Annotated in this window: 104 protein-coding genes and 1 pseudogene (1 of these 105 cut by a window edge); 70 read left to right on the top strand and 35 right to left on the bottom strand. The window is 61.8% G+C overall.

Features of this window, described 5'->3' with window-relative positions; translation table 11 throughout:
• From ACM5SV_RS19525 to ACM5SV_RS19465, 13 genes are all read left to right on the top strand, one after another.
• Positions 1-106, top strand: partial view of a LysR family transcriptional regulator gene (locus ACM5SV_RS19525; protein ID WP_012760716.1) — the final stretch only. The gene continues 788 nt to the left of window position 1, outside the view; only the last 106 of its 894 coding nucleotides appear in the window; its start codon lies beyond the left edge, outside the window; it ends in the stop codon at positions 104-106.
• 190 nt (positions 107-296) lie between these two features.
• Positions 297-563, top strand: coding sequence for an acylphosphatase (locus ACM5SV_RS19520; protein ID WP_012760715.1), 267 nt, complete (start codon positions 297-299; stop codon positions 561-563).
• Between the two features lie 154 nt (positions 564-717).
• On the top strand, positions 718-1,371 hold the full coding sequence (locus ACM5SV_RS19515) for a Rieske (2Fe-2S) protein (RefSeq protein ID WP_012760714.1): 654 nt from the start codon (positions 718-720) through the stop codon (positions 1,369-1,371).
• Positions 1,368-2,213, top strand: coding sequence for an aromatic ring-hydroxylating oxygenase subunit alpha (locus ACM5SV_RS19510; protein WP_222015365.1), 846 nt, complete (start codon positions 1,368-1,370; stop codon positions 2,211-2,213). The genes ACM5SV_RS19515 and ACM5SV_RS19510 overlap by 4 nt, the downstream gene beginning before the upstream one ends.
• Positions 2,210-2,869 (top strand): glutathione S-transferase family protein, encoded by a 660-nt coding sequence (locus tag ACM5SV_RS19505; RefSeq protein ID WP_222015367.1) that lies wholly within the window; start codon positions 2,210-2,212, stop codon positions 2,867-2,869. The genes ACM5SV_RS19510 and ACM5SV_RS19505 overlap by 4 nt, the downstream gene beginning before the upstream one ends.
• A gap of 1 nt (position 2,870) precedes the next feature.
• Positions 2,871-4,250, top strand: a complete 1,380-nt coding sequence (locus tag ACM5SV_RS19500; RefSeq protein ID WP_419425353.1) for an amidohydrolase — start codon at positions 2,871-2,873, stop codon at positions 4,248-4,250.
• Between the two features lie 26 nt (positions 4,251-4,276).
• Positions 4,277-5,374, top strand: coding sequence for a BMP family ABC transporter substrate-binding protein (locus tag ACM5SV_RS19495; RefSeq protein ID WP_222015372.1), 1,098 nt, complete (start codon positions 4,277-4,279; stop codon positions 5,372-5,374).
• Between the two features lie 3 nt (positions 5,375-5,377).
• Positions 5,378-6,898, top strand: coding sequence for an ABC transporter ATP-binding protein (locus ACM5SV_RS19490; RefSeq protein ID WP_012760709.1), 1,521 nt, complete (start codon positions 5,378-5,380; stop codon positions 6,896-6,898).
• Positions 6,898-7,998: an ABC transporter permease gene (locus tag ACM5SV_RS19485; RefSeq protein ID WP_012760708.1), complete on the top strand. Its 1,101-nt coding sequence runs from the start codon at positions 6,898-6,900 to the stop codon at positions 7,996-7,998. Before ACM5SV_RS19490 ends, ACM5SV_RS19485 begins: the two co-directional genes overlap by 1 nt.
• The gene (locus ACM5SV_RS19480) at positions 7,995-8,906 is read left to right on the top strand and encodes an ABC transporter permease (protein WP_128438951.1); all 912 of its coding nucleotides are present in this window, start codon (positions 7,995-7,997) and stop codon (positions 8,904-8,906) included. The genes ACM5SV_RS19485 and ACM5SV_RS19480 overlap by 4 nt, the downstream gene beginning before the upstream one ends.
• 369 nt (positions 8,907-9,275) lie before the next feature.
• Positions 9,276-10,589, top strand: coding sequence for a CmpA/NrtA family ABC transporter substrate-binding protein (locus ACM5SV_RS19475; RefSeq protein WP_113544896.1), 1,314 nt, complete (start codon positions 9,276-9,278; stop codon positions 10,587-10,589).
• 56 nt (positions 10,590-10,645) lie between these two features.
• Positions 10,646-11,539, top strand: coding sequence for a nitrate ABC transporter permease (ntrB, locus tag ACM5SV_RS19470; protein ID WP_113544895.1), 894 nt, complete (start codon positions 10,646-10,648; stop codon positions 11,537-11,539).
• Positions 11,540-11,550: 11 nt separating this feature from the next.
• The gene (locus ACM5SV_RS19465; RefSeq protein WP_128438949.1) at positions 11,551-12,348 is read left to right on the top strand and encodes an ABC transporter ATP-binding protein; all 798 of its coding nucleotides are present in this window, start codon (positions 11,551-11,553) and stop codon (positions 12,346-12,348) included.
• 83 nt (positions 12,349-12,431) lie between these two features.
• Here ACM5SV_RS19465 and ACM5SV_RS19460 read toward each other — a convergent pair whose 3' ends face one another.
• The gene (locus tag ACM5SV_RS19460; protein WP_017997636.1) at positions 12,432-13,106 is read right to left on the bottom strand and encodes a GntR family transcriptional regulator; all 675 of its coding nucleotides are present in this window, start codon (positions 13,104-13,106) and stop codon (positions 12,432-12,434) included.
• Between the two features lie 338 nt (positions 13,107-13,444).
• On the opposite strand from ACM5SV_RS19460, the gene ACM5SV_RS19455 reads away from it, so the two are divergent.
• From ACM5SV_RS19455 to ACM5SV_RS19415, 9 genes are read left to right on the top strand one after another with little or no spacing between them, the layout of a single operon-like run.
• Entirely contained in the window at positions 13,445-14,572 is a 1,128-nt protein-coding gene (locus tag ACM5SV_RS19455; RefSeq protein WP_128438948.1) for a BMP family ABC transporter substrate-binding protein, read from the top strand.
• A gap of 20 nt (positions 14,573-14,592) precedes the next feature.
• Entirely contained in the window at positions 14,593-15,720 is a 1,128-nt protein-coding gene (locus tag ACM5SV_RS19450; protein WP_128438947.1) for an ABC transporter permease, read from the top strand.
• Positions 15,720-16,646 (top strand): ABC transporter permease, encoded by a 927-nt coding sequence (locus ACM5SV_RS19445; RefSeq protein ID WP_017997633.1) that lies wholly within the window; start codon positions 15,720-15,722, stop codon positions 16,644-16,646. Before ACM5SV_RS19450 ends, ACM5SV_RS19445 begins: the two co-directional genes overlap by 1 nt.
• Positions 16,647-16,658: 12 nt before the next feature.
• Entirely contained in the window at positions 16,659-17,675 is a 1,017-nt protein-coding gene (locus ACM5SV_RS19440; protein ID WP_221963212.1) for a formamidase, read from the top strand.
• 11 nt (positions 17,676-17,686) lie between these two features.
• On the top strand, positions 17,687-18,388 hold the full coding sequence (locus ACM5SV_RS19435; protein ID WP_128439019.1) for a cysteine hydrolase family protein: 702 nt from the start codon (positions 17,687-17,689) through the stop codon (positions 18,386-18,388).
• Positions 18,388-19,443, top strand: a complete 1,056-nt coding sequence (gene atzD, locus ACM5SV_RS19430) for a cyanuric acid amidohydrolase (protein WP_012760697.1) — start codon at positions 18,388-18,390, stop codon at positions 19,441-19,443. Before ACM5SV_RS19435 ends, atzD begins: the two co-directional genes overlap by 1 nt.
• A 1-nt stretch (position 19,444) precedes the next feature.
• Positions 19,445-20,995, top strand: coding sequence for an ABC transporter ATP-binding protein (locus ACM5SV_RS19425; RefSeq protein WP_012760696.1), 1,551 nt, complete (start codon positions 19,445-19,447; stop codon positions 20,993-20,995).
• Positions 20,995-21,663, top strand: a complete 669-nt coding sequence (locus ACM5SV_RS19420; protein ID WP_128438945.1) for a cysteine hydrolase family protein — start codon at positions 20,995-20,997, stop codon at positions 21,661-21,663. Before ACM5SV_RS19425 ends, ACM5SV_RS19420 begins: the two co-directional genes overlap by 1 nt.
• Positions 21,656-22,009, top strand: a complete 354-nt coding sequence (locus ACM5SV_RS19415; protein WP_012760694.1) for a cupin domain-containing protein — start codon at positions 21,656-21,658, stop codon at positions 22,007-22,009. Before ACM5SV_RS19420 ends, ACM5SV_RS19415 begins: the two co-directional genes overlap by 8 nt.
• Positions 22,010-22,060: 51 nt before the next feature.
• Here the strand turns inward: ACM5SV_RS19415 and ACM5SV_RS19410 are convergent, their stop codons facing one another.
• The 4 genes from ACM5SV_RS19410 to ACM5SV_RS19395 form a co-directional block, all read right to left on the bottom strand.
• Positions 22,061-22,852 (bottom strand): amino acid ABC transporter ATP-binding protein, encoded by a 792-nt coding sequence (locus ACM5SV_RS19410; protein ID WP_012760693.1) that lies wholly within the window; start codon positions 22,850-22,852, stop codon positions 22,061-22,063.
• Positions 22,849-23,517 (bottom strand): amino acid ABC transporter permease, encoded by a 669-nt coding sequence (locus ACM5SV_RS19405; protein WP_222015377.1) that lies wholly within the window; start codon positions 23,515-23,517, stop codon positions 22,849-22,851. The genes ACM5SV_RS19410 and ACM5SV_RS19405 overlap by 4 nt, the downstream gene beginning before the upstream one ends.
• The gene (locus tag ACM5SV_RS19400; RefSeq protein WP_003555545.1) at positions 23,514-24,155 is read right to left on the bottom strand and encodes an amino acid ABC transporter permease; all 642 of its coding nucleotides are present in this window, start codon (positions 24,153-24,155) and stop codon (positions 23,514-23,516) included. The genes ACM5SV_RS19405 and ACM5SV_RS19400 overlap by 4 nt, the downstream gene beginning before the upstream one ends.
• Positions 24,156-24,253: 98 nt before the next feature.
• Entirely contained in the window at positions 24,254-25,081 is an 828-nt protein-coding gene (locus ACM5SV_RS19395; protein WP_003555544.1) for a transporter substrate-binding domain-containing protein, read from the bottom strand.
• 228 nt (positions 25,082-25,309) lie between these two features.
• On the opposite strand from ACM5SV_RS19395, the gene ACM5SV_RS19390 reads away from it, so the two are divergent.
• The 4 genes from ACM5SV_RS19390 (at position 25,310) to ACM5SV_RS19375 (ending at position 28,991) form a co-directional block, all read left to right on the top strand.
• Complete coding sequence (locus tag ACM5SV_RS19390) at positions 25,310-26,017, top strand: UTRA domain-containing protein (RefSeq protein ID WP_017997626.1); 708 nt, start codon at positions 25,310-25,312, stop codon at positions 26,015-26,017.
• Positions 26,018-26,047: 30 nt separating this feature from the next.
• Complete coding sequence (locus ACM5SV_RS19385; protein ID WP_222015378.1) at positions 26,048-26,986, top strand: LysR family transcriptional regulator; 939 nt, start codon at positions 26,048-26,050, stop codon at positions 26,984-26,986.
• 113 nt (positions 26,987-27,099) lie between these two features.
• A complete protein-coding gene (locus tag ACM5SV_RS19380) occupies positions 27,100-28,455 on the top strand; it encodes an LLM class flavin-dependent oxidoreductase (RefSeq protein WP_017997625.1) in 1,356 nt (451 codons plus the stop codon).
• Positions 28,452-28,991 (top strand): flavin reductase family protein, encoded by a 540-nt coding sequence (locus tag ACM5SV_RS19375; RefSeq protein WP_012760690.1) that lies wholly within the window; start codon positions 28,452-28,454, stop codon positions 28,989-28,991. Before ACM5SV_RS19380 ends, ACM5SV_RS19375 begins: the two co-directional genes overlap by 4 nt.
• Here ACM5SV_RS19375 and ACM5SV_RS19370 read toward each other — a convergent pair.
• Positions 28,968-30,131, bottom strand: coding sequence for an aminotransferase (locus ACM5SV_RS19370; RefSeq protein WP_221963216.1), 1,164 nt, complete (start codon positions 30,129-30,131; stop codon positions 28,968-28,970). The two genes, ACM5SV_RS19375 and ACM5SV_RS19370, sit on opposite strands and share 24 nt — an antisense overlap.
• A gap of 96 nt (positions 30,132-30,227) precedes the next feature.
• On the opposite strand from ACM5SV_RS19370, the gene speB reads away from it, so the two are divergent.
• Positions 30,228-31,283, top strand: coding sequence for an agmatinase (speB, locus tag ACM5SV_RS19365; RefSeq protein WP_222015379.1), 1,056 nt, complete (start codon positions 30,228-30,230; stop codon positions 31,281-31,283).
• Between the two features lie 190 nt (positions 31,284-31,473).
• Here the strand turns inward: speB and ACM5SV_RS19360 are convergent, their stop codons facing one another.
• Together ACM5SV_RS19360 and ACM5SV_RS19355 are read right to left on the bottom strand one after the other, a co-directional pair.
• Positions 31,474-32,058, bottom strand: a complete 585-nt coding sequence (locus tag ACM5SV_RS19360; RefSeq protein WP_020487190.1) for a cysteine hydrolase family protein — start codon at positions 32,056-32,058, stop codon at positions 31,474-31,476.
• An 80-nt stretch (positions 32,059-32,138) separates the two neighbouring features.
• A complete protein-coding gene (locus ACM5SV_RS19355) occupies positions 32,139-34,526 on the bottom strand; it encodes a putative bifunctional diguanylate cyclase/phosphodiesterase (RefSeq protein ID WP_041935964.1) in 2,388 nt (795 codons plus the stop codon).
• A gap of 105 nt (positions 34,527-34,631) precedes the next feature.
• On the opposite strand from ACM5SV_RS19355, the gene ACM5SV_RS19350 reads away from it, so the two are divergent.
• On the top strand, positions 34,632-35,438 hold the full coding sequence (locus tag ACM5SV_RS19350) for a transporter substrate-binding domain-containing protein (protein WP_003555533.1): 807 nt from the start codon (positions 34,632-34,634) through the stop codon (positions 35,436-35,438).
• Between the two features lie 75 nt (positions 35,439-35,513).
• Here ACM5SV_RS19350 and fdhA read toward each other — a convergent pair whose 3' ends face one another.
• Both fdhA and ACM5SV_RS19340 read right to left on the bottom strand, forming a co-directional pair.
• Positions 35,514-36,704, bottom strand: a complete 1,191-nt coding sequence (gene fdhA, locus ACM5SV_RS19345; protein ID WP_003555532.1) for a formaldehyde dehydrogenase, glutathione-independent — start codon at positions 36,702-36,704, stop codon at positions 35,514-35,516.
• 585 nt (positions 36,705-37,289) lie between these two features.
• Positions 37,290-38,195 carry a DMT family transporter gene (locus ACM5SV_RS19340; RefSeq protein WP_003555531.1) on the bottom strand — a complete coding sequence of 302 codons (906 nt, stop codon included), beginning with the start codon at positions 38,193-38,195 and terminating at the stop codon, positions 37,290-37,292.
• A 111-nt stretch (positions 38,196-38,306) separates the two neighbouring features.
• Between ACM5SV_RS19340 and ACM5SV_RS19335 the strand changes: the two genes are divergently transcribed.
• Positions 38,307-39,182 (top strand): LysR substrate-binding domain-containing protein, encoded by an 876-nt coding sequence (locus ACM5SV_RS19335; RefSeq protein ID WP_222015383.1) that lies wholly within the window; start codon positions 38,307-38,309, stop codon positions 39,180-39,182.
• Here ACM5SV_RS19335 and ACM5SV_RS19330 read toward each other — a convergent pair.
• Positions 39,157-40,215: a GlxA family transcriptional regulator gene (locus ACM5SV_RS19330; RefSeq protein ID WP_113544969.1), complete on the bottom strand. Its 1,059-nt coding sequence runs from the start codon at positions 40,213-40,215 to the stop codon at positions 39,157-39,159. The genes ACM5SV_RS19335 and ACM5SV_RS19330 overlap by 26 nt on opposite strands.
• A gap of 40 nt (positions 40,216-40,255) precedes the next feature.
• Here ACM5SV_RS19330 and ACM5SV_RS19325 point away from each other — a divergent pair, with 40 nt between their 5' ends.
• The 10 genes from ACM5SV_RS19325 to ACM5SV_RS19280 all read left to right on the top strand — a co-directional run bounded on the left by ACM5SV_RS19325 (position 40,256) and on the right by ACM5SV_RS19280 (position 53,988).
• Positions 40,256-41,158, top strand: a complete 903-nt coding sequence (locus tag ACM5SV_RS19325) for a 3-keto-5-aminohexanoate cleavage protein (protein WP_003555527.1) — start codon at positions 40,256-40,258, stop codon at positions 41,156-41,158.
• Between the two features lie 7 nt (positions 41,159-41,165).
• Positions 41,166-42,656: a carnitine 3-dehydrogenase gene (locus ACM5SV_RS19320; protein ID WP_017997616.1), complete on the top strand. Its 1,491-nt coding sequence runs from the start codon at positions 41,166-41,168 to the stop codon at positions 42,654-42,656.
• A 10-nt stretch (positions 42,657-42,666) separates the two neighbouring features.
• Positions 42,667-43,827, top strand: a complete 1,161-nt coding sequence (locus ACM5SV_RS19315; protein ID WP_222015384.1) for an acyl-CoA dehydrogenase family protein — start codon at positions 42,667-42,669, stop codon at positions 43,825-43,827.
• Between the two features lie 4 nt (positions 43,828-43,831).
• Positions 43,832-45,886 carry an acetate--CoA ligase family protein gene (locus ACM5SV_RS19310; protein ID WP_222015385.1) on the top strand — a complete coding sequence of 685 codons (2,055 nt, stop codon included), beginning with the start codon at positions 43,832-43,834 and terminating at the stop codon, positions 45,884-45,886.
• 6 nt (positions 45,887-45,892) lie between these two features.
• A complete protein-coding gene (locus ACM5SV_RS19305; RefSeq protein WP_003555522.1) occupies positions 45,893-46,675 on the top strand; it encodes a carnitinyl-CoA dehydratase in 783 nt (260 codons plus the stop codon).
• A 118-nt stretch (positions 46,676-46,793) separates the two neighbouring features.
• Positions 46,794-48,383, top strand: a complete 1,590-nt coding sequence (locus ACM5SV_RS19300) for an ABC transporter substrate-binding protein (RefSeq protein WP_222015386.1) — start codon at positions 46,794-46,796, stop codon at positions 48,381-48,383.
• Between the two features lie 97 nt (positions 48,384-48,480).
• Positions 48,481-49,485, top strand: coding sequence for an ABC transporter permease (locus ACM5SV_RS19295; RefSeq protein ID WP_003555520.1), 1,005 nt, complete (start codon positions 48,481-48,483; stop codon positions 49,483-49,485).
• A complete protein-coding gene (locus tag ACM5SV_RS19290; RefSeq protein WP_003555519.1) occupies positions 49,482-50,309 on the top strand; it encodes an ABC transporter permease in 828 nt (275 codons plus the stop codon). Before ACM5SV_RS19295 ends, ACM5SV_RS19290 begins: the two co-directional genes overlap by 4 nt.
• Entirely contained in the window at positions 50,302-51,933 is a 1,632-nt protein-coding gene (locus ACM5SV_RS19285) for an ABC transporter ATP-binding protein (RefSeq protein ID WP_222015387.1), read from the top strand. The genes ACM5SV_RS19290 and ACM5SV_RS19285 overlap by 8 nt, the downstream gene beginning before the upstream one ends.
• 51 nt (positions 51,934-51,984) lie before the next feature.
• Positions 51,985-53,988 (top strand): CocE/NonD family hydrolase, encoded by a 2,004-nt coding sequence (locus ACM5SV_RS19280; RefSeq protein WP_222015388.1) that lies wholly within the window; start codon positions 51,985-51,987, stop codon positions 53,986-53,988.
• Between the two features lie 3 nt (positions 53,989-53,991).
• On the opposite strand, the gene ACM5SV_RS19275 is transcribed toward ACM5SV_RS19280, so the two are convergent.
• Entirely contained in the window at positions 53,992-54,903 is a 912-nt protein-coding gene (locus tag ACM5SV_RS19275; protein WP_003555516.1) for an alpha/beta hydrolase, read from the bottom strand.
• A gap of 224 nt (positions 54,904-55,127) precedes the next feature.
• On the opposite strand from ACM5SV_RS19275, the gene ACM5SV_RS19270 reads away from it, so the two are divergent.
• A complete protein-coding gene (locus ACM5SV_RS19270) occupies positions 55,128-55,652 on the top strand; it encodes an RNA polymerase sigma factor (RefSeq protein WP_128449426.1) in 525 nt (174 codons plus the stop codon).
• The gene (locus tag ACM5SV_RS19265; RefSeq protein ID WP_003555514.1) at positions 55,649-57,769 is read left to right on the top strand and encodes a VWA domain-containing protein; all 2,121 of its coding nucleotides are present in this window, start codon (positions 55,649-55,651) and stop codon (positions 57,767-57,769) included. Before ACM5SV_RS19270 ends, ACM5SV_RS19265 begins: the two co-directional genes overlap by 4 nt.
• 64 nt (positions 57,770-57,833) lie before the next feature.
• Here ACM5SV_RS19265 and ACM5SV_RS19260 read toward each other — a convergent pair whose 3' ends face one another.
• The gene (locus ACM5SV_RS19260) at positions 57,834-58,760 is read right to left on the bottom strand and encodes an SMP-30/gluconolactonase/LRE family protein (RefSeq protein ID WP_222015389.1); all 927 of its coding nucleotides are present in this window, start codon (positions 58,758-58,760) and stop codon (positions 57,834-57,836) included.
• Between the two features lie 226 nt (positions 58,761-58,986).
• Between ACM5SV_RS19260 and ACM5SV_RS19255 the strand changes: the two genes are divergently transcribed.
• On the top strand, positions 58,987-60,063 hold the full coding sequence (locus tag ACM5SV_RS19255; protein ID WP_222015390.1) for a LacI family DNA-binding transcriptional regulator: 1,077 nt from the start codon (positions 58,987-58,989) through the stop codon (positions 60,061-60,063).
• 76 nt (positions 60,064-60,139) lie between these two features.
• Here ACM5SV_RS19255 and ACM5SV_RS19250 read toward each other — a convergent pair whose 3' ends face one another.
• Both ACM5SV_RS19250 and ACM5SV_RS19245 read right to left on the bottom strand, forming a co-directional pair.
• Positions 60,140-61,171: an L-idonate 5-dehydrogenase gene (locus ACM5SV_RS19250; RefSeq protein ID WP_222015391.1), complete on the bottom strand. Its 1,032-nt coding sequence runs from the start codon at positions 61,169-61,171 to the stop codon at positions 60,140-60,142.
• Positions 61,172-61,181: 10 nt separating this feature from the next.
• Positions 61,182-62,123 (bottom strand): 2-hydroxyacid dehydrogenase, encoded by a 942-nt coding sequence (locus ACM5SV_RS19245; protein ID WP_222015392.1) that lies wholly within the window; start codon positions 62,121-62,123, stop codon positions 61,182-61,184.
• Between the two features lie 135 nt (positions 62,124-62,258).
• Here ACM5SV_RS19245 and ACM5SV_RS19240 point away from each other — a divergent pair, with 135 nt between their 5' ends.
• The 13 genes from ACM5SV_RS19240 (at position 62,259) to ACM5SV_RS19180 (ending at position 76,751) form a co-directional block, all read left to right on the top strand.
• The gene (locus ACM5SV_RS19240) at positions 62,259-63,023 is read left to right on the top strand and encodes an SDR family oxidoreductase (RefSeq protein ID WP_222015393.1); all 765 of its coding nucleotides are present in this window, start codon (positions 62,259-62,261) and stop codon (positions 63,021-63,023) included.
• 13 nt (positions 63,024-63,036) lie between these two features.
• Positions 63,037-63,594 carry a gluconokinase gene (locus ACM5SV_RS19235; protein ID WP_222015394.1) on the top strand — a complete coding sequence of 186 codons (558 nt, stop codon included), beginning with the start codon at positions 63,037-63,039 and terminating at the stop codon, positions 63,592-63,594.
• Positions 63,584-64,477, top strand: coding sequence for an NAD(P)-dependent oxidoreductase (locus ACM5SV_RS19230; RefSeq protein ID WP_003555506.1), 894 nt, complete (start codon positions 63,584-63,586; stop codon positions 64,475-64,477). Before ACM5SV_RS19235 ends, ACM5SV_RS19230 begins: the two co-directional genes overlap by 11 nt.
• Positions 64,478-64,583: 106 nt before the next feature.
• Entirely contained in the window at positions 64,584-66,080 is a 1,497-nt protein-coding gene (locus ACM5SV_RS19225) for a sugar ABC transporter ATP-binding protein (RefSeq protein WP_138390124.1), read from the top strand.
• Positions 66,081-66,098: 18 nt separating this feature from the next.
• Entirely contained in the window at positions 66,099-67,139 is a 1,041-nt protein-coding gene (locus tag ACM5SV_RS19220) for an ABC transporter permease (protein ID WP_003555504.1), read from the top strand.
• 51 nt (positions 67,140-67,190) lie between these two features.
• Positions 67,191-68,288, top strand: a complete 1,098-nt coding sequence (locus ACM5SV_RS19215; protein ID WP_003555503.1) for a substrate-binding domain-containing protein — start codon at positions 67,191-67,193, stop codon at positions 68,286-68,288.
• A gap of 95 nt (positions 68,289-68,383) precedes the next feature.
• Positions 68,384-68,722, top strand: a complete 339-nt coding sequence (locus tag ACM5SV_RS19210; RefSeq protein ID WP_003555502.1) for a hypothetical protein — start codon at positions 68,384-68,386, stop codon at positions 68,720-68,722.
• A gap of 324 nt (positions 68,723-69,046) precedes the next feature.
• On the top strand, positions 69,047-70,072 hold the full coding sequence (locus ACM5SV_RS19205; RefSeq protein WP_003555501.1) for an ABC transporter substrate-binding protein: 1,026 nt from the start codon (positions 69,047-69,049) through the stop codon (positions 70,070-70,072).
• 34 nt (positions 70,073-70,106) lie between these two features.
• Complete coding sequence (locus tag ACM5SV_RS19200; RefSeq protein ID WP_003555500.1) at positions 70,107-70,997, top strand: ABC transporter permease; 891 nt, start codon at positions 70,107-70,109, stop codon at positions 70,995-70,997.
• The gene (locus tag ACM5SV_RS19195) at positions 70,973-71,722 is read left to right on the top strand and encodes an ABC transporter ATP-binding protein (protein ID WP_003555499.1); all 750 of its coding nucleotides are present in this window, start codon (positions 70,973-70,975) and stop codon (positions 71,720-71,722) included. The genes ACM5SV_RS19200 and ACM5SV_RS19195 overlap by 25 nt, the downstream gene beginning before the upstream one ends.
• A gap of 35 nt (positions 71,723-71,757) precedes the next feature.
• Positions 71,758-73,131: an LLM class flavin-dependent oxidoreductase gene (locus ACM5SV_RS19190; RefSeq protein WP_222015395.1), complete on the top strand. Its 1,374-nt coding sequence runs from the start codon at positions 71,758-71,760 to the stop codon at positions 73,129-73,131.
• 62 nt (positions 73,132-73,193) lie between these two features.
• Positions 73,194-74,264 (top strand): LLM class flavin-dependent oxidoreductase, encoded by a 1,071-nt coding sequence (locus tag ACM5SV_RS19185; RefSeq protein ID WP_017997603.1) that lies wholly within the window; start codon positions 73,194-73,196, stop codon positions 74,262-74,264.
• A 525-nt stretch (positions 74,265-74,789) separates the two neighbouring features.
• Positions 74,790-76,751 carry a HAMP domain-containing methyl-accepting chemotaxis protein gene (locus ACM5SV_RS19180; protein ID WP_017997602.1) on the top strand — a complete coding sequence of 654 codons (1,962 nt, stop codon included), beginning with the start codon at positions 74,790-74,792 and terminating at the stop codon, positions 76,749-76,751.
• A 90-nt stretch (positions 76,752-76,841) separates the two neighbouring features.
• Here the strand turns inward: ACM5SV_RS19180 and mctP are convergent, their stop codons facing one another.
• The 5 genes from mctP to ACM5SV_RS19155 form a co-directional block, all read right to left on the bottom strand.
• Positions 76,842-78,317, bottom strand: coding sequence for a sodium:solute symporter family monocarboxylate transporter (mctP, locus tag ACM5SV_RS19175; RefSeq protein ID WP_003555493.1), 1,476 nt, complete (start codon positions 78,315-78,317; stop codon positions 76,842-76,844).
• On the bottom strand, positions 78,307-78,504 hold the full coding sequence (locus ACM5SV_RS19170; RefSeq protein ID WP_003555492.1) for a DUF3311 domain-containing protein: 198 nt from the start codon (positions 78,502-78,504) through the stop codon (positions 78,307-78,309). Before ACM5SV_RS19170 ends, mctP begins: the two co-directional genes overlap by 11 nt.
• A 271-nt stretch (positions 78,505-78,775) precedes the next feature.
• Positions 78,776-79,420: a two-component system response regulator MctR gene (mctR, locus tag ACM5SV_RS19165; protein ID WP_012760663.1), complete on the bottom strand. Its 645-nt coding sequence runs from the start codon at positions 79,418-79,420 to the stop codon at positions 78,776-78,778.
• Positions 79,417-80,802, bottom strand: a complete 1,386-nt coding sequence (mctS, locus tag ACM5SV_RS19160; protein WP_012760662.1) for a sensor histidine kinase MctS — start codon at positions 80,800-80,802, stop codon at positions 79,417-79,419. The genes mctR and mctS overlap by 4 nt, the downstream gene beginning before the upstream one ends.
• An 87-nt stretch (positions 80,803-80,889) precedes the next feature.
• Positions 80,890-81,354, bottom strand: coding sequence for an Lrp/AsnC family transcriptional regulator (locus ACM5SV_RS19155; protein ID WP_003555489.1), 465 nt, complete (start codon positions 81,352-81,354; stop codon positions 80,890-80,892).
• Positions 81,355-81,517: 163 nt separating this feature from the next.
• On the opposite strand from ACM5SV_RS19155, the gene ACM5SV_RS19150 reads away from it, so the two are divergent.
• The 5 genes from ACM5SV_RS19150 (at position 81,518) to ACM5SV_RS19130 (ending at position 85,588) form a co-directional block, all read left to right on the top strand.
• Positions 81,518-82,297 (top strand): ABC transporter ATP-binding protein, encoded by a 780-nt coding sequence (locus tag ACM5SV_RS19150; RefSeq protein WP_222070767.1) that lies wholly within the window; start codon positions 81,518-81,520, stop codon positions 82,295-82,297.
• Between the two features lie 47 nt (positions 82,298-82,344).
• Positions 82,345-83,118: a transporter substrate-binding domain-containing protein gene (locus ACM5SV_RS19145; protein WP_003555487.1), complete on the top strand. Its 774-nt coding sequence runs from the start codon at positions 82,345-82,347 to the stop codon at positions 83,116-83,118.
• 12 nt (positions 83,119-83,130) lie between these two features.
• On the top strand, positions 83,131-83,856 hold the full coding sequence (locus ACM5SV_RS19140) for an ABC transporter permease (RefSeq protein ID WP_017992548.1): 726 nt from the start codon (positions 83,131-83,133) through the stop codon (positions 83,854-83,856).
• A gap of 12 nt (positions 83,857-83,868) precedes the next feature.
• Positions 83,869-84,558, top strand: coding sequence for an ABC transporter permease (locus tag ACM5SV_RS19135; protein ID WP_222015396.1), 690 nt, complete (start codon positions 83,869-83,871; stop codon positions 84,556-84,558).
• Positions 84,559-84,679: 121 nt separating this feature from the next.
• Positions 84,680-85,588, top strand: a complete 909-nt coding sequence (locus ACM5SV_RS19130) for a homocysteine S-methyltransferase family protein (protein ID WP_222015397.1) — start codon at positions 84,680-84,682, stop codon at positions 85,586-85,588.
• 35 nt (positions 85,589-85,623) lie between these two features.
• Here ACM5SV_RS19130 and ACM5SV_RS19125 read toward each other — a convergent pair whose 3' ends face one another.
• Positions 85,624-86,058 (bottom strand): MarR family winged helix-turn-helix transcriptional regulator, encoded by a 435-nt coding sequence (locus tag ACM5SV_RS19125; RefSeq protein WP_012760658.1) that lies wholly within the window; start codon positions 86,056-86,058, stop codon positions 85,624-85,626.
• A gap of 201 nt (positions 86,059-86,259) precedes the next feature.
• On the opposite strand from ACM5SV_RS19125, the gene ACM5SV_RS19120 reads away from it, so the two are divergent.
• The gene (locus ACM5SV_RS19120; protein WP_128438926.1) at positions 86,260-88,074 is read left to right on the top strand and encodes a chloride channel protein; all 1,815 of its coding nucleotides are present in this window, start codon (positions 86,260-86,262) and stop codon (positions 88,072-88,074) included.
• A 90-nt stretch (positions 88,075-88,164) separates the two neighbouring features.
• On the opposite strand, the gene ACM5SV_RS19115 is transcribed toward ACM5SV_RS19120, so the two are convergent.
• The 5 genes from ACM5SV_RS19115 to ACM5SV_RS19095 form a co-directional block, all read right to left on the bottom strand.
• Positions 88,165-88,935: an ABC transporter ATP-binding protein gene (locus ACM5SV_RS19115; protein ID WP_003555479.1), complete on the bottom strand. Its 771-nt coding sequence runs from the start codon at positions 88,933-88,935 to the stop codon at positions 88,165-88,167.
• Between the two features lie 9 nt (positions 88,936-88,944).
• The gene (locus ACM5SV_RS19110) at positions 88,945-89,928 is read right to left on the bottom strand and encodes an ABC transporter substrate-binding protein (RefSeq protein WP_222015398.1); all 984 of its coding nucleotides are present in this window, start codon (positions 89,926-89,928) and stop codon (positions 88,945-88,947) included.
• A gap of 40 nt (positions 89,929-89,968) precedes the next feature.
• Complete coding sequence (locus ACM5SV_RS19105) at positions 89,969-90,820, bottom strand: ABC transporter permease (RefSeq protein WP_003555477.1); 852 nt, start codon at positions 90,818-90,820, stop codon at positions 89,969-89,971.
• 10 nt (positions 90,821-90,830) lie between these two features.
• Positions 90,831-92,183, bottom strand: a complete 1,353-nt coding sequence (locus tag ACM5SV_RS19100; protein ID WP_222015399.1) for an LLM class flavin-dependent oxidoreductase — start codon at positions 92,181-92,183, stop codon at positions 90,831-90,833.
• Positions 92,184-92,586: 403 nt separating this feature from the next.
• Positions 92,587-93,372 (bottom strand): IclR family transcriptional regulator, encoded by a 786-nt coding sequence (locus ACM5SV_RS19095; RefSeq protein WP_012760654.1) that lies wholly within the window; start codon positions 93,370-93,372, stop codon positions 92,587-92,589.
• Between the two features lie 218 nt (positions 93,373-93,590).
• Here ACM5SV_RS19095 and ACM5SV_RS19090 point away from each other — a divergent pair, with 218 nt between their 5' ends.
• From ACM5SV_RS19090 to ACM5SV_RS19055, 8 genes are read left to right on the top strand one after another with little or no spacing between them, the layout of a single operon-like run.
• Complete coding sequence (locus tag ACM5SV_RS19090; RefSeq protein ID WP_130794954.1) at positions 93,591-94,664, top strand: ABC transporter substrate-binding protein; 1,074 nt, start codon at positions 93,591-93,593, stop codon at positions 94,662-94,664.
• Positions 94,665-94,698: 34 nt separating this feature from the next.
• On the top strand, positions 94,699-96,213 hold the full coding sequence (locus ACM5SV_RS19085) for a sugar ABC transporter ATP-binding protein (protein ID WP_222015404.1): 1,515 nt from the start codon (positions 94,699-94,701) through the stop codon (positions 96,211-96,213).
• A complete protein-coding gene (locus ACM5SV_RS19080; protein ID WP_062940422.1) occupies positions 96,210-97,172 on the top strand; it encodes an ABC transporter permease in 963 nt (320 codons plus the stop codon). Before ACM5SV_RS19085 ends, ACM5SV_RS19080 begins: the two co-directional genes overlap by 4 nt.
• Positions 97,169-98,110: an ABC transporter permease gene (locus ACM5SV_RS19075; protein ID WP_017997592.1), complete on the top strand. Its 942-nt coding sequence runs from the start codon at positions 97,169-97,171 to the stop codon at positions 98,108-98,110. The genes ACM5SV_RS19080 and ACM5SV_RS19075 overlap by 4 nt, the downstream gene beginning before the upstream one ends.
• Positions 98,107-99,063: an amidohydrolase family protein gene (locus tag ACM5SV_RS19070; protein WP_419425352.1), complete on the top strand. Its 957-nt coding sequence runs from the start codon at positions 98,107-98,109 to the stop codon at positions 99,061-99,063. Before ACM5SV_RS19075 ends, ACM5SV_RS19070 begins: the two co-directional genes overlap by 4 nt.
• Positions 99,056-100,366, top strand: a complete 1,311-nt coding sequence (locus ACM5SV_RS19065) for an alanine racemase (protein ID WP_419425351.1) — start codon at positions 99,056-99,058, stop codon at positions 100,364-100,366. Before ACM5SV_RS19070 ends, ACM5SV_RS19065 begins: the two co-directional genes overlap by 8 nt.
• A gap of 35 nt (positions 100,367-100,401) precedes the next feature.
• Complete coding sequence (locus tag ACM5SV_RS19060; RefSeq protein ID WP_029873569.1) at positions 100,402-100,746, top strand: RidA family protein; 345 nt, start codon at positions 100,402-100,404, stop codon at positions 100,744-100,746.
• A 31-nt stretch (positions 100,747-100,777) separates the two neighbouring features.
• The gene (locus ACM5SV_RS19055) at positions 100,778-101,791 is read left to right on the top strand and encodes a succinylglutamate desuccinylase/aspartoacylase family protein (protein WP_113544846.1); all 1,014 of its coding nucleotides are present in this window, start codon (positions 100,778-100,780) and stop codon (positions 101,789-101,791) included.
• Positions 101,792-101,806: 15 nt separating this feature from the next.
• Here ACM5SV_RS19055 and ACM5SV_RS19050 read toward each other — a convergent pair whose 3' ends face one another.
• From ACM5SV_RS19050 to ACM5SV_RS19010, 9 genes and pseudogenes are all read right to left on the bottom strand, one after another.
• The gene (locus ACM5SV_RS19050; protein WP_222027050.1) at positions 101,807-102,991 is read right to left on the bottom strand and encodes a hypothetical protein; all 1,185 of its coding nucleotides are present in this window, start codon (positions 102,989-102,991) and stop codon (positions 101,807-101,809) included.
• Positions 102,992-103,110: 119 nt separating this feature from the next.
• The gene (iolD, locus tag ACM5SV_RS19045; RefSeq protein WP_419425350.1) at positions 103,111-104,946 is read right to left on the bottom strand and encodes a 3D-(3,5/4)-trihydroxycyclohexane-1,2-dione acylhydrolase (decyclizing); all 1,836 of its coding nucleotides are present in this window, start codon (positions 104,944-104,946) and stop codon (positions 103,111-103,113) included.
• Positions 104,943-106,855 (bottom strand): annotated as a pseudogene (locus tag ACM5SV_RS19040) (bifunctional 5-dehydro-2-deoxygluconokinase/5-dehydro-2-deoxyphosphogluconate aldolase). The gene iolD and the pseudogene ACM5SV_RS19040 overlap by 4 nt, the downstream one beginning before the upstream one ends.
• 121 nt (positions 106,856-106,976) lie before the next feature.
• The gene (locus ACM5SV_RS19035; protein ID WP_419425349.1) at positions 106,977-107,918 is read right to left on the bottom strand and encodes a sugar phosphate isomerase/epimerase family protein; all 942 of its coding nucleotides are present in this window, start codon (positions 107,916-107,918) and stop codon (positions 106,977-106,979) included.
• Between the two features lie 80 nt (positions 107,919-107,998).
• A complete protein-coding gene (locus tag ACM5SV_RS19030) occupies positions 107,999-109,171 on the bottom strand; it encodes a Gfo/Idh/MocA family protein (protein WP_419425348.1) in 1,173 nt (390 codons plus the stop codon).
• Positions 109,172-109,290: 119 nt separating this feature from the next.
• Positions 109,291-110,196, bottom strand: coding sequence for a sugar phosphate isomerase/epimerase family protein (locus ACM5SV_RS19025; RefSeq protein WP_047612241.1), 906 nt, complete (start codon positions 110,194-110,196; stop codon positions 109,291-109,293).
• Positions 110,197-110,288: 92 nt separating this feature from the next.
• On the bottom strand, positions 110,289-111,101 hold the full coding sequence (locus ACM5SV_RS19020; RefSeq protein ID WP_018449063.1) for an ATP-binding cassette domain-containing protein: 813 nt from the start codon (positions 111,099-111,101) through the stop codon (positions 110,289-110,291).
• Positions 111,102-111,111: 10 nt separating this feature from the next.
• On the bottom strand, positions 111,112-112,110 hold the full coding sequence (locus ACM5SV_RS19015; RefSeq protein WP_024320315.1) for an ABC transporter permease: 999 nt from the start codon (positions 112,108-112,110) through the stop codon (positions 111,112-111,114).
• 111 nt (positions 112,111-112,221) lie between these two features.
• Positions 112,222-113,196, bottom strand: coding sequence for a substrate-binding domain-containing protein (locus ACM5SV_RS19010; RefSeq protein WP_168341848.1), 975 nt, complete (start codon positions 113,194-113,196; stop codon positions 112,222-112,224).
• Positions 113,197-113,359: 163 nt separating this feature from the next.
• Here ACM5SV_RS19010 and ACM5SV_RS19005 point away from each other — a divergent pair, with 163 nt between their 5' ends.
• Positions 113,360-114,397 (top strand): LacI family DNA-binding transcriptional regulator, encoded by a 1,038-nt coding sequence (locus ACM5SV_RS19005; protein WP_081250661.1) that lies wholly within the window; start codon positions 113,360-113,362, stop codon positions 114,395-114,397.
• Positions 114,398-114,418: the final 21 nt, after the last annotated feature.

Genomic DNA, 114,418 nt, shown 5'->3' with positions numbered 1-114,418 from the left:
CCTGCCGGCCGGAGGAATCTATGTCGTCTATCCGGCAGCTCGGTTCCGCACACCCAAAGTCACGGCTTTTGTCGCAATGCTGACTGGCGGTCGCTCGCCCGACTAGGCTGTGCCATCACGCAGCCTGAGTTGTTTCCATACGTCGCGTCGCCAGCGGCGCAGCCATACGGTGGCGAAGAATTGGTATGCCGCCGCAGGGCTTTGCAAAGGAAACTCCGACGCCATATTCTCGCCTTGACGGCGACCCCTTCCCGAAGTTCATTCAGGCGCTATGATATAGGAAAACAAGGGCGAGCATGGGACAAGATACAAGCGACCTTCTAGAACGGATGACGATTGTCGGTGATCTGGAGGTTGCCTCCTTCGTTCCCTGGATCCGGCGCCATGCCGCTAAGCTTGGGCTCTCGCACACCATATCTCATACGAGTTCCATGCGGATCGAACTTGAGGTTGCCGGGCCAGAGGAGTTGATCGACATGATGGAGATGGGATGCTCTCTCGGGCCCATCGACGTATGGGTCGAGAGGATAGATCGAACTGCGATCAGCGGCGAAAGGACCTAGTCCGGGCTCTCGCGTATTTCGCCGGTGCATATTATTTACTCAATGTTGCCAATGCGAAATAATTATGCAAACCTGATAAGGTTGCGGCGGAATTGCCTCGGCGCCGATGCGGGACTTGATCGGCAAGCATTTGGTTTTGTTGGGAATTCTACTCATGCCTTCCGATACGACGGGCTTTTGGACGCCAGTCGCCCTTTCCCGGGATTTGCCGGCCGGAACCGTCATGCCGGCTTGGACGGCAGCCGGATCGATTGCCCTGTGGCGTAGCGCTTCGGGGCGCATTTCGGCATCGGCGGATCGCTGTCCGCACCGTGGCATGCGCTTGTCTCACGGCTTCGTTCGTGGCGAGGCGCTCTCTTGCATCTATCACGGGTGGAGCTATGGCCAGGCCGGAAACTGTCTGCGCATCCCCGCCCATCCGGGGCTGACGCCACCGGAAAGCATCCGCGTCGCCACCCATGATGTCGAGGAAGCGGGCAGCGTGATCTGGGTGGCGGTGGGCACGCCCGCATCGAAGCCGCCGGGGCTCGAGGGCCTCATTCCCCTGCGCTCCCTGACGGCGTTCGCCGGTATCGCGGCGATCGAGGCGGCGGCCGGTGCCAAGACGAGCCCAGACGGTCTTGTCGAGTTCGATGCATTCACCGGGACCATCTGTCTGCTATTGTCCGCTCAAGAAGACGGAAAGACGCTGATCCATGTGCTGTTGAAGGGTGATGCCGGCCCTGCTGCGGGCATCGGTGCTTCACGGGCCGCCGAAAGCCTGCGGCGCCGGGCCGAGGGTCTTCAGAAAAAGGAGATCGCGCAATGACCATGCAGGCGATGATCGACGAATGGTATCCGGTCGGGCTTTTCAGCCAGCTCGACAGCGCCGGCCGCAAGACGGCGCTGATGGGCGAGCCGATTAAAGTGGCGCGCGATGCCGATGGCAATGCGAAGGTGACGCGCGGCGATGGGCGTGCTCTGCCGGTGCGCGTCCGTTACGGTCATGTATGGTCCTCCCTCGGCGAGCCGAAGAAGGAAGTTTTCCCCATTCCCGAGGCCGACCAGCCCGGCCGCCGCTTCGTCGATGTCGGCGTGGTGCGCGTGCGCTGCTCGCCGCTGCGCGCCGTCGAGAACTTCCTCGACATCGCCCATTTCCCCTTCGTCCACACCGACATTCTCGGCGCGGAGCCGCATACCGAGGTCCAGAACTACAAGGTCGAGATCCGCGAGGAAGAAGACGAGGTCTGGGCAACGCAGGTGAAATTCTACCAGCCGCAGGCTGCCAAGTCGGCAAGTGGCGGGATCACGACAGAATATATGTACCGCGTGCCGGCGCCCACCTGCTCCGTGCTTTACAAGACCTGCCCGCCGCGCCCGAGCGAATGGGATGTCATCACGCTCTTCGTGCAGCCGCTGGCCGAGGACCTCTGCGACGTCTGGCCATGGATGGCGCTCTTCGACGACGAGACCGCGATGACCGACCTCATCCATTTCCAGCAGACGATCTTCCTGCAGGACCGTTCGATCCTCGAAAACCAGATTCCGCGGCTGCTGCCGCTCGACCCCGGCATGGAAATTCCGACGCGGGCCGACCTGACATCGATTGCTTACCGGCGCTGGTTGAAGCGCCACAATTATACCTACGGCGCACAGCTGGTGGCGCAATGAAGCTCTACGACTATATTCTCTCGCCCAGTTGCTACAAGGTGCGCCTGATGGCGGCGCTGACCGGCGTGAAGCTTGACTTGCGCCCAGTGGATTTCCATCCGGGCGCCGAGCATCGCGGCCCCGAGCTGCTTGCGCTCAACCCGGCAGGCTCCATTCCGATCCTGGAGGATGGCGACCTGATCCTGACCGAGTCGTCGGCGATCCTCGTCTATCTCGCCGCCAAGGGAGCACCCGAATGGCTGGGCAGCGGCAAGGCCGAGGAAGCAGTGCGGGTGCAGCAGTGGCTGTCTTTCTCCGGCCGGCTGACGGCAAGCCTCGGGGCAGCACGGCTCCATGAAATGCTGCTGCGGCCGGGAGATATCGGCGCGCTGCAGGCCCAGGGCATCGCCGCGCTTCGCGAGCTTGAAGCCGGGCTTGTCGAGCAGGGTCTTCGCGGCATGCGCTTCCTCGCCGCCGACCGGCCGACAATTGCCGACATCGCCTGCTTTCCCTATGTGGTGCTGGCTCCCGATGGCGGCGTCGCGCTGGATGCTTATCCGGCGATCCGGCTCTGGTCGCGGGCGCTACGCGCCCTCGACAAATTTATCGAGATGCCAGGTATCCACCGGCTGCACGAGTTGAAGCCCGACCCCCAGATCGAACCGGGCGAGGTGTAACATGGCCGGCTACCTCCTGAAGAACTGTGCAGCCGTGATCGCCGACGAGGGCAAGGGGCCGGTCGTCCATCGCAATGTCGATCTGCTGACCAGCGGTCCGGCAATCGTGGCGATTGGCGAAAATCTCGAGGCGGACGCGCTGCCTGCCGGCACGACCGTTCAGGATGCCGCCGGCTGGTTTGTCTATCCGGGCCTCGTCAACACCCATCATCACTTCTTCCAGTGTTTTGTGCGCAACCGCGTTGATCTCGACTGGACGAAGCTCTCGGTGATCGAGTGGCTGGACCGCATCTACCCGATCTTTTCGCAACTCAACGAGGAATGCTTTTACCACGCCTCCGTCACGGCGATGGCCGAGATGGTCAAGCATGGCTGCACCACGGCCTTAGATCACCAATACAATTTCCCCCGGCACGCCGGAAAGCGGCTGATCGACCGGCAGTTCGAAGCAGCCGAACTGCTCGGCATGCGTTTCCATGCCGGCCGCGGCGGCAATACCCTGCCGAAGTCGGAAGGCTCGACTATCCCCAACGAGATGCTGGAAACGACCGACGAATTCATCGCCGACTGCGCACGGCTGATCGAGTCCTACCACGATACCAGCCCCTTCAGCATGCGCCAGGTGCTGGTCGCGCCGTGCCAGCCGGTGAACTGCTACCGAGAGACCTTCGTGGAATCGGTGGCATTGGCGCGTGATCGCGGCGTCATGATGCATACCCATGTCGGCGAAGGCGAAAGCCCGGTCATTCAGGCTCGCCATGGCATGCGCACGGTCGACTATCTCGAAGAACTCGGCTTTGCCGGGCCTGATACTTTCTATGCCCATTGCTGGGAACTGACACACGACGAACTCAGGAAGATGGCGGCCAGCGGCACCGGTGTGGCGCATTGCCCGGAACCGGTCTATCTGGTCGGCGCTGAGGTCACCGACATTCCCGCCATGGCCGCCTTCGGCCTGCGTGTCGGCCTCGGCTGCGACGGCGCGGCCTCCAACGACAACTCCAACCTGATGCACTGCCTGCATTCCGCCTACATGCTGCAATGCCTCGTCTCCTCCAGCCGTGCCCATCCCGTGCCGCCGCCGGTCGATTTTCTCGGCTACGGCACGGCAGGCGGCGCTAGCCTGCTCGGCCGGCGCGATATCGGCCGGCTCGCGCCCGGCATGGCTGCCGACCTGTTTGCGATCGACACTCGGCGTATGGATTATGTCGGCACGCGCCACGATCCGCTGAGCCTGATTGCCCGCGTCGGCATCGGCATGGCGACGGACATGACCATGATCAATGGCCGCGTCGTCTGGCAGAAGGGCGAATTTCCCGGGCTCGACGAAGCCAAGCTGGCCGCCGATGCCGAGGCCACACTATCCACCGTGCAATTTTAAAAAAACCAAAAGAGGGAACTGAGAACATGACCAAACTGACCCGCAGAAACCTGATGACGGCCGCTGCCGCCACCGGCCTTGCCGGCGTGCTCGGCAGCCGCCTTGCTTTGGCCGCCGACGAGCCGCTCGGCATCACGCTCGTCGTCCCGTCGCCGATCGGCGACGTTGGCTGGGGGCATGCGCTTGCCGCCGGTCTCGAGCCGATCAAGGCCGCTTACGGCGACAAGGTAAAGGTCACCGTGCTTGAGAATATCGCGGAAGGCCCGGACGCCGACCGCATCATGAACAAGACCGTCGCCGACGGAAACAAATTCCTGATCGCCGGCTCTTTCGGCTATCAGAACGGCGCCTTGCAGATCGCCCGCCGCGATCCAAGCGTCACGGTCCTGCACGCCTCCGGCTTCCAGGTCGCTCCGAACTTCTCGCCCTTCGCCGCCAAGTATTTCCAAGGTACCTATCTGCTCGGCATGGCTGCCGCAGCACTTTCCAAGACCGGCAAGCTTGGCTCTGTCTCCGCCTTCGCCATTCCCGAACTCATCACGTCCATCAACGCCTTCACCCTCGGCGCCCAAGCCGTCAAGCCCGACATCGAGGTCTCGGTGGTCTGGGTGAACTCATGGTTCGACCCGGCCAAGGAGCAGGAAGCCGCCAAAGCCCTAATCGCGCAGAAATGCGACGTGATCTTCTCCAACGCCCAGGACACGCCGTCTGTGATCTCGGCCTGCGAGGAAGCCGGCGTCTACGCCTTCAACCTCAACTCCTCGATGAAGAAGTACGCACCGAAAACCTATCTCGGATGCATCTCGACGGACTGGTCGCCGTTCTTCAAGGCATCGGTCGACGCCCACCTTGCCGGCGCTTTCAAGGGCGCCAATGCGTTCCTCGGCGTCGCCGACAAGGTCGTCGAAGTGGTCGACTGGAATGCGGATGTTCCGGCTGACGTGATGACCAAGATCAAGGAGATCGAGGCAAAGGTTGCCGACGGCAGCTTCTCGCCCTTCACCGGGCCGATCGCCAAGGCCGACGGCAGCGAAGGTGTCGCATCCGGTGCAACCATGGCCGACCCCGAGATCATCGCCATGAACTGGCACGTCAAGGGCGTCTCCACGCCGCTGCCGAAATAAGTCATGACCACCCCGCTCCTGTCGCTGCGCGGCATTTCGAAGAGCTACGGCCAGATCCATGCCAATCAGGCCATCGATCTGGACGTGGCGCCGCAATCGATCCATGCGATCCTCGGAGAAAACGGGGCGGGAAAATCGACGCTGATGAAACTGATCTACGGCGTCGAGCAACCGGATGACGGTGAGGTCATCTGGGAAGGAAACTCTTTGCGCCTCGCCTCCCCCGCCGAGGCGAGGCGCAACGGCATCGGCATGGTCTTCCAGCACTTCTCGCTGTTCGAGACCCTGACCGTCCTGGAGAATATTCGGCTGGTCGTGCCGGGCCGCAAGGCTGAGCTCAAGGAACGCATTCGGACGCTCGGACGGGAATTCGGCCTCGAAGTCGACCCGCTCGCCCATGTGCATGCGCTGTCCGTCGGCGAGCGGCAGCGGGTGGAGATCATCCGAAGCCTGATGACCAATCCGAAGCTGCTGATCCTCGACGAGCCCACCTCCGTCCTGCCGCCGCAACTGGTGGAGAAGCTCTTCGACACACTGCGCCGGCTGCGCGACGGCGGCGTTTCCATCCTGTTGATCTCCCACAAGCTCGAGGAAATCCGGGCGATCTGTGACCGGGCGACGATCCTGCGCGGCGGACGGGTGACCGGAGATGTCGACCCGCGCGAGCATGATGCCCATGACCTTGCCCGCATGATGATCGGCCGTGAGATGCCGGCGCCCATCTCGGCCCTGCCACTGTCCGGCGGGGAAAAGCGGCTGGAGATCATTGGGTTGGATTATCAGCCCGACGATCCCTTCGCGGTGCCGCTCTCCGGCATCAGCCTCGAGGTGCGTGCCGGAGAGATCCTAGGGATCGCCGGTATTTCGGGCAACGGCCAAGGCGAGCTTGCCGCGTTGATTTCAGGCGAGACGGTGCTGGGGCGTGACCAACGCGACCGGATCTACATGATGGAGATGGATGTCGGCAGGCTCGATGCCGCCGCGCGGCGAACGCTCGGATTTGCCTTCGTTCCGGAAGACCGGCTCGGACGCGGCGCGGTGCCCGAAATGTCGCTCGTCCTCAACAGCCTGCTGACGGCTCATCCGCTCAAGCTTTTGCGGCACGGTCTCGTCGACAAAGCGCGTGCGTTGGCGTTCACCCATGATTGCATCCGTCAGAATGATGTCCGCACGCCCGGCCCGGATGCCGAAGCCGGCACTCTATCGGGCGGCAATCTGCAGAAGTTCATCGTCGGCCGCGAAATCATGCTGTCTCCCAAATTGCTTTTCCTGGCGCAGCCGACCTGGGGCGTCGATATCGGCGCCGCATCCGCCATCCGCAGCCGTCTGGTCGCATTGCGCAATCAGGGCATGGCGATCCTCGTCATTTCCGAGGAGCTGGAGGAATTGTTCGAGCTCTGCGATTCCATCCAGGTGCTGCATCACGGCCGGCTAAGCCCGCCGCTCGCAACGCGGGACACGAAGCCCGAGGAGATCGGCCGACACATGATCGGGGCACAAGCCTCGCCCGAGAAAGTCCAGTGATGAGTGCTTGGTCCCTTGCTTTCGTTCCCACCCTGGTCCGCCGGGAGCGCGCTTCGCTTGCCGCGACCTTGCTCGCGCCCGTCATAGCACTTGTCATAGCGGTCGCGCTCAACCTCGGACTTTACATTTTGATGGGCCGTGACCCTGTCGCGGTCATTTATGCGATGCTCTTCGAGCCCTTCCTTTCCTGGGCCTCATTTTCGGAAGTGCTGCTAAAAGCAGGCCCGCTCCTTCTGATCGCACAGGGACTGGCGATCGGCTTTCGCGCCAAGGTCTTCAACATCGGCGCCGAAGGCCAATTCATTCTCGGCGCGATCTTCGCCTCTGCCATTCCGGTCTGGTTTCCGCAGGCGACGGGCCAGTGGATCTGGCCGGCGATGCTGCTGCTCGGCGCCATCGGCGGCGCACTTTGGGCTTCTCTCACCGCCTTCTGGCGCGTGCGCCTCAACGCCAACGAGATTCTCGTTTCCCTGATGCTGAGCCTCGTCGCGGCGCAGCTGCTGAACTATCTGCTGCTCGGCCCCTGGAAGGATCCGAACGGCTTCAACTTCCCCCAGTCGGTGATGTTCCAGTACGATGCGATGGTACCGACCCTGATTGCCGGTACCCGCGTCAATGTTTCGTTCCTCATCACGCTCGCTTTGTCGGTTGCGGCCTGGGTCTTCATGCAGAGGAGCTTCATCGGTTACAAGCTGCAAGTCGGCGGTCTGGCGCCGCGAGCTGCCGGCTATGCCGGCTTTAAGGAAGGGTGGGCGATCTGGCTTTCGCTGCTGATCGGCGGTTTTGCAGCCGGTCTTGCGGGGGCCGCCGAAGTCGCCGGTCCGCTCGGCCAGCTGCAGCGTTCGGTCGCGAGCGGCTATGGCTATGCGGCCATCATCGTCGCCTATCTCGGTGGCCTGCATCCGATCGGCATCGTGATCTCGGCGCTGGTCATGGCGGTCATCTATATCGGCGGCGACAATGCCATGGTCTCGGCCAACCTGCCGATCGCCGCCGTCCGTGTCTTCCAGGGCAGTCTGCTGCTCACTTACCTGATTGCCGTCGCCTTCGTGCGCTATCGCCTTGAATGGCGCCGCGCCGCCCACCGGAGCCCATCATGAACGCCATCGAGTTCATTCTTGCCGGCATGCTCGCGGCTGCGACACCGTTTCTTCTGGCAGCCCTTGGCGAGCTGGTGGCCGAGCGCGCCGGCGTCCTCAACCTCGGGGTCGAGGGATTGATGGCCTTCGGTGCCGTGCTCGCCTTCATTATCGTCTACCAGGGCGGCGGACATCTCCTGGGTTTCGTCGTCGCCGGGCTCGGCAGCGCGGTCCTTTCGCTGCTCTTCGCCGTCGTCACGCTGGGTTTCCGGGCAAACCAGGTGGCGGCGGGGCTTGCCATCGGCATTCTCGGCCAGGGCCTTTCCGCGCTTTTCGGCAAGACCTATGAAAGCCTCACGGTCAGGGGACTGCCGAAGCTTGGCCTTCCCGGGCTTTCGGAACTGCCGGTTGTCGGCGGCCTGTTCGTCCAGGACATCGTCGTGTGGATTTCACTCGCCGCGACCCTCGCTTTGTGGGCCATATTTGCCTACACCAAGCTTGGCCTCATCGTCCGCGCCGTCGGCGAGAATCCCAAGGCCGCTCACGCCATCGGCTATTCGGTAATCTCAGTCCGCGTCCTCGCCATCGCCTTCGGCGGCGCGATGGCCGGCTTCGCCGGCGCCTATGCGTCGGTGGTCTATACACCACTCTGGGCCGATGGGATGATTGCCGGGCGCGGCTGGATCGCGATTGCCCTCGTCGTCTTCGGGACTTGGCTCACCGGCCGTATCTTCCTCGGCGCCTGCCTGTTCGGCGCAGTCTCGCTGATGGGGCTTGCAGCCCAGGCAACCGGACTGGACGTTCCCTCGCAACTGCTCTCGAGCCTGCCATATCTGGTCACGATCATCGTGCTCGGCATCATCTCCGCCGACCGCCGCCTGTTGAAACTGAACGGCGTCGCTTCGCTCGGCGAGCCATTCGAGCGGTAGTCTTCGGTGTTGCGGGACAGCGCGGCGCGCGTGCGCTGCACAAATAGGCGCTCTCACGACCGCGCACATAGCAGCAGTCGCACAAAACCTCGGCACAAAGCAAGCATGCCTAAAGTATAGGCACTCGCGAATTCTTCGGGTTTCTCTTTTTACTTCAAGCTGTTACCAGCATCCTGCAGAACTGGCACGCCGATTGCAGGTTCAGATACGCATCGGTCAACGGCGACCGGTGCGGATAGGCGCGGCATAAGCGCCTACAATAGACACCGACGTCGCAAGGTTTTTGCTCCGGGATTCTCCCATCCCCTGGACGCAATTTCCGGCGGCGTTTTTTTGTGTCCAAATTCAGCCAGCAGAGGGAACCTGCGCATGACTAAGAATTTGCAGACTGGGATTTCGACAACCGGCATTACCCGCCGCAGCATGCTCAAGACGACTGCAGCGGCTGCCCTCATCGGCGCTGTCAAGACGGCCTTTCCATCCGGCGCCTTCGCAGCCGGAGCAGGCCCTGAGGTGAAGGGCGTCAAGCTCGGTTTTATCGCTCTCACCGATTCCGCGCCGCTGATCATCGCCAAGGAAAAGGGCTTTTTCGACAAGCATGGCCTTCCGGAAACGGATGTGGCCAAACAGGCCTCCTGGGGTGCGACCCGCGACAACCTCGTGCTGGGTGGCGCCGCAAACGGCATCGACGGTGCGCATATCCTGTCGCCGCTCCCCTATCTCATGCATACCGGCAAGGTGACGCAGAACAATAAGCCGGTGCCGATGGCAATCCTCGCCCGGCTCAACCTCGACAGCCAGGGCATTTCCGTCGCCAAGGAATATGCCGACACCGGCGTGCAGCTCGATTCCTCCAAGCTGAAGGCGGCATTCGAGAAGAAGAAGGCGGAGGGCAAGGAGATCAAGGCCGCCATGACCTTCCCGGGCGGCACCCATGACCTCTGGATCCGCTACTGGCTCGCCGCTGGCGGTATTGATCCGAACAAGGACGTTTCGACCATCGTCGTGCCGCCGCCGCAGATGGTTGCCAACATGAAGGTCGGCAACATGGACGTCTTCTGTGTCGGCGAACCGTGGAATGAGCAGCTCGTCAACCAGGGCATCGGCTTTACCGCAGCCACCACCGGCGAGCTCTGGAAGGGTCATCCTGAGAAGGCGCTCGGACTGCGCGCCGAATGGATCGAAAAGAATCCCAATGCTGCCAAGGCCCTGCTGATGGCTGTCATGGAGGCGCAGCAGTGGTGCGAAAGCATGGACAACAAGGCGGAGATGGCTGACATTCTCGGCAAGCGCCAATGGTTCAACGTTCCGACCAAGGACGTGCTCGGCCGCCTCAAGGGCGACATCAATTATGGCAATGGCCGCGAGGTCAAGGCCACCGACCTCTATATGAAGTTCTGGAAAGACGGCGCCTCCTATCCGTTCAAGAGCCACGACACATGGTTCATGACGGAAAACATCCGTTGGGGAAATCTGCCGGCGAGCACCGACATCAAGGCGCTGGTCAACCAGGTGAACCGTGAAGACATCTGGCGCGAGGCCGCCAAGGATCTCGGCGTCGCGGCGGCCGATATCCCCGCATCGTCTTCTCGCGGCAAGGAGACTTTCTTCGACGGCAAGGTCTTCGACCCTGAAAATCCTTCGGCCTATCTCGACAGCCTTTCGATCAAGGCTGTCTCCTGACCCGCTCCGGCGCGCAACGGGCGCGCCGGCCTTTCATTCCCGTGAGGAGCGCGTTGATGTCCGCCCTGGCAAATAAAGAAATTCCCTCAACGTCTGCCTCCGCCAAGCTGGCGGCAAAGGTTCTGCCATTTTCCGGCAAGCATGGATCGCGGATCGATTTTCGTCGAGCGGCACTGACCGCACTTCGCAACGTCGTTCCGCCAGTCGTCGTGCTGGCACTCATCCTGCTCGTCTGGCAGGTGCTCTGTTCATCGGCGGATGCCTCTTTACCCTCGCCGCATCGGGTCTGGCTGGATAGTTATGACCTGATCGCCTATCCGTTTTTCAACTACGGCTCCCAGGATATCGGGCTCGGCTGGCGCGTGCTCATTTCGCTGCAGCGCGTTCTCTATGGCTTTGGGCTTGCCGCGGTTACGGGCGTCATCATCGGTGCGATCATCGGGCAGTCGATCTGGGCAATGCGTGGCCTCGATCCGATCTTCCAGGTGCTGCGTACGGTTCCACCGCTCGCCTGGCTGCCGCTGTCGCTCGCAGCCTTCCAGGATTCCAATCCTTCGGCGATCTTCGTGATCTTCATCACTTCGATCTGGCCGGTGATCATCAACACCGCCGTTGGCGTCCGCAATATCCCGCAGGATTACCGCAACGTCGCCGAGGTGCTGCGTCTCAACCAGTTCGAGTTTTTCTGGAAGATCATGTTGCCTTCGGCAGCGCCTTACATCTTCACAGGCCTCAGGATCGGCGTCGGCCTCTCCTGGCTCGCCATCGTCGCGGCCGAAATGCTGACGGGCGGCGTCGGCATCGGCTTCTTCATCTGGGACGCATGGAACTCGTCGCGCCTTCCGGACATCATCGTCGCGCTCGCCTATATCGGCATCGTCGGCTTCGCCCTCGACAAGCTGGTGGCAGCACTCGGCAAACTCATCACCCGCGGCGCCATGGCCAACTGAGGAACGCCCCTATGAACGCCTATCTGAAGCTTGATCATATCGACAAACACTTCGATCGGGGCGGCGTGCGCGCCGAGGTGCTGAAGGACATCAACCTGACGATTTCCGCGGGCGAATTCGTCTCGATCATCGGCCATTCGGGCTGCGGCAAATCCACCCTGCTCAACCTCATCGCCGGCCTGACTCCGGTATCGGCAGGCGCCGTGCTCCTTGAAAACCGTGAGGTCAACGGGCCCGGTCCGGAGCGCGCCGTCGTCTTCCAGAACCACTCGCTGCTGCCCTGGTTGACGGTCTACGAGAACGTCAATCTCGCCGTCTCCAAACTCTTCAGCCGAACAAAGACCAAATCCGAGCGGCATGACTGGGTCATGGCCAACCTCGACCTCGTGCAGATGGCGCATGCGAGGGATAAGCGGCCTTCGGAAATTTCAGGCGGCATGAAACAACGCGTCGGCATTGCCCGCGCGCTTTCAATGGAGCCGAAGATCCTGCTGCTCGACGAGCCCTTCGGCGCGCTCGATGCGCTGACCCGCGCCCATCTTCAGGATGCGGTGATGGAGATCCACGCTCGCCTCGGCAACACCATGGTGATGATCACCCATGACGTCGATGAAGCGGTGCTGCTGTCCGATCGCATCGTGATGATGACCAACGGTCCGGCGGCCCGCATCGGCGAAGTGCTCGATGTGACCATGCCCCGCCCCCGCAATCGCATCGAACTCGCCTCCGACCGGACCTATCTCAAATGCCGTGAAGCCGTGCTGAAGTTCCTCTACGAACGTCACCGCTTCATCGAAGCGGCGGAGTAGAGACCGGGGACATAACCTCGGCGTTTACCGGCCGTGGTCTTTTCGCCTTCGTAGCGGCGCGTGATTTCAGGCGTCGCGCCTCTTTACTCCCCGGGCGTTGCAAAGACCGCGCTGGCATCGCTGACAATTTCCACATGGGAATATGCCGCCTGCCCGGCGGCGGCGGCGTCCGCGCGCATGATCGCGGTGACGATCCGGCCGTGCTCCTCATAGGATTTTGCCAGGCGCCCGGGCAGACGGAACTGCGCCCGCCGAAAGGGCGCGAGGCGCGCCCGCGTCTGCGTGACCATCTCGAAGACATGATCATTGTGCGCGCCGCGATAAAGCCGGGTGTGAAAGTCGGTATTGTGAGCCGAATATTCTTCTTCCGCACCGGCATGCACGAGCCTCACCGATTCCCGATGCTCCAGCTCCAGCGCGCGCCGCTCATCGACCGTCATACGCTCGGCCGAGAGCCTGGCGCAGATCGCTTCGAGTTCGGCCATCGCTTCGAACATCGAATGCAGATAAGCCTCGGTGACATTGGTCACGACGGCACTGCGGTTCGGCTCGCGCGCAATCAATCCCATGGCGCCCAGCTCACGCAGAGCCTCGCGTACCGGCGTGCGCGAAACGTCAAAACGAACCGCGAGCGACACCTCGTCCAATTTCGCGCCAGGCAGGATTTCCCCCGTGACGATCATGTCGGCAATCGCTCGCACCATCTGTTCGACGGTGGTTCCGGTACGGATCACTTCTCTGCGCCTGGTCTGCTTCACGATACGAATCTGCTCACGTCAACATTCTGCATACAGATGCGGTTCGAGACTCGATAAGTCAAATCTAGTGGCGAAGATATTGTTAAATTTTCGCTTTCCGATGCACGAGCACCTCAGGCAATCCGAATTTATGCCAATCGCGCAGTAACAATGAACAAGAAATATCTATTGATTACTTTTTACGCAAAGATTCGATCAATCTGCATGCACTTTGCAATGCACAGATCTTGCTGGGGCGGATAAACTATAAAAAACAATAGATTAATTTCTGGCACATGCATTGCATGCACTTTTCTGTACCCGTTCGCAACCGGCCCAGCGCCGCAAGGAGCATTCCGATGACCAAACTCCTTTCCATGAACCGCCGTAATTTCCTCCAGGCTTCCGCTGCCGGTGCGCTTGCCGGCGCCATGCCCGGCCTGATCGCCTCCTCCGCCGCAGCCCAAACAGCGCTGACCGTGGGCTTCATCTATGTCGGTCCTAAGGACGACTACGGCTACAACCAGGCGCATGCGGAAGGTGCAGCCGTGGTCAAGGCGCTATCGGGCGTGACGCTGGTCGAAGAAGAGAATGTGCCGGAAACCGTCGACGTCCAGAAGACGATGGAATCCATGATCAACCTGGATGGCGCGACCCTGCTCTTTCCGACCTCCTTCGGCTACTTCGACCCGCACATGCTGGCCGTGGCCGCCAAACATCCCGACATCCAGTTCCGCCACTGCGGCGGCCTCTGGCAGGAGGGCAAGAACCCGGCGAACACCGGCTCCTATTTCGGCTATATCTTCCAGGGCCAGTATCTGAACGGCATTGCCGCCGGCCATGCGACGAAGAGCAAGAAGATCGGCTTCGTCGCCGCCAAGCCGATCCCGCAGGTCCTGCAGAATATCAACGCCTTCCTGCTTGGAGCGCGCGCAGTCGATCCTGGTATCACCTGCCAGGTGATCTTCACCGGCGAATGGTCGCTCGCCGTCAAGGAGGCCGAAGCCACCAACGCCTTGGTCGACCAGGGCGTCGACGTCATCACCTGCCACGTCGACAGCCCCAAAGTGGTCGTCGAGACGGCCGCCGGCCGCGGCGCCTTCGTCTGCGGCTATCACGCCAACCAGAGCCCGCTTGCTCCGGAAAAATACCTGACCGGCGCCGAATGGGCCTGGGGGAACGTCTACAGCGACTTCGTCAAGAAGGCGCAGGCCGGCGAAAAGCTCGGCAACTTCGTGCGCGGCGGCCTGAAGGACGGCTTCGTGAAGATGAGCGCGCTCGGTCCCGCCGTGTCGGCAGAGGGCCGCAAGGCCTTCGAAGCCACGCAGGCTGAGATGATGAAGGGCGGCTTCTCGGTCTTCAAGGGACCGTTGAAGGACAATAAGGGCGACACCGTCGTGGCTGCCGACAAGAGCTACGCCGAAGACGCGATCGAGCTCGAGAGCATGAATTATCTGGTCGAGGGCGTCGTCGGGTCCACGGCATAAACCGCGAAGGGAGAAGCGCCATGACCATCGAGGCCAATGATCCCGCAATAGCCATCACGGAAAAACCGGTGTCGCTGCGCCCCATCTTCGAATGGATCGCGCGGCGAGCCGAGCCTGTTGTCATCGGCCTCGCGGCCATCCTGATCGGTCTTGCGCTCTTCTCCCTCTTCATCCTGGCGGTCGGCAAGTCGCCGGCCACCCTCTTCCAACTGATGTATACCGGCGGTTTCGGCAGCTGGTTTTCGGTGCAGAACAGCTTAAGTCGTGCCGCACCCCTTCTCCTGACGGCACTCTGCGTCGCCCTGCCCGCCCGCCTCGGCCTCGTCATCATCGGCGGGGAAGGAGCGGTCGTGCTGGGCGGCGTTGCCGCCGCAGCCATGGCTCTGCCGCTCGCCGGCACCGCGCCTGTTTTCCTCACTCTCATTCTGATGGCAATCGCTGCCATGGTGGTCGGCGGCATCTGGATCGGCCTTGCCGGTTTCCTGCGGCACTATCGCGGCGTCAATGAAACCATTTCGTCGCTGCTGCTCTCCTATATCGCCATCGCCCTGATGAACCAGTTTGTCGAAGGGGTGCTGCGCGATCCTGCAAGCCTCAACAAGCCGTCGACCAGGCCGCTGCCGGCGGACTACATGCTCGGCAACATTCCCGGCATGGACGTGCATTGGGGCCTCGTCATCGGCATCCTCGCCTGCATGATCTCCTGGATCGTGATCGAGGCGACGAGCTATGGTTTTGCCGCCCGCATCGCCGGCGGCAACGTGCGCGCCGCGCAGATCCAGGGGCTGCCGGTGGGCAAGCTGATTGCCGGATTTACCGCGCTTGCCGGCAGCTTTGCCGGTCTGGCGGGCATGATCGAAGTGGCGGCGGTGCAGGGAAGTGCCAACGCCTCGCTTGCCGCCGGCTACGGTTATACCGGTATCCTCGTCGCCTTCCTCGCCAGGCACAATCCGCTGGCGATCATTCCGGTCGCGATCCTGCTCGGTGGCATCGACGCCTCGGGCGGCCTCATCCAGCGGCGCATGGGCCTGCCGGATGCTACGGTTCTGGTGCTGCAGGGGACGCTCTTCATCGTCATTCTCTTCTGCGAGACCTTCTACGGCCGCTTCAAGATCTTCAATCCCGACCTCTGGAAAAGGAGCCTCTGATGGAAGAGACAGGCATCGGCATCTGGGGCGTGCCGCTGGCGATCTTCGCCGGCGCCATCCGCGTTTCCACGCCCTTCATCTTCGTCAGCCTCGGCGAGACGATCACGGAACGCTCCGGCCGCATCAATCTTGGCCTCGAAGGCACGCTCGTCTTCGGCGCCATGACGGCCTATGCGGTGGCCGTCATGACTGGCTCCCCGACCCTCGGCGTGCTGGCCGCAATGGTGGCGGGCGCGACCTTCGGCCTTATACACGGCTGGATCTGCAAATTCCCCAAGGTCAACGACATCGCCATCGGCATTGCCATGATGCAGTTCGGTCTCGGCATGGCGTTCTTCCTCGGCAAATCCTTCATCCAGCCGGTGGCGCCGAAACTGCCCTCGATCCCGCTCGGCGGCTGGTCGAGCACTCCGCAAGTCCAGGCGGCGCTCAATATCAACGTGCTGTTCTTCATCGGCGCGGCACTTGCCCTCTTCCTGTTCTGGGCCTTCAAGAATACCCGCATCGGCCTGATCCTGCGCGTCGTCGGCGACAGCACCGACGCGGCCCGGGCCATGGGCATCCATCCGGACCGGGTTCGCTTGCTGGCAACGGCAGTGGGCGGTTCGCTGGCGGCAATCGGCGGCGCCTATCTCTCGCTCTACTATCCGGGCTCCTGGAACGAAGGCATCTCGTCGGGTCAGGGCCTGATGGCGGTGGCTCTCGTCATCTTCGCTCGCTGGAATCCGATCGGCTGCTTTCTCGCTGCCCTGCTTTTCGGCGGTGCTGGCGCGCTCGGCCCGGCGCTGCAATCGGTCGGCGTCACGCAAGGCTACTACCTTTTTTACGCCGCGCCTTACGTGCTCACCCTCATCATCCTGATCGCCACCTCCTCGCCCACCCGTTCGCTCGCCGGTGCGCCGGGTGCGCTCTCGCTCACGAAATAACGGAGCCTTTCGATGAACGGACTTGGCGGTCTCAACAAATCCGAACACGGCGTCGGTATCGGCCTGGTGCAGCTCCAGCTGCCGGTGACCGTTACCAAAGCGGACTTGGCAAAACAGACGCAGGTGATCGTCGATCTGGTGGCCAAAGCGCGGCGCAACCAGCCGGGCATGGACCTCGTCGTCTTTCCCGAATACGCGCTGCATGGCCTTTCCATGGACATCAATCCGGAGATCATGTGCACGCTCGACGGGCCGGAGGTCGCGGCCTTCAAGCAGGCCTGCAGGGACAACCGGATCTGGGGCTGCTTCTCGATCATGGAGCTGAACCTTGGCGCCATGCCCTACAACTCCGGCATCGTCATCGACGATCAGGGCGAGTTGAAGCTCTATTACCGCAAGATGCATCCCTGGATCCCCGTCGAGCCCTGGGAGCCCGGCGATCTTGGCATCCCTGTCATCGAGGGCCCGCGGGGCGCGAAGCTCGCTCTGATCATCTGCCATGACGGCATGTTCCCGGAGATGGCGCGCGAATGCGCCTACAAGGGCGCCGAAATCATGATCCGCACGGCCGGCTACACGGCGCCGATCCGCGATGCCTGGCGCTTCACCAATCAGGCCAACGCCTTCTGCAATCTGATTGTCACCGCAAATGTCTGCATGTGCGGCTCGGACGGCACGTTCGATTCCATGGGTGAAGGCATGATCTGCAATTTCGACGGCACGATCATCGCCCACGGCACTTCCGGCCGCGTCAACGAGATCATCACCGCCGAGGTGCGGCCTGATCTGGTGCGCGAGGCCCGGCTCGGCTGGGGCGTCGAGAACAACATCTACCAGTTCGGCCATCGCGGCTATGTCGCCGTCGCCGGCGGCGCTCAGGATGCGCCCTACACCTACATGCACGACCTCATCGCCGGCAAATACCGCCTGCCATGGGAAGACGAAATAGAGGTCAAGGACGGCACGTCCTGCGGATTTGACAAGCCGATGCGCCGCTACGGCGAACCCCTCAAACCTGCCGCGGAATAGGAGAGAGAATGATGGACGCGATGGTCGACACCAAAGGGCATTTTATCGACGCCGATCCCTATCCGTGGCCCTATAACGGCGCTCTGCGGCCAGACAATACCGCCCTCATCATCATCGACATGCAGACCGATTTCTGCGGCAAGGGTGGCTATGTCGACCATATGGGCTACGACCTGTCGCTGGTGCAGGCGCCGATCGAACCCATCAAACGTGTGCTGGCCGCCATGCGGGCCAAGGGCTATCACATCATCCATACCCGCGAGGGCCATCGCCCCGACCTTGCCGATCTGCCGGCCAACAAACGCTGGCGCTCGCAGCGGATCGGCGCCGGCATCGGTGATGCCGGCCCCTGCGGCCGAATCCTGACGCGTGGCGAACCGGGCTGGGACATCATCCCCGAACTCTACCCGATCGAAGGCGAGACGATCATCGACAAGCCCGGCAAGGGTTCGTTCTGCGCCACCGACCTCGAACTCATCCTCAACCAGAAGCGCATCGAGAACATTATCCTCACGGGGATCACCACCGATGTCTGCGTTTCGACGACGATGCGCGAGGCAAACGACCGCGGCTACGAATGCCTACTTCTGGAGGACTGCTGCGGTGCGACCGACTACGGAAACCACCTCGCCGCGATCAAGATGGTGAAGATGCAGGGCGGCGTCTTCGGCTCGGTCTCCAATTCCGCGGCTCTAGTCGAGGCGCTGCCCTGATGCCGTCATTGCGTGCCCATGTCTTTCGCGTGCCAGCCGACGGCCCCGATGACGTTGCCGGCGTCGAGGCGCTCTTTGCCAGCGGCCTTCAGGCGAACAACGTCGTCGCCGTTCTCGGCAAGACGGAAGGCAACGGCTGCGTCAATGATTTTACCCGCGGTTATGCCACCCGCAGCTTCGAGACATTGTTCAGTAGATATGGCGTCGACGGCGTCTCGATCATCATGTCCGGCGGCACCGAGGGGGCGCTCTCGCCGCATTGGACGGTTTTTGCGCGTGAAACCGTAGAAACCCCGGGCGAACGGGCGCTGGCCATTGGTGTGTCGCGTACCCCCGCGCTGCCCCCCGAACATCTCGGGCGCCGGGAACAGATCCTGCTCGTTGCCGAAGGCGTGAAGTCCGCGATGAGGGATGCCGGCATCGATGATCCCGCCGATGTCCATTTCGTGCAGATCAAGTGTCCCCTGCTCACCTCGCGCCGGATTGCCGAGGCCGAGGCAGCAGGCAGGACGGTCGCAACCCACGACACGCTGAAATCCATGGGCCTCTCGCGCGGCGCTTCGGCTCTCGGCGTCGCCGTGGCACTCGGCGAGATAGATGCGACATCGATCGGCGATGCCGACATCTGCACACGTTTCGATCTCTTTTCCCGCTGCGCCTCAACCTCGTCCGGGGGCGAACTCACCGATCACGAAATCATCGTCCTCGGCATGAGCGCAAAATGGTCCGGTCCGCTGTCGATCGACCACGCGGTCATGCTGGATGCGATCGACGCGCATTCCGTCAGGAAAGCCCGCGAACGCCTGCCGGAAAACAGCCGGCTGGCGGCGGTTCTCGCCAAGGCCGAGCCGGACCCGTCCGGCAGGATCGACGGCAGGCGCCACACGATGCTCGATGACTCGGATATTGCAGGCACCCGCCATGCCCGTGCCTTCGTCGGCGGCGTTCTCGCCGGCATCTTCGGCATTACCGATCTCTATGTGTCCGGCGGCGCCGAACACCAGGGTCCGCCCGGCGGCGGTCCCGTCGCCATCATCGTCGAAAAGGAGCAATGAAGTGAGCACAGTCCGCGACACGCCCCTTCCGCAAGCCGGCAAGGCCGTCGGCATCGAGACGCTCGATATGACCATGCGTTTCGGCAGCTTCACCGCGCTCGACAACGTCTCTATCGCCGTTCCGGCCGGCTCTTTTCACGCGCTTCTCGGCGAAAACGGCGCCGGCAAGTCGACGCTCGTCAAATGCATCATGGGCTTCTATCACGCCACGTCAGGCTCGTTGTCGGTCGACGGCCGCGAGGTGGCGGTCGCCTCACCCAAGGATGCCGCGACCTATGGGCTCGGCATGGTCTACCAGCATTTCACACTGGTTCCCTCTCTGACCGGTGCGGAAAACCTGGTCATCAGCCGCACCGAAGTGCCCGCGGTGATCAACTGGCCCAGGGAACGCAAGGATCTGGCGGCTTTCATGGAGCGCATGCCGTTCAAGATCCCGCTCGACAGGCCGGTGAGCGAGCTTGCCGCCGGCGAAAAACAGAAGCTCGAAATCGTCAAGCAGCTCTATCTCGGCCGTTCCTTCCTCGTCCTCGACGAGCCGACCTCGGTGCTGACGCCGGCCGAAGCCGATGAGATGCTCGGCATCGTCCGCGGGATGACCGAGCGCGGCGAGCTCACCGTGCTGATGATCTCCCACAAGTTCCACGAGGTGACGAAGTTCGCTGATGCCGTCTCGATCCTGCGGCGCGGCAAGCTGGTCGGCACCGGCAAGGTCGGCGAGCTCTCCACCGCCGAGATGGCGGCGATGATGATCGGCGACGTCAAGCTCGCCGAGCTCGACAGCCGTCTGCCGGTGGCGGAAGCGGCCAAATCCGTGCTCACTGTGACCCAGGTGAAAGCTCCGGATCGCTCCGGCCTGAAGACGATCGAGATCGACGCGCTGACGGTCCGCTCCGGTGAGATCGTCGGCATCGCCGGCATATCCGGCAACGGCCAGAAGGAGCTGACGGAAATTCTGGCCGGCCAGCGCCCGACCGATAGCGGCCAGGTCATGGTCAATGGCGAGACTTACGGCGCCACCCGTGAGGAGACCCGCAAGAACAGGGTGCGTTTCATCCCCGAAGAGCCGTTGCAGAATGCCTGTGCGCCCAAGATGACCGTGAGCGAGAACCTTGCGTTCCGCACCTTCGATTTGAAGCTGGACGGCAAGGACGCGATCTGGCTGAACAAGGGCAGCATGAAGAAGCGTGCCTCGGCGCTGATCTCCGACTTCAAGGTCAAGACGGCCTCTTCCTCCTCGCCGATCGCAGCGCTCTCGGGCGGCAACGTGCAGCGGGCGGTGCTCGCCCGCGAACTGACCGGCGATGTCGATCTGCTGATAGTCTCCAACCCCTGTTTCGGCCTCGATTTCTCGGCCGTTGCCGAAATCCGCGCCCGGATCATGAAGGCCCGCAATTTGGGAGCCGCCGTGCTGCTGCTTTCGGAAGACCTCGACGAACTGCTCGAGATGTCCGACCGCATCATGGTCATTTCGGAAGGCAAGCTGGTTTACGAGACACCGGCGCGTTCGGCCGATATCGGCGTGATCGGCGCCCACATGGCGGGGCATCATTGATGATGGGGATCAAGGCAGAACCCTTCGCCTTTCCGGTGAAACATGATGAGCTCGCCCTCATCGTCATCGACATGCAGCGCGATTTTGCCGAGCCGGGCGGATTCGGCGCCAGCCTCGGCAACGATGTCAGCCGCATCACCAGGATCGTGCCCGATGTCAAACGCCTCATCCAGGGATTCCGCAATGCCGGCCTGCCTGTGATCCATACGATGGAGTGCCACCGGCCTGATCTCTCCGACCTGCCACCGGCCAAACGCGACCGCGGCAATCCTGCGCTCAGGATCGGCGACGAAGGCCCGATGGGCCGCATCCTGATCGCGGGCGAACCCGGCACGGCAATTCTTCCGGAGCTCGCTCCGGTGAAGGGCGAAGTCGTCATCGAAAAACCCGGCAAGGGCGCCTTCTACGCGACCGACCTCGGCACCGTGTTGCAGCAGAAGGGCATACGTCAGCTCGTCTTTGCCGGTGTCACCACCGAAGTCTGCGTGCAGACGACGATGCGCGAAGCAAACGACCGCGGCTATGAATGCCTGCTCGCCGAGGAGGCCACGGAAAGCTATTTCCCCGAATTCAAAGCCGCCGCCATCGCCATGATCCGCGCCCAGGGCGCGATCGTCGGCTGGACCGCCCATATCGACGACATTCTGGAAAGCATCGCCCATGCCTGAAACGACCCGCGAACGCCTGACCTCAGGCGGCTGGAAGGAGTTGGAATTCGGCCCTTTCCGCGATGCTGTCACCATTCACTGGATCCGCCCCTTCGAGGGCGATCAGCCGGGCGTGGCGCTGCTGAAATATGAGCCTGGCGCCTCCGTTCCCCGCCATCGCCACGAGGGGCTCGAGACCATCCTGGTGCTCGATGGCGTTCAATCCGACGAGACGGGCGATTACATCAGCGGCAGTTATATCGTCAATGCACCGGGCAGCGAACATTCGGTCTGGAGCGAGACCGGCTGTGTCGTGCTCATCCAGTGGGACCGGCCCGTCAAAATATTCGAAGACGACACTGCCTGAACCCGACGCCGGCCTTGAAGGTCTGCCCGACGATCCGAAAGGACATGAACGTCACAGCAGCATCGAGGCGCCGCGATCGATATAGGTATCCAGAAATTGCTCGAGGCGGGGATTTCTCGGCCGTTTGAAGACGTCCTGCGGCGGGCCGGTGAACAGCACCTTGCCGTGATCGAGAAAGATGATCTGCTGGCCGACCGTCGCGGCAAATCCGATCTCGTGGGAGACGACGACCATCGTCATGCCCTCGGCGGCGAGATCGCGCATGACGTTGAGCACCTCGCCGGTCAGCTCGGGATCAAGTGACGAGGTCGGCTCGTCAAACAGCATGATCTTCGGGTTGAGGGCTAGCGCCCGGGCGATGGCGACGCGCTGCTGTTGCCCTCCCGAGAGCTGCGACGGATAGTGCCCTGCCCTGCCCTCGAGGCCGACCTTGACGAGCTGGGCCATTGCCCGCTCCTCAGCATCCTTGCGGCTCATCTTGTGAACGGACTTCAGCGCCTCGCTGACATTGCCGAGCGCGGTCATATGCGGCCAGAGATTGAACTGCTGAAAAACCATGCCGATCTGGGATCGGATCCGCCGGTTCGCCGCCGCCGGCACCCGCTCCCGGACGCCCTTGGCGTTTTCCGCAAAGCCAAGCACCTCGCCGTTGACGGCAATCGTACCCTTCGTCGATTCCTCGAGAAACGCCATGCAGCGCAGCAGCGTACTCTTGCCGGATCCGGATGGGCCGATGACGCAGGAAACCTGTCCCTGAACGATGTCGAGGTCGATGCCCTGCAGCACGGTGGAACCGCCAAAGGTCTTGACGAGATTTTTGACTGCGATCGCAGGAATGCTCATATGTTGAAAAACCTGAATCTTGAGAGTTTCGTTTCGGCGAGGTGACCGAGCCAGCCGGTGATTTCCACCAGCGCCCAATAAAAAAGGGCAAGCACGAAGAGCGCCTCGACGAAAGCATATTGCTGCGAACCGATCGCACTCAACGTCGCCGTCAACTCCGGCACGGTGATGATGGACAGCACGGCCGTCTCCTTCATCAGGATGATCGTCATGTTGACCGAAGGCGGCAACACCAGCATGGTCATCTCCGGCAGCAATATGCGTCGGACGATCTGCCCTTGTGTCAGGCCAACGCACAGGCCGGCCTCGATATGTCCCTTCGGGACGGCGGCAAAGCCCGAACGGAAAATCTCGCTGAAATAAGCCGCGCCGTAGATGGAAAGGCCGATGACGCCGGCCGGGATCGGATCGAGTGACAATCCGACGAAGGGGCCGCCGTAGTAGACGAGGAATATCTGAATCAAGAAGGGCGTGCCGCGCAGCACTGCGATGACAACGCCGAATGCCTTGTCCGGGACAACGCCGCCAAAACGCCTGGCAACGGCAACAAGGAAGCCGAGCGCGGCAGCGGTCGGCGTGGTGACGATCCAGATGACGATGGTGAGCCATGCGCCGCTGAGGATTTCCGGAAAATTGTTGAAAATCACATTGATGTCGAAGGTCATCGCGGCACTCCCGGCAGGGAGCGTTCGATCAGGCCGCCCGCAAGGGCGACGATCCAATTGATGATGAAATAGATTAGACCGGCGGAAGCGAAAATCTCAAGCGGCAGGAAGGTGCTGCCGGCAAGATCCTGGGCCATGCGCGTCAGCTCGATGACGCCCACGACCGAGACCAGCGAAGACGCTTTCAGGATAAGGATCGCTTCGTTGACGAGTGCTGGAAAGGTCAGGCGCAGGGCGATCGGGGCCTTGATACGACGGAAGATCTGAACGGGACTCATGCCAACCATTTCGGCAGATTCGACCAGGCCCATGGGAACGCTGGCAAAACCGCCGCGCAGATTTTCAGCTTGGTAGGCTGCCGTACACAGCGACAGACCAACGATGGCCGCAACGATGCTCGGCACGTTGATGTCGATCGCCGGCAGCAGGTTATAGATCAGCAACAGCTGCACCAGCAGCGGCACTCCGCGAAAAAAACTGATGAAAATCTTCGCCGGCAGCACCAAAAGCCGTTGCTGCGAAAGCAACATGGCGGAAATAACGATCGCGATCGCAAAGCCGATCAGGATAGAAACCACGCTGATCGTCACCGTGTAGATCGAGGCTTGCAGAAGCAGTTCGAAAAGCTTGATGGACATGGGCGATGTTTGCCTGGGCGCTGCGGCCGTGAACTCTGATGCCACGGCAGATTGCGCCCCGACCACTGGCGGGGCGCGTTCGTTTCACCGGCGGCAAATCAGAATGCCGGGTCCTTGACAGCATCAGGCGTATCGAAAGATGCACCAAACCACTTCTTCTGCAGCTCTGCCATGCGCCCGTCTGCCTTGATCTTGAGCATCGCGGCGTCGATCGCATCCATCAGGGGCGCATGGTCGGCATCCTTGAGACCGATGAAGCCGAAATAGGACTTCTTGCCGAATGGCGGCAGGACGACTTCGAAGGTGCCCTTTCGCTGGCTGGCGACGAAGGCGATATTCGGCAGCGAGTTGGCAACGCCGGCAATACGGCCGGCGGCGAGGTCGGCGTAGGATTCGGTAAAGGCGGGATATTCGCGCACGTCGACCTTGGTCGGCAGCGTGGCGGAGAATTCCTTCAGCTGGTCGAGCTGCGCAGTTGCCTTGCCGACACCGATCGTCTTGCCGGCAATATCTTCCGGCTTGCTGATCGTCGTGTCGCCAGCCTTCTTCAGAATGGCAATCGTTGCTTCGGCGATCGGCGGCGTGAAGCGATAGCGCTCCATGCGCTTCTTGGTGATCGTTGCAGGACCTGCGACGACATCGAACTTGCCGGCCTCGAGCGCCGGGAAGACGCCGTCCCAGGGAAGGGCGACCCACTCGATCTTGACGCCGAGTTCCTTGCCGATCTCGGCAAAGAGGTCGACGTTCAAGCCCGTGTGTTCGCCGGCATCGATATAGTCGAACGGTGCGAAAGCCGTTTCGGTGCCGACCTTGAGGGTGCCGGCTGCCTTGACGGCTGCCAGCGTGTCGGCGGCATGGGCGGAAACGGCTGCTCCGAGCAGGAACGCGGCGCCGACCAGACCCTTCAGCAGTGAATGTGCCTTCATGATCATCTCTCCAGTTTTTATTCCCCCGGCGGAGGAGTTTTTGTTCCCGACTTCGATTTCCTCTGCGCGGATTTCTATGCTCCGCTTTTGACTATACAAATAGATATAGGCTGGCCTAGAGTGTCAATGTAAAAGACGAGGAACGCAAAATTTGTGCCGGGTGGCGTCGATCTCGCTGGCATGACCGTTCCCGTATTTATGGTCGCTGACGCCGGATGAGGTGCGGGCTTGGTGTCGATTTATCAACGTATTTTCACCGATGTCGAGACGAAGATCATCAGCGGCGATTGGCGGCCCGGTGACCGTATTCCCGTCGAACACGAACTCGCGGCGGAATATCGGTGCTCGCGGATGACCGTCAGCAAGGCGCTGTCGGCGCTTGCCGAGCGCGGCATGATTGTCAGACGGCGCAAGACAGGTTCGTTTGTCGCATCGCCCCAGATCGACCGCACGGTGATGGATATCCAGGATATCAGCACCGAAGCGGAACTGGCCGGGCACGAACACCGCTTCGAAATCCTCGCCCGCAAGATCGAGCGCCTTGGAGAGGCGGAGGCGCAGCAGCTGTCGGAACCTGCCGATGCAGAAGTCCTCAGGCTCCAATGCCTGCATATCGTCGATGGCAGGCCGAATGCCATCGAGCGGCGGATCATCATGCTCGATGCTGTCCCACGGGCGAGAGAGGAGAGCTTTGCTTCAACTCCGCCCGGCAAATGGCTGCTTGACGAGGTTCCCTGGTCCAAGGCCAAACATGTCATTCGCGCCGTTTCGGCCGACACCACGACGGCGCGGATCCTGCAGACGGAACGCGGCGAGGCCTGCCTTAGCCTCATCCGCCAGACCTGGCAGAACGGTCGTACGGTGACCTATGTCGAGTTCACCCATCCAGGCGACCGGTTCCAGTTTGCGGGGACGTTTCATCCGGCAGCAAATTGAGCTCGACGCCAATCACGAGAGGTTCTGCAAGTGACCGATGAGCGCCTCAAGGCGATCCCGCTGAAAAGTTTGCAGGCGTTCGAGGCGGTGGGGCGCTGCGGCGGCGTGACGGCAGCGGCGCTGGAGCTCAGGGTTTCGCCGGGCGCCATCAGCCAGCAGATCCGCAAGATCGAAAGCTTTCTTGGAATTTCGCTTCTGGAACGCAGCGGGCGAACCGTCGAGCTGACCGCCTGGGGCCGGCTCTACCATCAGGAGATATCGAAGGGGTTCGAGCAATTTGCGCTGGCCCAGCAATTGTTGGAAAAGGCGCGCAACGAGACGGCGCTGGTGCTCAGTGCGCTTTCCTCCGTCGTCAACAAATGGATCGGCAGGCGCATCTTCGACTGGCAGGCGCTTCATCCCGAAGTTCCAGTGAGGATTATCGGACGCGACAAAGAGCCCCGGATCGGTTTCGACGATGTCGATTTCCGCGTCAGCTATGGATCGGACGTCCTCCAGCACGAACACTATACCGAACTGTTCCGCGATTGGGTGGTGCCTGCCTGCTCGCCGGCGCTGATGCAGGATCGCGCGCATGCGGCTCGCGATCTTTTCGAAAAGCCCCTCCTCCATGTCGAGTGGGAACGGCACTTCACCCCTTATCCCAGCTGGGCGGAGTTTGCCGCCAAGGCCGGTGTCCCCCTCGATGCGTCGTCGCCGGGCCTTTCCTTCACTCTTTCGAGCAGCGCGATTGATGCTGCTGTCAACAAGCGCGGCGTCGTGCTCGCACAAATGTCGATGATATCAGACGAGCTTGAAGCGCAAACGCTGGTCATTCCCGTCGACCTGCGCATTGCACTGCGCGAAAGCTATTTTCTCGCCTGGGACCGTGCGGCCTTGCAGAAGCCCCACGGGCACGAATTCCGCGAGTGGCTCATTGCTATTTCCCGTCAGCAGGCCCTGGCGTCAGCGCCTAAGCCGATACTTTAGAAAAACTAAAACGGAACCTAGCTGAGCGATATTGATGAAAATTTGCGCCTGGCGATAATTTACGCAGTCGCCCTCCACCGTTGGCGGCGTGGCCGACATAGCAGGAGAGCTCGATGGCGCGAACCGACAAGATGAAACTCGGGACTTTCGTCTACACATTCGGCTTTCACCCGGCCTCCTGGCTGCATCCGGCAAGCGACGTCAATGGCGCCAACGACTTCGCCCATCTGCTCGATGTCGCCAAACGATCCGAGGCGGCCAAATTCGATTTCATGTTCATGGCGGATTCTCCTGCCGCTGCCGTCGGCGATCCGAAAGCGCTTGCCCGCATTCCAACCAAGATGAACCGTTTCGAACCGCTGTCGCTGCTTTCGGCTCTGGCGGTCACCACCAATGACCTCGGTCTCGTGGCGACGGTATCGACGAGTTATTACGAACCATACAATGTCGCGCGCTTGTTCGCCTCGATCGACCATCTGAGTAAGGGCCGTGTCTGCTGGAATGTCGTCACCTCCGACCACGACGAAACCGGCTACAATTTCAATCGTGAAGGGCTCGACCCGCATGCGTTACGCTACGAGCGTGGCAACGAGTTCGTCGATGTCGTATTCGGTCTTTGGGACAGCTTCGAGGACGGCGCACTGCTTCTCGACCGTGAAAACGGTGTCTACTACGACAAGGACAAGCACCACACGCTCAATCACAAAGGCACGCACTTCCAGGTTCGCGGACCCCTCAACATCGCGCGAACGCCCCAGGGCCGTCCTGTCATCGCCCAGGCGGGCGGTTCGGAACCCGGAATGGACATGGCGGCACGCACGGCGGAGATCGTCTTCAGCCTGGCATCGAATATCGACCGAAACCGGACCTTCTACGAAAACGTCAAGAGCCGGATGCCGGCCCATGGGCGCGATCCGGACGATCTGAAAATCATGCCGGGCATCGTGATCAACGTCGGTGAAACTGAAGCCGAGGCAAAGGCGAAGGTGGATTATCTGATCGACAAGATGCATCCGGATGTCGGCCGGCTGATGCTCTCCGAATTCCTCGAGGCGGACCTGCGCGACGTCGCACTCGACAAGCCTTTCCCCATGGATCGGCTGCCGGCGGCGCCCAAGGGATCACGCGCCTTGTTCGACGAGCTGGTCGATTTCGTCAGAAGCGGCCGCACCGTCGGCGAGCTCATCCGGCACTATGCCGAGAAGCATACCGGAAATGGCATGACGGGCACGCCGGCCCAGATTGCCGACTTCATGGAGGAATGGTTCGAAACGCGCGCCGCCGACGGCTTCATCCTGATGTTTCCGACCTTGCCGTCCAGCCTCGACGACTTCGTGCGGCTTGTCCTGCCAGAGCTTCGACGCCGCGGGCTGTTCCGCGAGGAATACGAAGGCAAGACCTTGCGCGAAAACCTCGGTCTTTCAATGCCGGTAAACCGCTTTGCCAAAACAAAAGAGCCAGCCCGATGAGTGTCGAGGCTTTGATCAGCGAAGCGGACTTCAAGCTTTCGATGCGTCATCTGGCGGGTGCCGTCAGCGTGATTACGGTCGGCGACGGGCAACACCGCACCGGCTTCACGGCAACGTCGGTCTCCTCGCTATCGGCGGAGTTGCCGTCCGTCATCGTCAGCGTCAACCGAGCGTCTTCCTCATGGCCGGCGCTGCAGCGGTACGGCTGCTTCTGCGTCAACGTGCTCGCCGCCGACCAGCAACAGGTGGCGCAATCCTTTGCCGGTCTTGACGGACGAAAGGGCGCCGAACGCTACGGCGGTGCAGGATGGTATCGCCTCAAGACCGGCGCGGCCGCCCTTGAAAACGCCCTGACGGTCCTGGACTGCAAGCTCGAAACCGCTTTCCACTACAATTCCCATGCCATTTTGGTCGGACATGTTTGCGCAATGGAAATCCGGCAGGGCATAGGGCCGCTGCTCTACTGGCGCGGCGGCTATCATGAACTTCCGGCGGAGGTTGATCAAAACGGTCTAGCGAAGGCGCTCGGACAATAGCCCAATCGAGGCGACATCCGCATTGGCAAAGGCAAGTCTGAGGTAACGCTCCTGGCCCTCGCCGAAATAGGCGCCGGGCAAACAAACGATGCCGGATTCCTTGGCGAGTTTCTCGGCAACTTCGGAAGACGATCGATCGGCGTGGGGATGGCGGACAAAGGCGAAATAGGCGCCAATCGCACCGATCTCCCAATCCGGCAGCCCGGAAAAGACCAACCTCAAAGCGTCCGCCCGGCGAGCAATCTCCAGCCGGTTGCCGGCCCGCCAATCGGCAAGCGCCGGGATCGCCGATGCAACGGCGATCTGGGCCGAGCGCGGCGCGCAGATCTGCATATTGTCCATCACCTTGGCGATCTCGGCGATGAGTTTAGGCCCTGCCGTGATTGCACCCAGCCTGTGACCGGGGATGCAGAAGGATTTCGAGAAGCTGTAGAGAAGAACGAGCGTGTCTTCCCAGCCCGGCTCTGAGAGGAGTGAGTGTGGCCGTCCGTTATCCTCGCCGAGGAAATCGCGATAGGTTTCATCGAGGATCAGCCAGGCGCCGTATCTCCGGCAGAGAACGAAAAGCTCATGCAGCAGGCTCGGCGGATACACGGCCCCGGTGGGATTGTTTGGTGTGACGACGGCAAGCATCTTCGCGCCGGCCGCAAGGGCCGCCTCGGCCGAACCTGGATCGGGAAGAAAGCCGAAGGCTGGGTCGCAATCGACCAGCCGTCGACCGATCCCCAGCATCGACAGCGTCGTATCGTGATTGAAATAGAAGGGATTGGTCAGCGCGACGGTATCGCCGGCGCCGGCAAGCGAGATTGCCGAACACATGAACGCCTGATTGCAGCCGGCGGTAATGTGGATATTGCCGGCGGAAAGGTCGGCGCCGTAAAATTCGGCAACGTGAGCCGCGTAGGTCTTGCGCAATAAAGGTTCGCCCTCGATCGGCCCGTATCCTGTCATCGCCTGTTGCCCAGCCGCCTCGGCGAGAAGCCGAAGCATCTCCGGATGCGCGGGATAGCCGGGCACAGCTTGCGACAAATCGATGAGTGGCCCTTTTCCCCCCTTGTATTCGTGGCTCCAGGCGACGACGGAAGGAATGGGCGGGGCAGAGAGGCGGGCAACGAGGGAATTGGGTTTTGCAGCGATCATATCGATTTCTCTTTGATACCGATTGCTACAACGATACCAATTGTTTTCTCAACCTCTTTGTCTGACGAGACGGACCTGAAGCGGAGACGCATGCATATGGTGTGGGATAAAACGCGGCTCGAGCAACTGCGCGCAGAATTTGCAGACGCCAATGGCGGCGAGATATTCGATGAGAAGTTTCGCAAAGTAGCGGAGAAGATCATCTCCAAGAGCGGCACGAGACTGGCGCCATACGCCGGAGTGCCGACCTTCCTCAGCGCACCCTACATGCAGGTCGCGGCCGATGATCCGGATTTCGGCAATCTCCAGGTTGCGATCACCGGGATCCCCATGGATCTTGGCGTCACCAATCGTCCAGGCTCGCGTTTCGGACCGAGAGCACTTCGCGCCATCGAAAGGATCGGCCCCTACAATCATGTTCTCGCTACGGCGCCGGTCTTCGATCTTCGGGTCGCCGATATCGGCGACATATCGTTCCAAAGCCGTTACCGGTTAGAACTCAGCCACGACGACATCGAAAAGCGGATCGGCCAGATCGTCGATGCCGGCGTGGCCCCGCTTTCCGTCGGAGGCGATCATTCCATCAGCCACCCGATATTGAAGGCCATCGGCCGGCACCAACCGGTCGGCCTCATCCATATTGATGCCCATTGCGATACAAGCGGCGCTTTCGATCAGACGAAGTTTCATCACGGTGGGCCGTTCCGCAATGCGGTGCTTGACGGCGTGCTCGATCCGACACGGACTATCCAGATCGGCATCCGCGGTTCAGCGGAATATTTGTGGGAATTCTCCTACGCTTCGGGAATGACCGTGATCCACGCAGAGGACATCAGCGGAATGGGGATTGCGGCCGTCATTGCCAAGACAAAATCCATCGTCGGCGACGGCCCCACCTATCTTTCCTTCGACGTCGACAGCCTCGATCCGAGCTTTGCGCCCGGCACGGGCACGCCCGAGGTCGGTGGATTGACCACGCGTGAAGTCCTTGAACTGATACGCGGACTGAAGGGGATAAACCTGGTGGGTGGTGACGTCGTCGAAGTCGCCCCGCAATATGACGCAACGACCAACACGGCGCACGCCGCAGCACAGGTGCTCTTTGAGGTCCTGAGCCTCATGGTGTTTAGTCCATCGATCGGCAGGCGCTAAGGCCGACCTCTCGGTCATCCGTGGCAACTGGCCGGATGGGCCAAGATCATATCATTCGCACCTAGCAATGACGGAAGCAGGGAATCTCACGCCCATGGTCGTCGCCACCGACGCCTCCCGTCATGCAGCCACTGTCGGTGGAGGCGATGAGCAGTATTACGGCGAAGCCTTCATCGTCACGCCAAGCGTACTAGCCAACGCATCTCAAAAACTCTTCGGTATCCATGAGTTCGAGCTGCACGGAAAACCGATCGTGCAGAAGTTCCAGTGACGCGTCATGCGTATCGTCGGCGCCGCTACAGACGGCGTCGTTCAGCACGATGACACGATAGCCGAGATCGATCGCGCCGAGCGTCGTGGCAAGCACGCAGACATCCGTTTCACCGCCCGTTATCACAAGCGTATCGACCCGCTCCGACTGAAGGATCGGATGCAGGCGGCCGTCGATCCAAGGCGAATAAGTGCGTTTGTCGAAGTGCCTTGCCGGCGGAACCAACGAGGCCAGCGATGGGGCGAGATCTATGAAGCCGCGCGGAAGATGTTCGCCCGTCATCATCCACCATTTCTGGTAATAATCCCGCCATTTCCCCGGCATGTCGTCCGCACGCTCGGGTGGCAGGAAGCGGGTAAAGATCGTTCGCGACGGATGCCGCCCGGCCAGCTCTTCGATCTGGGGAGAGATCTGTACCATCCAGGGAACGTGCCACGGCGTGTCTTCGGCAAACATCCGCTGCATGTCGACGCAAAGGTGCCGCCATTCCCCGACCTCGCCCATCACATCCTCCATTCGGTCTTCGCGCGTCAACCGCGACGCGGGGCGAAAGTTCCCCTAGCCTGCGGAAGATCTGAAGCCTCTCACGCGACGGCGCCTCGGGCGGTCGTCAGTAACCCAGCGGCGCTTTCAGCTTTCCGGAAACTATCAAGCTCGCCAATAGGAACGGGTTTGGAGAAGAAGTAGCCTTGGAGGTCGGTGCAGCCGAGGGCGGCCAGAAAGTCGCGTTGATAATCGGTTTCGACCCCTTCGGCCGTCGTCGAGATACCGAGGTTACGGCTGAGCGCGACGATGGCGCCAATGATTGCCGCCCCATTGGCCTTGGTGCCGAGCTGTGAGACGAACGATCGATCGATCTTGATGCGGTCGATATCGAAGCGCAGGAGATGGCTGAGGCATGAAAAGCCAGTTCCGAAATCATCCAGCGAAACCTGGACACCCCGGCTGCGCAACGACTTCAGCACCGTATAAACGTCCGAGTTGTCCTCGATCAGTGAGGACTCGGTGAGTTCGAGCTCGAGCCGGGACGGCTGCAGACCGCTCTCCTCAAGCACGGCGAAAACTTCCTCGGCGAAATTCGGTCTTCTCAACTGGGCAGGAGACACGTTGACCGCAACAAACGTGTCCTCCGGCCATTTGCAGGCGGCTCTGCAGGCTTCGCGCAAGACCCAGAAACCGAGAGCGTCGATGAGGCCGCCCTCCTCGGCGACAGGGATGAAGCTGGCAGGCGTCAACAGCCCGCGCTGACTGTGACGCCAACGCACGAGAGCTTCCGCGCCCGACGCCGCGTATCCTGCCTCAGCGCGATGGACCGTTTGGTAATAGACCTCGAGCGATCCGAAGTCCGGCCGGTTCGAAACCGGATCGGCGTGTGGACCATCTGAGGCCATGCCTTTGGCCAGAACTTCCCGCAATTCGTTCTTGAGAATGTCGCGTGCATTTCGGCCGCCGTCCATGGACGGTGAATAGAGACGCCACTGGCCTCGGCCGCCCATCTTTGCCTCGTACAGCGCGACGTCGGCGTAGCGCATGATGTCATCGGCATTCCGCCCGGCATCCGGCACGACGGTCACGCCGATCGAGCCGCCGACGCGCGCAACCGCTTCGCCGCGCAAAAGCGGGAAGGGTTTGCCAAGTTCGGCAACGATCGCTTCGCATATTGCCGGCAAAACGTGGTCATGATCTTTGATGTCCCGGAGAAGCAGCGCAAATTCGTCGCCCCCTAGCCGGGCAAGCGTGTCGCCCGGACGAAGCAGCGAGCGGATCCGCTCGGCGGCCATCCTGATGAGTTCATCGCCGGCGGCATGGCCGAATGTGTCGTTCACCGCTTTGAAGCGATCGAGGTCGAGAAGTGCGACCGCCGAGCGCTCGGTCGAATTCTGCGTCTCGGCCAGGCACTCGTCGAATCTCATAGCGAACAAAGCGCGGTTGGGAAGATCGGTGAGCACATCATGCAAGGCAAGCTGCCTTGCATGCAGCTCGCTTTTCTTCAACTCGCCGAGACTCCTTCGCAGGCGCACCAGCAAGACCGAGAACAGGATCGCGATCACCAAGGCGGCAATCGAAAGCGCCGGCATCAATCGACCGATCACCCTCGAACCTGGAAGATCCGGCCGCCATACGATAAAGCCGATCGGTTCGCCGTTTGCCGTGGCGTCAATCTGGAACGCAACCTCATTTTCGTCCGCATCGGCAGTGCGCGCGAAGCGGGCGCCGTTAAGGCCCTGTTGCCGGCTCAATTCGTCCAGCGCCGCACCATCGATAAAGCGCACGACGATCAGGAATTGCCGCATCGGCTGGCGCTGTCCCCCGGCAGCCTCGTTAATGGCGACGACGCCGACGATGGTCGGCCGGCCCTCGAGCCGCATCAGATTGGCCAGAGCACGGTTGGAATGGGCGGCGCTCGCAAGGCGGGCTTCCATTGAGGATGGCGTTCTTTCGTTCAAAGCCGTGCTTCGCCTGACCCCAAAGCGGGCATCCTGAAGGAGAGGCAAAAAGAGAGGCCTCATCCAGCGGTACCGCTTCTCCGTTTGGGCGTCCGCCAGCATGAGCAGTTGCGCCTTTTCATCGACAACAAAGGCCTGGTCGTAGCCGAACGCCGACATAGCCGTCTGGCCGATCGCACTCCCGGCTGCTGCCGTCAAAACGGCATCGAGGCCGGAGGAGCCTTCGGTCGAAAGGGCGGCAGGATAGACACGTGCGAGGTAGCCATTGCCGAACTGGCCGATAACATGCGCGACTTGATCGACCTGTTCGCGCAGGCGGGCATTCACAAGCTGACGCTGTCGATCGAGGGCTGCGGCATCGCTTTCGGTTCCTGCCCAGAGCGCCGAGAGTACGACAAGCCCGATCGCTCCGAGCCCGCTGACGGCAATAAGGAACAGAATTCTCCCGGAGGCGATCCAGGATTGCTGAAACGTATTGGAGCTGGAAGGAAGAACGATCTGCAAGCCTAGACCCCTGAACACCACGACACGGGCGCATTCGTCGACGCTAACAAAGAAGCGTTCACGTAGAATTAAAAGCTGTGGCCCACTATGGCGCGAGATCGACTATGCCCCAAGGAGCTCCCGACGATGTTGCGCATATCCATTCAGACCATATTGCGCGGAACGCTGATGGCGGGCGGGATCGGTGTCTTGTTAGCGGCGGCCGCGCCGCTCGAGGTGGCTGCGCAGGATCGCATGCCAATGAGAATTGCCGTCGAAGGTGCATTTCCGCCCTTCAACTATCTCGATTCAAACAACAAGCTTCAGGGCTTCGATATCGATATTGCCAATGCGCTGTGCGAGGTCGGCAAGTTTGAATGCCAATTTATCATCGAGAAGTGGGACGACATCATCCCCGATCTCGTTGCCGACAAATACGACGCGATCATCTCATCCATGTCGATGAGCCTTGAGCGACGTCAAAAGGTTGCCTTCACTGAAAAATACTACAACAGCCCGTCGGTGTTCATCGCCCGGAAGGATTCGTCGATCAGCGATGTCAGCCCCGCCGCCCTCAGCGACAAAATTCTTGGGGTGACGTCGTCGACAGCGCAGGAATCCTATGCCAACCATCTTTATCCGGCAATGAAAAAGACGGTGTTTCGGTCTTCGCCGGAATTGTACAAGGGTCTGGCGGATGGGAGCGTCGACATTATCCTCGAGGATAAACTGGCCATCTATGATTGGATTGCCAACACCAAGGCTGGAAGCTGCTGCGAGTTCAAGGGGCCGGACCTGGTCGACGTCACCTATTTTGGTGAAGGCGCCGGTATAGCGCTGCGCTTGGATGACAAGGAGCGTCTGACACGTCTGAACGAAGCGTTGAAGAGCATCCAGGCGGACGGAACCTATGACATGATCAACGCCAAATATTTCCCGTTCAGCATCCAGTAGTTCGCCGTCCAATTTTTCGAGAATGCGGAATGGCCGGGTTTTCGCCCGGCCATTCCTATGTGTGCAGTAATGTCGCTATGCGGCTTTCGCCACCTCGCCATGCGGATCGAGGACATATTTCGTCGCCGCTCCCTGGTCGAAGCTCTCATATCCATTGGCGGCATCGTCGAGCGGGATGACCTTGGCGTTGACGATATCGGCAATTGGCAGTCGGTCGTGGAGGATCGCCTGCATGAGTTGACGATTGTATTTGATCACCGGAGTCTGGCCGGTGTGGAAGGACTGCGCCTTGGCCCATCCGAGGCCGAAGCGAAGCGACAAATTGCCGTGTTTGGCGGCATTGTCGACAGCACCTGGATCCTCGGTAACGTAGAGGCCGGGAATGCCGATCGAACCGGCGGCACGGGTAATCTCCATCATCTGATTGAGCACGATCGCCGGCTGTTCCCCGCCCGAGTGGCCGCGGGCCTCGAAGCCGACAGCATCGATGGCGCTGTCCACTTCGTTGGTGCCGACGACCTGCGCGATCATGTCGCCAAGACGGTCGCTCTTCGACAGGTCGATCGGTTCGAAACCGACCTTCGCCGCATGCGCCAGACGGTCTTTGTTGAAGTCACCGATCATCACGACTGCGGCGCCGAGAATGCGAGCCGAAGCGGCAGCCGCAAGGCCGACGGGGCCTGCGCCTGCGACATAGACGGTCGAGCCGACGCCAACGCCTGCCCGCACTGCGCCATGGAAGCCGGTGGGCAGGATGTCGGAGAGCATGGTGAGATCCCGGATCTTCGCCATTGCCTTGTCCCGATCGGGGATTTTCAGCAGGTTGAAATCTGCGTAGGGAATGGTGACGTAGCGTGCCTGTCCGCCGATCCAGCCGCCCATGTCGACATAACCATAAGCACCGCCGGCGCGGGCCGGGTTTACCGTCAGGCAGACACCGGTATCCTGAGACTTGCAGCAGCGGCAGCGGCCGCAGGCGACATTGAAAGGCACCGAGACGATATCGCCGATTTCGAGCATCTCGACATCGATGCCTTTCTCGATGATCTCGCCGGTGATTTCATGACCAAGGACCAGGCCCGGCATCGCCGTCGTGCGGCCGCGGACCATGTGCTGATCGGAGCCGCAGATATTGGTAGAAATCACTTTCAGAATGACGCCGTGTTCGATGCGGCGGCCGTCAGGCGCTTCCAGCTTCGGGTCGTCGATGTCGCGAACTTCGACCTTGCCCGGCCGGAGATAGACGACGCCTCTATTTTTACTCATGAATTCCTCCCACTTGTTTGAATGCCTCGATCTGCAACCAATGCAGCCGATGGCAACCTTCCCTCCGGCCTGCCTCCTCAGCAGCCCGGTGTCCACAACACGAGGATACCGCCGCATCGGGCGATATTCGGATTTTGCAAAAGGGACAGATTGAATGGAGAAGAGGAGTAAACGCCATGGCTTTCGCCTGTCGTTCCGCTCGTGATCGTCTGCCTGCAATCCGTCGATTTGCTCTGCCAAGAGCTGGTTTCCAGCTCCAGAATCTCCTTTCGATCCATCTCGATATCTTTCCGGATTTCTATCCGGCGATTTCCTTGAGGATTTCAGTTCTCCTACCGCTGCTGGGAGCGTCGGCGCGTCAGGCCGGCTTCCCAATGCCCATTTCGCCAGTTTGCGAGATAGCGCCTTGAACACCACAAACAAACCATGCCTGACGGAAAACAGCGATCAAGAAAACGACATGGGTGCAACGCAAAGACGACAGTCGGCAAAGTCGCCATAGCTCGCTGTGCAGGGGAGTAACTGATCCCGCGAATACGGCGGTTTTCCGGATCGTCCCGGAAGATTGATCGACGCCTAAAGGCTTTAGGCGCGATGCGGTCGCCGGCTGCGGCTGACGTCGATGGCCGTGTGCCAGATCACTGCGCCGAGGATGATCGCGCCGCCGAAAAACGTGGCGACGGGCGGCTCTTCGGAAAACAGCAGCCAGACCCAGAACGGCGTGAGCACGATTTCCATTGTGCCGATCAGCGCCGCCTCCGCTGGCGGCATCCGCTTCGCCCCGGCAAGGAAGAGCACCAGTGCCAGGGAGAAATTGGTCGCGCCGAAGGCAGCAAGAACGATCCAGTTGTGCAGGTCGAGCGAGCCTACCGAACCGAACGGCGCGAAGAGTGCAAGCGTCAGGAAAGCGCTGACCACGGTCGGCGGCAGGCTCGGCACGTCGGGACTGATCCGCGGAATGATGATGACGAGCGCGAAGGACGCTGTCATGCCGAGCGCCAGCAGGTCGCCCCATCCGGTGCCGCCGCCGATCGACGAGGCGACGATGACCGCGACGCCGAGGAGCGAGATGCCGCCGGCAATCAGCGTCCGCCTGGAGACCCTCTCCCTGAGGATGACCCAGCCGAGCATGGCCGCGATAAATGGCGCGGTCGCATAGATCATCGTCACATTGGCGACGGTGGTCATGTAGAGCGCCCCGATGAAGCAGCCCTGACTGAAGGTCTGGCAGGCGATCATCGCAAGGCTGGACGGATGGAAGATGAAACGCCATTGCTGCCGTGAAATACCCCCTTCGAGGAAAAGGCAGGGGATCAGCAGGAACAGGCCACCGAACAACGATCGCCAGGCGATCGCCGTCCATACGTCGGTCGTCAGGAGTCGCGAATAGACGCCGCTCGCGCTCCAGGCAAGTGTCGCAGCAACGATGAGAAACACACCCTTCTCATGCTCGCTGCTTGCGAGGCGTCTGGCCGGATTTTCAATTGTCACGCAGATATTCTCAAAGAAGGAAGTCGAACGCGGGTCATTTGTGCGCCCAGAATTGACATCAGACAAACGAATAGTAGAGATGGCTATCATCGATTTTTTCTATGGCTGAACATGCACGACCCGATTGAAAGCGACCTGCTGAGAACCTTTCTTGTCGTCGCCGAGACGTCGAACTTCTCCGCGGCCGCTCAGCGCATCGGGCGGACGCAGTCGGCCGTCAGCAGCCAGATCAAAAAGCTGGAGCAGACGATCGGCGAAACGCTGTTCGAGCGCGGCGCCCGCGGCGTATTACTGACGCGTCAAGGCATGCAACTCGTCCCCTATGCCCGCAGGATCATCGACCTCTTGAACGAGGCCGCCGCGACGATCCGCAGCAAGCCGCTAGATGGGCCGGTGCGCATCGGAATTCCCGAGGAATACAGCCAGACGGTACTGCCGGCGGCGCTCGCGGCTTTCGCCGTTCGCCACCCGGCCGTCGAGGTGACCGTGTCCTGCGACTATACCGTCCGTAACCTCGCCGCCCTCGAGCGGGACGAACTTGATCTGGCCGTCGTTTTCGACTGGAGCGATGAGACGAAAGGCGAGGTCATCTGCATTGATCCCACGGTCTGGGTCACATCAATGGTCCATCGGCTGCACGACATCGATCCCCTGCCGATTGCGACCTATCGCAATTCCACCTGGTCGCGCGATTTTGCGCTCCGGTCGCTGGAGCAGATCGGCCGCAACTATCGGATCGCCTTCATCGCCGATACCGGCTCGGGGCTGAAGAATGCCGTGATTGCCGGCCTTGCCGTGACCACGCTTTCCCGCAGCAATATACCGCCCGGCTGCCGGGAGCTGACCGCCGAAGACGGTTTCCCGCCGGTCGACTCCTCCAAGGTCGTGCTCCGCCGAAGCACCTACCGTTCCAGCGAGGCCGTTCGGGAGCTTGCTGAGATGATACGGGACGCGTTCCAGCCTATACCGGCGCCTGCGATGACGTGATGCGGCGGCGCAAGCGGCGCCGGGTCTCGGACGGGCTCTCGGAAAAACTCGCCCGGTAGCTTCTCGCAAAGGCTGAGGCCGAATTGAAGCCGGTTGCCGCCGCGATGTCGGCGAAAGAGGCTGTCGTCTCGATCACCTTGCGGCGCGCCGCATTCAGGCGCAGCGCCAGATAGTGCACATGCGGCGGCGCGCCGATGCTCTGCTGGAAGAGATCCTGCAGATGCCGGGCGCTGATGCCCACCCGCCGGGCCAGCCGTGTCAGGACCAGAGGCTGCTCGATATGCTCCTCCATCAGCCGTACTGCCTGGGTCACGCGGGGATCATGCATGCGCAACCCCGCCGAGGCTGCGGAAAGCTGCTCGTCCGCATGGAAGGACGGCTGCTCGTAGCGGAACAGCCGGCTGACCTCGAGCGCCAGCGAATAACCCTGCCGTTGCCGGATCACCTCCAGCATCAGGTCGACGGTCGGAAGCGAACCTGACGTCGTCAGCCGCTTGCCGTCGATGACGAAACGATCCTTGACGGCCCGCACTTCAGGATAGGCCAGCGCAAAATCCTCGTAGTCCTCCCAGTGGACGGTTGCCGGGAGCCCGTCGAGCAGGCTGGCTTCGGCTAGCAGCCAGGTGCCGGACTCGATGCCGGCAATCATCGTGCGATAGCGGGCGGCCTGGGAGAGCTGCATCTTCAGCGCCGGCGTAGCACTTCGGCGCCAGTTGTAACTGGCCAGCACGAACAGCGGCGTATCCTCGGTCGTCGCCTTGAAAGCGCCTTGCGCGGGCACGGCAATATTGCTGGTGGTCGGGACCGGCGCTCCGTCCGGTGTCAGCAGCCGCCAGCGATAGAGCTCGCTGCCGGAAATGCGGTTGGCGCCGCGCAGCGGCTCGATCACCGAGGCGATCAGGATCAGGTTCGCGTCCGGCAGGACGAGAAGGTCGATATCGAGCCGTTCTGTGGATCGCTGCAGCAAGATCATCTCCCTAGAGTTCCGATAATGTATCGGTTGCTTCCGATATTGCAACGCATCGTCCTTCATCCTGTCGCGTAATGCCGACAAGACGAGGGAGAACAAAAACATGCCTCTTGCGATGAACCGCGATGTCTTCATTACCTGCGCCGTTACCGGCGCCGGCGACACGGTTTCCAGATCCAGCCACGTGCCGATCACTCCCAAGCAGATCGCCGATTCCGCCATCGACGCGGCAAAGGCTGGTGCTGCGGTGGTTCACTGCCACGTCCGCGACCCGGAAACGGGTGCTGCCAGCCGCCGCAACGACCTCTACAGGGAGGTCACCGACCGCATCCGCTCGGCCGATGTCGATGTCGTCCTCAATCTCACCGCCGGCATGGGCGGAGACCTGATTTTCGGGGATGTCGAAAGCCCCCTTCCCCTCAATCCTAACGGCACGGATATGGCCGGCGCCACCGAGCGCGTCAGCCATATCGCCGAATGCTTGCCTGAAATCTGCACGCTCGACTGCGGCACGATGAACTTCAACCTCGGCGACTATGTCATGACCAACACGCCGGCCATGCTGCGGGCCATGGCGAAGAAGATGACCGGTCTCGGCGTGCGCCCCGAAATCGAGGCTTTCGACACCGGCCATCTCTGGTTTGCCAAGCAGCTTGCCGAGGAAGGCCTGATCGAAGACCCGGTGCTGATCCAGCTCTGCATGGGCATACCATGGGGGGCGCCCGACGATCTCAATACCTTCATGGCGATGGTCAACAACGTGCCTCAGAGCTGGACTTTTTCGGCCTTTTCGATCGGCCGCAACGCCATGGCCTATCCGGCGGCAGCCGTTCTGGCCGGCGGCAACGTGCGCGTCGGCCTGGAGGACAATCTCTTTGTCGGCAAGGGCCAACTCGCCACCAATGCTGAGCTCGTTGAAAAGGCCGTGCAAGTGGTCGAGGGCATGGGTGCCCGGATTATCGGCCCGGAAGACGTTCGCAAGAAACTCAAACTGACGAAGCGCTGAGGACGGCATGACTGGGATCAACAAGGCGGCTTGTATCGGCGGCGGCGTCATTGGCGGCGGATGGATCGCGCGTTTTCTGCTGGCCGGCATTGACGTTGATGTGTTCGATCCGCATCCGGAAGCGAGCCGCATCGTCGGCGAAGTGCTCGCTAACGCCGAAAAAGCCTATGCCATGCTGACCGGAGCACCCCTGCCGCCCCGCGGCAGGCTGACCTTCTGCGCGAAGCTCGAGGAAGCTGTCGCCGGCGCCGACTGGATTCAGGAAAGCGTGCCGGAAAGGCTCGACCTCAAGCGCCGCGTCCTGACTGAGATCGATGCTGCAGCACGCTCGGACGCCCTGATCGGCTCTTCCACCTCAGGCCTGCTGCCGACCGATCTGCAGCGCGACATGACGCATCCCGAACGCCTCTTCGTCGCCCACCCCTATAATCCCGTCTATCTGCTGCCGCTCGTCGAAATCGTCGGTGGCGAAAAAACCTCGGCGGCGACCATCCGGGCGGCGATCGAAAGACTGGCGCCGCTCGGTATGAAGGGCGTCCACATCGCCAAGGAGATCGAGGCCTTTGTCGGCGACCGGCTGCTCGAAGCGCTCTGGCGTGAGGCCTTGTGGCTGATCCATGACGATATTTGCACGGTCGAGACCCTCGACGATGTCATCCGCTACTCTTTCGGCTTGCGCTGGGCGCAGATGGGCCTGTTCCAGACCTACCGCATTGCCGGCGGCGAGGCCGGCATGCGCCACTTCCTCGCCCAGTTCGGTCCATGCCTCGCCTGGCCCTGGACCAAGCTCACCGATGTCGTCGATCTCGACGATGCGCTGATCGAAAAGATCGGCCGGCAATCCGACGAACAGGCGGCCGGCCTGTCGATCCGCGAGCTCGAACGCATCCGCGACGAAAACCTCGTCGGCATCCTGCAGGCCCTCAAGGGCGGCGATGGCGGCAAGGGCTGGGGCGCCGGCAAGCTGCTGAAGGACTTCGAGCAATCGCTCTGGGCGCAAGGCGGTAGGGCGGCCACGTCTTTCGACCCGTCGAAGCCGCTGAGGCTCGTGGAGACGAAAGTCGGCCCTGCCTGGGTCGACTATAACGGCCATATGACCGAGCACCGCTACCTGCAGGTTTTCGGCGATACATCGGACGCATTGTTGCGCCTCATCGGCGTCGATCTCGCCTATGTCGAGGCGGGGCAGAGCTATTACACGGTGGAAACCCATATCCGCCATCTCGGCGAGGCGAAACTCGGCCAGGCGATCCACTCGACCTGCCAGATCCTCTCCGTCGACGAGAAGCGGCTGCATGTCTTCCACACTCTGTACGACACGGCGACGGGCGAGGCTCTAGCAACCGCCGAACACATGTTGCTGCATGTCGACAGCAAGGCCGGCAAGGCCACACCGGCGCCGGCCGTCATTCTCGACAAGGTCAAGGCTGTTGCAGGAGCCCACGCGAATTTGGCCGTGCCTGAAGGTGCCGGCCGTCACGTCGGCCAGAGGCGGTAGGAGGATAGGCATGCATTTCGGACTGAGCGAAGAACAGGAAATGATCGTCGAGACGGTCCGCGCCTTCGTCGAAACCGAAATCTATCCGCATGAAAACGAGGTCGAACGAAGCGGCATCGTCCCGCCGGAGCTCGGAGACGAGATCCGGCGCAAATGCATCGATCTCGGCTTTTACGCCTGCAATTTCCCGGAAGAAGTCGGCGGCGCCGGTCTCGACCATGTCACCTTCACGCTGGTCGAGCGGGAGCTCGGGCGCGGCTCCCTGGGGCTGACGGTTTTCTTCGGCCGGCCTTCAGGCATCCTGATGGCCTGCGAGGGCGAGCAGCGAGAGCGCTATCTCCTGCCCGCAGTGCGCGGTGAGAAGATCGATGCGCTTGCTATCACCGAGCCGGACGCCGGTTCCGATATGCGCGGCATGAAATGCGCTGCCCGCCGCGATGGCAGCGACTTCGTCCTCAACGGCACGAAACACTTCATCTCGCATGCCGACGTCGCCGATTTCGTCATCGTCTTTGCCGCAACGGGCGAGGAGGAAACGCCGAAGGGCATCAAGAAGAAGATCACCGCCTTCCTGGTGGATCGCGGCACGCCGGGATTCGAAATCCTCGGGGGCTACGATTCCGTTTCGCATCGCGGCTACCACAACTCAACGCTCAGCTTCACCGATTGCCGGATTCCGGCAAGCCAGGTACTTGGCGAGGTGCATCGCGGCTTCGAAATCGCCAATCAATGGCTCTATGGCACGCGGTTGACGGTGGCCGCCACCTGCGTCGGCCGGGCACGGCGCGTCTTCGACATGACGCTGCCTTATGCCGCCGAGCGCAAGCAGTTCGGCAAGCCGATCGGCGCCAATCAGGGCGTGTCGTTCAAGCTCGCCGATATGATTACCGAGATCGACGCGGCCGATTGGCTGACGCTCGCCGCCGCCTGGCGGCTCGATGCCGGGCTCTCCGCAGACCGGCAGATCGCCTCGGCCAAGCTCTATGCCTCCGAAATGCTGGCCCGCGTGACTGACGAGGCGATCCAGGTCTTCGGCGGCATGGGCCTGATGGACGATCTGCCGCTTGCCCGCTTCTGGCGCGATGCGCGCGTCGAGCGCATCTGGGACGGCACCTCCGAAATCCAGCGGCATATCATCAGCCGCGATCTGCTCAGACCACTGGGAGCGTGAGCCGATGACACCTCGCCCGCTCGACCGCCTGCTCAGACCGCAAACGATCGCCGTCTTCGGCGGCCGCGAGGCGCGCAGGGTGATCGAGCAGTGCGACCGCATGGGTTTTGCCGGCGAGATCTGGCCCGTCCATCCGAAGCTCGACGAGGTGCTTGGGCGGCCCTGTTATCGCTCCGTATCCGATCTGCCTTCGGCGCCGGACGCCGCCTTCGTCGGCGTCAACAGGATGCTGACTGTCGAGATCGTCCGCAGCCTTTCTGAGGCCGGTGCCGGCGGGGCGGTCTGTTATGCATCGGGTTTCAGCGAGGCGACGGGTGAACTCGGCGACGGCGCCGAGCTGCAGCAGGCCCTGCTGGAGGCAGCCGGCGACATGCCGATCCTCGGGCCGAATTGCTACGGGCTGATCAACGGTCTCGACGGTGCGCTGCTCTGGCCCGATCAGCATGGCATACAGCGCATCGAACGTGGCGTCGCGATCCTCACGCAGTCCTCCAATATCGCCATCAACCTGACCATGCAGACCCGCGGCCTGCCGATCGCCTATGTGGTCACCGCCGGCAACCAGGCGCAGACATCGCTTGCTGATGTCGCCTGCGCATTGATCGACGACCCGCGTGTGACGGCGGTCGGCCTTCATGTCGAAGGTTTCGGCAATCTCTCTGCACTCGAACGGCTGGCCACCATGGCCCGACGGTCGAGGAAGCCGGTCGTCGTGCTGAAGGTCGGCAGGTCCGAGCAGGCAAAATGCGCGGCGGTGTCGCATACCGCCTCGCTTGCCGGCAGCGATGCGGTCGCGGATGCCGTGCTCGCCCGCCTTGGTCTTGGCCGTGTCCAGACCTTGCCGGCGTTGCTCGAAACCCTGAAGCTGCTGCATGTCGCCGGCCCGCTCGCAAGCCATTCGATCTCGTCGATGAGCTGTTCCGGGGGCGAAGCTTCGCTGATGGCGGATGCAGCCGTCGGTCGCAATGTGGAATTCCCCGCGCTGCAGCCGCAACAATTGCCCCGTCTGCGGCGCGTTCTCGGCGAGATGGTGACGCTGTCCAATCCGCTCGATTACCACACCTTCGTGTGGGGGGATCTTGCACGCCAGACCGAAGCCTTCAGCGCCATGTTCGGGGGCGGTTATGCCCTCAATCTCGTCGTCCTCGACTTTCCGCGCGATGATCGCTGCGATGCATCCGAATGGGCGATGACGGCAGACGCGGTGATTGCGGCTGCCGCTGCAACCGGTGCGCTGGCCGGCCTTCTGGCGACCCTTCCGGAAAACATGCCGGAGCCGATCGCCGATCGGCTGATGGCAAACGGCATCATTACCTTCTGCGGTATCGACGAAGCCATCACGGCTGCGGACGTCGCCGCCGGCATCGGCCAGGCCTGGGATCGTCCGCCGCCCCTGCCGCTGCTCGATGTGCCCTCTATCGATGGCGAGATCGAGACGCTGACGGAGGCCGATGCGAAGGCCGAGCTTGCCGCCTTCGGCCTTCCGGTTCCGCAAGGGCTGTTGGCCTCTTCTCCCGGTCAAGCGGCCGAGCAAGCTGAGCGGCTCGGCTTTCCCGTCGTGCTGAAAGCGCTCGGCATTGCCCATAAGACCGAGGCCGGGGCCGTCGCACTCAACCTAAAGAATATAAAGGCGGTGTCGAATGCGGCGGCGGCAATGCCGCCGAATGCCGGTTATCTCGTCGAGAAAATGGTTGATCCGCCGGTTGCCGAGCTCATTGTCGGCGCCATCCGCGACCCTGTCTTCGGATTGTCGCTCACGCTTGGAGCCGGCGGAATCTTCGTTGAATTGCTTGAAGATTCCATCATCCTGCCCCTTCCGGCGACGAAAACCGACATTCACGCGGCAATTTCGCGCCTCAAACTTGCAAAATTGATCTATGGCTATCGCGGTCGGCCAAAAGGCGATCTTGAGGCCGCTGTCGGCGCTGTCTTAGCAACGGCAGATTATGTCGTAAAGAACGCGGCATGGCTGGAGGAACTGGACATTAATCCATTGATGGTTCTTCCCGAAGGGTGTGGCGTGGTCGTAGTCGATGCTTTGATACGGCGGAGGAGGTAGCATAGGTTGAGCGAACCCATTCGCACACGACAGGACGGCGGAGTGCTCGAAGTCGTCATCGACCGGCCGAAGGCGAATGCCATCGACCTTGCGACCAGCCGTGCTCTGGGGTTGATCTTCCGAAATTTCCGCGACGATCCGGCGCTGCGCGTCGCCATCGTCTCGGGCGCCGGCGAGAAGTTTTTCTGTGCCGGCTGGGATCTCAAGGCGGCGGCATCAGGTGATGCGGTCGACGGGGACTACGGTGTGGGCGGCTTCGGCGGGCTGCAGGAACTGCGCGACCTCAACAAGCCGGTCATTTGTGCGGTCAACGGTATCTGTTGCGGCGGCGGTCTGGAGATCGCGCTTTCTGCCGACCTGATCCTCGCCGCCGAACATGCGACCTTCGCCCTGCCGGAAATCCGCTCCGGCACGGTTGCCGATGCGGCTTCGATCAAGCTGCCGAAACGCATCCCCTACCACATCGCCATGGACATGCTTTTGACCGGTCGTTGGCTCGACGTTCACGAGGCGCATCGCTGGGGTTTTGTCAACGAGGTCCTGCCGGCCGAGCGGCTGATGGAGAGAGCATGGGAGCTTGCCCGGCTGCTTGAGAGCGGGCCGTCGCTCGTCCATGCGGCCATCAAGGAAATCGTCCGCGAAGCGGAGGGTTCGACGTTCCAGACTGCCATGAACAAGATCACCAAACGGCAGTTTGCGACGGTCGACAGGCTCTATTCGAGCGAGGACCAATTAGAAGGCGCACGGGCCTTCGCCGAGAAGCGAAGCCCCATTTGGAAAGGAAAATGACCAGGCGGCGGCAACCGCATTATTTTCCCGCATGATGCGGGCACCGGAGGTGGAGAGGAAACCGTCTGCGGACCTGCCCGGAAGTTCTGTCAACGCACCATAAAGAAGGAACTGGGGAATGAACGACTACACGAAGTATCTCGCAAGCCGTGTCACCGCCGGCGGGCTCAGCCGCCGCGAATTCATGGGACGCGCCATGGCCGCGGGCATCACACTTGCCGTCGCCGACATGCTCTTCACCGAAAGTGCGCAAGCTGCCGAACCGAAGCGCGGCGGTCACTTGAAGCTCGGCCTCGAAGGCGGTGCCGCTACCGATTCCAACGACCCGGCGAAGTTCCTGTCGCAGGTGATGTTCTGCATCGGCCGCTGCTGGGGCGACATGCTGGTCGAGTCTGATCCGCTGACGGGTGCTGCCGTGCCGGCGCTCGCCGAATCCTGGGAACCGTCGAAGGACGCGGCGACCTGGACCTTCAAGATCCGCAAGGGCGTCAAGTTTCACGATGGCAAGGAACTGACGATCGATGACGTTGTTGCGACGCTGAAGCGCCACACCGACGCCAAGTCGGAATCCGGCGCGCTCGGTGTTCTCGGCTCGATCAAGGAGATCAAGGCCGACGGCGGCAATCTCGTGCTGACGCTCAGCGAAGGCAATGCCGACATGCCGCTGCTGCTGTCGGACTACCATCTGGTCATCCAGCCGAACGGCGGCGTCGACGATCCTCTCGCCTCGATCGGCACCGGCCCCTACAAGATGACAAGCTTCGAGCCCGGCGTCCGCGCCACCTTCGAAAGGAACAAAGACGACTGGCGCACCGACCGCGGTTACGTCGATTCGATCGAAATCATCGGCATGAACGATGCGACCGCCCGCATCGCGGCCCTGTCGTCCGGCCAGGTGCACTACATCAACCGGGTCGACCCGAAGACCGTCAACCTTTTGAAACGCGCACCCAACGTCGAGATTCTCTCGACCGCCGGCCGTGGCCATTACGTCTTCATCATGCATTGTGACAAGGCGCCGTTCGACAACAACGACCTGCGTCTGGCCCTCAAATATGCCATGGACCGTGAGGCCATGGTGCAGAAGATCCTCGGCGGTTACGGCAAGGTCGGCAACGACTTCCCGATCAACAGCACCTATGCGCTGTTTCCCGAGGGCATCGAGCAGCGCGTTTACGATCCTGACAAGGCTGCCTTCCACTATAAGAAGTCAGGTCATAGCGGCTCGGTCCTCCTGCGCACCTCCGAAGTCGCCTTCCCCGGCGGTGTCGACGCAGCCGTCCTCTATCAGGAAAGCTGCAAGAAGGCCGGCATCGAGATCGAGGTCAAGCGCGAACCGGGCGACGGCTACTGGACCAACGTCTGGAACGTCCAGCCCTTCTCGACCTCCTATTGGGGTGGCCGCCCGACGCAGGACCAGATGTATTCCACCGCCTATCTGTCGACGGCGGATTGGAACGACACCCGTTTCAAGCGTCCTGACTTCGATAAGCTGCTGCTGCAGGCCCGTTCCGAACTTGATGAAGCCAAGCGCAAGGACATGTATCGCACCATGGCGATGACGGTGCGCGACGAGGGCGGGGTGATCTTGCCGATGTTCAACGATTTCGTGAACGCCTCCACCAAGCAGGTGAAGGGTTATGTCCACGACATCGGCAACGACATGTCGAACGGCTACGTCGCGACCCGCGTCTGGCTGGACGCTTGATGGCAAGGGGATGTTTGCCCCTCTGATCTCCAGCGAAGCCGGGACCGTGGGATGAAACCCCGCGGTCCTCCCGACGTTTTAGCGCGAGGTCCTCGCCATGACCAATCCTGCCCCAAGCATCTTGCCCGGCCTCGGGTTCCGGCAGCGTTTTCCGCTGCTTGCCCTTATCCTCGAGCGCTTCGTGCTCAGCCTGGTCCTGCTTTTTGCCGTCTCCATCCTGATCTTCGGCGGCCTGGAAGCTCTGCCCGGCGATTTTGCCACAACCTATCTCGGCCAGTCGGCGACGCCGCAGGCCGTTGCCAATATTCGCCAGGATCTCGGGCTGAACCGTCCGGTGACGACGCGCTACGTTGAATGGCTCGGCAACGCCGTTCAGGGTGACTTCGGCACCTCCTGGGCCAGCAAGAATTCGGTGAGCGAACAGATCGGCAAACGCCTCGGCAATTCGCTTTTCCTCGCGGGTTTCGCAGCGGTGATATCAGTGCCGCTCGCCGTCGGCCTCGGCATGCTGTCGGTGCACTTCCGCAACCGCCTGCCGGATAAGATCATCAACATCATCTCGCTTGCGGCGATCTCACTGCCGGAATTCTTTATCGGCTACCTGCTCATCCTGCTCTTCGCGGTGAACCTTGGCATGGCGACCTTTCCAGCGACCGTCTATGACAGCATGGGCTTCGTCGAGCGGTTGAAGGCGATCGCGCTGCCGACGGCGACCCTCGTGCTCGTCGTGCTCGCGCATATGATGCGCATGACACGGGCGGCTATCCTCTCCGTCATGTCGTCGGCCTATATGGAGACCGCCGAGCTGAAGGGCCTCAGCGCCTTCCGCTCGATCGTCAAACATGCCGCCCCCAATGCGCTTGCGCCGATCATCAATGTCATCGCGCTGAACCTTGCCTATCTCGTGGTCGGCGTCGTCGTTGTCGAAGTGGTCTTCGTCTATCCCGGCATGGGACAATATATGGTCGATGCGGTCACCGTGCGCGACATGCCCGTCGTGCAGGCCTGCGGCCTGATCTTCGCGGCTGTCTATATCTTCCTCAACATGACGGCCGATATTCTCGCGATTATCGCCAATCCCCGGCTGAGGCATCCGCGATGAGATTGCGAGATATCCCCATCACCGCCTGGATCGGCATGGCCGGTATCGCCATCGCTTTCATCTTCGCGCTCTTCGCTCCCTGGCTCGCCCCCTATGGCGAGACGCAGGTCGTCGGCGACGTCTGGCAGTTGCCTGATAACCAGTATATTTTCGGTCTCGACAATCTCGGCCGCGACATCTTCTCGCGGTTGATCTACGGCGCGCGCACGACGCTGACGGTCGCATCCGCCGCCACCGTCATCTCCTTCTCGCTGGGCATTATCCTGAGCTTCACCGCGGCCGTCTCGCGCGGCATCATCGACACAGTCTTTTCGCGCTTCAACGATCTGATGATGTCGATCCCGACGCTGATCTTCGCGCTCGTCGTTCTTGCGGTGCTGCCGCAAAACATCGTCGTGTTGATCCTTGTCATGGCGATCCTCGATTCCACCCGCGTCTATCGTCTCGGCCGCGCCGTCGCGCTCGATGTCGCGGTGATGGAATTCGTCGAGGCGGCAACACTGCGCGGCGAAGGCAAACTTTGGATCATCTTCCGCGAAATCCTGCCGAACACGCTGTCGCCGCTGCTGGCCGAATTCGGCCTGCGCTTCGCCTTCTCGATCCTGTTCCTCTCGACGCTTTCCTTCCTCGGCCTCGGCATTCAGCCGCCGGCGGCCGATTGGGGCGGCATGGTCAAGGACAACAAGGACGGCATCATCTTCGGTATCTCGGCAGCGCTGGTGCCGGGCACGGCGATCGCGACACTTGCCGTCTGCGTCAACCTCGTGGTCGACTGGCTCCTGAAACGCACATCCAGCCTCAAGGGAGGGCGCGGCGATGCCTGAGCTTCTTTCCGTTCGTAATCTGAAGATCGAAGCAACCAGCTACCCGCCGGGCGAACCGCCGAAGCGAGTGACGATCGTAGACGGGGTTTCCTTCGATCTGCAGAAGGGCAAGGTTCTCGGCCTGATCGGGGAATCGGGCGCCGGCAAGTCGACGATCGGCCTTTCGGCGCTTGCCTATGGCCGGGGCGGCGCCGAAATCACCGGTGGCGAGGTGCGGCTCGACGGCGCTGATATCCTGGTGCTCGGCAAGGACGGCATCCGGAAAATCCGCGGCGCACGGGTCTGCTACGTTGCGCAATCGGCCGCCGCCGCCTTCAATCCGGCCCACAAGCTCGGCGATCAGGTGATCGAAGCCTCGGTCAAACATGGATTGATGACGAAGGACGAGGCGCGCAAACGGGCGCTTTATCTATTCGGGGTTCTCGGCCTGCCCAATCCGGAAACCTTCGGCGAGCGCTTTCCCCACCAGGTCTCCGGCGGCCAGCTGCAGCGGGCGATGACGGCGATGGCGCTCTGCTCCAATCCCGAACTCATCGTCTTCGACGAGCCGACCACGGCGCTTGACGTCACCACGCAGATCGACGTGCTGGCGGCGATCAAGCATGCCATCGAGGAAACGCACACCGCCGCCCTCTACATCACCCACGACCTTGCCGTCGTCGCCCAGATTTCGGACGACATCATGGTCCTGCGTTATGGCAAGCAGGTAGAATATGGCAGTGTCCAGCAGATCATCGAGGCGCCGCGGGAGGACTATACGCGCGCCCTCGTCAATGTCAGGCAGGCCTATCGTGAGGAGGCGGCCGACCAGTCGGTTGCGCTTCTCAAGGTGGAAAATATCAGCGCCGAATATTCCAACGGCTTCAAGGTGCTGCACGATGTCACGCTGCACGTGCCGAAGGGGCAGACGCTCGCGGTCGTCGGCGAATCCGGTTCCGGCAAATCGACCCTGGCGCGCGTCATCACCGGCCTGTTGCCGCCGAGCAGCGGCCGCATCGTCTTTGACGGCAAGCCGCTGATGCCTGATCTCAAGAGCCGGCCGAATGACGATCTGAGGCGCATCCAGCTGATCTACCAGATGGCCGACACGGCGATGAACCCGCGCCAGACGGTTCGAGACATCATCGGCCGCCCGCTGACCTTCTATTATGGCCTGAGAGGTGCCGAGAAGACCGCCCGGGTGAAGGAACTGCTCGATCAGATCGAAATGGGCAAGGGCTTCGTCGACCGCTACCCGGCCGAACTATCCGGCGGCCAGAAGCAGCGCGTGGCGATCGCGAGAGCGCTGGCCGCCAAGCCCGAACTCATCCTCTGCGACGAGCCGACCTCGGCGCTTGATCCGCTGGTGGCGGAGGGCATCCTCAAGCTGCTTCTGCGCCTGCAGGAAGAAGAGCAGCTGTCCTACGTCTTCATCACCCATGACATTGCGATCGTCCGGGTGATTGCCGACAGCGTGGCGGTGATGCATCGTGGTAAGCTGGTGCGGTTCGGTCCGAAATCGACGGCGCTGTCGCCGCCCTTCGACGACTATACCGATCTGCTGTTGAAATCCGTGCCGGAAATGGAAATCGGCTGGCTGGAACGGGTGCTTGCCACGCGTCGCATGGAGAGCGCCGGCAACTGACCTGACGAGGGCAGAACCTTCGTCTTACGGAATATGCATCAAGGAATGAGCATGACCTCGCGCGGCTTCACCACCATCGAGAATGAATGGATTACGCTGGAGGATGGGACGCGGCTTGCCGCGCGCATCTGGATGCCGAATGGCGCGGAAACAGATCCCGTTCCCGCCGTCTTCGAATTCCTGCCCTATCGCAAACGGGACGGAACCAGCCTCAGGGACGAGTCGACCTATCCGGTATTCGCGGCCGCAGGCATTGCCGGCGTGCGCGTTGATATCCGCGGATCCGGAGAATCCGACGGCGTCATCGACGGCGAATATACCGAAAGCGAGCTTGCCAATGCCTGCGAGCTGATCGCCTGGATTGCCGCGCAGCCATGGTCGAACGGCTCGGTCGGCATGATGGGCATCTCCTGGGGCGGCTTCAACAGCCTGCAGATCGCAGCATTGCGCCCGCCCGCGCTGAAGGCCGTCATATCGATCGCCTCGACCGTCGACCGTTACAATGATGACATCCACTACAAGAACGGCTGCCATCTCTCCGCCCAGCTCTCATGGGCGGCGACGATGCTCGGCTACCAGTCGCGGCCGCCCGATCCTGCGCTTGCCGGCGAACGCTGGAAGGAGATGTGGCTGGAACGCCTGGCGGGCGAACCCTTCTTCATGGAGGAGTGGTTGAGCCACCAGCGGCGAGACGACTTCTGGCGTCACGGCTCGATCTCAGAGGATTTTTCGAGCGTGGAGATTCCCGCGCTGGTGATTGCCGGCTGGGCCGACGGCTACCGCAATACGCCGCTGATGGCGGTCGAAGGCCTGGGCGACAAGGCGAAGGCGCTGATCGGCCCCTGGGTTCACAAATATCCGCACTTCGCCTGGCCGAAGCCGCGCACGGATTTCCATGGCGAGGCGATCGCCTGGTGGAATAAATGGCTGCGGGGCGAGGATAACGGCATCGACGGCTTGCCGCAGGCTCGCGCCTATATTCTCGATGCCATCAGCCCTGCCCCGCGACGTGACAGCGATCCGGGTTTCTGGGTCGCCAAGGACGTCTGGTCGCCGCCACAGATGCAGTGCTTCTATGTCGAGCAGTTCGGCAAGCTGACCGAAGGCATGCCGATCCCGCATGCGCCCGAACATCCCGTTTATCTCCGCTCTCCGCTCGACACCGGGACTGCATCGGGTGAATATTTCACGCTGAAACCCGACGCCGAAATGGCGATTGATCAACGCTCGGACGATGCCGGCTCGCTGGTCTTCGATACGATGCCGCTTGCTGGCGATCACGACTATCTCGGCCGGCCTGTGCTCACGCTTGCGCTGCGGTCGCAGGCGGCAAGCGGAAATCTCTGCGCCCGGCTTATCGATGTCCATCCGGATGGCACGGCGACGCGTGTCGCCTTCGGCGTCGTCAATCTTACCCACCGGGACGGCAATGCAGATCCCAAGCCGCTGATCCCAGGTGAGACGGTGTCGATCCGGCTCGTGCTCGATGCCTGCGGTTATCGCTTCCGCAAGGGGCATCGCATCCGCCTTTCGCTCTCCACCGCCTATTGGCCGATGATCCTGCCGCCGCCTGATGCCGAAGGCATCGAGGTTGATATCGCGGCACTCGGCCTCGGGCTGCCGATGCTCGGGGAGTACCAGCGGATCGACATCAAGGAACCAGCCAATCCCGATCCGCTGCCGAAATACATCGAGCACGCGGCCGCCGTAACGAAGCGGCAGGTCGTCCGCGATCTCTCGGTCAACAGGACCGAGTATCACATCCACGAGGATACCGGGCTCACCGAGCACCCTGAGACAGGCCTCTCGACCCGGCAATTGCGCGAGGAACTCTGGTCGATTTCACCCGATAATCCCCTGTCGATGACCGGGACCTCGACCTGGACCTGCGACATGCGCCGCCCCGGCTGGTTCGTGCGGACAGTGGCGACCGGGCGTGTTGCCTGCACCCGGACCGACTGGATCATCAGTGCTGTCGTCACCGCCTTCGAGGACGACGTGCAGATCTTCGAAAAGGTCTTTGCCGAAAAGCGGATCGCGCGCGACCTGATGTGATCGTCAGGCGATCGCCAAACGCCGAACGGCCTCGCAGACGGCACGGAAGCCGTCGCGGGCGCCGTCGCTCATGTGGCGGGCGCGCAGCCACGCGTGCACCATTTGCGGCTCCTCTCGGAACCAGACTTCGACGCCCTCCGCGGTGAGCCGGGCGGCATAGTGCCGGCCGTCGTCCCGAAGCGGATCGAAATGCGCGACCGTGATGAAGGCCGGCGGCAGCCCGGCAAGCGAAGCTGCCTGCAGGGGCTCGGCGATCTCATTGCCTGCCGGCGCCTGCAGGATTTCGCGATAATAGCCGACATCCGCCGTCGTCAGGCCCGGCGCCGCGGCCATTTCGACGTAAGAGCCTGCGGCAAGGTCACCGCCAAGCGCCGGATAGATCAGAACTTGGCCGACGACTCCGGACAGGCCCTCGTCGCGCGCCCGCAATGCAAGGCCCGCCGCCAGATTGGCCCCGGCACTGTCGCCGATCAGCACGACCTTGCTGTTGGCGGAAAGCAGATGCTTCAACACGGTAAAGCCGTCATCCGTCTGCGCCGGCCAGCGATATTCAGGGGCCAGCCGGTAATCGACCGAAACAAGTTCCGCGCCGGCAAAATCGGCGATCTCGGCGCAGATGGCATGATGGCTCTCGAGCGAACCGACAACAAAGCCGCCGCCATGAAGATAGAGCAGAATGGTGCGGGTGCTGATTTTCCGCGGGCGGTAGCGCCGGATCGGTATGCGCTGGAGCATGCCGTCCGCAAAGATCATCTCCGGGGGCAGCGGGCGGTCGAAACGAGCGCAGAGCGTGTCGTACCAATGTCGCTGCTGTTCGATCGATGCTAGAACGGCGTCTGGCGGATAGAAGGAATCGCAAATCGCCAGAAACTGCAGGATGCCCCTTTCGGTGGGGGCAGGTGGTTGAGCGGACATGGAGGTCCTTTCGCGATTTGGGACATGACAGATCATGTCCCTGGCCGACTCTGTCCTCATCATGCGCCTCTGTGACGCGGACGATCTGTCTGGCCGCGACCCATGGATGTCGCGGCTTTCAAAATTCGCGATAATTTTTTCATCGCCGACCCAAGGAAAGTCATCCGAGAAACGTCTCAATCTCGAAATAGCATCTTGCTGGATAGCATGGGGTAGGTGCGGAATTGGACGCGGAGCTCATAGAACGAGCGCAGGGCGGCGACCGGGAGGCCTTCGGGCAACTGGTGTCGCGCCATTATGATTTCGTCCATGCGACGGCGTGGCGGTGGTCTGGCAGTTCCACGGATGCCGACGACATCGCCCAGGAGGTCTGCGTCAAGCTCGGCGCAGCCATCCGCAGCTTTCGCGGCGCCAGCCGCTTCAGGACATGGCTCTATACGCTGACGCTCAACGCCGCCCGCGACCATAGACGCAAGCTTGCACGAGAGGAGCAGACATTCCGCGCCTACGCCGCCGAACCGCAGCCCGATGCGCCGGCCGGAAATGACGATGAGCTATCGAGCGAATTATGGGCAGCCGTGCGCGCCTTGCCGGACAGGCAATGCGACGCAGTGCTGCTCGTCTACGGCGAAGGTCTCAGCCATTCGGCTGCCGCCGATGTCATGGGCTGCTCGGAGGCGACTGTGTCCTGGCAGGTTCATGAAGCGCGCAAGAGGCTGAAGGCCGTGCTCGGCAAGGAAGAGGTATGACCGTGGACAAGGAACTCGAAAAACTCTCCCGCCTGACACCGCCGACAGCAACGCCGGAGGCGCGTACTCGTGCACTTGCTGCCGCGATGCAGGCCTTCGACACCGCGGAAAATAATGCAACGGCGGCCCAAGGAAATGCGAAAGGCTGGCGTCAAAGCTCCATCATCAACTGGATATGGAGCCCTGCCATGAACAAGAAATTCCTCGCCGGTTCAGCCCTTGCGACGCTGCTGGTCATTCCGGCCGCCGGTTATCTCGCGATCGAGCTGACCCGTAACGGATTGCCGATCATCGACCAGACTGAGATCGCCGGCAATCTTTCGAAAAGTGAGGCGTCGAAACAACCGGCTGCAACCACCGGTCAGCCGGTTGCGGTCGCGCCGCAAATACCGGCCGGGAACGTCAGCCTGGCTGAGCAATCTGTTGCTGTCGCGCAAGCGCTGCAGGACAAGGAGGCGCCGGCCCTCGCGAAACCCGATGCGTCGCAGACATCCGAATACGATGCCAACGCCGCCCTCACGAACAAGCCGGAGGGTTCTGCCGCGGCACTCGGGGCTACCAAACGCGCTGCGCCGGCCGCTCCCGGCATCGTCCCCCAGCGGCAGTTTGCCGAACCGATGGCCGCCATCGCCCCCTCGCCTGTTCCGCCTGCGGAGGGGCGCATGCAGATGCAGCTCGATCCCAATCGCGAGCGGTTTGCCAATGCGGCGGCAAATCCGATCAAGAGCGTCGCGACGGATCCGGTTTCGACATTCTCCGCCGATGTCGACAGCGCGTCCTATGCCTTCGTCCGCCGGTCGTTGACGGGCGGGGCAATGCCCGATCCACTATCGGTTCGCGTCGAGGAGATGATCAATTATTTCCCCTATGACTGGCCGGGTCCTGACAATGCCGACCAGCCTTTCAAGGCGACGGTGACTGTCATGCCGACCCCGTGGAACCGCGACACGGAATTGATGCATGTGGCGATCAAGGGTTATGATATTGCGCCGGCGACCACGCCGCGTGCCAATCTGGTTTTCCTGATCGACGTGTCGGGCTCGATGGACGAGCCGGACAAACTGCCGCTGCTGAAGAGCGCCTTCCGGCTCATGGTCAACAGGCTGAAGGCTGACGATACCGTGTCGATCGTCACCTATGCCGGTAATGCCGGCACGGTGCTGGCGCCGACACGCGTGGCGGAGAAATCGAAGATCCTGTCGGCGATCGACAGGCTGGAGCCCGGAGGCTCGACCGGCGGGGCCGAAGGCATCGAGGCGGCCTACGACCTTGCCAAGCAGGGCTTCGTCAAGGACGGCGTCAACCGGGTTATGCTGGCGACCGATGGCGACTTCAATGTCGGTCCGTCGAGCGATGGGGATTTGAAGCGCATCATTGAAGAGAAGCGCAAAGACGGCATCTTCCTCACCGTTCTCGGCTTCGGACGGGGCAATCTCAACGATTCCCTGATGCAGACGCTCGCCCAGAACGGCAATGGCAGTGCTGCCTATATCGATACCTTGGCCGAGGCGCAGAAGACGCTGGTCGAAGAGGCCGGATCGACGCTGTTTCCGATCGCCAGCGACGTCAAATTCCAGGTCGAGTTCAACCCGGAACGGATCGCCGAATACCGGCTGATCGGTTACGAGACGCGGGCGCTGAACCGCGAGGATTTCAACAATGACCGCGTCGATGCCGGCGATATCGGCTCCGGCCACAGCGTCACGGCGATTTACGAGATTACGCCGAAGGGAAGCCCCGCGGTGATGAATGACGACCTGCGGTACGGCGCAGCCGATAAGGTGCCGGCCGAGGCCTCCGACAGCGCCCATCACGGCGAGCTTGCCTTCGTCAAGATGCGCTACAAGCGGCCGGGCGAGGACAAGAGCGCCCTCATCACCACGCCTGTCAACGACGGCAACGCGGTCGCCACCGTCGATGCCGCGCCGCAGGATGTCCGTTTCTCGGTGGCAGTCGCAGCCTTCGGCCAGAAACTCAGCCATGTCGCGGCCGTCGACACCTATTCCTATCAGGCGATCGCCGATCTCGCCGCGGCATCGCGAGGCACGGACACCTTCGGTTACAGGTCGGATTTCCTCGGTCTGGTTCGGCTGGCGGACGGTCTCAGTCAACGGTGAGGCAAGAGGCACAAAACTGTACCAAACAAGAGGCCGTCCCAAAAGGGCGGCCTCTGCTCAGTGATCATCCCAGTCTCGTTCCGTTGGCGGTGAGATAAACAGCATAAAGAGACGTGCTTGCAGTGATGAAGAGGCGGTTCAGTTTCTCGCCGCCGAAAGTCACGTTGGAGACGCCTTCAGGAATATGGATCTTGCCGATCAACGTCCCATCCGGATCGTAAGCGTGCACACCATCGCCGGCGCTCGTCCATATCCTGCCCTTGCGATCGACACGAAAACCATCGAACAGACCTGCACTACATTCTGCGAAAACGCCGAGATCGGTCAGCCTCCCCTCATTCGAGACCGCGAGCTTTCTGATATGACGCGGACCGCCGGGCAGATGCGTTGCTCCGGTGTCGGCAACGTAAAGCAACGTCTCGTCGGGGGAAAAGGCCAGTCCGTTCGGCTTGACGAAATCGGAGGTCACCTGATCGGTGGTACCTGTTGCCGGATCATGCCGGTAGACGTGGCATCCACCGATTTCCTCTGCGCCGTAGTCGCCCTCATAATCGTGGAGGATGCCGTAGCTCGGGTCGGTGAACCAGACGGTCCCATCGGACTTGACGGTGACGTCGTTTGGAGAATTGAGCCGCTTGCCTGCAATTCGATCGGCCAGAAGGGTGACCCTGCCGTCGAAATCCGTGCGCGTGACACGGCGCGTCAGATGCTCGCAGGTAATCAGCCGACCCTGATTGTCGACAGTGTTGCCATTCGAATTGTTGCTGGGCGAGCGGAAGACCGACGTCTGCCCGCTGGCGTCGTCGTAGCGCATCATTCGGTTGTTGGGGATATCCGAGAAAACCAGATACCGCCCGGCGGCAAACCAGGCCGGTCCCTCCAGCCAGCGGCCGCCGTTCCAAAGACGCTCGACGCGGGCGTGCCCGACGAAGCAGCTTTCGAAACGCGGGTCGAGAACCTCAAACCCCGTACCGTCAATTTGCCCGAACATGATACTCCTCCATTGCGCTCAGATTGTTATCGATATCATCATGTCGTGTTTTGACGGCTTCGTACAGACGCCGATCTGCCAGCCCTTGCCAAAATTCCCAAGGAAGCTTGCTTTCTGGGCGTTGGAATGGTGTGTTTTTGCAGTAATATCGATTGTACGATGATAACGATAACTTTATCGTCTCTTGAACTACCCAATTCGGAAGCTTGTTTGAAAGCGGAGACCAGTGAAAAACGAGGATGAGCCGAAAGTCAAACGTCTCAAGCCGGGAGACGCTCAAAAGCTGACGATGGCGGAGGTCGCCAAATATGTCGGCGTTTCTGCCATGACCGTTTCGCGTGCCTTTCGCCAGGACGCGAGCGTTTCCGAGGAGACCCGAAAGCGCATCATGGAGGCGGTCGACGCACTCGGTTATGTGCTCGACCTGTCTGCCGGCAGTCTTTCGTCAAGGCGAAGCGGCTTCATCGCTGCCCTGGTGCCCTCAATCAACAATTCGAATTTTTCCGACACTGCGCGGGGCATGACCGATGCACTGGAAAATACCGGCCTTCAGCTCCTCCTCGGCTATACCGACTATTCGTCGGAGAAAGAGGAAGAACTGATCGAGGCTATGCTGCGCCGCCGGCCGGAAGGCATCATCCTGACCGGTGGCTCGCACACGGCGCGCGCGCGGCGCATGCTGGCAAAAGCCGGCATTCCCGTTGTCGAGACCTGGGAGCTTCCGGAAGATCCGATCAATCAGGTTGTCGGGTTTTCCAACAGCGAGGCGATGGCCCTGTTGGTGCGGACGCTTGCCAGTCAGGGATATCGGAAGTTCGGCTATATCGGTGGAACGACGGCGCGCGATACGCGCGGCAGCCAGCGGCGAAGCGGTTTCCAGAGAACAGTCGAAGAACTGGGCCTCGGACCGGGACGAATGATTTCCTTCGGCGTGCCGCCCATCACCATGGAGCAGGGCGGCCAGGCGATCGTCAGCCTGCTGGAACGCTGGCCGGATACGGAAGTGGTTCTCTGTGTCTCCGACCTTTCCGCCTTTGGCGCCATCATGGAATGCACGCGCAGGGGAATGAAGGTTCCAAGGGACATCGCCATTGCCGGTTTCGGCGACTATGAGATCTCGTCCATCTGTCATCCGCGCATCACCACCATCAATGTCGACTGTTATGGCATCGGTCGCCAGGCCGCCGCCCGCCTGCTGGATACCCTCCATACCGGCGAGGCGACCGGCGATGAGATCACGTTGACCGGCTACAAGGTTGTCTTGCGCGAAAGCACGGACCGCAACGGCGCACCGACAGTTTGAGTACTGCGGCGCGGCGCGTCTTTTCGGATGCGCGGCGCTGTAACACTTTGAATGGCTGCAAGGATCATGCAGTCGGTCAGAAGGCGATCTGGACTTTCATGGACTTGCTGCGGTCGCCCGCCAATTCGAAGGCGGCAACGGCCTCTTCGATCCCAAACACACCTGTCAGCAGCGGCTTCAGATCGACGCGACGCGCGTTGATCAGTTCGACGGCGAGCGCAAATTCCTCGTGAAAACGGAATGTGCCGCGCATCTCGATTTCCTTCGCCACGATCATATTCTGCGGAATGGAAACATCGCCGCCAAGGCCGAGCTGCACGAGAATGGCGCGGGGCTTAAGCGTTTCTAGCCCCGAGCGCACCGCCCGCTCATTTCCCGACGCTTCGAACATGACATCGAAATATCCCTTTTCGGCACTGTAGGCCGCGAGGTCGGAAGCATGCGTGGCAACATTGATCGTTCGGTCGGCGCCGCTGGTGCGGGCAATCGCCAGAACGCTGTCGGTCACGTCGGTCGCGACGATCTCACGGGCGCCGAGGACGCGCGCCGCGACGATCGCCAACATTCCAATGGGGCCGCAACCGGTGACCAGCACCCGTTTGCCTAGCAGCGACCCGGCGCGGTTTGCCGCATGCAGCGTCACCGCAAAGGGTTCGGCAAAGGCGGCCTCGTGAATGGAAATGCCGTCCGCGACCTTGTGGCACTGCCAACGCTCCGCCACCAGCCGCTGGCGAAAGCCGCCCTGAATGTGCGGCATCGGCATGGCACTGCCGTAGAACCGCATGTTGAGACAATGGTTTTGCTGCCCCTTCAGGCAATATTGGCAATGGTTGCACGGCCGGCTCGGTGAAACCGCGACACGGTCTCCGACGGCAAGATCGGCGACGCCGGAACCCAGCGCCTTGACCGTGCCGGCGATCTCATGGCCAAGGATCATCGGTTCGCGCAGGCGAACGGTGCCGAAACCGCCGTGATTGTAATAATGCAGGTCGGAACCGCAGATGCCGCCGGCTTCGATGGCAATCTCCACCTGCCCGGCGCCCGCAACCTCCGGCTCGCGCTCTTCGATCCTCAGATCCTTGGCGGCATGAATGACGATGGCTTTCATATCGGGGTCCTCACACGACGGGAGTTGGAAGAGCGCTACCGGCAAAATGCGCAGCGAGATTGTCTCTGACGAGTTTGCCCATGGCCTTGCGGGTTTCGACAGTGCCAGAGCCGTGATGGGGCTGCAACACGACGTTTTGGAGGGTCAGGAAACGTGCATCGATCTTGGGTTCGTTCAGGAAGACATCAAGGCCCGCAGCCTGAATGGTGCGGTCTTGAAGGGCTGCGATCAGCGCCTCTTCGTCTACGGTCGTTCCGCGCGAAACATTGATCAAGATGCCGTTCGGACCGAGCGCTTTGAGCACCTCCGCATTGATGATCTTCATGGTCGCCTCCCCGCCGGGAACGATGACGATCAGAAAGTCGGCCCAGTCGGCAAGCGCGACAAGGTCGGGCTCGTAGGCGTAAGCAACATCCTGGTGATCATGGCGGGCGAAATAGGAGATGTCGCAGCCGAACGCGGCAGCCCTCCTGGCGATCGCCTTGCCGATCCGCCCCATGCCGGCGATCCCGACCTTCTTGCCCGAGACGCGCGTCATCAGCGGCATCGCGACGCTGCCCCACTGGCCGGAGCGGACGAAAACATCGGCCTGCGGGACCTGCCTTGCCGTCGCAAGCAGCAGTCCGATGGCGATATCGGCGACATCTTCGGTCAGCACATCAGGGGTGTTGGTGACGCGAATGCCGTTGGCGCGGGCATAGGACAAGTCGATGGCGTCGGTGCCGACGCCGTAACAGGAGACAATTTCCAGTTTCGGCAATTGCGCCATCAGCTCTGCGGACGCTCCGAGTTCGCCCCGGGTCGCTATGGCGCGGATATCCTTGCCGACCCTGGAGATCAGCTCGTGCCGATCTGCCGCTTCCCACAGGCGATGGATGCGGTAGTTCGCCTCCAGATCCACCATGTCCCATTCCGGATAAGCTCCGGTCATCAAGATTTCTACCTTAGGCATTCCGTTTCCATCCCGCATTTTGACAGTTGATTATGTTATCGATAACATATAATTCGGAAAAGCGATGTCAAGTGAGTTTCACCGTCAGCGGCAGTTGAAGCCGTCGCCCGCGGCGAAACCGGAGGAGTTATTTGCATGAAGAACCTGTTCGATCTTACCGGACGGCGTGCCTTGATCACCGGCTCGAGCCAGGGGATCGGCTATGCGCTGGCCGAAGGCCTGGCGCAGTATGGCGCCGAAGTCATCATCAACGGCCGCACGCCCGAAAGCGTCAACCGCGCGGTCGAGAGCCTCAAGGATGAAGGCCTGTCTGCCCATGCGGCGATCTTCGACGTCACCAGCAAGGACGCTGCCAAAGCGGGTATCGACGCAATCGAAGCCGATATCGGGCCGCTCGACATCCTGATCAACAATGCCGGCATGCAGTTTCGCACGCCGCTGGAAGACTTCCCGGCGGACAAATGGGAACTGCTGCTGACCACCAATATTTCGAGCGTATTTTATGTCGGCCAGGCGGCGGCCAAACCCATGATCGCCCGCGGACAGGGCAAGATCATCAACATCGCCTCCGTGCAAAGCGAACTGGCGCGCCCCGGCATTGCTCCCTATACGGCGACCAAGGGCGCAGTGCGCAATCTGACCCGCGGCATGTGCGCCGACTGGGCCAAGTACGGCCTGCAGATCAACGCGATTGCGCCGGGCTATTTCAAGACGCCGCTCAATCAGGCGCTTGTCGACAATCCCGAGTTCTCGTCCTGGCTTGAGAAGCGAACGCCGGCCGGACGCTGGGGCAATGTCGATGAACTGGTCGGCGCCGCCGTTTTCCTGTCGGGCCGCGGATCGTCCTTCATCAACGGGCACACGCTCTATGTCGACGGCGGTATCACGACCTGCCTCTGATAGAGACGAGACCATGGATTTCGACAAAAAGGCGCCACCTCTGGCCGTCGTCGTCATGGGCGTCAGCGGCTGCGGAAAATCTTCGGTTGGCGAGCATCTCGCCGCTCGAAACGGCATGCTGTTTCTGGAGGGCGACCAACTCCACCCCGCTGGCAATGTCGAGAAGATGGCGCAGGGCATACCGCTGACCGACGACGACCGCCTGCCCTGGCTCGACCGGATCGGCGAGGAAATAAGGACCGCGCAACACGCATCGCAAGGGCTGGTGATTTCCTGTTCGGCGCTGAAGAAAAGCTATCGGGACAGGTTGAGGCAAACGGCGGACGGGCATCTCGCCTTTGTTTTCCTGGAGGGATCCCGCGATCTGCTGCTGTCGCGGATGCAGGCCCGTCAGGGCCATTTCATGCCCGCGACTTTGCTCGACAGCCAGTTGCAGACGCTGGAGCCGCCGACCGGTGAAGCTAATGTCGTGACAGTGGCAATCGATGATGCGTTGGATGATATCGTAGCACTGGCTTGCAAGGGACTGAGCGGCATGGCCGTCAAGGGAGGAGATTATCATGCAGGATGACTACAGAGCAGATGTCGCCGTCATCGGTGCCGGCATCATGGGAACGGCGATCGTCACCCGATTGATCGAAACCGGGCATAAGGTATCGGTCTACGACCTGGATACCGAAAAAGTTGCGGCTTTGCAGGCCAAGGGCGCACGCGCGGCCGGCTCCGTGGAGGAAGCGGTCTCATGGTCGGCGTTTTGCGTGCTCAGCCTCAATCACGCAAACATCGTCCGCGCTGTCGTCTTCGGCGAAAAGGGCGTTGCGGCGGCGGCGAATGCTGACAAGGTGCTGATCGATATGTCCTCGATCGATCCGGCCGACACGGCCGACATGGCGATGCGGCTGCGTCGGGAAACCGGCATGGCATGGGTGGATTGCCCGCTCTCCGGCGGCGTGCCCGGTGCGCTGAGCGGACGCCTGACGATCATGGCGGGCGGCAGTGCTGAGGATTTCGAACGGGCGCGCGTGGTGATGCGGCATCTTGCCGCCAATTACACGCTGATGGGTGTATCCGGCGCAGGGCAGACCACGAAGCTGATCAATCAGCTGTTTTGCGCCGTGCTGTTTCAGGCCGTCGCGGAGGCGGTCAAGCTCGCTGAAGCCGGCGGCGTCGATCCGGCCGCCATTCCTGCCGCCCTTGCCGGCGGCAGGGCGGATAGCCGCATATTGCAGGAATTCATGGCGAAATTCGCCGCCCGGGATTTCTCGCCGACAGGCAGAATCGACAACATGTTGAAGGACCTGGATTCGCTTCAAGCCTTTGCGCTGAAGGCGAAGACGCCACTGCCGATGACTGGCTCGGTGGTCGAGATTCACCGTCTGCTCTGCGCTGCCGGGCTTGGGCCAAAAGACTCGGCCGAGATGATGCGCCTTCTCGACGGATTCCAAACCGACTGACGCCAATCTCCAGTTAAATTCGGGATCGCCATCTTTCCGCTTGACCACGCATAAATGTTATCGATAACATACATCCATGAAAACCGCAGCTTTGGGAGGAGCCACAGTGGAAGCCAAGAGACTGCTGGAATTCCAGTCGATCACCAAGAGCTTCGGCGGAACGCAGGCGCTGCGCGACGTCTCGATCGACCTGCGCGAAGGAGAAATCCTCGCGCTGCTGGGAGAAAACGGCGCCGGCAAATCGACGCTCATCAAGACACTTGCGGGCATCTACAAGCCCGATAGCGGCGACATCCTGTTTCGCGGCCAGAGCTACCATCATCGTCCCCCGAAGCCGAACGAGCGGCAGCCGGTTGCCTTCATCCACCAGGATCTCGGTTTGATCGAGTGGATGACGGTCGGCGAGAACATGGGCCTGTCGCAGGGCTTCTCGATGCGTCGCGGCCTCATCGATTGGAACAGGACGCAGGCGCGCGCCAACGAAGCCTTGAAACTGGTCGGTTGCGACTTTGACCCCACGACGCGGGTCTCGGCATTGTCGCGCACCGAAAAGTCGCTTGTCGCCATCGCCCGTGCACTTGCCGTCGAAGCCGACGTGCTGGTGCTCGACGAGCCGACGGCGAGCCTTCCCGCCGATGAAGTCGATCGGCTGTTCAATGCGATCCGTCCGTTGAAGGATCGTGGCGTCGGGATGATCTACGTTTCCCACAGGCTGGACGAAATCTTCCGGATTGCCGATCGGGTCGCGGTTCTGCGCGACGGATGCATGGTGGGACAGAAGCCCGTCAGCGAGACCACCCCCGAGGAGCTGGTGACGATGATCATCGGCCGCAGCGGCGACAGCCTCTTTTCCAAGACGGCGATCACGCCCGGCAAGGCGATCGTTGAGGTCCGCGATCTCGTCTGCGCCGGCACAGGCCCGATATCCTTCGATATCCGCGAGGGCGAGCTTCTGGGACTGGCTGGATTGCGTGGCGCCGGTCAGGAACGGATCGGCCGCGCCCTGTTTGGTTGCGAGCCCTTCAACGGCTCGGTTCTGCTGCATGACGAGGCCCCCGACCTTTCCAGCCCACGAGGGGCAATGGCGTCGGGCATCGGCTTGATTGCCCGTGACCGGACGGAGGAGTCCGTGGCGCTCTCGCTGTCCATTCGGGAAAATACCTACCTTAATCCGGGAGCCGTCGGGCGTGGGCTTTTGTCCTTCCTGTCGCCGCGCGGCGAAGCCGACCTTGCCCATAAGATCGGCCATTCCGTCGGTCTACGGCCAAACGACCCGGATCTGCCGGTGGAGGCCCTGTCGGGCGGCAACCAGCAGAAAGTGGTCGTCGGCCGCTGGCTGGCAACCGGCCGCAAGCTGCTGGTCGCCGAAGATCCGACCGCCGGCGTCGACATTGGGGCGCGTGCGGAGATCTACCGTCTGATCACCCAGGCGCTCGAGGCCGGTCTCGCGGTTGTCGTGGTGTCGACGGACTTCGAGGAAATCGCCCATATCTGCCACCGCGCGCTGGTCTTTTCGCGCGGGAAAATCGTCAGTGAACTGACTGGAAGCGCTCTGACGACGGAGGCGGTCATCACGGCCGCATCCGCATCGGAAGCCGCTTGAGCCATCGGGAGAACAGCCATGCAATCCATTGAATCCACGGCCCTGGAGCCGACCAAGAGCGAAATGGCCGGTCTGTCCACAGGACAGAAGATCGGACGCCTGATCCCGGTTTACGGGCTGGTGATCCTGACCGTCGGCCTGATCGTGATCTTCTCGATCCTTCTGCCGGATACTTTCCCGACCGTGTTGAATGTCCGCTCGATCGTGTCCGACAAGGCTATCATCGCGCTTCTGTCGCTGGCTGCGATGATCCCGATGGCATCGGGTCGCATCGATCTGACCGTCGGCTATGGCATCGTGCTTTGGCACATTCTCGCCATCAGCCTGCAGACGGCCTACGGCCTGCCCTGGCCGGTCGCGGTCGTCATCGTGCTCGCACTCGGTGTTCTGACCGGCTGCATCAACGGCCTGCTGGTCGAGGTTGCGAAGATCGACAGCTTCATCGCGACGCTCGGCACCGGAACGGTCCTATACGCGCTTGCGCTCTGGCACACCGGCGGCCGACAGGTGGTCGGCGTCCTGCCTGATGGTTTCTATGCGCTGAACGGCACCATGCTGTTCGGCCTTCCGATCACCGGCTTCTATGTGCTGCTGATCGCCATCTGCATGTGGATCGTGCTCGAATACCTGCCGATCGGCCGCTATCTCTACGCCATCGGCGCCAATCCGAAGGCTGCAGCCCTCAATGGCATTCCGGTCCGCAAATTCGTGATCGGCGCATTCGTCACCTCGGGGCTGCTCGCGGCCCTGACCGGGGTCCTGCTCGCCTCGAAGCTGCGCATCGGCCAGGCGAGCGTCGGCCTCGAATATCTCCTGCCGGCGCTTGTCGGCGCGTTCCTCGGATCGACGACGATCAAGCCGGGACGGGTGAACGTCTGGGGCACCTTGATCGGCGTCATCATCCTGGCGGTCGGAATATCAGGAATTCAGCAATTCGGCGGGTCGTTCTTCGTCGAACCGCTGTTCAACGGCGTGACCCTGCTGATTGCCATCGGCATCGCAGGCTACGCCCAGCGCAAGCGCGGAGCTGTGAGGAGGATCACACCCGCATCCAAATGAGGATGCCGGCTTATCCCGGCATTTCATAACAAACAAAATGGAGGAGTGAACATGAAGCGCAGAACATTATTGCAGGCAACGGTCGCAACCGTCGCCGTTATGCTCAGCATGCCGGCATGGGCCGATTCAATGGCCGATGCCAAGGCCGTGGTTGAAAAGTATGCTTCCAAGGTGAGCGCCTGGGACGGCCCGACGAGCGGCCCCAAGGGCGCTGCCGGAAAGAACATCGTCATTCTTGCCGGCGATATGAAAAACGGTGGCATCCTCGGCGTGGTCAATGGCGTTCAGGAAGCGGCAGGCGCGCTCGGCTGGACGGTAAAGGCGCTTGACGGCGCCGGCTCGATCGGCGGGCGGACCGCGGCTTTCGGCCAGGCCATGGCGCTGAAGCCAGATGGCATCATCATCAACGGCTTTGACGCGGTCGAGCAGAAGCCGGCGATGGAAGCAGCCAAGGCTGCCGGCATTCCGATGGTTTCCTGGCACGCTGCCTCGGCGGTCGGTCCGGTTCCCGAAGTCGGTGTCTTCGCAAACGTGACTACCGATGCGATGGAAGTATCGAAGTCCGCGGCGGATTGGGCCTTTGCCGATGCCGCCGGCAAGCCGGGCGTCATCATCTTTACCGACTCCACCTATGCGATCGCGATTGCCAAGGCCGATCGCATGAAGAAGGAAATCGAAGATCTCGGCGGCACGGTGCTCGAATATGTCGACACGCCGATCGCCGAAACCTCGCAGCGCATGCCGCAGCTGACCACGTCGCTTCTACAGAAGTATGGCGCGAAGTGGACGCATTCGCTGGCGATCAACGACCTCTATTACGACTTCATGGGACCTTCGCTCGCCTCGGCCGGCATTGCAGGCGATGGAAAACCGGTGAACGTTGCAGCCGGCGACGGGTCGGAAAGCGCCTATCAGCGTATCCGCGCCAAGCAATTCCAAGCCGTCACGGTCGCCGAGCCGCTCAACCTCCAGGGCTGGCAGCTCGTCGACGAATTGAACCGCGCCTTTGCGAAAGCGCCATGGTCCGGCTACGTGTCGCCACTCCATGTGGTGACCAGCCAGAACGTCGAGTTTGACGGTGGGCCGAAGAACAGCTTCGATCCCGACAACGGCTATCGCGATCAATACAAGAAAATCTGGGGCAAATAACCCTTCCAATCGGGGCGTATCGATCGATACGCCCCGACCTCACGATAACACGCCAACATCGATCCAGCTCCGGCGAGTTTTGGAAAAGAGAACCTATGATCATTCGTTATGCTTTGTTTGAAGGCGAAATCCATCCCGGTAAAGAACGGGAATTCCGCGAATTCGTGCGGCAGCGGCTCGTCCCTCTCTGGACGAAATTTCCAGGCGCCGAGGAAATCCGGGTGCTGGACGGGATGGAGCGCGACGAAGGCGCCCCGATCTATGCCATGGCGCTCGCCATTCGGTATCCCGATATGGACACGGTGAACGCGGCACTTCTCTCCGATGTGCGGTCGCAGAGCCGTGAGGTCACCGGCGAACTCCTGCAGCTCTTTACTGGCAAGGTGCATCATCACGTCTTCTCGGCCAACGAATACGCGCCGCATAGCGCCTGACACAGGCGATCCCGACGTCCGCGACGGCTTGGCGTCTGAAGGGCGGTCACTGCGGTTTGCTGCCAAGCCTTTATCAAGAGCAGGGTTAAACAAGGCCCCGTAAAGCGCCGTGGACGAACGTCCCAGGCGCTTTTTTCACGCCTGGATACATCGACCCTCGTGCCGACGCGCCGGACGCGGTGGTTTCGGTTTCCCGCCTTTTGAGCACAATTTTTCACCAGCGCCACTTTCATTAAACTAAATAATCTATCGATTTAGTAGATTACATTCCATCTTACCGTGCATCGCTCCTGCAATCAGCAATCGGAAACGGGAAGATCGACGATGACATTGGCAAAGACATTCAAAATTGCGTTGTTCAGTCTGCTTGGTCTCAGTGCCATTCACGGTCCGACGGCAGCCGAGGCAGACGCTCCCCTGCTTCCCAAAGTGCCGCCGGGCACAGTGCTGACGATCGGCGATCCGGTCACGCAGAAAGCGCTCGAAGTGTCCGGCCTCGGCAAGGAGCTCAGTTTCGAGGTCAAATGGGCCAATATCAGCGGCGGGCCGCAGACGTCGGAAGCTTTCCGCGCCCATGCACTCGACGTCGGGTCGGTGGCCGAGATCCCTTCGATCTTCGCCAACTGGAACAATCTGCCCGTCCGCAACATCGCCTATCGCGAACGCCGTGACCCGATCGCCAATCCCATCTACCGCTTCGGCATCGCGCCAGGCGCGGCCGTGAAGACGCTCGCGGACTTCCGCGGCAAGCGCATCGCCTTCAGCCCGGGTCAGGCACAGGGCACGCTCGTTCTACGCGCCCTCCGTGCCGCAGGCTTGAAGAGCGGCGACGTCACTCTGGTGGAACTGCCGAGTACCAGTGACGTCTACCCGAAGGCACTGGCGAGCAAGCAGGTCGACATCGCACCGCTCGGCGGCGTCTACATCAGGCGCTACATCACCCAATACGGACCCGATGGCGCGACCCTCGTGGAACATGGCCTGCGGGATGATCCGAGCCATCTTTATGCGCCGCAATGGGTTCTGGATGATCCCGCCAAGGCGGCAGCTCTCGCCGAATACGTCGGCCTGTGGGCACGCGCCACCGAATGGGTGAACCGGAACCCGGACCTCTGGATCAAGGAATATTACGTCGGTCAGCAGGGGTTGAGCCAGGAGGACGGGGAATATCTCGTCAAGTTGACCGGCGAACAGGTCGTTCCCAGCGATTGGAGCGAAGTGAAGAAGCGCCACCAGGAAACCATCGATCTACTGGCAGACGAGCTCGGCAACAAGCCCCTCAATGTGGAGCAGATTTTCGACAATCGCTTCGAAAAGCTCGGCGCCGCGGCCTTGGCCAAGAGCCAGTAACGCTCGACACCCCTTCGGAGAGGAGATTTGAAGCATGGCAACCACTTGGGATGCAGATGAGGCGAAACTGTCGCGGTCGTCCGGCGGTAGAATTGTGCGGGCAGGTTCTCGCCTGGTAAAACCGGCTGGCTCCGTTGGCCCGCGAGCCAGGCGCAGGTTAGGCCCCGGACCGGCGATCCCTTTCGGACTGCAGATCGGGCCGGCATTACTCGTCTTGACCTGGGTCGTCGGCTCGGCGCTCGGATGGATCGACCCGCGTATCCTGTCGGCGCCGTGGACGGTGGCCGAGGCTTTCGTAAGGCTCATTGAGCAGGGTCGCCTGCAGGATAACTTCGTGACGTCGGCGACACGCGCCCTGCTCGGCCTTAGCATCGGTTTGCTGATCGGCACGATCCTGGCGTTGATCGCCGGCCTTTCGCGGATCGGCGAAGCCCTGATCGACGGGCCGGTGCAGATCAAGCGCGCGATACCGACGCTGGCCCTGATCCCTTTGTTGATCCTGTGGTTCGGCATCGGCGAGAGCATGAAGGTTACGACCATCGCGCTTGCCGTGATCGTGCCGATTTATATCCACACCCACAACGCGCTCCGCAGCATCGACAGCCGTTATGTCGAGCTGGCCGAAACCCTGCGGATGGGCCAGAAGGACTTCATCCTTCAGGTCGTGCTGCCGGGTGCTTTGCCGGGTTTCCTTCTGGGTCTGCGGTTTGCCGTCACCCTCTGCTGGGTTTCTCTCGTCGTGGTCGAGCAGATCAACGCCACCAGCGGGCTCGGTTACATGATCGATCTTGCCCGAAATTACGGGCAGACCGATGTCATTCTCGTCGGCCTGGTGGTCTATGTGCTGCTCGGTCTCGTCTCGGACGGTCTCGTCCGCCTGCTTGAACGGAGGGCACTCTCATGGCGCCGCACCCTGGCAAACTGAAGCCCGCAAACAAAGCCGTCCACGTGCGAGACCTCGCACGGCGGTTTGCGACGAAGACGATCCTCGACGGCGTCGATCTCGATATCGAGGAAGGCGAATTCGTTGCCCTGCTTGGCCGCAGCGGCTCCGGCAAAAGCACGTTCCTCAGGGCTCTTGCCGGTCTCGATCACGGTGTCGAGGGAACGGGCACCCTCGAGACGCCGGAGAGCCTTTCGGTGGTTTTCCAGGATGCCCGCCTGCTGCCGTGGCGCACCGTCATCCAGAACGTCACGCTCGGCTTGACCGGCGCCTCCGGCCAGGAGGCCGGGCGGAAGGCTTTGGCGGAGGTAGGACTTGCAGGTCGGGAAACGGCGTGGCCGAACCAGCTTTCGGGTGGCGAGCAGCAGAGGGTCGCGCTTGCCCGTTCGCTGGTGCGCGAACCGGCCCTGCTTCTCGCCGATGAGCCGTTCGGCGCTCTCGACGCACTGACTAGGCTGAAAATGCACGATCTGCTGCGGGAGTTGTGCGCAAGACATCGTCCTGCCGTGCTGCTCGTCACCCACGACGTCGATGAGGCGATTTCGCTGGCCGACCGGATACTGGTTCTCGACGAAGGGCGCCTCATCGAGGATCTCAAGATCGATCTGCCGACGCCGCGTGATCACGGCGATCCGCGCTTTGCGCAAACCCGCATCCATCTCCTCAGCCGGCTCGGGGTCGAGCTTCCGGGCCGCAAGGCCGCCTGACATCAGCAACAGTTCAATTTGATGAGGATAAGCCAATGAGCATATCGAAAAGGCAAATGCGGCTTGGCGCATTCATCATGGCGACCGGCCATCATATCGCCGCCTGGCGCCATCCGCAGGCACAGGCCGATGCCGGCCTCAATATCGATCACTACCGCGAGCTCGCCCAGACCGCCGAACGCGGCAAATTCGATCTCGTCTTCGTCGCCGACAGTCCGGCTGGATGGGACCGCGCCAAGGATCCCGAAGCGCTTCGTCGCACCGCCCAGGGCGCGCATTTCGAGCCGCTGACCCTCTGGGCGGCCCTCTCCCAGGTGACCAAACATATCGGCTTCGTCGCCACGGCATCGACGACCTACGAGGACCCCTACCTTCTCGCCCGCAGGTTCGCGTCGCTGGACTATATTTCCAAGGGTCGCGCCGCCTGGAACGTCGTCACGACGGGTGCGGATGTTTCGAAGAATTTTTCAATCGCGGGCCATCCTGCCCATGCCGATCGTTATGAGCGGGCCGAGGAATTCGTCGATCTGGTGAAGGGCCTGTGGGATTCTTATGAGGACGATGCCTTTATCCGCGACAAGGAAAGCGGGGTCTATTTCGATCCTGACAAGGTGCATCTCGTCGATCACAAGGGCAAGTTCTTCTCGGTGGCCGGTCCGCTCAACGTCGGCCGCCCGGTGCAGGGCTATCCTGTCATCGTGCAGGCCGGCGCATCGGAACCGGGGCGCGAACTTGCCGCCCGCACCGCCGAGATGATCTTTACTGCCAACCAGACCTTCGAGGATGCGCAAGAATTCTATTCCGACGTCAAAGGGCGGCTCGCCCGCTACGGACGCCGGCCGGACGAACTGCTGATCAGTCCCGGCATATTCCCGGTGCTCGGCGGCACGGAAGCGGAAGCCCGGGCGAATTACGACCATCTCCAATCGCTGGTTCATCCCTCCATCGCCTGGAATATCCTTGCGCGCCACTACAAGGGCGTCGATCTTTCCGGCTACTCGCTGGACGATCCCGCCCCTCCCCTGCCTGATAATACCGAACTCAACAAAAGCCGCCTCAAGCTGGTTTCCGATCTGGTATCGCGCAACAATCTGACGCTGCGCCAGTTCTATCTGGCGGTCGCCACCGCTCGTGGCCACCGGACGGTGGTTGGAACACCCGAGCAGATCGCCGATGCGATGCAAAGCTGGTTCGAGAACGGTGCTGCCGACGCCTTCAACATCATGCCGCCGATCCTGCCCACCGCTTTGACCGATTTCGTCGATCAGGTCGTCCCGATCCTGCGCAAGCGCGGCCTGTTCCGGCACGAATACGAAGGCACGACGCTGCGGGAAAACCTTGGCCTTCAACGCCCGCCAAATGGCTTTGTGGTTCAGGCGGGGCAGCAGCAGGCGCAGGCAGCCGTATGATCTCTAGAGGGGCCTTCCTCCCCCTCGTTTTGTTCCAATAACACACAGAACCGCAGCATCGCATGAGCAATAATTCCGAATTTCTTTGGTATATTCCGAACGACGTCAAAGCCGGTCATCGCGGTGATTCCGCCGTCGAGAACCACAACAGCCTGGATACGCTGACCAGCCAAGCAAGGGCGCTGGAAGAGCATGGCTGGAAGGGCGCGCTCATCGGCACCGGTTGGGGCCGCCCCGACACGTTCACCGTTGCGGCCTCGCTCGCCGCCCGGACCACCACCTTCGAGCCGCTCATTGCGATCCGCCCAGGCTATTGGCGACCGGCGAACTTCGCTTCCGCAGCGGCGACGCTGGACCATCTGACTGGCGGCCGCGTGCGGATCAACATCGTGTCTGGCAAGGACAACCTGGCTGCCTACGGCGACAGCGAGGGTGATCAGGCACACCGTTATGCCAGGACCAAGGAGTTCATGCGGCTGGTCCGCAGATTATGGACCGAAGAAAACGTCACATCCGCGGGCGAGAACTTCCGCGTCGCTGAATCCACCGTGGTGCCACGCATCCAGGTTCGCGACGACCGTCGGCACCCCAAATTCTATTTTGGCGGCGCTTCGGAGGCGGCCGAGCGGGTGGCCGCCACCGAGGCCGATGTCCAGCTCTTCTGGGGCGAGCCGCTCGAGGGTGTCCGCGAACGGATCGCGCGGCTCAAGGCGTTGAGCGGGGAGCTGGACCGCGACCTCCCGCCGCTGGAGTTCGGCCTGCGGATCACGACGCTGGTCCGCGACACCACGGAACAGGCATGGACTGACGCCGAGGCGAAGGTCGCCGAGATGGCGAGAAGCAAGGGCAGCGGCTGGCACGATCACCAGCGGGTGCTGGCCGTCGGCCAGCAGCGGCTGCTCGATCTGCACGAGCGCGGCGACGTCCTCGACGACAACCTCTATACCGCGCCGGGCAAATTCGGCGGCGGCGGAGCCGGCACCACCTGGCTGGTCGGGTCGGCGGAAGACGTCGCCCGCTCGCTGCGCAAATACCAGGATCTCGGCATCACCCACTTCGTGCTGTCCGACACGCCCTATCTCTCCGAAATCAAGCGGCAGGGCGATCAGCTGCTTCCGCTGCTACGTAGCTGAGGCGGGAGCACCAGAGCTGCGGCACCGCAGCTGCAATTCATGCCAACTGCCGAGACCTTTCGGCAAATCACTAGCCGATGCCAGAACGGCGTCGGCTAGTCGCAGGCAAGCCGCAGCGCCTTGTTATGCAGGGGAGTCCGAGGATTTCGCAACCACCGGGAGAGCGCTCCTCAAATAGTCCATCCGAAAAACGCAAATGCTATCCAGATATGGCGATATAGCATGCTCCGTCGGGTCCGTTTACACTCTCTAAAATATATTCCGCTAATTTTTTGGATATCGGGACGACGTTCTTTGAGGTTCGTCAGCTCCGCCATGATGGCGGGTCAGGCGCCCGAATTTCGCATGAAATCGGCTTTTATTGCTTTGACGGATGTCCCGTATCTCAAGCGCGATTCCGGGCACCGAGGTGCCTGTCGGATGCACTCGGAGACACCGAGGCTCTGCATTCGAACGAGATATGACAAGCAATCCTGGCTGCCGAGACATCCTTCCAACAAACCTCACCGCGAGGGGAGAGTGCATATGAAGAATATCATGAGTTTCGGGGTTGTGGCGCGCTTGGCGCTTGGCTTCAGCGTTCTCCTTTTGCTGATGGTCGGCTTGACCATCTATTCGACGGAAAAAGTTGCGCAGATCAACGATAAGCTTGGAACCATCAACGACGTCAACAGCGTGAAGCAGCGGTTTGCCATCAACTATCGCGGCAGCGTGCATGACCGGGCGATCGCTATTCGCGACGTCACTCTGGTGACGTCTGACGATGAACGGAAGACCGCCGAGGCATTGATCGAAAAGCTGGCAGCGTCTTACGCCGAGAATGAAAAGCGCATGGCGGATATGGTTGCTTCTCCGGCCGGCGCGACGGAACAGGAAAAGACCATTCTCGGTGAGATTGCAGACATCCAGGCGAAGACCAATCCTTTGGTCGCCCAGATCATTGCGCTGCAGGAGAAAGGCGACGGCGAGGCCGCTCGCAAGATCCTGCTCGAACAGGCCCGGCCGGCCTTCGTTGCCTGGCTTGGCGCCATCAACAAATTCATCGACTACCAGGAAGCGCTGAACAAATCGATTGGCGGCGAGGTTCGCAGCACGGCAAGCGGCTTCAAGCCATTGGCCCTGACCGCGCTTGGCATTGCGGCTGTTCTTTCACTGGTTGCCGCCGCCGTGACCGCACGCACGATCGTCGGCCCGCTGGCAAAACTTCAGCTTTCGCTGAAAGCGATGGCCGACGGCAATCTTAACGGCGATCGTCGCCTCGAAGCGCGCGGCGACGAGATCGGCAAGCTTGCGCGGGCGGTAGCGGGGCTGCGCGACGCAATTTCGGCAAAGGCCGAACGGGAAGCCGACGCCGAGGCGAAGCGAGCCGTGTCGGAGCGGCATCGGCTCGAGCAGGATGCCGATGAACGCCGTACGCTCGCGGAGCAGACGGACAAGGCTGTCGGCCAGCTTGGCGACGCGCTGCAGGCGCTGGCTGATGGCGACCTTACACAGCAGATCGGCACTCCGTTCATTCCGTCCTTGGAAAAGCTGAGAGCCGACTTCAATTCTGCGGTCGAAAAGCTCCGTGCCGCCATGCAGAAGGTTGCTCAGAACGCCAGCGCCATCGCGGGCGGTGCACAGGAGATCCGCTCCGCCTCGGACGATCTCGCCAAGCGGACCGAACAGCAGGCAGCCTCGGTCGAGGAAACCGCCGCTGCTCTGGAAGAGATTACGACCACCGTTGCCGACTCGAGCAACAAGGCTCAGGAAGCCGGCCAGCTCGTTCGCAAGACGAAGGACAGCGCGGAGCGCTCTGGCAGCGTCGTTCGGGATGCGGTCGACGCCATGGGCAAGATCGAATCCTCCGCCACCGAAATCGGCAGCATCATCGGCGTTATCGATGAAATCGCGTTCCAGACCAATCTGCTGGCGCTGAATGCCGGCGTCGAAGCCGCCCGTGCCGGTGACGCAGGCAAGGGCTTTGCCGTCGTGGCTCAGGAAGTGCGTGAATTGGCGCAACGTTCTGCCAAGGCGGCAAAAGAAATCAAGGAACTGATCAACGCTTCGAATGGCCACGTCAAAAGCGGCGTTGCCCTGGTTGGCGAGACCGGAAAGGCGCTGAAGGAGATTGCCGAGCAGGTACAGCAGGTCGACGGCAATGTGGGCGCCATCGTCGGCGCCTCGCAAGAGCAGGCGACCGGGCTGAAAGAGATCAATACCGCCGTCAACAGGATGGATCAGGGCACACAGCAGAACGCCGCCATGGTGGAAGAAGCCACAGCGGCGGCTCATAACCTTGCCAAGGAAGCCGACGCGCTGTTCCAGCTGCTGGGCCAGTTCAACATTGGCGGAGCGGTGGCACCGAAACGCGTATCGCCGCCCGCTGCCGCAGCGCCTCGCGCCCAACCGGCGCCCTCGCCCGCGCGTCAGATGATTGCCAAAGTGGGCAAGTCGTTCCAGACGAATGGGAATGCGGCATTGGCCGGCGATTGGGAAGAGTTTTAAGTCGCTCTGATCTCTTTCCGGCTGATACTGGAAAGCAAAGCCGAATGATTTTTGCGAAGGGCAGCGTTTGCTGCCCTTCGCATTTGCATCTTATGCCCGGGCCGGAGCCTTGGCCGGAAGCAAGGCGTTGACCACGACCGCAACGGCGATGTTGGCCGCAAGCGCCAGCAGTCCTGTGTAGACGGTGAAGGGTTCGCCGCCGAGGCTGATCAGATGCAGAGGCTTCCAACCGGCATCCCAGACGAGGAAAGTGCCGCCGCCGAAGCCGACGAACCAGCCGGCAAGCAGAGCGGGTGCACGGAACCAGTTGGTATAGAGGCCGAAGACCAGCGCCGGAAGCGTCTGCAGGATCCAGATGCCGCCGAGCAGCTGCAGGTCGAGGGCGAATTGCGTCGGCAGGAAGATGATGACGAGAAGCGCCCCGATCTTCACGACGAGCGAGGTGATCTTTGCGACCTTCGCCTCGCCCGCATCGCTGACATCAGGATCGACATAGGCTTTCCAGAAATTGCGGGTGAAGAGGTTGGCGGCGCCGATGCTCATCACTGCCGCCGGCACCAGCGCACCGATGGCGATCGCCGCAAAGGCAAAGCCGGAGAACCAGCCTGAAAACAGCGTCTTGAACAGCGTCGGAACAACGTCATTGGCGCTGTCGAGCTTCAGGTTGGCGGCATGCCCCATATAGCCGAGCAGCGCCAGAAGGCCGAGCAGCAGCGTATAGGCGGGCAGCATGATCGCATTTTTGCGGATCGTTTTGCCGCTGTTGGAGGCAAAGATGCCGGTCAGCGTATGCGGATACATGAAGGCCGCGAGCGCCGAACCCAAGGCGAGCGTGGCATAGGCGACATACTGATTGCCGCCGAGCAGCAGGTTGCCGGAACCCTTGGCCTGGAAAGCCGCATCGGCCGAGGCGAAGACATTCGCGTAACCTCCGAGTTTTGACGGGATCAGTGCGACGGCGGCGATCACGACGATATAGATCATGATGTCCTTGACGAAGGCAATCAGCGCCGGCGCGCGAAGGCCCGCGGAGTAGGTGTAGAGCGCCAGCACGATGAAGGCGATCGCCAGCGGCAATTCGCCATGCAGCCCGAGCGCCTTCAGCACCGCCGTCATGCCGACGAGCTGGAGGGCAATATAGGGCATGGTGGCGATGACGCCTGTTGCCGCCACGGCAAGTTCGAGCCCGCGCGATCCATATTGACCATGGACCACGTCGCCAGCCGTCACATAGCCGAAATCCTTGGCGCGTTTCCACAGCACAGGCATGACCATGAAGACGAAGGGATAGACGACGATGGTGTAGGGCAGCGCGAAGAAGCCGTAGGCGCCGACCGTGTAGACCAGCGCCGGGACGGCGATCACGGTGTAGGCGGTATAGAAATCGCCGCCGACCAGGAACCAGGTGATCCATGTGCCGAAGTTGCGTCCGCCGAGGCCCCATTCGTCTATACTCGCCAGCGTTTCCGGCTTACGCCAACGAGAGGCAACGAAGCCCATGACGGTGACGAGCACGAAAAAGAAGATGAAGACGGCAAGCGCCGTGCCGTTGATGTCAGTCGTCATGGCGAGTGCTCCGATAGGCGATCCAGGTCAGCGCTGCGGTGATCGGCACCCAGAGAAGCTGATACCAATAGAAGAAGGGAAAGCCGAAAAGAGATGGCTCGCGGACATTGTAAAATGGTGGCCAGAGCAGACCTAGATAGGGAATGACAAGCAGCCAGAGCGCTGCCTTGCTACGTGGTTTTTCCATGTCGGGATACCTTTCAGGCGCCGCGTCGGCGGTCGCCATGTTCCAGTTGTCGGCGTGGAAGGCAGGTCTGTCAGCCGGCGGCCGCGGCAGGCCCGGCTCGGGTCGCTCGAGGTTTTCCGACCGATCGGAAGCTGATGTAACGCATGTGAATTCCTCCCAACGGCTCGCACTTGGCCAGCCGTGGATGGAGTCCTATGGCGGTGGTTTTGTTCTCACAAGATGGGCGCGGCGCTGAAATGCCGGGGCCTACCCAGAAGTGGGTAGACGCGATTTACCCGGTTTTCGAGACGATGCCGTGATCGAGCGCATAGCGGATGAGGCCCGCTGTGGTGGCGATACCGAGCTTCTTCTTGAGGTTCTTGCGATGGGTTTCCGCTGTGGCGGAGGTGATCCCGAGCGTTTCGGCGATCTCCTTGTTGCTTCTGCCGGCAACGATCAGCCCGAGAATGTCGCGTTCGCGCGGGGTCAGGGGATCGCTACCCTCCTCGGCGCGTTCGCCCATCAGCGCGTCGAAGACGCCGGACGAGAAATATGTCCCCCCGCCCGCCACGGTCTCGATGGCCGAGACGATCTCGTCTGTCGAAACGTCCTTCAGGATGTAACCGGCAGCGCCATGCATGACTGAGGAGGAAATATACTCGCGGCTGTCATGCATGGAGAGCATCACGACCCGCGCCTGGGGAAGTTCGTTCCTGAACAACTCGATCGCATCGATGCCGCTCAGCTTCGGCATGTTGATGTCCATCAGCACGACCTGCGGCAGAACTTGCCGGCCGATCTCCAGCCCCGTTTGCGCGAGCCCGGCCGTGCCGGCAACTTCGATATGGTCGAATGTTTCGAGCACCGCCTTCAACCCGTCCAGCACCAGCGGGTGGTTGTCGATCAAGAGCACCCTGATTTTCGGGCGTTCTGTCATGCCGCTTCTGCCCGCTTGCCGGCGGGACGATTGGCTGATTTCGGCAGCATTGCCGTCAGCGTCGTGCCGGTCTCGCTGCTGTTGATCAGCAGCAGGCCGCGGAAGTGGGCCATCCGCTCCTGCATGTTGCGCAGGCCGAGACCCGATCTGCCGGACAGGCCGTCCTTGGCGCCGTCGAAGCCAGTGCCATTGTCGGTGACCGTCATGCGGGCGCGGCCGTTGTCGCTCCAGACCTTGACCGCAAGCTTGGAGGCGCCCGAGTGGCGTTCGACATTGTTGAACGCTTCCTGTGCGACACGATAAAGCGCGGTATTGGCTTCGGCCTTCAGCGTGTCGGTGAAGCTTGAGGCGTCGATCTTCGTCTCGATGCCCGTCCGCTCGGCAAAGTGATAGCAGAGTGCCTCGAGCGCCGCCGTCAGGCCGAGGTCGTCGAGCACGCGCGGGCGCAGGTCGTGCGACAGCCGCCTGATTTCCTTGATGGCGCCGTTCAGCGCCTCGACACCGCGATCGATCGTCAGTGCTGCATCGTCGACATTGGTCCTCACCTTGCGGCCGGCAAGATCCATCGCATAGCGCACGCCGACGAGATTTTGGGAAATGCCGTCGTGCAACTCGCGCGCCAGCCGTGCGCGCTCTTCTTCCTGGGTATCGATGACCCGCTGCGTAAGGGCCTTGAGCCGGCTGTCGGCCATGCGGCGCTCGTGGAACGTCAGCAGCATGCAGGTGGTGAAAACGACGAGCACCGAAGGCACGGCGATCAGCGCGACGATGATAAAGGTCCGTTTTATGTTGGCGCGCATGCCGGCGTTGGCGGCGGCGCTTTGGGCAAAGACGTCATCCAGATAAACACCGGTGCCGACGACCCATTGCCATTTGTCGAGACTGACGACGAAGGAGAGCTTGTCTGCGATCTGTCCGGTCGATGGTTTCTGCCATTTGTACTGATGCAGGCCCCCGCCCGCTCTTGCCGTGGCGATCAGTTCGGCAATGACCTTGTCGCCATCCGGATCGGTAAGATCGAGCCAATTATGCCCATGCCGGAAACTCTGGCGCGGATGGACGATGTTGTTGCCGTCATAATCGTAGACAAAGAAATATCCGTCCTTGCCGTAGTCGAGCGAAGTCAGGATCGCCGCCACCTTTTGCTTGGCGGCTTCGTCGTCGGCACCGGCATTGTCATAGATCGTCTGGATGGCGGACAGGGCAAGGTTGGTCAGATTGAGGATCTCGGCTTCCTTGGTCTTCAGCATGTTCTGCTCGAACGTGTCGATGCTGTTCTTGGCGAGGTTTGCCGATTGCCAGGTGATGAAGGTGGTGATCGCAAGGATCGATATGACGAGCGGGACGATCGCCAATGCGATGATCTGGTGTCGTAACGTCAACGATCATTCCTCCCGAGAATTTGCGCCCGGAATTATGCCCTTTGTCAAATGTGAGTCCAGCGGCTTATCCGTGCGGCCGCGCCAGCACTAGTCCAGGGGCACGAACAGGCCGAGCTTGACGTCGCGCAGCACGACATTCGTGTGCATGCGGCGGATCTGCGGATTGTCAGCCATGATCAGCGCAGCGATGTCGTCATAATGCTCGACGTCGCGGGCGGTGACGATCGCGATCAGATCGACCGCGCCTGTGACGTAATAGACCTGTTGTATGTGATCCTGCTTCTCCGCCCAGAGGCGGAATTTCGCCAGCGCGTCGTAATTATCCCGCTCGATCTCCATCCCGACGATGAACACCATCGCTGTGCCCGTCGCCTTGCGGTCGACGACGGCCACCTCCGCCTTGATGATCCCTTCCTCGCGCAGCCGCTTCAACCGCCTCTGCACGGCCGAAACAGACAGTCCGATCCGTTCGGCAATGGTTTCGGCTTTCAGCTGGCAGTCGCGCTGAACGATATCGAGAATGTCACGGTCAAAACGATCCAGCTGTTCCATTGTCCAATCCTAGTTCTCGCCGCAGCAATTCGCGCATTCTGCCGTACTTGCCGCATGAGGAAGATTATTTTGCATAAAATATGCAGAATAGGTGAAAACTGCGCGAAAAAACCGCGTTATTTTGTCATTATCCTTCGCAAGCTCAATTCACCCGGAACCATGCATGCCAGATCAACCCTTTCCTGCTCTTCGCGTCGAAGATCTCCATAAAAGCTTCGGCTCGCAAGAGGTTCTCAAGGGTATCTCGACGCAGGCCGAAAAGTCCGATGTGATTTCGATCATCGGTTCGTCGGGCTCCGGCAAGAGCACCTTTCTCAGGTGCATCAATTTCCTGGAAACGCCGGATCGTGGCCGCATTGCCGTAAACGGCGAGGAGATCGCGCTGAAGATGGGGCGGGGCGGCCGGCTGCAGCCGCGCAGCTGGCGGCAGATCGAACGGCTGCGGACCGGACTGGGGATGGTCTTCCAGAGTTTCAATCTCTGGGCTCATCGTACGGTGCTGGAAAACGTCATCGAGGCGCCGGTGCACGTCATGGGCATTTCGCGACGCGAGGCCATCGAAAAGGCCGAGGCCCTGCTTCACAAGGTCGGGCTCTTCGACAAGCGCCATGCCTATCCCGCTTTCCTCTCCGGCGGCCAGCAGCAACGCGCGGCGATTGCCCGGGCGCTCTGCGTCGACCCTGCTGTCATGCTGTTCGACGAGCCGACATCGGCGCTTGATCCGGAGCTGGTCGGCGAGGTCCTGAAGGTCATCCGCGATCTCGCGGAAGAAGGCCGGACCATGCTGATCGTCACGCATGAAATGCGCTTCGCCCGTGACGTCTCGAGCCGTGTTCTCTTTCTGCATCAGGGACGGATCGAGGAAGAAGGCCCGCCGGAGCAGATCTTCGGGGCGCCGGTCAGCGCCCGCTGCCGGGAGTTCACCGGCCTCAGCGCCCACTGATGCGCATCGATCTCTCATCGACAACACAAACCAGGAGAATCCTGCGAATGAAACTGCTCCCCACACTGTTCGCCGGCGCGGCACTCGTGCTTTCCGCCGTCACCGCACAGGCCGAAGTCCGCTTCGGTGTCATGAACGAATCCTATCCGCCCTTCTTCGCCAAGGACGCCTCCGGCCAATGGCAGGGATGGGAGATCGACCTGATGAACGCTGTGTGCGAGCAGATGAAGGAGAAATGCTCGATCGTCGAAATTTCCTGGGATGGTCTCATTCCGGCTCTCCAGAGCAAGAAGTTCGACGTGATCTGGTCGTCGATGTCGAACACCGCGGAACGCTCGAAGGTGATCGACTTCACTGATAAATATTACAACACGCCGAGCACCTTGATCGGCCCCAAGGACCAGAAGCCGGGCGCCACTGCCGAGGACGTGAAAGGCAAGACCATCGGCATCCAGGTGTCGACGATCCAGTCGGAATATTACAAGAAGTATTTCGCCGAGGCTGCCGAGGAAAAGACCTACCAGACGCTCGACGAGGCGTTCCAGGATCTCGCCTCCGGCCGTATCGACTATGTCTTCGGCGATTCACTGGCGCTTGACGCTTTCCTCAAAAGCGATGGCGGCAAGGATTGCTGCGCCAAGATGGGCGACGTTGCCGACGACAAGGAGATTCTCGGCGCCGGCGTCTCGGGCGGTCTGCGCAAGGAAGACACTGAGCTGAAGGCCAAGCTAAATACGGCGATCGCCGCTGTCCGCGCCAGTGGCCAGTATGACGCCATCAACAAGAAATACTTCGATTTCGACATCTACGGTGCAAAGTAAGCAGCCGGAACGATGGCGACCACGCAACAAGGTATTCTGGACCTGCTGTCTCCCTATCCTCCGGGATGGGGCGGCGTCCTTCTGGCAGGTGCGGTCTCCACGGTCGCCATCTCTGCTTGCGCCTTCGCGATCGGCCTGCTGCTTGGCACGGGCGGCGCGCTTGGAAAGCTTTCGGGCAACCGCATGCTCCGCCTCCTGCTCGATCTCTATACCACGCTGATCCGCGCCGTCCCCGAGCTGATCCTGATCGTCGGGCTCTATTATGCCGGCACCGATGGCCTCAACCGGCTGCTCGCCGCGTTGGAGCTGCCGCCGGTCAATGTGAATGGGTTCGTGGCGGCCGTTGCGGTGCTGGGTTTCGTCCAGGGTGCCTACATGACGGAGGTGCTGCGCGGCGCGATCCTTGCCATTCCCGTCGGCCAGATCGAGGCCGCCAAGGCCTTCGGCATGGGACCGGTACTGAGGTTCCGCCGGGTCCTGCTGCCGGCGCTCCTGCCAAACGCGCTGCCGGGTCTTGCCAATCTGTGGATGTCGGTCACCAAGGACAGCGCGCTGGTCGCGGTCGTCGGCTACCAGGAACTGGCGCTCGCCACCCGTCTTGCCGGGGCAAGCACCAAGCATTACTTCGTCTTTTTCCTTGCTTCGGCCCTTCTCTATCTCGCCATCACGCTTGTTTCCAACGTCGTCTTCAAACTGATCGAGGGACGGGTACGGCGGGGGCAGCCGCGCCTTGCCTGAAGAAAGCGCCCCATGAATTTCACCTGGATCTCTTCCTATTGGCCGCTGCTTCTGACCGGCGCCTGGCAGACTGTTTGCCTGCTGGTGATCTCCGTGGTGTTCGGCTTCGCCATCGCCATAGGCTTGGCGTTTGCGCAGGTCAGCGGCGGCAGGCTGACGCGGCTCCTGGCGCGCAGTTACTGCACCTTCTTTCGCGGCACGCCGCTGCTGATACAGCTATGGCTTCTCTACTACGGGGTGGGCTCGCTGCTGCCCATGGTCCCCGGCATCCGCCAGAGCCTCTTCTGGCCGATCCTGCGCGAGGGCTTCTTCTTCGCCGCCGTCAGCTTTACCCTGAACTATGCAGCCTATGAGGCAGAGGTGTTGCGCGGCGCGCTGCTTGCCGTTCCCAAGGGCGAGCTCGAAGCGGGCCGGGCCTTCGGCCTGTCGCCCTGGATGCTGATCCGCCGCATCTGGCTGCCGCGCGCCATTCGCATCGCCCTGCCGACGATTGCGGGAGAGATCGTCATGCAGCTCAAGGCGACGCCGCTCGCCTTTACGGTGACGGTGATGGATCTCTATGCCGTGGCAAACAAGGTTCGGCAGGACACGCTGCTCGTCTATGAACCGCTGCTGGTCGTCACCCTCTTCTATCTCGCGCTGACCGCCGTAATCGCCCGCCTCTTTCGAGGTCTCGAAGCGCAGGTGCCGGTTCGCCGCTAGGCCGACGGGAAAGAGACTGGTCATGAGTTCCCTCACGCACGAACCACGTACATCTCGCCCACCTTGTTATGCAAAAGCCCGCCGCCGATGACGGCGCGACAGCCTGAATGGAGACCTCTTCATGAGCACGATGCGAATTCTCGATGGCGGCATGAGCCGCGAACTGTTGCGGCTGGGCGCCGAGCTGAAACAACCGGAATGGTCGGCATTGGCGCTGATCAATGCGCCTGATATCGTCCGTAAGGTACACCAGGAATTCATCGCCGCCGGCTCTGAGGTCGTTACGACAAACAGCTATGCGCTCGTGCCCTTTCACATCGGCGAGGATCGGTTCTGGAAGGAAGGGCCAGCGCTGATCCGTCTCGCCGGTCGCTTGGCGCGCGAGGCGGCCGATGCCGTCACGGATCGGAAGGTGCTGGTTGCCGGTTCGCTGCCGCCGATCTTCGGCTCATACGAGCCGCAGAATTTTCAGCCTTCACGGGTGCAGGATTATCTCGAGGTGCTTGTCGAAAATCTTTCTCCCTTCGTCGATGTATGGCTCGGCGAGACGTTGAGCCTGATTGCCGAGGCAGAGGCTGTCCGCAAGGCGGTGGCGACGTCAGGCAAGCCCTTCTGGATTTCGTTCACCCTGGCAGATAACGAGGTAGCCATAAGGGGCGGCGAACCGAAGCTGCGCTCCGAAGAAAGGGTCGAGGACGCGGCATCCTGGGCGGTTTCATCGGGCGCCGAAGCCCTCTTGTTCAATTGCAGCAAGCCTGAGGTCATGCAGGCGGCGGTGGAGACCGCGGCGCGCGTGTTCCGGACAATGGACGCGCGCATCGAAATCGGCGTCTATGCCAATGCCTTCGAAGGGGAGCAAGGCGAGGCAGCCGCCAATGAAGGCCTGCATAAGACCCGCAACGACCTAAATGACGATGCCTACTCGCGCTATGCCTGCTCCTGGGCTGAGGCCGGCGCGACCATCATCGGCGGCTGCTGCGGCATTGGCGCCGCCCATATCCATCGCCTGAAGAAGACGCTTTTGGATTGAAGCGGCACGTCAGGAGATCGGCTATGTCGCAATTGTCATTTGGTGTTTGACGCCGTCTTCTGGAGCTCGAGCAGAAGCTCGATCAACTTCGGGGCCATCTCCCTGATTTCCGAAAGGTGGACGGCGCTCAGTCGCGTCAGAAGCGCGTCCGCCTTATCCGTCAGAAGAACCGTCTGGCGGCGCCTGTCGGCCGGATCGGCATGACGTTCGACCAGTCCGGCATCCGACAACCGCCCGACAAGCTCGGTCGCCGTATGCGGCGCGATGATCAGCCGCTCGGCTAGCATGCCGATGGTCATGGCATCGCCACGTTGTCCCTTGATCGCCAAAAGGGCCTGATGCTGCTGCGGGGGCAATCCCTCCGACTGGGCGGCAGAGGCGCTGAAGTCCATGAACTGGCGAAGCGCGAATCTGAGGTCGGCGAGAGCTTCGTAATCCTCTTGCCTCAGCGGCGGCGCGGTCTTCTTCAAAGCACTTCTCCTCTGCCGCAACGGCCGCCAAGGTCGGCAGCGCATGCCGCCATCATCGAATAGATGGGCAGTCGCCAGGCGGTCAAGTGAGGCATCTTCATGGGACATTTTCGCCTTCATGCTTTCACCCATTGATTTATATCGTATCACGATATATTTACGCGCCTCAAGCGTATCCATTCCGGCGTAGCAGAGGCTTCCATGGCGCAGCATCCACCAAACAACCGGCCGCACGATTTCACCGGCGGTCTTTCCCGGCGCGAGGCCGGCGATTTCACCACCGACAGGCGGGTCCTCCTCCTGGTCGGCATGTCCATCATTGTCGGCACCGCCGGCGCGTTTGCCGCCTGGTGTCTCGTCAGCCTCATTGCGCTGGTGACGAATGTCATCTGGTTCGGGGAGATCGGCATCCAGCCTGCCTCTCTGGCTGCGGTGCCGCGCTCGCTGTGGGTGGTGCTTGTTCCGCCGCTGGGTGGACTTGTCATCGGACTGATGGCCCGTTTCGGGTCGGAGAAGATCCGCGGCCACGGCATTCCCGAGGCGATCGAGGCCATCCTGATCGGCGGCAGCCGGATGTCGCCGAAGGTCGCGGTCCTGAAGCCGCTGTCGTCTGCCATTTCCATCGGAACCGGCGGCCCGTTCGGAGCCGAGGGGCCGATCATCATGACCGGCGGTGCGATCGGATCGCTGTTCGCGCAATTCTTTCACATGAGTGCGGCCGAGCGGAAAACGCTGCTCGTCGCCGGTGCGGCCGCAGGCATGACGGCGATTTTCGGTTCGCCGATCGCCGCGGTCATGCTGGCGGTCGAACTGCTGTTGTTCGAATGGAAGCCGCGCAGCTTCATTCCCGTCGCCGTTGCCGCCTGCGTGTCGATCTGCTGGCGCCCGCTGCTGTTCGGCGTCGGCCCGCTGTTCCCGACCCACTTCCAGGTGGCCTTGCCCTGGTGGGGTATTTTTGCCTGTGCGGCGATGGGCATCATCTCCGGCCTGCAATCGGGATTGCTGACGACGCTGCTCTACCGGATCGAGGACCTGTTCGAAGCCTTGCCGATCCACTGGATGTGGTGGCCGGCACTTGGCGGTCTCGTCATCGGTCTCGGCGGCCTGATCGAACCGCGGGCAATGGGCGTCGGCTACGACATCATCGATGGCTTGCTCAACAACCGGTTGCTCGCCCCGGCTGTCATGTCGATCCTGCTGGTGAAGACCATCATCTGGCTGTTTGCCCTGTCGTCGGGCACCTCCGGTGGCGTGCTCGCGCCGCTTTTGATTTTCGGCGGCGCTCTCGGATGGCTGGTCGGTATTGTCATGCCGGGCAATGATCCCGGCTTCTGGGCGCTGCTCGGAATGGCGGCGATGATGGGTGGAACCATGCGTGCACCGCTGACGGGCACTTTCTTTGCGTTGGAGATCACCGGCGACGTCAGCACGCTCGTTCCGCTGCTTGCCGCAACCGTGGTGGCCTATGCCGTCACCGTGCTTTTGCTGCGCCGCTCGATCCTCACCGAGAAGATCGCCCGCCGCGGTCAGCACATCACCCGCGAATATGGCGTCGACCCGTTCGAACTGTCGCGCGCAAGCGAGATCATGATCAGCGATGTCGACACGCTTCCCGTCGCCATGACGGTGGGAGAGGCCTGCGATTTCTTCGCCTCGCAGCGGAAGACGCACCGGATCTATCCGGTGGTCGATGCGACAGGCAGGCTGGCCGGCGTCGTATCGAGAGCCGACGCTTTGCTCTGGCAGGGGAACCCGGACCTCGCCAGCCAGACGCTTGCGGAAAACGTGACGGATGATTCAGTTCCGGTGGGGCATCCTGATGATACGGTCGCATTCATCGCCGATCTGATGCTGTCGACCGGCGACGGACGCATTCCGATCGTCGATCCGACTTCAGGGAAATTATGCGGCCTGATCGCGCGCAAGGATCTGCTGCTGTTGCGCAGTTCCTACAGGTCGGCGGAATTGGATCGGCGCCCGTATCTCACCGCCAGCTCGAAGAGCAAGTCGCGGTAGCGGTCCGCGGGCGTCCTCCGCATCGCTATTGCTACTGCCGCGCGCCGCATGGATCAGGTCCCATGCGGCGCGCGCTGACGCTTGAAGACGTCAGTGCAGTCCGAACAGGTTCAGCAACTCTTCGCGGTGTCGAACGAATTCCGGTGCGCTGCGGTCGCGAGGACGGGGCAGATCGATTTCGATCAGACGCGGCTCGCCGCCCTTTTCCCGTGGCAGGATCAGGATCCGGTCGGCCAGATAGATCGCCTCCTCGAGATCATGGGTGACGAGGATGGTCGTCACATCCTCATCGCGCCAGATCCGTGCGAGTTCTTGCTGCATGCCGATCTTGGTCATCGCGTCGAGCGCGCCGAGCGGTTCGTCGAGCAGCAGGATCTCCGGCTGGACGGCTAGAGCCCGGGCGATGCCGACGCGCTGGGCCATGCCGCCCGACAGCTGCCGGGGATAGGCAGCCTCGAACTGCTGCAGGCCGACGAGCTTGACATAGTGGCGCGCCCGTCCCCTCGCCTGCTCACGCGACAGGCCGCTAGTTTCCAGCCCGAAGGAGACATTGTCGAGCACGGTCAGCCAGGGCAGAAGGCGCGGTTCCTGGAAGATGACGGCGCGCTCTGTGCCGACGCCTCGCACCGCCTTGCCATCGACGAGGACCTCTCCCGTGTCGGAATCCTCAAGACCTGCCAGAACCCTGAGCAGGGTCGTCTTGCCCGAGCCGCTGGCGCCGACGATGGCGAGGCTTTCGCCGGAGCGGACGTGGAGGTTGATATCCCTGAGAACCTGCAGAGGTGTCCCGTTCAACCTGTAGGATTTGGAGAGGTGACGGATCGTCACCTCCCCGCGGCGCGTGTCCTCAGCGATGCTCATCATCATTCCTCAGTTGCTTGCCGGCTTGGCGTCGACGGTCAAGAGGATGTCCTTGGCGGCCAGCTGGCCTTGCTTCAGCTTGCCTTCGCGAACCAGGACGTCGATCCAGAACTGGATGTCGCGCTCGACCGGCAGGCCGCCGGCACGCACCCCATAGCCTCGGAAGTACTGTGCGATATCAGCGTTCTCACCACGCTCACTGAGCGCCTTGGCGAGGATCTTCTTGGTTTCCTCCGGATGCTCGCGGGCGTAATCGAGAGCGCGAGCCGACTGCTGGACGAAAATCTTTGCAGCTTCAGGATGTTCGCGAGCGAAATCACGGCGCAGGACCACGAAGCCCCCGGCGATGTCTCCAAGCACGTCGGTATCGTCGAAAATCGGACGCAGACCGCCATTCTTCAGCGCAGCCCCCTCGAAGGTCGTCTGCCAGTAGCCGAAGGCGGCAATATCGACCTGTTTGGAGCGCAGCACCTGCTCGAGCTGCGGCCCGGGAACGACAAGCTGATTGGCTGCGTCCGCCGGTAGGCCTACGGAATGCAGGGCTTCGCGGATGGTATAGTCGAGATGCGCGCCGAGCGTATTGACCGCGATGCTCTTGCCGGCAATGTCCTTGATACTCTTGATCGGGCTGTCTTCCAGCACGTAGAAGGTCGACTGCACCTCGTTATTGATGCCGTTTGAGGGATAGGCGGCGACGAAATCATTGCCGCCGATGATCGAATTCAGGACGGCGGAAGTTGCGGCGCTGCCGATCTCGACATCACCCGATGCCAGGGCGATCAGGGAGGCCGGGCCGCCCTGGGCGTAGCCGACATTTTCGAGCGTGATGCCCGTTCCGTCGAAGTAGCCGAGTTCGGCGGCGAGTTCATGAGCGGCAAGACCACCCTGGCTGGCGAGATAGCGCAGCTTCACCGTGTCGGCGGCCGCGGCGGGTGAGGTTAGGCCGAGAGCAATCACTGCCGGCAGGAGAAGGTGGCGGGGATGGAATGTCATCTGGTGGGACCTTTCGGAAGAGGAAAATCGGGAAAGCAGGTCAGCGGCTCGGCTGAGACCAGCGGCAGAGACGGCGCTGCAAGAGAACGAGCAAGGCATTGGCGGCAAGCCCGAGGAAGGCGAGCAGAAGGATCGCCGCAAACATCAGCGGGATCTGGAAATTGTACTGGGCATTCATAACCTGGAAGCCGATGCCCTTGTTGGCGCCGATCATCTCGGCGGCAATCAGCAGCAGAAGTGCCGTCGTCGCCGAAAGACGCAGGCCGACGAAGATCGCCGGTACCGACGCCGGCAGGATGACGCGGCGGAAGATGGTCAGCGGTCCGGCGCCATAGGTCCGCGCCATCTCGATGAGCTTCTTGTCCACTTCCTTGACGCCGCCGATCGTGGCAAGCAGCACCGGAAACAGTGTGGCCCAGAAGATCACGAAGATCTTCGATGTTTCGCCGAGGCCAAGCAGCAGGATGAAGACCGGGTAGAGCGCCAGCGCCGAGGTCTGGCGGAAGAGCTGCAGGATCGGATCGAGCGCCTGTTCGACCGCACGAACCTGGCCCATGAACAGGCCGAGCGGAATGCCGATCACCACGGCAAAGGCGAAGGCAGTTCCGGATCGCTGCAGGCTGATGGCGATATCATCGAGCAGCGCGCCGTTGGCAAGATTGGTCCAAAGAGCGGACAGGATCACGTCCAGGGGCGGGAAGATAGCGGGATTGACCCAGCCCCTGGTGCTCGACACCTGCCAGAATACGAGGAAGCCGATGAGAAGGCCGTAGCGCGGCAAAAGCGATGCGAGCACCCCGCGCACTTGCAAGGCGAGAGTGGAAATATGGCTTTCGCTGTTTTTCAGGCGGCCGAAGCTTCTCGGAAGAACCTGGTTGATTTCATAGGACATCGACCGCTCCTCACTCTGCTGCCTGGAGAGCTGCTTGTTCTGCAGCCCACCGATTGGTCGGGAAAGGCAGGCCGAGGTTTTCTCGAAGCGTCTTGCCCTCATAGGCCGTGCGGAACAGGCCGCGGCGCTGCAGTTCCGGAATGACCAGATCGACGAAATCGTCGAGCGCCGTCGGCAGCCAGGGCGGCAGAATGTTGAAGCCGTCGGCAGCTTCGTTCTCGAACCACTTCTGCAGCGTATCGGCGATCTGTTCGGGTGTTCCGACGATGGTGTAGTGACCGCGGGCAGACGCGATCCACTGATAGAGCTGGCGGATGGTGAAGTTGTTTTCATCGGCGATCTGGCGGATGAGGGCCTGGCGGCTCTTCATGCCTTCCGTCGGCGGCGCCGGCGGTAGAGGGCCGTCGAGGTCATAGCCGTGCAGGTCGAGCGTGCCGCCGGTCAGGCCATTGAGGAGGCCGATCCCGTCCTCTTCGACGATGAGCGACGTCAGGCGGTCGTATTTCTCGCGCGCCTCCGCCTCGGTCCTACCGACGAAAGCGGATACGCCGGGCATGACGAGGATATGATCGGGGTTTCGGCCGAGAGCGCGGGCGCGCGCCTTGATATCCCGATAGAACTCCTGGGCGGTTTCGATATGCTGATGGGCGGTGAATATGACTTCGGCCGTTGCTGCGGCGAGCCCGCGTCCATCTTCGGATTGCCCGGCCTGGACGATGACGGGATGCCCCTGCGGCGATCGCGAGATGTTGAGCGGACCGCGCACCTGGAAGTGTTCGCCGCGGTGGTCGGTGTCGTGCAGCTTCGACGGATCGAAGAACACGCCGGATTGCTTGTCCCGTATGAACGCGTCGTCCTCGAAGCTTTCCCAGAGTTTGCGGACAACGTCGACGTGCTCGGCGGCGCGGCGATATCGGTCGGCATGCGGCAGCTGGGTATCGCGGTTGAAGTTCTGCGCCGTCAGGTCGCCCGTCGTGGTGACAACATTCCAGCCGGCACGGCCCTCCGAGATCAGGTCCAGCGAGGCGAATTTGCGGGCGGTCGTGTAAGGCTCTTCGTAGGTGGTCGAGGACGTGGCGATAAAGCCGAGATGGGTGGTGAAAGGCGCAAGGGCCGAGAACAATGTCACGGGTTCGAAGCCGGCCACGCGGGCGTTGCCGCCTTCACGCGCACCGCCAAAACCGACAGCCAGCCCGTCGGCGAGGAAATATGCATCGAAGAGGCCACGCTCAGCCGTCAAGGCAAGACGTTTGTGAAACTCGAAACTGGTCGCGCCGTCTGCCGGCTGGTCGGGATGCCGCCATGACGCAACATGCTGTCCGCCACCGGGAAGAAATGCCCCAAGCCTGATTTTCCGTGTCATTTCGTGTCCTCTCCGTTTCCGTCAACAGCCCGGTCTTCCCCAGGGCCAAGTATTCAATTGGCTGTTGGGTTGCTAAAATACGTTCTCCATATAATTTATAGAGAAACTGAATTTCGTAGTTTCGGAGGAAGGGTGAATAGATTTCCCGGTTTGGCATGAAATTGGAAATCAACGGTCAGGGCGACTATCCCGGGGTATGCGGGCGCGGACCGGCAGATGGGATCTGCGGGCGTGGCGAAGAGCCCGGCCGAGACGACAAATGGCAATAGGTCTTCTGAGCGTCTTATGCCCGCTTGCAGCCCCGCCGGAGCGAGGATCCAGTGTGACGAGCATGCAAGGGAATGGCGGTTTTCGCACGAACGCCCGTGCTACCTGAGATCAATGCCTTGATGTGCTCAGGGCATCAGCCTCGTTTTGGCCGGGTCGGGGCATGGTCGAGGCCGGCGGCGGCCTTCTTCAGGCAGTCGAGGTAGCGGTCCCGGTTGGCGATGCCATCGTCGCGTGGCGTGACGAGGCAGAGCGTTGCGGCTGCATGGCCTTCCTCGCCCCGCACCGGTACGGCAAAACAGTGGGTGAAGCTGTCGACGATGCTGTTGAAGGTGAAGAGACCTTCGCGCTCGGCCTGGCGCACCTCGGCGATGAAGGTTTGCGGCTCAAGCCATTCGCCGTTCGGCAGGCGAAAATCCTGCGGCGGAATGAAGTTCAGAATGTCCTGATCCGACAGGTGTGCGACGAGCAGGCGGCCCGACGCCGTCCACGGGATCGGCACCGACTGCCCGACATCCGTCGAAATGCGGAAGGGGCGCGCGCCTTCGCGCATGCGAACGACCGTGTATCTGTTTCCATCCAGCATGCAGAACTGCGCTGTCTCCCGCGTCTCGTCGGCAAGCTGTTCCAGCGCCGCCTCGCATTCGCGGGTGAAGTCGAAATGGTTCTCATAGGCTGCGCCGAGGAAATACAGTTTGCGGCCGAGATAGACACGCCCCTCGCCGCCGGTGAATTCCAGGATACCATTCTGCAGCAGCAGGTTGACGAGCTCGTAAACCGATGAGCGCGGCGCGCCGATCTGCGCGGCGATTTCATTCGGCTTCAGGGCCTGCCGTTTCTGGCGCAGGAAATCGAGGATCTCGAAGGCGCGGTCGAGCCCTCGGGCGCGTTTACCGGCTGCTTCGTCCTGAACTGCATCCATTTCTATCGATCCCTTTTTGTCCGGCCAAGCTTTTCAAGCCGACTGCCGCATCTGTCAATCGATCCCGTCATTCGCCGCGAATGAAATTTTCCCACCCCTCTTGCGAGGTAGAAAAATCGGCATAAGATCGCCTCGTCCGGTATATAGATCACATGTACATTATATTGGACACCAATGGCAAGCCGTCAACGCTGCCGCACACAAAAAAGGGGATCGACATGAAGAATCTTGAAAACGGCATTTCCGCTTCGCTACGCCGCCGCCTTCTCGCAGGTGCTGCCGCCGCGGCGGCACTCCTCGTCTTTTCGGCCGGTACGGCCTCGGCCGCCGCCAATTGCATCAAGGGTGACAGGAAAGCGCCCTATACGATCGGCTGGGCAAACATCTATTCGGTGCCGACCTGGATGAAGCAGACCGAAGGCACCATCACGGCCGAAGTGGAGGAGCTGAAGAAGGCGGGCCTCGTCAAGGACCTGATGATCACGGACGCGCAGGGTAACGCCCAGACCCAGATCCAGCATATCCAGTCGATGATCGACGCCAATGTCGACGCCATCGTGGTGATCGCCGGTTCCTCCAACGCGCTCGACCGCGTCATATCCGATGCCTGCGACAAGGGCATTGCCGTCGTGAATTTCGACAGTCTGGTCAATACCGACAAGGTGACGGCGAAGATCAACACCGATTCCAACGAATGGGGCGCGACCGCTGCAAAGTGGATGGTCAGCCAGCTCGGCGGCAAGGGCAAGATCATCATCATGAACGGCCCGGCCGGCATTTCGGTGAGCGACGACCGCCGCAAGGGCGCCCAGCCGGTCCTTGACGCCAATCCCGGTCTCCAGGTGATCACCGAGACGAACACGGAATACAACGTCGCCCCGGCACAGGAGGCGATGACCAGCCTGCTCTTTGCCAATCCCGAAATCGACGGCGTGCTGTCGCTCGGCGGCGCGCTATCGGCCGGCTCGGTGCTGGCCTTCGAGCGTCAGGGCCGCGACCAGGTGCCGACAACAGGCGAAAACGCCAGGCAGTTCCTGGAGCTGTGGAAGGAGAAGGGCCTGAAGGGCTGGGCGACCATGCAGCCCAACTGGCTCGGCGCGCTTTCCGTTTACACCGCCGTGCAGGCGCTGGAAGGCAAGGACGTTCCGGCCTTCGTCAAGGTGCCGCTGCCTGTCATCGACGACAGCACGATCGGCAGCTACCTCGCCCGCGCCGACAAGTTTCCGGCGGACGGCTATATCTACTCGGACTACGACAAGGCGCTCTTCGACAAGCTGCTTGCCGCCAAGTAATCCGCCCAAGTAACTCGGGTTGAGGAAAGCCGTCATGACGGAAAAAAGACCCCTGCTGGAAGCCCGGCAGGTGTTCAGGGGATTTTTCGGCAATCCCGTTTTGAAGGGCGTCGACATCACCCTTCTGCCGGGCAGGGTTCACGCCTTGCTCGGCGAAAACGGCGCCGGCAAGTCCACGCTGATCAACCTCCTGTCCGGCGCTCTCCAGCCGGACGGCGGTTCCATCCTCGTCGACGGCAAGCCGGTCGAACGCTTCAGCCCGGCGGCTGCGCGTGGCGCGGGTATTGCCGTCGTTCAGCAGGAGCTGAGCCTCACGGCCAGTCTCTCGATTGCCGAAAACATCGGGCTCGGCGCCTTTCCGCGCCGGTTCGGCCTTATCGATTACAGAGCGCTTCATCGCGGCGTGTCAGACGTCTGCGATATGGTCGGGCTCACCGAGCGGCTCGACATGCCGGTCGCCGACCTCGCGCTTGGGCGCCGTCAGATGGTGGAGATCGCCAAGGCGTTGTTCCGCAAGCCGCGTGTGCTGATCCTGGACGAGCCGACCTCATCGCTCTCCGCGCACGAAGCCGGCATCCTGGCCCGCCTGATCGAGACGCTGAGAGACCGCGGCACGGCACTTCTCTATATTTCCCACCGCCTCAACGAGGTACAGGCGCTGTGCTCGCATGTCACGGTGCTGAAGGACGGCCTGGTCACCGCCGACCAGTCGCTGTCCGGGATCGACGGCGAAGGCCTGGTGCGCCTGATGGTCGGTCGCGAGACCGGCGACCTGTTCCCGCCGCGCTCCGTCACGGCACCCGGCGCGATTCGCATCAGCGTCGAAGGTTTTTCCGCCGGCATGGTGCGTGACATCGATTTCTCCGCCCGCGCCGGCGAAATCGTCGGTATCGGCGGGCTCGTGGGACAAGGGCAGGAAGATCTGCTGCTTGGCCTTTACGGTGCGATTCCAGCCTCGGCCGGTCGGGCGGAAGTATCCGGCAAACCCGCCCTGCCCGCCAGTGTCGGCGAGGCGAATGCCGCCGGCATCGTCTATGTCCCGGCCGACCGCAAGCATGAGGGGCTGGTGCTGCCGCATTCCATCGCCTCCAATCTCATCCTGCCCTCGCTTGGACGGCTCGCCCGCAAGGGCTTACGCGACCGGCCGGCGGAAAACGGTCTGGTCGCCGATCTGGCGCGCCGGCTGACGATCAAGGGCGATACGGCCCGCCCGGTGCAGGCGCTTTCCGGCGGTAACCAGCAGAAGGTGGCGCTCGCCAAGTGGCTGCCGCTCGATCCCTCCGTTCTGCTCCTCAACGATCCGACGCGCGGCGTCGACATCGAGACCAAGCGGGAAATCTATCTCATGCTCCGTGCCTTCGCCGCCGAGGGGCGGCTCGTCATTCTGGCGAGCTCCGATACGCCGGAGCTGGTGCATCTCTGCGACCGTGTCGTGGTTCTGCGCGAGGGCGTCGTCGCCGCGGTGCTGTCGCAAGATGAAATCAGCGAAGGAGCGATCGTCGGAGCGGCCATGGGCATCACCACCACGACGCAGGGAGAGGCGGCATGAGCACAAGTTCGTCCTCCCGGCTCTACGGCTCGATCCAGCTCCGCCGCAACCGCGGCCTTGCCGGCCTCTATCTGGTTGTCGCCGCGTTTCTCATTCTCTATGCGCTGCTCTTTCCCGGCATCCTTTCGATCGGCGGCTTTTCGAAGTTCACGCAGAACTGGTTCCCGCTCGCGCTCGTCACCATGGCGCAGGCGCTGCTCATGCTGAACGGCGGCATCACGCTGGCGATCGGCCCGCTCGTCAGCCTTGGAGCGGTGATTGCCGCGACGACGATGGAAGGGGCGCTCGGCGTGCCGGGCGGCATTCTTGCGGTCTCGCTTGCCGGTCTTTCGATCGGCGCCGCCATCGGTGTCATCGTTACCTATCTGAGGCTTCCTGCAATCATCGTCACGCTTGCCGGCTCCTTCATCATCGGCGGGGTCGCGCTCATCCTGCTGCCGCGGCCGGGTGGGTTCATTCCGGATTGGCTGTCGACGGTACTGGCCGGCCACACGCCCGTCGCCTTCCTGCTGCTCGTCGTGATCCTGGTCCTGTGGAAGGCCTTTCTGGCAACGCCGCTCGGCCTCGGCATCTACGCGGCCGGCGACAATCCGGTCGGCGCGTTCCGCTCCGGTGTCCCGGTCGAACGGGTGAAGGTTGTCGCCTTCGCGCTGTCCGGTCTTCTCGCAGCCCTGACCGGTCTCTTCGTCGCTGCGCAGACAGGCTCGGGTGATCCCGTCATCGGCACGCCCTTCACGCTGAACTCGATCGCCGCTGCCGTGCTCGGCGGCGTGGGTTTCCTCGGCGGCAAGGGCACGATGCGCGGCGCGATCTGCGGCAGCCTGCTGCTCTCGGTGATGATCAACGTCATGTTCTTCCTGGGTTTCCCGCCGGTCGCCCAATATGTCGCGCAAGGGTTGATCATCGTTGGCGCGGTCGCCGTGCCGGAACTTCTTGGGGCTTGGAGGGCAAGGCGATGAACATCATCAGGTCCGCGTTCCGCAATCCGCCGCTGCTGACCTTCCTTCTTGTCGCGCTCGTCTGGATCGTCGCAAGTTTCACGCTGCGTGGTTTCGGTGCCTATGGCCACCTGCGCTACCTGCTCGAACTCGCCGCGGTGATCGGCATTGCCGCCGCCGGCCAGACGCTCGTCATCCTGATGGGCGGCATTGATCTCTCCGTCGGCGCGGTCATAACAGTCACGGCGATCCTGCTGCCGCTGATCTCGCCAGCCTGGGACCCGACCGGCCTCGCCGGCATCGCGGCGGCCCTTGCCATCGCCGCGGCTATCGGCCTGATGAACGGCGCCGGTGCTGCCTATCTTCGCGTGCCGCCGATCATCATGACGCTGGCTATGGCGACCTTCCTGCAGGGGCTGCTCGTCATCGTCGCCGGCGGCAGCGCGGTTACCGTCAGCAATCCGGCGGTCATTCTGCTCGGGCAGGCGCGGCCGCTCGGCATTCCCTCAGGCATTATCCTGTGGCTTGTCGTCTCGATCGTCGTCCTGCTGCTCGTCCACCGCATGCCGATCGGCGCCCGTTTCCTGGCGCTTGGGGCAAACCCGCTGGCGGCCCGACTTTCCGGCGTCAGCGTCACGGGCAACACGCTGATCGTCCACACTCTGTCCGGCTTTTTCGCAGGGCTTGCGGGCATTCTCGTGCTCGGCATGAACCGGCAAGGATACGTCGGCATCGGCGACCCCTATCTGCTGACCTCGATCGCCGCCGTCGTGCTCGGCGGCAGCTCGATCCTCGGTGGCCGCGGCACCTATGCCGGCACCATTCCCGGGGCAATCCTGCTTGTGACGACGACGGCGCTGATCACCGTCGTCAATGCCTCCCCCGGCTGGCGGTCGATCATGTTCGGCACCTTGATCCTCGCTCTTCTGCTGGTTTCCGGACGCGAGGCGCGCAGATGACGGAGCTCTATGACGGGCCGGTGATCGACCCGCATCACCACCTCTGGGACCTCAGCCTGCAACGCCATCCCTGGCTGCAGAAGGCCAGAGCTTCCGGCGAAGAGATGGTTTTCGGAAACCTCGCGCCGATCCTGCGCGACTACAGCATCGACGATTATCGCGCCGATGCTGCCCGCCAGAACGTGATTGCAACCGTGCATGTGGAGGCCGGCTGGTCCGTTGCCTACCCGCTTGACGAGAGCCGCTGGCTGGATGGCCTCGACCGCAGCTCCGGTGTGGCGCGCCGTTATATCGCGCGCGTTTCTCTCGACGGGCCGGACACTATAAGCCTGCTCGAGGCGGAAGCGGCGAACCCGAATGTCGTCGGCATCCGTGATATTTTGAGCTGGCATCCTGAAGCGGCCAAGAGTTTTGCGCCGCGCCCGAACCGCATGGACGATCCCAGCTGGCGGGCGGGACTTGCCCATGCCACGCGGCTCGGACTGGTCTTCGACCTTATGCTTTATCCCTGGCAGATGAATGAGGCGCTCGAACTGGTGCGTGCTTTTCCGCAAACGCTTTTCGTGCTCAACCACGGCGGCAGCCCGGCTGACCGGACGGAGGACGGCATGGCGCTCTGGCGCCGCGGCCTGCGGGCGCTCGGCAGTGAGCCGAATCTGCGCCTGAAGATTTCCGACCTCGTCGCCTATGACAATAAGTGGACGCTCGAAAGCCTGCGGCCGGTGATCGAGCATTGCCTCGATTGTTTCGGCCCGGCGCGTGCCATGTTCGCGAGCGACTTTCCGGTCGCGGGCTTGCACGCCTCCTTCGACGAGGTCTACCAGGTTTTCCGAGCGGTCGCCTCAGAGCTCTCTTACGACGAGCAGCGCGCCCTGTTCTTTGCCACCGCCAATGAAACCTATCGCCTCGGCATCGCCGATCCGGCCGAGATCAGGAGTGGCTGCGATGTCTGACCTCCATACTGCGACGGAAAACGTGCTGATCGACGAGCAGGTGCGCGGCTTTCCGCCGGGCAATCCGCCGCTTCCGCTTGCTGCAATCGGCAAGCAGGGATGGAAGCCCTATGACGGCAGGATGGCCCTGCCGCTGATCTCGCTCGACCGGCAGGCTTTCACGGGAAATGTCGAACTGATGATGGCCTATGTGATGAGCCACGGCGCCGATATCGCTCCGCACGCCAAGACACCGATGTCGATGGCGCTGGCGGAGGCACTTCTGGCGGCAGGCGCCTGGGGTACGACGGTCGCCGATATCCGCCAGGCCGCCGTCCTGCTCAAGGCGGGACAGCGCCGGCTGATCCTCGCCAACGAGATCGGCGGGGCCGCCGCTGCCCGCCGGCTCGCGGCCCTGCTTGGCCACTATCCCGATGCGGAACTTCATATCTTCGTGGATTCGACGACGCTCGTCGAGGCTCTTCGCTCCGCCTGGCAGGAGCGTGTCGATCTGCCGCCCCTCGGTCTGCTGGTGGAGTTCGGTGCCGGTCGCGCCGGTGCCCGCGGCGTCGCCGCCGCCGAGGCAATTCTGGAGGCGATCCTTGCCGCGGAGACGCCGGCCTTCCGGCTGACCGGCATCGCCGCCTATGAAGGTGCGGCCGCGACCGCCGATGCGGAAGAGACGATGCGTCGCATCGACGCGCTGATGGCGGTGACATCCGATTTCCTGCCGAAGCTGCGCGCCCGCATCGGCGACGAGCGGCCGCTCCTGGTCACGGCCGGCGGCTCAGTGTTTTTCGACGTCGTGATTGCCAGGCTTGCAGCCGCCGTTGCGGCCGATCCCGCCTGCCGGCTGGTGCTGCGCAGCGGTGCGATCTTCTTCCACGATCACGGTATCTACGAGCGCGGCCTTGCCGGCCTCGATGCACGCGGCGGTTTCCGCATCGGCGGCGAAACGATCTCGGCGGCCGCGGGTTTCCGTCCGGCGCTGCGGGTCTGGGCCGAAGTCCTCTCCCGGCCGGAGCCGCTGCTGGCGATCTGCGGCATGGGCATGCGCGACGTGGCGATGGACCAAGGCCTGCCGCGGCCGCTGGCGCTCTATCGCAATGGGGCGCGTCTTGCTGATCTCGAAAGTACTGAAGTGTTTCGCCTCAACGATCAGCACGCCTTCGTGGCCCTTGCCGACGGCAGCGACGTCGCGGTCGGCGACGTCATCGAGTGCGGCATCTCGCATCCCTGCACCTGCCTTGACCGGCATGCCATCCTCTACGGCCTCGATCCGGACCATTCGGTGACGACAGCCTATCTGACCAGCTTTGGCTGAACTCTCCCTCCAAAAGCAAGAAAAGGAAACCCGCCATGATCCAGCGTTATCAGAAAGGCTCGCGTATGAGCCAAGCCGTCAGCTACGGCGGCCTCGTCTATATTGCCGGCCAGGTCGCGGAAAATCGCAAGGCTGATATCAAGGATCAGACCCGCGACGTGCTCGGCAAGATCGACGCCCTTTTGAAAGAGGCGGGTATCGATCGCTCGCGCCTTATCGCCGTCAATGTCTTCCTGCCGGCGATCGTCGACTTCGAGGCGATGAACAGCGTCTATGATGACTGGATCGACATCGAAAACCCGCCGGCCCGCGCCTGCACCGAAGCTCGTCTCGCCGATCCCGATCTGCGCGTCGAAATGACTGCCGTCGCCGCCCTTTGACGGCATCGCAACCGTCCGCACTGGAGACATCATGCATAGCGGTCTCGTCAATCCGATCGACTTTTCGCGCGAGGGCCGGCAGGCCGGCCACCTCGCCATTCCTTATTCGATCGACCGTTCGCCCTATTATCAGATCCGCATTCCGGTCCTTCGCCTGAAAAATGGCGAGGGGCCGTCTTTGTTGCTGATGGCTGGCAATCATGGCGACGAGTATGAGGGCGAACTCCAGCTCGGCCGGTTGATGCGGCTGCTGGATGTCGCCGAAATCCGCGGCGCCGTCACCATCCTGCCGATGGCGAACCTGCCGGCGGTGATGGCGGCCAAGCGCTGCTCGCCCTTCGACGGCGGCAACCTCAATCGGGCGTTTCCCGGTGATCCCAGCGGATCGCCGACGGCGCGGATGGCGCATTTCCTCGAACATGAACTTTTTCCGCGCCATGACGTCGTGCTCGACCTGCATTCGGGCGGCGCCTCCATGGCGCACCTGCCCTGCACGCTGATCGAGCGGCAGGCCGATACCGCTCGCTTCGAGCGGTCCGTTTCGCTGATGCGCGCCACGGGTGCGGCGCATGCCTTCATCGCCGATAACGGGCCGACCGCACCGACATCGATGGGGGCTGCGGCAAGGGCCGGAACCATCGGTCTTTCCGGCGAGTTCGGCGGCGGCGGTACCGTGACGCCTGAGACAATGGCTTTCACGGCGGCGGCGATCGACCGGCTGCTCGTCACACTCGGCATCGTGAAGCATCCGGTCCTGTCGCGCGTGCCGCTCGCCGAGCCGGGACCGTTGCAGCTGCTTTCACTATCTAGACATAGCCAGGGCATCTATGCGAACCGCAGAGGCTGGTTCGAGCCGGCCGCAGTCCTCGGCGCCACCGTTTCCGCCGGCGACCTTGCCGGATGGTATCATGACCTCGAACGCTTGGAGCAGTCGGAGGAAGAGCTGCGCTTCGCCGAGAGCGGTATTGTCATTTCCCACAGGCTGCACTGCGACAGCCAGGCCGGCGACTGCCTCATCCAGGTCGCCGAACCCATCGCATCCTGAGTAGCGCTGATCCGCTCAGGTGATGGCATCGACCGCTGCCTTGACCCAGGCGAGACGCTTTGCCGGTATCAGGCCGTAATTGTAGAAGTTCACGCCGTCAGCGCCGGCATCGACGGCGGCCTTGGCGCGTGCGGCCAGGATCTCGGGGCCGCTGACCTCGGGATAGAAGACGCGCAGGCCCACCCCGAGGAACTTGCCCGGTCCGATTGCCGCCCGGCCGGTTCGGATGACATCGGCGACGGCGTCCGGCTGCATGTCGTAGCAGCAGAGGATCGCCCCGTCGCAGAGCTTGCCGGCGGCGGCGAGATCGACACCGCCGAGCCAGCCGTCCTTCAGGTCGATGAGCACAATGCGTGTCTCCGGATTGGCGGCCGCCTTGATCTCGCCGATCAGGCTGGTCACCGGTTCGCTGCGCCAAGTGAGATAGGCATGCAGCTCAGGCTGGTCGCGAAAGGCATCGATACCGGCTGCCGGGAAGTCCGGGAATTGCCGTTCCGGGACAGCCCTTTCGCAGAGTTCGGCGATGAAGCGTGCGACCGACCGGCGTGCGCCTTCGACCGGCACGCCGGCCTTTATGGCGCGCGCCGTGCAATGGTCGCAGAAGCAAAGCGACAGCAGGAAATCGTCTTCGGCATTCAGGCCGACGCCATCCTTCTCGTGATGGTATTCGTGCGCGAATCCCATGAAGTTCGGGCTCTCGAGTTCCACCATATCGGGCCGGTAGTTGGTCGTGATGTCGCGCACAAGAGTGACGGCATAGGCTCGCGCCGCCGGGCTGGAGGGGCAAAGATTGTAATAGTTGGGATTGCCGAAGGCGTTCCGCGTCACGTGATCGGGATGCAGCATGCCGAGGCGGCTATTGTGCAGGCAGACCGTCCAGCAGGAGACCTTGAGACCCGTCGCCTCGCGTCCCTTGACGAGCGCTTCCAACATGTCGCCGCGCTCAGTGACATTCGTAGCCGTCAGCGGCCGGATCAGCTTGTCCTGCCACAGGCTTTCATCCGGCCGGAAATAGACCGTCCCGTCCTCGGGGAAATAGGCCTTCTGCTGCGGGCTCCGCGGCTGCAGAAACCGGCCGGCGTGATAGGAGGTCGCCAAGCTGACCGTCGTCAGGCCCGCACGGCCGCGAAGCTCGGCGGCAAAGGCGTCGAGCCCCTGGTCCTGGATATCCCAAGGGTAAGTCCACATGGAAAGATGCATGGCGTGCTCCCGTCGAGTCTGTCCATTTTATAGAACACGTGTCCATAATAGTGTCCAGACTGATCTTTGCGTGCAGGCGTCCGCAGTGTCGCGGGAGCATCCAGCCAAGTTGCTGTCCTTCAATCAAACGCGCGTTGATTGGCGGCATTCTCCTTGTAACGCGTGCGGGCCTGCTCGAGCCGCTCTGGGCCGCCGACCTGCGGAACGGCGACATCCCACCAGTGGCCACCTGCGTCGGTCCCGGGAACCGCATCGGTGTCGATCACCAGAACGCTCGGAATGTTCCGTTCCCGCGCCGCCACGATGCGTGCCTCAAGCTCGGCGATGGACCCTATCTTTTCGGCATGGGCGCCCATCGAGGCGGCATGCGCGACAAAGTCGATTTCGGGCTGCACGTCGACATTGCAGTCCTTGTACATGTTGTTGAATTCAGCGCCGCCGCACTCGATCTGCAGACGGTTGATGCAGCCGTAACCGCGATTGTCGGTCAACACGATGGTGAACGGCACCCGCCGCATGACGGCGGTGGCGAGTTCCGAATTGGCCATCATGTAGGAGCCGTCGCCGACGAAGCAGATGACTTCCTTGTCGGGGCGGGCGAGCTTGATGCCCATGGCGCCCGCCACTTCGTACCCCATGCAGGAAAAACCATATTCCATGTGGTATCCGCCCTTGGCAGATTGCCACAGCACCTGCAATGCGCCCGGCATGGTGCCGGCCGCGCACATGACCACGGAGTTTTCCGTCGCCACCCGCTGCACGGCGCCGATGACTTGCGCATCGGTGGGCAGATTTCCAGGTCCGTCCGCCTCCGGCGCCGCCGTCACGCGCTCGACCGTTTGGTGCCAGTCGGTCCTGCTCCCGGCGTCGACGCCGGCCCCACGATACGCTTCGAGCGCCGCGGACAGGCGCGCCAAAGTGACCTTGGCATCGCCGACGCAGGGAAATGCCGAATGCTTGGTTGCATCATATCCGGCAAGGTTGATTGAAGCGAGCCGGCGCGAGGGATTGCGGAAGAGCGTCCAGCTGCCTGTCGTGAAATCCTGGAAGCGCGTGCCGATGCCGATCACGAGGTCCGCCTCGGCGCAAAGCGCATTGGCCGAAGCCGATCCGGTCACACCCGGCGACCCGAAATTCAGCGGGTGCTCCCAGCTGTTGGCCCCCTTCCCGGCTTGCGTTTCGACAAACGGGATATGGTGCTTCTCCGCGAATGCGGCGAGTTCGGCCTCGGCCTCAGAATAGATGACGCCGCCGCCGGAAATGATCACTGGCTTGTGCGCAGCCCGGATGGCATCGGCAAGATCTGCGACCTCACGCGGATCCGGTTCGGGACGGCGGATGCGCCACACCTTCGGTTCGAAAAAGGCTTCCGGGTAGTCGTAGAGCTCTGCTTGCACATCCTGGCAGAAGGCGAGCGTAACGGGGCCGCAGCTGCCGGGATCGGTCATGACGGCCAGGGCGCGCGGCAGGCAAGTCAGGAGATGCTCGGGACGGGCGATCCGGTCGAAATAGGCCGAGACCGGCCGGAAGCAGTCATTGGCGCTGACGGTCCCGTCGTTCATATCCTCGATCTGCTGCAACACCGGCTCGGGGCGGCGATTGGCGAACACGTCGCCGGGTATGAAAAGCACCGGCAATCTGTTGACATGGGCAAGTGCGCAGGCCGTGATCATATTGGTGGCGCCCGGGCCGATCGAGGATGTCACGGCATGGGCGCGCCGGCGCTTCAGTGTCTTCGCATAAGCGATTGCCGCATGCGCCATGGTCTGCTCGTTCTGGCCGCGCCATGTGGGAAGGGCGTCGCCGATCCCATGCAGCGCCTCTCCGATGCCGGCGACATTGCCGTGACCAAAGATCGCCCAGACGCCTTCGATGAAGCGCTCGCCATCCTCCGTCATCTGGACCGAGAGCCATTTCACCATGGCCTGCGCGGCGGTCAGTCGTATCGTGCTCATTCTGCTGCCTCCTGAACGCGCGCCCGCGCGCCGTCCCAGACCGTGCAAAGCCGGGAATATCGTTTCGCCATTTCCTCGACGGCCTCTTCGTCAGTGATCGAGCCCTCGAACCAGCCGCGCGCGACCGAGCCGAAGATGTCCGGCCGACGGCAAATCCCTTGACGAGCGGGAAGCGCGCGGCAACTTCGAAGCTCGCCTTCAGCACGTCCTCCGGCGCATCCAGGCCGAGGACGACGATCCCTCTTGTATGACGATCGTTGTCCTCGATGGCGGCACAGACCTGCGCCCAAGCTTCGGGCTCGTCCATCGGTTCCAGCTTCCACCAGTCAGGATAAATGCCTTCGGCGTAGAAGCTGCGGATGAGCGTCGCGGTCGTGTCCATAGTGATGTTTGCGACCTTGGAAGGGATGACCTCGAGCAGGAATTCCAGTCTGTTGCGGCGCGAGGCCACGTAAAGTCGCCGCACTTCCGCCAGTTGCCGGGCCCAGGTCGCCTCGTCGTCATCCGGGTGGCAGAAGCAGAGCACCTTGACGACGTTCTCGCGCGCCCATTCCGAAAGCCCCCCGCAATCGGGACCAAGCGACGGCTCCAGGGTCAGAGGCCGAGACCCCGGCCATTCGCAGGGTCTGCCGATCCAAAGGCCGGTCCCGGAGGCGGCGTGGAGTGCGCGTCGGCCGATCCGGTCGTCGCAGAGGATTCCGTAGCCGGAACGCCCGTTCTGCACCTCGAGTGCCGCTTCAAGGCAAAGCTCCTTGAAGGCGCCGCCCTTCGACGGCGTGTAGCCCGCCATGCTTTCGAGCTGCATCCGATGATCGAAGGCGAAGACGCGCATCTCGGACCAGTCGCCATGGCGGTTGGTCGACCAGTGTATCTGCTCCAGCGCGGGGTCATTGCGCAGGTCGGGGCGGGTCATGCCGCGCTCGAGGAAGAAATTCAGCTCCTGAAGTGACGGATAGGCCGGTGTGCAGCCGTGACGAGAGACGGCAAAAGCGCCGCAGACATTGGCGTATCTGAGGGTGGTCGGCCAATCCTCGCCGTCAAGCCAACCCTTCAGCAGCCCGGCGAAAAAGCCGTCTCCGGCGCCGAGAACGTTGAAGACTTCGACCGGGAAACCCTCACCTGAAATGCCCTCGTCCAGATTATCCGGTATCGCATTTTCGAATGCGACCGCCCCTTTGGCGCCGCGCTTGCAGACAAGCGTCGCCGCAGTCACGGTGCGCACGGCCCGCAGTGCCGCCACGGTATCGGTCGTCCCGCCGGCGATGTGGAATTCTTCCTCCGTCCCGACGATCAAATCGAACAGATGAAGCGTCGCCTGGAGCTTTTCGGTCACCTGCCCGCTTGCCACATAGCGGCTTTCTCCCTCGCCATGGCCGGCCACCCCCCAAAGGTTTGGACGATAGTCGATGTCGAGAGCCGTCTTGGCCCCATGCTTGCGGGCAAAGCCGAGCGCCTTGAGCACGGCTGCTTCCGTGCGCGGATTAGAGAGGTGTGTTCCCGTCACCAGCACCGAACGGGCGCTGGCAACGAAAGCCTCATCGATATCCTGCTCGCAAAGTGCCATGTCGGCGCAATTTTCCCGGTAGAATATCAACGGGAAACGTTCCTCGTCCCGGATCCCGAGGATGACGAGCGCCGTCAGGCGCTCGGGATCGGTCACGACGCCCCTGCCGTCGACGCCATGCCGGGCAAGCTCCTCGCGGATGAACCGGCCCATATGCTCATCGCCCACCCGGGAGATCAGTGCCGACTTGAGGCCCAGCCGCGCCGTGCCGCAGGCAATGTTGGTCGGACTGCCGCCGATATATTTTTCGAAGGATCCCATATCCTCCAGCCGTCCTCCGACCTGTGCCCCATAGAGGTCGACGCCGGCGCGCCCGATCGTGATCACGTCCAATGTCTTGGTCATGTCGGTTTCCTCGCAGTACTATTGAATTCTGTCATGGTGATCGGTTTGGACATCGCCGGCCTCTTCGCAGGAAACGACCAATGCAAAGGGAGCGCGGGCGAATGTCGCCCGCGCCTCTTCATCAGCGGCTGATTGTTGCCTGCAGTGCATCGATGGAGGATTGGATGCCGGCCTCGGTCGACATGGTGAAGTCTTCCATCTCGAGGCTGACCCAATCATTGTAGCCGACCATCCGCACCACGGAGAAGAACTCCTTCCACCATTGCAGGTCATGGCCGGCGCCGACGGCGACATAGTTCCAGCTGCGATTGGCGACGTCGGTGACGTCCTTGAGCTCGAGCAGGCCGTTGACGTCGGCGAGGCCGCGCTCGATGCGGGTATCCTTGCCATGGCAATGGTGGATGGCATTGCCCAGCGCACGAGCGGAGGCGATCGGGTCGGCGCCCATCCACATCAGATGCGACGGGTCGAGGTTCATGCCGACCTTCGCACCGACTTCGTTGCGCAGGCGGAAGAGGGTCTCGGGGTTCCATACGAGCATGGCCGAGAAGTTTTCCAGCGCATATTTTTCGACGCCGACTTCATCGGCGAGCTTGACCAGGCCGTGCCAGAGCGGGAAGGCCCGATCTTCCCACTGATATCGGTCGCGCTCAGGCATCTCATTCGGCCAGCTCTTGGTGTAGACCAGCCAGTTCGGCACTGTGTCACCGGGGGCGGCTTCTGGCAGGCCGGACATGGTGACGATTGTCTTCACGCCGATTTCGCCGGCGAGGCGGATGGTGTCTTCCATTTCCTTGCGATGGCGCTTGCCCATGTCACCCGGATCGAGCGGGTTTGCCGAGCAATTCAGCGCGGCGATTTCCAGGCCGCGGGCTTCGATTTCCTTCAGCTTGGTCTTGAGCAGGCCCTTGTCGGCCAGCAGCTCGTCGGCACGGAAGTGCGGTCCGCGCGACCAGCCGCCGCCGGTCATCTCGATACCTTCGACACCAAGTTTGACGCATTTGTCGAGCATCTCAGTGAAGGAAAGGTCGCCCATCACATCGGTGCAGATCGATAGTTTCATGTCATTGTCTTTCTAAAAGAGGGTGTCGGGGACGCGCCTGGGAGGGAGGATGGAGGAGATCCGACGCGCCCCCTGATCGATCACTTGAACTCGACCCAGGCCGAACCTGCGTCCGCCGAGCGGACGCAGTTTTCCAGCCAGCGCACACCTTCGGTGCCGGCTTCGATGCCGGGATAATGATGGCTCTTGAGGAAGGCCTCGTCGCCGCGGCGTTTTGCGTCGATCGCCTGGGCGATCCAGAGGTAGATGTTCGCCCAGCTGTCGCCCAAGCCTTCGGTGTGCAGCGCGCCCATGCGATCGTAGGCGAGGCTTTCCTCTTCGAGGTAGGGCATGCCGTGATGCAAGGTACGGTTCGGTTCACCCTGCACTTCGTAAATCAACTGGTCGGGATGGGAATCGGACCATTCGACGGAGGCCTTGGAGCCGACGAAGCGGTAGCGCTGAGAACCCATATTCCCGGCATCCACCGAGGACACCCAAAGACGGCCGCGGGCGCCGTTGTCGTAATGCGTGAGAACGGTCGCGTGATCTTCGAGCGGCGCACGGGTCGGAATGAAGGCCTTGCGGTCGCAGAGCAGCTTTTCGATCTTCATATGCGGCAGCACTACTTCGGAGAGATAGTAGAGGTGCGTGCCGATATCGCCGAGAACGAAGGTCGGGCCAGCCGTCTTGGGATTGGTGCGCCATTTCAAGGCTTCGCCGGCGCCGACATCGTCGCCCGCGTTGAAGCCGTGGGTATATTGCATGTCGACGATGCGGATATCGCCGAGCATGCCCTTCTTGACCATCGCCGCCATCTGATGAACCAGCGGATGGCCGGTGAAGCCGTAGGTGACACCGACGATCAGGCCCTTCTCTTTGGCCAGCTTGGCGACCTCGTCGCATTCGGCGACGGTGAAGAACAGCGGCTTTTCGCAGATCACGTGAAGGCCGGCTTCGAGGCACGCCTTGGTGATCTCGTAATGGGTGAAGTTCGGCGTGGCGATCGAGACGACCTCGACGCCGTCCTCACGCCCGGCCTCCTTGGCGATCAGCTCCTTATAGTCACCATAGCACCTGTCCGCAGTAACGCCGAGCTTCGTGCCGAAGTCGCGTCCGCGCTCGGCGTCGAGATCGAAGGCTCCGCAGATGAGCCGGTAGGTGCCGTCCCGCTGGGCGCCGGTTCTATGTTTGTAGCCCACCTGCCCGGTGCGGCCGCCGCCGACCATGCCCCAGCGCAGGGGGCGCTCGATGGATCTTTCTCCGTTGATCATCTTCTGTCCTTCCAGGAATGATGTCTGTGATGTTTAAGCGTTCTGGGCAGAACCCCCGGTCGCGGTCGCTCGCGTCAATCTCCTGGATGCATCGCGAACCGCTAGAGGGGCATCGCGCGTTATTTCGCGGTCCAGTATTTGTCGACGAAGCGCTGCATTTCGGCGCGCATGAACTTGCCGGAGTGGTCGGCCTTGTCCTCCCAGGCGAAAACGCATGCGGTCATGATGCCGTCGAACCCGATCTCCGCCAGCGTGCTGAAGAAATCTTCCCAGGGAACCTCGCCCTGGCCGATGTTCAGGTGCTGATGCACCCTGGCCTGCGTGCCCGGAGGGTTGAGGATGTAGCGGAGCCCCGAAGAGGCCTTGTGATTGAAAGTGTCGCCGACATGGACATGGGCGAGCACGTCCTTTGCTTCGCGGAGCATCGCCTTGGTATCATCGCCAAAATAGAAGGTATGCGGCGCGCAATAGAGGAACTTGACGTTCTTCGAGTTGACCGTCCTGATGATATCGAGCGCCGGCTGCAGGGTCTCGCACCAATCCTCGGGATGCGGTTCGACGTGCAGATTTATGCCTTCCTTTTCAAAAATCGGCACCAACTCTTCCATCGAGCGCCACCAGGCGTCTTCGCAGGCCTCGATCATGGAACCGGTATGGCAGCAGTAGCACGAACCCTTGTCCGGATGGGGCCCGCGGCCGAATTCCGAGTTCATCGTGTCGACGCCGAGTTCGACGCTGATCTCGATGGCGCGCTTCCAGTGCTTGACGGCAGCTTGCCGCTCATTTTCATCGTTTGAGGCCCAACGATACATCGGCAGGATCGAGGCAATGCCGACATTGGCATCGGAAAGCGCTTTCTTGAAGGCCTTGGCGCGGGCCGGAAACACGCGCGGCGCCTTGAACCACTCGAGAAAATCGGCCCGTGGGCTGAGCTCTATCCACTCATATCCGAGTTCAGCCACTTTCGAGGGCAATTCTTCGAGTGAGAGGTGGCGATGCATAAAGGGGTCGATTGCAATCTTCATGGCTGTTACCCGTCCGATGATTGTGCTGGGCCATCCCGCCGGGGTAGGCGAGCTCTTTAGAGTTTCTGGAGTTCATCCGCGGCGGCGGTCGATCAGACCGGCGGGGGATGTCCGCTATGCGCTGTCGAGTACGCTTCGATTTCGGCTTCGAGTTCGGCCATGGCCTCGCCTCCTGCCATCAGGTCGGTAATCTCTTCGCGCGTCTTTTCACCTTTGCGGAAGTCGGCCGCCTTCGCACCCTTGATGAGCACCGCGAAGTGGTCTCCCACCGTCATGGCGTGAATGACGTTGTGAGTGATGAAAATGACGGCGAGGCCGCGACGACGCGCTTCCAGGACGATACGCAACACATGCGCCGCCTCCTTGACGCCGAGAGCGGCGGTCGGCTCGTCGAGGATCAGCACCCGGGCGCCGAAGTGGACGGCTCGGGCGATCGCCAGGGATTGTCGCTCCCCGCCCGACAGGCCGCCGATTAGCCGATCGCCATCGTCGATGCGGGTGATGCCGAATTCGCGCACGGCCTTGACCGCGATTTCATTGGCGGCTTTGCGGTCGTAGATTTTGAACGGGCCGAAGCCCTTGGTCAGCTCCCGCCCGACGAAGAACGAACGGCCGATGCTCATCAGCGGAAAGGTGCCGCCGAACTGATGAACCGTTGCAATGCCGAGGTCTGCGGCTTCGCGCGGATTCTGGAAGACGATCGGTCGGCCTTCGAACTTCACCGCGCCGCTCGTCGGCTTGTAGACACCGGCAAAGGTCTTGATCAGCGTGGACTTTCCCGCGCCGTTGTCACCCAGCAGGCAAAGCACTTCACCGGGGTGGACGCTCAATGTGATGTCGTAGAGCACATCGATCGGGCCGAAGGACTTGTTGACGTTTTCAAGTTCAAGAATTGGGCCAGCCATGTCTCAGCTCTCACTTCTTCTTCTTGGGTGAATAGGTCAGCGCCATCTGGCGGAACGTATTGTTCATGAGGACGGCCACGAGCAGCATCACGCCGATGATCAGGCTCGACCAATTGCGGTCGAAGGTCGTGAAGTAGATGCCCTGGTTGACGACGGCGAAGGTGATCGTGCCGAAGAAGATCCCGATCACCGACCCGAAGCCTCCGGTCAGCAGCACACCTCCGACGACGACCGAGATGATCGAGTTGAAGATGAATGTCATTCCGCCCGAAACCTGCGCGGAATTGAACAGGATGGCCTGACACATGCCGACGAAGGACGCGCTCATCGCCGAGAGAACGAAGAGGACCATCGTCAGACGGGTCGTCGGAATGCCGGCGTTGCGGGCACTGACCTTGTCTCCGCCCATCGCGAAAATCCAGTTCCCGTAAGGCGAGAAATGAATGAAGAAGATGAAGATCGCGGTGATGGCCACCCACCATAGAATGATCACCTGAAACGATCCGGCCAGGAACTGCCCGAAAAGGAACTTTGCCCAGGGGTCTGCCGTCAGCGCCACGCTCGTGGTGCCGGTGACGAGAACCGAGGTGCCAAGCATCAGGCCCTGTACCGCAAAGAGAGTGCCGAGCGTTACGATCAGCGAAGGCACGGCCGTGTGCACGACGAGGTAGCCGTTGACCAGCCCGACGATGAGGCCGAAGGCAAGCGCACCGAGCATTCCGACCCATATGGGAAGATCATAGTAGCCCGAGAGGACCGCAACCGTCATGGAGCCGGCCGGGATCATCGCGCCAATCGAAATGTCGAGATCGCCTGCGATCATCAAAAGTCCGATGGGAAGAGCGATAATGCCGAGATTGGCGGCGACGTTGAGCCAGCTTGCGGCGCCGGCGGGCTCCAGGAACTTGGTGCTGCCGAATACGACGAAGAACACGAGGACGCCGACAAGTCCGAGGAATGCACCCGCCTCGGGACGGCGCAACAGGTTGCCGAATGAAAGATTGTTCATATGCCTACCCCAGTTTGGGCGTGAATCTCCAGGCGTGCGGACGCGGCGGTCCGCACGGTCGATAAACTTCGACCCGCGGATATCCCGCGGGCCGGAGCCCGTTTCGAACGATCAGCGCGCGCCTTCCTTGACGCCGGCCAGGGTGGCGTCGATGTTCGCCGCATCGACGATGCCCGGGCCGGTCAGCACCGGTGCGGTCGGCAGGTTGGTGCCGTAGTCGATATGCGCGGCGAGAAGCGAAACCCCCAGCAGCGACTGCAGGTAAGGCTGCTGGTCGATTGCAAAGGTCTGCGAACCGTCCTTGATGCGGGCAAGCCCCGAGGCGTTCAGGTCGAAGGTGCCATGCGCAACCTTGCCGACTTTGTTCGCCTGAGCGATCCCGCTTGCAGCCGCATCGGCGTCGGAAGCCCCAACATTGAGGACGCCGTCGATGGTGTCGTCCTGGAGCAGTGTCGCCTTGACGGCTTCGGCGATTGCCGTCTGATCTCCGAAGCTGGTCGCCGGCAATGGCAGCTGCTTGCCAGTGCCGCCCTTTCCGGTGATGCCGTCGATGACACCCTTGCAACGGGCCTCCTGGTTTGCCGCACCCGGAAGCGTATTGACGCAAATGACATTTTTCGCACCCTTGGATGCGAAATATTCGCCGCCTGCCTTGCCGGCGGTGTATTCATCCGAGCCGACATAGTTGATCGCGCCTAGCTCGCGCGCTTTGTCGATGCTGCCGGCATTCATGAGAATGACTTTGATGCCGGCGGCGACGGCAGCCTTGATGGCCTCGTCTTCCGCCTCGGGCACCCAGTCCGGCACCACGATGCCGGTCACGCCCTGGCTGATGGCCGTGCGGACGAGCTGGGCGGCGTCAGGCCCGAGATTGTCGTAGGTCTGCAGCTGCAGATAGCTGACGGAGCCGCCATTCTTCTCGACGACGAGCCGGGCATCATCGACGCCCTTCTTGATACGGCTCCAGAATTCGTCGTCGGTCTTGCCGCCGACGACAGCAATATTCGCGGCCATGACAGAAGAAGCGCCAAGAACGAAAACAGCGCCAGCCAGCAGCCCGCGTACGGCGCGCATAGAAAAACTCATGTGATTTCCTCCCAAAAAGGCGGTCGAGAGTAACAATTCCTCAAAGCAAGGCTCCCAACTCGCTGGAATATTTGTATCAGCGGACCGTCAAAAATGGAATGCCTATTGCGTTTTGATGAAATTAATGTATCATTTCAGTTCATCCAAAAATGAAATGAAATATATCATGAAGAGACCGACCATTGCCGATCTTGCCCAGGCCTCCGGTGTCAGCATCGCCACGGTCAACCGCATCCTCGGAGGTACCGGCGCAGTGCGTGCGGAAACGATCGAGAGGGTGCAGAATGCCGCGGAAGAGATTGGATTTTATGGCCGCGGCGTGATCGAGGACCGCAGGCAGCGGCTCCTGCCGAATTATCGTTTCGGCTTTCTTCTCCAGCAGTCGAGCCGTGAGCTCTACCGGTTGTTCGGCTCCAAGATCACGGAGGCGGCCGCGAGACGCCAGCACGAGAAAGTCGTGGCTGTGGTCGATTTCGTCGATGTCCTCGAGCCACAAAATATTGCAGATCGTCTCGAAGCACTTGGCAAACGCTGTGATGCAGTTGCTGTCATTGCTGGCGACCACCCGTTGATCGGGCAAACTATCCAATCTCTCAAGGAGAGGGGAAAGCCGGTTGTTGCCTATATAACTGATCAGTCCGCCCGGGATCGCGCCGGCTTCGTCGGCACCGACAATTGGAAACTCGGGCGGACCGCCGCATGGTTTCTGGCTCAGACCACGCCGATGCCCGGCCGGATCGCCGTATTCATCGGCAATCACCGTTATCAGTGCCAGGATGTCTCCGATGCGAGCTTTCGATCCTATATGCGCGAGCACGCGCCCCATCTTCAGGTGGATGACAGCCGGCCGACGCATGAGGAGCCGCAGGAAGCCTACCGGATCGTCAGCCAGCTGCTCTCCGAACTCGACGACCTCAGAGGCATTTTCATTGTCGGAGGGGGAATTTCCGGTGTGCTGCGCGCTCTTCGCGAGGCACCCGTCGAAAAGCGGGACAAGGTCAGGGTCGTCTGCCGCGACATCGGCCCGGAAACGCGCAAGGGCTTGACGGAAGGCCTGATCATGGCGGCATTGTGCCATCCGCTGGATCAGATATCGGACGAATTGATCGCCACGATGATCGCAGCGCTGGAACACCGCGACAGCACAACCATCCTTCAGCGCGTGGTTCCCTTCGAAACGATTACGCCCGAAAGCGTTTGAACCGCCCGGTTTGCATAAGGC

This window comes from Rhizobium sp. CRRU65 (assembly GCF_048551595.1).
Lineage (GTDB): Bacteria > Pseudomonadota > Alphaproteobacteria > Rhizobiales > Rhizobiaceae > Rhizobium > Rhizobium leguminosarum_J.
The sequence above is the reverse complement of the archived record's forward strand: the minus strand, read 5'-3'. Positions and strand labels throughout refer to the sequence as shown.

What these genes read in the sequence shown, in the direction of transcription:
- ACM5SV_RS19520 (WP_012760715.1), top strand. Translation starts at nt 297, where the DNA reads ATGGGACAAGATACAAGCGACCTTCTAGAACGGATGACGATTGTCGGT.
- ACM5SV_RS19515 (WP_012760714.1), top strand. Translation starts at nt 718, where the DNA reads ATGCCTTCCGATACGACGGGCTTTTGGACGCCAGTCGCCCTTTCCCGG.
- ACM5SV_RS19510 (WP_222015365.1), top strand. Translation starts at nt 1,368, where the DNA reads ATGACCATGCAGGCGATGATCGACGAATGGTATCCGGTCGGGCTTTTC.
- ACM5SV_RS19505 (WP_222015367.1), top strand. Translation starts at nt 2,210, where the DNA reads ATGAAGCTCTACGACTATATTCTCTCGCCCAGTTGCTACAAGGTGCGC.
- ACM5SV_RS19500 (WP_419425353.1), top strand. Translation starts at nt 2,871, where the DNA reads ATGGCCGGCTACCTCCTGAAGAACTGTGCAGCCGTGATCGCCGACGAG.
- ACM5SV_RS19495 (WP_222015372.1), top strand. Translation starts at nt 4,277, where the DNA reads ATGACCAAACTGACCCGCAGAAACCTGATGACGGCCGCTGCCGCCACC.
- ACM5SV_RS19490 (WP_012760709.1), top strand. Translation starts at nt 5,378, where the DNA reads ATGACCACCCCGCTCCTGTCGCTGCGCGGCATTTCGAAGAGCTACGGC.
- ACM5SV_RS19485 (WP_012760708.1), top strand. Translation starts at nt 6,898, where the DNA reads ATGAGTGCTTGGTCCCTTGCTTTCGTTCCCACCCTGGTCCGCCGGGAG.
- ACM5SV_RS19480 (WP_128438951.1), top strand. Translation starts at nt 7,995, where the DNA reads ATGAACGCCATCGAGTTCATTCTTGCCGGCATGCTCGCGGCTGCGACA.
- ACM5SV_RS19475 (WP_113544896.1), top strand. Translation starts at nt 9,276, where the DNA reads ATGACTAAGAATTTGCAGACTGGGATTTCGACAACCGGCATTACCCGC.
- ntrB (WP_113544895.1), top strand. Translation starts at nt 10,646, where the DNA reads ATGTCCGCCCTGGCAAATAAAGAAATTCCCTCAACGTCTGCCTCCGCC.
- ACM5SV_RS19465 (WP_128438949.1), top strand. Translation starts at nt 11,551, where the DNA reads ATGAACGCCTATCTGAAGCTTGATCATATCGACAAACACTTCGATCGG.
- ACM5SV_RS19455 (WP_128438948.1), top strand. Translation starts at nt 13,445, where the DNA reads ATGACCAAACTCCTTTCCATGAACCGCCGTAATTTCCTCCAGGCTTCC.
- ACM5SV_RS19450 (WP_128438947.1), top strand. Translation starts at nt 14,593, where the DNA reads ATGACCATCGAGGCCAATGATCCCGCAATAGCCATCACGGAAAAACCG.
- ACM5SV_RS19445 (WP_017997633.1), top strand. Translation starts at nt 15,720, where the DNA reads ATGGAAGAGACAGGCATCGGCATCTGGGGCGTGCCGCTGGCGATCTTC.
- ACM5SV_RS19440 (WP_221963212.1), top strand. Translation starts at nt 16,659, where the DNA reads ATGAACGGACTTGGCGGTCTCAACAAATCCGAACACGGCGTCGGTATC.
- ACM5SV_RS19435 (WP_128439019.1), top strand. Translation starts at nt 17,687, where the DNA reads ATGGACGCGATGGTCGACACCAAAGGGCATTTTATCGACGCCGATCCC.
- atzD (WP_012760697.1), top strand. Translation starts at nt 18,388, where the DNA reads ATGCCGTCATTGCGTGCCCATGTCTTTCGCGTGCCAGCCGACGGCCCC.
- ACM5SV_RS19420 (WP_128438945.1), top strand. Translation starts at nt 20,995, where the DNA reads ATGATGGGGATCAAGGCAGAACCCTTCGCCTTTCCGGTGAAACATGAT.
- ACM5SV_RS19415 (WP_012760694.1), top strand. Translation starts at nt 21,656, where the DNA reads ATGCCTGAAACGACCCGCGAACGCCTGACCTCAGGCGGCTGGAAGGAG.
- ACM5SV_RS19410 (WP_012760693.1), bottom strand. Translation starts at nt 22,852, where the DNA reads ATGAGCATTCCTGCGATCGCAGTCAAAAATCTCGTCAAGACCTTTGGC.
- ACM5SV_RS19405 (WP_222015377.1), bottom strand. Translation starts at nt 23,517, where the DNA reads ATGACCTTCGACATCAATGTGATTTTCAACAATTTTCCGGAAATCCTC.
- ACM5SV_RS19400 (WP_003555545.1), bottom strand. Translation starts at nt 24,155, where the DNA reads ATGTCCATCAAGCTTTTCGAACTGCTTCTGCAAGCCTCGATCTACACG.
- ACM5SV_RS19395 (WP_003555544.1), bottom strand. Translation starts at nt 25,081, where the DNA reads ATGAAGGCACATTCACTGCTGAAGGGTCTGGTCGGCGCCGCGTTCCTG.
- ACM5SV_RS19380 (WP_017997625.1), top strand. Translation starts at nt 27,100, where the DNA reads ATGGCGCGAACCGACAAGATGAAACTCGGGACTTTCGTCTACACATTC.
- ACM5SV_RS19375 (WP_012760690.1), top strand. Translation starts at nt 28,452, where the DNA reads ATGAGTGTCGAGGCTTTGATCAGCGAAGCGGACTTCAAGCTTTCGATG.
- ACM5SV_RS19370 (WP_221963216.1), bottom strand. Translation starts at nt 30,131, where the DNA reads ATGATCGCTGCAAAACCCAATTCCCTCGTTGCCCGCCTCTCTGCCCCG.
- speB (WP_222015379.1), top strand. Translation starts at nt 30,228, where the DNA reads ATGGTGTGGGATAAAACGCGGCTCGAGCAACTGCGCGCAGAATTTGCA.
- ACM5SV_RS19360 (WP_020487190.1), bottom strand. Translation starts at nt 32,058, where the DNA reads ATGGGCGAGGTCGGGGAATGGCGGCACCTTTGCGTCGACATGCAGCGG.
- ACM5SV_RS19350 (WP_003555533.1), top strand. Translation starts at nt 34,632, where the DNA reads ATGTTGCGCATATCCATTCAGACCATATTGCGCGGAACGCTGATGGCG.
- fdhA (WP_003555532.1), bottom strand. Translation starts at nt 36,704, where the DNA reads ATGAGTAAAAATAGAGGCGTCGTCTATCTCCGGCCGGGCAAGGTCGAA.
- ACM5SV_RS19335 (WP_222015383.1), top strand. Translation starts at nt 38,307, where the DNA reads ATGCACGACCCGATTGAAAGCGACCTGCTGAGAACCTTTCTTGTCGTC.
- ACM5SV_RS19330 (WP_113544969.1), bottom strand. Translation starts at nt 40,215, where the DNA reads ATGAAGGACGATGCGTTGCAATATCGGAAGCAACCGATACATTATCGG.
- ACM5SV_RS19325 (WP_003555527.1), top strand. Translation starts at nt 40,256, where the DNA reads ATGCCTCTTGCGATGAACCGCGATGTCTTCATTACCTGCGCCGTTACC.
- ACM5SV_RS19320 (WP_017997616.1), top strand. Translation starts at nt 41,166, where the DNA reads ATGACTGGGATCAACAAGGCGGCTTGTATCGGCGGCGGCGTCATTGGC.
- ACM5SV_RS19315 (WP_222015384.1), top strand. Translation starts at nt 42,667, where the DNA reads ATGCATTTCGGACTGAGCGAAGAACAGGAAATGATCGTCGAGACGGTC.
- ACM5SV_RS19310 (WP_222015385.1), top strand. Translation starts at nt 43,832, where the DNA reads ATGACACCTCGCCCGCTCGACCGCCTGCTCAGACCGCAAACGATCGCC.
- ACM5SV_RS19300 (WP_222015386.1), top strand. Translation starts at nt 46,794, where the DNA reads ATGAACGACTACACGAAGTATCTCGCAAGCCGTGTCACCGCCGGCGGG.
- ACM5SV_RS19295 (WP_003555520.1), top strand. Translation starts at nt 48,481, where the DNA reads ATGACCAATCCTGCCCCAAGCATCTTGCCCGGCCTCGGGTTCCGGCAG.
- ACM5SV_RS19290 (WP_003555519.1), top strand. Translation starts at nt 49,482, where the DNA reads ATGAGATTGCGAGATATCCCCATCACCGCCTGGATCGGCATGGCCGGT.
- ACM5SV_RS19285 (WP_222015387.1), top strand. Translation starts at nt 50,302, where the DNA reads ATGCCTGAGCTTCTTTCCGTTCGTAATCTGAAGATCGAAGCAACCAGC.
- ACM5SV_RS19280 (WP_222015388.1), top strand. Translation starts at nt 51,985, where the DNA reads ATGACCTCGCGCGGCTTCACCACCATCGAGAATGAATGGATTACGCTG.
- ACM5SV_RS19275 (WP_003555516.1), bottom strand. Translation starts at nt 54,903, where the DNA reads ATGTCCGCTCAACCACCTGCCCCCACCGAAAGGGGCATCCTGCAGTTT.
- ACM5SV_RS19265 (WP_003555514.1), top strand. Translation starts at nt 55,649, where the DNA reads ATGACCGTGGACAAGGAACTCGAAAAACTCTCCCGCCTGACACCGCCG.
- ACM5SV_RS19260 (WP_222015389.1), bottom strand. Translation starts at nt 58,760, where the DNA reads ATGTTCGGGCAAATTGACGGTACGGGGTTTGAGGTTCTCGACCCGCGT.
- ACM5SV_RS19250 (WP_222015391.1), bottom strand. Translation starts at nt 61,171, where the DNA reads ATGAAAGCCATCGTCATTCATGCCGCCAAGGATCTGAGGATCGAAGAG.
- ACM5SV_RS19245 (WP_222015392.1), bottom strand. Translation starts at nt 62,123, where the DNA reads ATGCCTAAGGTAGAAATCTTGATGACCGGAGCTTATCCGGAATGGGAC.
- ACM5SV_RS19240 (WP_222015393.1), top strand. Translation starts at nt 62,259, where the DNA reads ATGAAGAACCTGTTCGATCTTACCGGACGGCGTGCCTTGATCACCGGC.
- ACM5SV_RS19235 (WP_222015394.1), top strand. Translation starts at nt 63,037, where the DNA reads ATGGATTTCGACAAAAAGGCGCCACCTCTGGCCGTCGTCGTCATGGGC.
- ACM5SV_RS19230 (WP_003555506.1), top strand. Translation starts at nt 63,584, where the DNA reads ATGCAGGATGACTACAGAGCAGATGTCGCCGTCATCGGTGCCGGCATC.
- ACM5SV_RS19220 (WP_003555504.1), top strand. Translation starts at nt 66,099, where the DNA reads ATGCAATCCATTGAATCCACGGCCCTGGAGCCGACCAAGAGCGAAATG.
- ACM5SV_RS19215 (WP_003555503.1), top strand. Translation starts at nt 67,191, where the DNA reads ATGAAGCGCAGAACATTATTGCAGGCAACGGTCGCAACCGTCGCCGTT.
- ACM5SV_RS19210 (WP_003555502.1), top strand. Translation starts at nt 68,384, where the DNA reads ATGATCATTCGTTATGCTTTGTTTGAAGGCGAAATCCATCCCGGTAAA.
- ACM5SV_RS19205 (WP_003555501.1), top strand. Translation starts at nt 69,047, where the DNA reads ATGACATTGGCAAAGACATTCAAAATTGCGTTGTTCAGTCTGCTTGGT.
- ACM5SV_RS19200 (WP_003555500.1), top strand. Translation starts at nt 70,107, where the DNA reads ATGGCAACCACTTGGGATGCAGATGAGGCGAAACTGTCGCGGTCGTCC.
- ACM5SV_RS19195 (WP_003555499.1), top strand. Translation starts at nt 70,973, where the DNA reads ATGGCGCCGCACCCTGGCAAACTGAAGCCCGCAAACAAAGCCGTCCAC.
- ACM5SV_RS19190 (WP_222015395.1), top strand. Translation starts at nt 71,758, where the DNA reads ATGAGCATATCGAAAAGGCAAATGCGGCTTGGCGCATTCATCATGGCG.
- ACM5SV_RS19185 (WP_017997603.1), top strand. Translation starts at nt 73,194, where the DNA reads ATGAGCAATAATTCCGAATTTCTTTGGTATATTCCGAACGACGTCAAA.
- ACM5SV_RS19180 (WP_017997602.1), top strand. Translation starts at nt 74,790, where the DNA reads ATGAAGAATATCATGAGTTTCGGGGTTGTGGCGCGCTTGGCGCTTGGC.
- mctP (WP_003555493.1), bottom strand. Translation starts at nt 78,317, where the DNA reads ATGACGACTGACATCAACGGCACGGCGCTTGCCGTCTTCATCTTCTTT.
- ACM5SV_RS19170 (WP_003555492.1), bottom strand. Translation starts at nt 78,504, where the DNA reads ATGGAAAAACCACGTAGCAAGGCAGCGCTCTGGCTGCTTGTCATTCCC.
- mctR (WP_012760663.1), bottom strand. Translation starts at nt 79,420, where the DNA reads ATGACAGAACGCCCGAAAATCAGGGTGCTCTTGATCGACAACCACCCG.
- ACM5SV_RS19155 (WP_003555489.1), bottom strand. Translation starts at nt 81,354, where the DNA reads ATGGAACAGCTGGATCGTTTTGACCGTGACATTCTCGATATCGTTCAG.
- ACM5SV_RS19150 (WP_222070767.1), top strand. Translation starts at nt 81,518, where the DNA reads ATGCCAGATCAACCCTTTCCTGCTCTTCGCGTCGAAGATCTCCATAAA.
- ACM5SV_RS19145 (WP_003555487.1), top strand. Translation starts at nt 82,345, where the DNA reads ATGAAACTGCTCCCCACACTGTTCGCCGGCGCGGCACTCGTGCTTTCC.
- ACM5SV_RS19140 (WP_017992548.1), top strand. Translation starts at nt 83,131, where the DNA reads ATGGCGACCACGCAACAAGGTATTCTGGACCTGCTGTCTCCCTATCCT.
- ACM5SV_RS19135 (WP_222015396.1), top strand. Translation starts at nt 83,869, where the DNA reads ATGAATTTCACCTGGATCTCTTCCTATTGGCCGCTGCTTCTGACCGGC.
- ACM5SV_RS19130 (WP_222015397.1), top strand. Translation starts at nt 84,680, where the DNA reads ATGAGCACGATGCGAATTCTCGATGGCGGCATGAGCCGCGAACTGTTG.
- ACM5SV_RS19120 (WP_128438926.1), top strand. Translation starts at nt 86,260, where the DNA reads ATGGCGCAGCATCCACCAAACAACCGGCCGCACGATTTCACCGGCGGT.
- ACM5SV_RS19115 (WP_003555479.1), bottom strand. Translation starts at nt 88,935, where the DNA reads ATGAGCATCGCTGAGGACACGCGCCGCGGGGAGGTGACGATCCGTCAC.
- ACM5SV_RS19110 (WP_222015398.1), bottom strand. Translation starts at nt 89,928, where the DNA reads ATGACATTCCATCCCCGCCACCTTCTCCTGCCGGCAGTGATTGCTCTC.
- ACM5SV_RS19105 (WP_003555477.1), bottom strand. Translation starts at nt 90,820, where the DNA reads ATGTCCTATGAAATCAACCAGGTTCTTCCGAGAAGCTTCGGCCGCCTG.
- ACM5SV_RS19100 (WP_222015399.1), bottom strand. Translation starts at nt 92,183, where the DNA reads ATGACACGGAAAATCAGGCTTGGGGCATTTCTTCCCGGTGGCGGACAG.
- ACM5SV_RS19095 (WP_012760654.1), bottom strand. Translation starts at nt 93,372, where the DNA reads ATGGATGCAGTTCAGGACGAAGCAGCCGGTAAACGCGCCCGAGGGCTC.
- ACM5SV_RS19090 (WP_130794954.1), top strand. Translation starts at nt 93,591, where the DNA reads ATGAAGAATCTTGAAAACGGCATTTCCGCTTCGCTACGCCGCCGCCTT.
- ACM5SV_RS19085 (WP_222015404.1), top strand. Translation starts at nt 94,699, where the DNA reads ATGACGGAAAAAAGACCCCTGCTGGAAGCCCGGCAGGTGTTCAGGGGA.
- ACM5SV_RS19080 (WP_062940422.1), top strand. Translation starts at nt 96,210, where the DNA reads ATGAGCACAAGTTCGTCCTCCCGGCTCTACGGCTCGATCCAGCTCCGC.
- ACM5SV_RS19075 (WP_017997592.1), top strand. Translation starts at nt 97,169, where the DNA reads ATGAACATCATCAGGTCCGCGTTCCGCAATCCGCCGCTGCTGACCTTC.
- ACM5SV_RS19070 (WP_419425352.1), top strand. Translation starts at nt 98,107, where the DNA reads ATGACGGAGCTCTATGACGGGCCGGTGATCGACCCGCATCACCACCTC.
- ACM5SV_RS19065 (WP_419425351.1), top strand. Translation starts at nt 99,056, where the DNA reads ATGTCTGACCTCCATACTGCGACGGAAAACGTGCTGATCGACGAGCAG.
- ACM5SV_RS19060 (WP_029873569.1), top strand. Translation starts at nt 100,402, where the DNA reads ATGATCCAGCGTTATCAGAAAGGCTCGCGTATGAGCCAAGCCGTCAGC.
- ACM5SV_RS19055 (WP_113544846.1), top strand. Translation starts at nt 100,778, where the DNA reads ATGCATAGCGGTCTCGTCAATCCGATCGACTTTTCGCGCGAGGGCCGG.
- ACM5SV_RS19050 (WP_222027050.1), bottom strand. Translation starts at nt 102,991, where the DNA reads ATGCATCTTTCCATGTGGACTTACCCTTGGGATATCCAGGACCAGGGG.
- iolD (WP_419425350.1), bottom strand. Translation starts at nt 104,946, where the DNA reads ATGAGCACGATACGACTGACCGCCGCGCAGGCCATGGTGAAATGGCTC.
- ACM5SV_RS19035 (WP_419425349.1), bottom strand. Translation starts at nt 107,918, where the DNA reads ATGAAACTATCGATCTGCACCGATGTGATGGGCGACCTTTCCTTCACT.
- ACM5SV_RS19030 (WP_419425348.1), bottom strand. Translation starts at nt 109,171, where the DNA reads ATGATCAACGGAGAAAGATCCATCGAGCGCCCCCTGCGCTGGGGCATG.
- ACM5SV_RS19025 (WP_047612241.1), bottom strand. Translation starts at nt 110,196, where the DNA reads ATGAAGATTGCAATCGACCCCTTTATGCATCGCCACCTCTCACTCGAA.
- ACM5SV_RS19020 (WP_018449063.1), bottom strand. Translation starts at nt 111,101, where the DNA reads ATGGCTGGCCCAATTCTTGAACTTGAAAACGTCAACAAGTCCTTCGGC.
- ACM5SV_RS19015 (WP_024320315.1), bottom strand. Translation starts at nt 112,110, where the DNA reads ATGAACAATCTTTCATTCGGCAACCTGTTGCGCCGTCCCGAGGCGGGT.
- ACM5SV_RS19010 (WP_168341848.1), bottom strand. Translation starts at nt 113,196, where the DNA reads ATGAGTTTTTCTATGCGCGCCGTACGCGGGCTGCTGGCTGGCGCTGTT.